Source organism: Bacillus sp. SD127, assembly GCF_058566445.1.
Window position 1 is genome coordinate 2,123,605 of the sequence record NZ_CP191226.1, and the last position, 115,343, is coordinate 2,238,947.

General features: G+C 39.7%; 108 protein-coding genes, 1 tRNA gene, 1 other RNA gene, 9 pseudogenes and 1 riboswitch (2 of these 120 only partly in view). Of the genes and pseudogenes, 80 read left to right on the forward strand and 39 right to left on the reverse strand.

Features of this window, described 5'->3' with window-relative positions:
* Positions 1-679, forward strand: the 3' portion of a protein-coding gene (odhB, locus tag ACQVGS_RS11430) for a 2-oxoglutarate dehydrogenase complex dihydrolipoyllysine-residue succinyltransferase (RefSeq protein ID WP_059293272.1). 575 nt of this gene lie to the left of the window's left edge; 679 of the gene's 1,254 nt are visible here — the last part of the coding sequence; its start codon lies off the left edge, out of view; its stop codon occupies positions 677-679.
* Positions 680-736: 57 nt separating this feature from the next.
* Here the strand turns inward: odhB and ACQVGS_RS11435 are convergent, their stop codons facing one another.
* Entirely contained in the window at positions 737-1,702 is a 966-nt protein-coding gene (locus tag ACQVGS_RS11435) for a bile acid:sodium symporter family transporter (RefSeq protein WP_101860559.1), read from the reverse strand.
* Between the two features lie 240 nt (positions 1,703-1,942).
* Between ACQVGS_RS11435 and ACQVGS_RS11440 the strand changes: the two genes are divergently transcribed.
* Entirely contained in the window at positions 1,943-3,280 is a 1,338-nt protein-coding gene (locus ACQVGS_RS11440; protein ID WP_095713102.1) for a sodium-dependent transporter, read from the forward strand.
* A gap of 31 nt (positions 3,281-3,311) precedes the next feature.
* Here the strand turns inward: ACQVGS_RS11440 and ACQVGS_RS11445 are convergent, their stop codons facing one another.
* The 3 genes from ACQVGS_RS11445 to dhaS all read right to left on the reverse strand — a co-directional run bounded on the left by ACQVGS_RS11445 (position 3,312) and on the right by dhaS (position 7,632).
* A complete protein-coding gene (locus ACQVGS_RS11445) occupies positions 3,312-4,157 on the reverse strand; it encodes a superoxide dismutase (protein ID WP_105955027.1) in 846 nt (281 codons plus the stop codon).
* A complete protein-coding gene (locus ACQVGS_RS11450; RefSeq protein ID WP_106022148.1) occupies positions 4,147-6,045 on the reverse strand; it encodes a terpene cyclase/mutase family protein in 1,899 nt (632 codons plus the stop codon). The genes ACQVGS_RS11445 and ACQVGS_RS11450 overlap by 11 nt, the downstream gene beginning before the upstream one ends.
* 99 nt (positions 6,046-6,144) lie before the next feature.
* On the reverse strand, positions 6,145-7,632 hold the full coding sequence (gene dhaS / locus ACQVGS_RS11455) for an aldehyde dehydrogenase DhaS (protein ID WP_095713099.1): 1,488 nt from the start codon (positions 7,630-7,632) through the stop codon (positions 6,145-6,147).
* A gap of 228 nt (positions 7,633-7,860) precedes the next feature.
* Here dhaS and ACQVGS_RS11460 point away from each other — a divergent pair, with 228 nt between their 5' ends.
* From ACQVGS_RS11460 to ACQVGS_RS11500, 9 genes and pseudogenes are all read left to right on the forward strand, one after another.
* Complete coding sequence (locus tag ACQVGS_RS11460) at positions 7,861-8,064, forward strand: DUF6501 family protein (protein WP_400153569.1); 204 nt, start codon at positions 7,861-7,863, stop codon at positions 8,062-8,064.
* A 384-nt stretch (positions 8,065-8,448) separates the two neighbouring features.
* Positions 8,449-8,793 carry a PH domain-containing protein gene (locus tag ACQVGS_RS11465; RefSeq protein WP_024121720.1) on the forward strand — a complete coding sequence of 115 codons (345 nt, stop codon included), beginning with the start codon at positions 8,449-8,451 and terminating at the stop codon, positions 8,791-8,793.
* A 121-nt stretch (positions 8,794-8,914) separates the two neighbouring features.
* Positions 8,915-9,406, forward strand: a complete 492-nt coding sequence (locus ACQVGS_RS11470) for a TraR/DksA family transcriptional regulator (protein WP_095713098.1) — start codon at positions 8,915-8,917, stop codon at positions 9,404-9,406.
* 150 nt (positions 9,407-9,556) lie between these two features.
* Positions 9,557-10,183, forward strand: a complete 627-nt coding sequence (azoJ, locus tag ACQVGS_RS11475) for an FMN-dependent NADH-azoreductase AzoJ (protein WP_127696867.1) — start codon at positions 9,557-9,559, stop codon at positions 10,181-10,183.
* A gap of 230 nt (positions 10,184-10,413) precedes the next feature.
* A non-coding RNA gene (gene ssrS, locus ACQVGS_RS11480) (6S RNA) lies at positions 10,414-10,600 on the forward strand.
* Between the two features lie 143 nt (positions 10,601-10,743).
* The gene (gene recQ / locus ACQVGS_RS11485) at positions 10,744-12,531 is read left to right on the forward strand and encodes a DNA helicase RecQ (RefSeq protein ID WP_400153570.1); all 1,788 of its coding nucleotides are present in this window, start codon (positions 10,744-10,746) and stop codon (positions 12,529-12,531) included.
* 236 nt (positions 12,532-12,767) lie between these two features.
* The gene (locus tag ACQVGS_RS11490) at positions 12,768-13,631 is read left to right on the forward strand and encodes a LysM peptidoglycan-binding and 3D domain-containing protein (RefSeq protein ID WP_095713095.1); all 864 of its coding nucleotides are present in this window, start codon (positions 12,768-12,770) and stop codon (positions 13,629-13,631) included.
* Between the two features lie 683 nt (positions 13,632-14,314).
* Entirely contained in the window at positions 14,315-14,779 is a 465-nt protein-coding gene (locus ACQVGS_RS11495) for a sodium:solute symporter family transporter (RefSeq protein ID WP_223203880.1), read from the forward strand.
* Positions 14,766-14,842: pseudogene (locus tag ACQVGS_RS11500) on the forward strand (lipoprotein); the annotation flags it as partial. The gene ACQVGS_RS11495 and the pseudogene ACQVGS_RS11500, both read left to right, overlap by 14 nt.
* A gap of 325 nt (positions 14,843-15,167) precedes the next feature.
* On the opposite strand, the gene desR reads toward ACQVGS_RS11500, so the two are convergent.
* The 5 genes from desR to ACQVGS_RS11525 all read right to left on the reverse strand — a co-directional run bounded on the left by desR (position 15,168) and on the right by ACQVGS_RS11525 (position 19,773).
* Positions 15,168-15,767 carry a two-component system response regulator DesR gene (desR, locus tag ACQVGS_RS11505; RefSeq protein ID WP_010334571.1) on the reverse strand — a complete coding sequence of 200 codons (600 nt, stop codon included), beginning with the start codon at positions 15,765-15,767 and terminating at the stop codon, positions 15,168-15,170.
* 18 nt (positions 15,768-15,785) lie between these two features.
* Complete coding sequence (gene desK, locus ACQVGS_RS11510) at positions 15,786-16,898, reverse strand: two-component sensor histidine kinase DesK (RefSeq protein ID WP_024121713.1); 1,113 nt, start codon at positions 16,896-16,898, stop codon at positions 15,786-15,788.
* Between the two features lie 119 nt (positions 16,899-17,017).
* Entirely contained in the window at positions 17,018-18,076 is a 1,059-nt protein-coding gene (gene desA / locus ACQVGS_RS11515) for a Delta(5) desaturase DesA (RefSeq protein ID WP_400153572.1), read from the reverse strand.
* Positions 18,077-18,233: 157 nt separating this feature from the next.
* Positions 18,234-19,211, reverse strand: a complete 978-nt coding sequence (locus ACQVGS_RS11520) for a S66 family peptidase (RefSeq protein ID WP_106021270.1) — start codon at positions 19,209-19,211, stop codon at positions 18,234-18,236.
* A gap of 64 nt (positions 19,212-19,275) precedes the next feature.
* Positions 19,276-19,773, reverse strand: coding sequence for a hypothetical protein (locus ACQVGS_RS11525; protein ID WP_024121710.1), 498 nt, complete (start codon positions 19,771-19,773; stop codon positions 19,276-19,278).
* 170 nt (positions 19,774-19,943) lie between these two features.
* Between ACQVGS_RS11525 and ACQVGS_RS11530 the strand changes: the two genes are divergently transcribed.
* A complete protein-coding gene (locus tag ACQVGS_RS11530; RefSeq protein WP_024121709.1) occupies positions 19,944-20,726 on the forward strand; it encodes a VLRF1 family aeRF1-type release factor in 783 nt (260 codons plus the stop codon).
* 137 nt (positions 20,727-20,863) lie between these two features.
* Positions 20,864-21,400 (forward strand): DUF420 domain-containing protein, encoded by a 537-nt coding sequence (locus ACQVGS_RS11535; protein WP_003231280.1) that lies wholly within the window; start codon positions 20,864-20,866, stop codon positions 21,398-21,400.
* A 92-nt stretch (positions 21,401-21,492) separates the two neighbouring features.
* Here the strand turns inward: ACQVGS_RS11535 and ACQVGS_RS11540 are convergent, their stop codons facing one another.
* Positions 21,493-22,167 carry a lysozyme family protein gene (locus tag ACQVGS_RS11540; RefSeq protein WP_024121708.1) on the reverse strand — a complete coding sequence of 225 codons (675 nt, stop codon included), beginning with the start codon at positions 22,165-22,167 and terminating at the stop codon, positions 21,493-21,495.
* A gap of 191 nt (positions 22,168-22,358) precedes the next feature.
* Here ACQVGS_RS11540 and czrA point away from each other — a divergent pair, with 191 nt between their 5' ends.
* Positions 22,359-22,691 (forward strand): Zn(II)-responsive metalloregulatory transcriptional repressor CzrA, encoded by a 333-nt coding sequence (gene czrA, locus ACQVGS_RS11545; protein WP_024121707.1) that lies wholly within the window; start codon positions 22,359-22,361, stop codon positions 22,689-22,691.
* A 30-nt stretch (positions 22,692-22,721) separates the two neighbouring features.
* Here the strand turns inward: czrA and csk22 are convergent, their stop codons facing one another.
* Positions 22,722-23,264: a mother cell-specific sporulation protein Csk22 gene (gene csk22, locus ACQVGS_RS11550; protein ID WP_095713089.1), complete on the reverse strand. Its 543-nt coding sequence runs from the start codon at positions 23,262-23,264 to the stop codon at positions 22,722-22,724.
* A gap of 206 nt (positions 23,265-23,470) precedes the next feature.
* Between csk22 and ACQVGS_RS11555 the strand changes: the two genes are divergently transcribed.
* The 7 genes from ACQVGS_RS11555 (at position 23,471) to csaA (ending at position 28,255) form a co-directional block, all read left to right on the forward strand.
* Positions 23,471-24,409, forward strand: a complete 939-nt coding sequence (locus ACQVGS_RS11555; RefSeq protein WP_400153574.1) for a helix-turn-helix transcriptional regulator — start codon at positions 23,471-23,473, stop codon at positions 24,407-24,409.
* A 53-nt stretch (positions 24,410-24,462) separates the two neighbouring features.
* Positions 24,463-24,948, forward strand: a complete 486-nt coding sequence (locus tag ACQVGS_RS11560) for a GyrI-like domain-containing protein (protein ID WP_106021268.1) — start codon at positions 24,463-24,465, stop codon at positions 24,946-24,948.
* Positions 24,949-25,024: 76 nt separating this feature from the next.
* Positions 25,025-25,729: an MBL fold metallo-hydrolase gene (locus ACQVGS_RS11565; protein WP_400153575.1), complete on the forward strand. Its 705-nt coding sequence runs from the start codon at positions 25,025-25,027 to the stop codon at positions 25,727-25,729.
* A 2-nt stretch (positions 25,730-25,731) separates the two neighbouring features.
* Complete coding sequence (locus ACQVGS_RS11570; RefSeq protein ID WP_106022152.1) at positions 25,732-26,307, forward strand: TetR/AcrR family transcriptional regulator; 576 nt, start codon at positions 25,732-25,734, stop codon at positions 26,305-26,307.
* A 78-nt stretch (positions 26,308-26,385) separates the two neighbouring features.
* A complete protein-coding gene (locus ACQVGS_RS11575) occupies positions 26,386-27,138 on the forward strand; it encodes a GNAT family N-acetyltransferase (protein WP_106022153.1) in 753 nt (250 codons plus the stop codon).
* Entirely contained in the window at positions 27,138-27,860 is a 723-nt protein-coding gene (locus tag ACQVGS_RS11580; RefSeq protein WP_106022154.1) for a helix-turn-helix domain-containing protein, read from the forward strand. The genes ACQVGS_RS11575 and ACQVGS_RS11580 overlap by 1 nt, the downstream gene beginning before the upstream one ends.
* A 62-nt stretch (positions 27,861-27,922) precedes the next feature.
* The gene (gene csaA, locus ACQVGS_RS11585) at positions 27,923-28,255 is read left to right on the forward strand and encodes a chaperone CsaA (protein WP_105955047.1); all 333 of its coding nucleotides are present in this window, start codon (positions 27,923-27,925) and stop codon (positions 28,253-28,255) included.
* A 500-nt stretch (positions 28,256-28,755) separates the two neighbouring features.
* Here the strand turns inward: csaA and ACQVGS_RS11590 are convergent, their stop codons facing one another.
* Both ACQVGS_RS11590 and ACQVGS_RS11595 read right to left on the reverse strand, forming a co-directional pair.
* Complete coding sequence (locus ACQVGS_RS11590) at positions 28,756-28,998, reverse strand: hypothetical protein (RefSeq protein WP_049809936.1); 243 nt, start codon at positions 28,996-28,998, stop codon at positions 28,756-28,758.
* Positions 28,995-29,351, reverse strand: coding sequence for a winged helix-turn-helix transcriptional regulator (locus ACQVGS_RS11595; protein WP_024121697.1), 357 nt, complete (start codon positions 29,349-29,351; stop codon positions 28,995-28,997). Before ACQVGS_RS11595 ends, ACQVGS_RS11590 begins: the two co-directional genes overlap by 4 nt.
* 168 nt (positions 29,352-29,519) lie before the next feature.
* On the opposite strand from ACQVGS_RS11595, the gene ACQVGS_RS11600 reads away from it, so the two are divergent.
* The 4 genes from ACQVGS_RS11600 (at position 29,520) to ACQVGS_RS11615 (ending at position 32,109) form a co-directional block, all read left to right on the forward strand.
* Complete coding sequence (locus ACQVGS_RS11600) at positions 29,520-30,266, forward strand: SDR family NAD(P)-dependent oxidoreductase (protein ID WP_106021259.1); 747 nt, start codon at positions 29,520-29,522, stop codon at positions 30,264-30,266.
* 59 nt (positions 30,267-30,325) lie between these two features.
* Positions 30,326-30,745: a hypothetical protein gene (locus ACQVGS_RS11605; RefSeq protein WP_024121695.1), complete on the forward strand. Its 420-nt coding sequence runs from the start codon at positions 30,326-30,328 to the stop codon at positions 30,743-30,745.
* Between the two features lie 225 nt (positions 30,746-30,970).
* The gene (locus tag ACQVGS_RS11610) at positions 30,971-31,117 is read left to right on the forward strand and encodes a hypothetical protein (protein ID WP_223203879.1); all 147 of its coding nucleotides are present in this window, start codon (positions 30,971-30,973) and stop codon (positions 31,115-31,117) included.
* Positions 31,118-31,206: 89 nt separating this feature from the next.
* Positions 31,207-32,109 (forward strand): tyrosine-type recombinase/integrase, encoded by a 903-nt coding sequence (locus ACQVGS_RS11615; RefSeq protein WP_491830259.1) that lies wholly within the window; start codon positions 31,207-31,209, stop codon positions 32,107-32,109.
* A 658-nt stretch (positions 32,110-32,767) separates the two neighbouring features.
* On the opposite strand, the pseudogene ACQVGS_RS11620 reads toward ACQVGS_RS11615, so the two are convergent.
* A pseudogene (locus ACQVGS_RS11620) lies at positions 32,768-32,852 on the reverse strand (putative holin-like toxin).
* A gap of 447 nt (positions 32,853-33,299) precedes the next feature.
* Here ACQVGS_RS11620 and ACQVGS_RS11625 point away from each other — a divergent pair.
* From ACQVGS_RS11625 to ACQVGS_RS11635, 3 genes and pseudogenes are all read left to right on the forward strand, one after another.
* Positions 33,300-34,450 (forward strand): IS3 family transposase gene (locus tag ACQVGS_RS11625; RefSeq protein ID WP_174754426.1). Its coding sequence is split into 2 segments (ribosomal slippage): positions 33,300-33,573 and positions 33,573-34,450, totalling 1,152 coding nucleotides; the frame shifts between segments, so codons are not numbered across the junction.
* Positions 34,451-34,654: 204 nt separating this feature from the next.
* Complete coding sequence (gene ppsA / locus ACQVGS_RS11630; RefSeq protein WP_491830260.1) at positions 34,655-37,258, forward strand: phosphoenolpyruvate synthase; 2,604 nt, start codon at positions 34,655-34,657, stop codon at positions 37,256-37,258.
* A gap of 293 nt (positions 37,259-37,551) precedes the next feature.
* Positions 37,552-38,439 (forward strand): annotated as a pseudogene (locus ACQVGS_RS11635) (DinB/UmuC family translesion DNA polymerase); the annotation flags it as partial.
* A gap of 28 nt (positions 38,440-38,467) precedes the next feature.
* On the opposite strand, the gene ACQVGS_RS11640 reads toward ACQVGS_RS11635, so the two are convergent.
* The 3 genes from ACQVGS_RS11640 to ACQVGS_RS11650 form a co-directional block, all read right to left on the reverse strand.
* Positions 38,468-38,611 carry a hypothetical protein gene (locus tag ACQVGS_RS11640; RefSeq protein ID WP_024121692.1) on the reverse strand — a complete coding sequence of 48 codons (144 nt, stop codon included), beginning with the start codon at positions 38,609-38,611 and terminating at the stop codon, positions 38,468-38,470.
* On the reverse strand, positions 38,601-39,731 hold the full coding sequence (locus ACQVGS_RS11645; protein WP_101863240.1) for a response regulator aspartate phosphatase: 1,131 nt from the start codon (positions 39,729-39,731) through the stop codon (positions 38,601-38,603). The genes ACQVGS_RS11640 and ACQVGS_RS11645 overlap by 11 nt, the downstream gene beginning before the upstream one ends.
* 502 nt (positions 39,732-40,233) lie before the next feature.
* Positions 40,234-40,494 carry a hypothetical protein gene (locus ACQVGS_RS11650; protein WP_081638323.1) on the reverse strand — a complete coding sequence of 87 codons (261 nt, stop codon included), beginning with the start codon at positions 40,492-40,494 and terminating at the stop codon, positions 40,234-40,236.
* A 347-nt stretch (positions 40,495-40,841) separates the two neighbouring features.
* On the opposite strand from ACQVGS_RS11650, the gene ACQVGS_RS11655 reads away from it, so the two are divergent.
* The 5 genes and pseudogenes from ACQVGS_RS11655 (at position 40,842) to ACQVGS_RS11675 (ending at position 42,694) form a co-directional block, all read left to right on the forward strand.
* Entirely contained in the window at positions 40,842-41,075 is a 234-nt protein-coding gene (locus ACQVGS_RS11655; protein WP_106021718.1) for a hypothetical protein, read from the forward strand.
* A gap of 93 nt (positions 41,076-41,168) precedes the next feature.
* Positions 41,169-41,645: a hypothetical protein gene (locus tag ACQVGS_RS11660; RefSeq protein WP_223257246.1), complete on the forward strand. Its 477-nt coding sequence runs from the start codon at positions 41,169-41,171 to the stop codon at positions 41,643-41,645.
* A gap of 271 nt (positions 41,646-41,916) precedes the next feature.
* Positions 41,917-42,062, forward strand: a pseudogene (locus ACQVGS_RS11665) (helix-turn-helix domain-containing protein); the annotation flags it as partial.
* A gap of 337 nt (positions 42,063-42,399) precedes the next feature.
* The gene (locus ACQVGS_RS11670; protein ID WP_254518301.1) at positions 42,400-42,519 is read left to right on the forward strand and encodes a UPF0715 family protein; all 120 of its coding nucleotides are present in this window, start codon (positions 42,400-42,402) and stop codon (positions 42,517-42,519) included.
* A 115-nt stretch (positions 42,520-42,634) separates the two neighbouring features.
* Positions 42,635-42,694: a hypothetical protein gene (locus ACQVGS_RS11675; protein ID WP_255004945.1), complete on the forward strand. Its 60-nt coding sequence runs from the start codon at positions 42,635-42,637 to the stop codon at positions 42,692-42,694.
* Positions 42,695-42,701: 7 nt separating this feature from the next.
* Here ACQVGS_RS11675 and ACQVGS_RS11680 read toward each other — a convergent pair whose 3' ends face one another.
* On the reverse strand, positions 42,702-42,932 hold the full coding sequence (locus ACQVGS_RS11680) for a hypothetical protein (protein WP_127696872.1): 231 nt from the start codon (positions 42,930-42,932) through the stop codon (positions 42,702-42,704).
* A gap of 501 nt (positions 42,933-43,433) precedes the next feature.
* Between ACQVGS_RS11680 and ACQVGS_RS11685 the strand changes: the two genes are divergently transcribed.
* The gene (locus ACQVGS_RS11685; protein WP_024571441.1) at positions 43,434-44,057 is read left to right on the forward strand and encodes a hypothetical protein; all 624 of its coding nucleotides are present in this window, start codon (positions 43,434-43,436) and stop codon (positions 44,055-44,057) included.
* Between the two features lie 87 nt (positions 44,058-44,144).
* On the opposite strand, the gene ACQVGS_RS11690 is transcribed toward ACQVGS_RS11685, so the two are convergent.
* Complete coding sequence (locus ACQVGS_RS11690) at positions 44,145-44,324, reverse strand: DUF8096 family protein (RefSeq protein ID WP_106022516.1); 180 nt, start codon at positions 44,322-44,324, stop codon at positions 44,145-44,147.
* A 70-nt stretch (positions 44,325-44,394) separates the two neighbouring features.
* Between ACQVGS_RS11690 and ACQVGS_RS11695 the strand changes: the two are divergent.
* From ACQVGS_RS11695 to ACQVGS_RS11730, 8 genes and pseudogenes are all read left to right on the forward strand, one after another.
* Positions 44,395-44,646 (forward strand): annotated as a pseudogene (locus ACQVGS_RS11695) (hypothetical protein).
* Positions 44,647-44,649: 3 nt separating this feature from the next.
* A pseudogene (locus ACQVGS_RS11700) lies at positions 44,650-44,866 on the forward strand (hypothetical protein).
* A gap of 543 nt (positions 44,867-45,409) precedes the next feature.
* Positions 45,410-45,778, forward strand: coding sequence for a hypothetical protein (locus tag ACQVGS_RS11705; RefSeq protein ID WP_106022517.1), 369 nt, complete (start codon positions 45,410-45,412; stop codon positions 45,776-45,778).
* Positions 45,779-45,851: 73 nt separating this feature from the next.
* Complete coding sequence (locus tag ACQVGS_RS11710; protein WP_223255289.1) at positions 45,852-45,995, forward strand: hypothetical protein; 144 nt, start codon at positions 45,852-45,854, stop codon at positions 45,993-45,995.
* Positions 45,996-46,030: 35 nt separating this feature from the next.
* The gene (locus ACQVGS_RS11715; RefSeq protein ID WP_106022519.1) at positions 46,031-47,143 is read left to right on the forward strand and encodes a DUF5677 domain-containing protein; all 1,113 of its coding nucleotides are present in this window, start codon (positions 46,031-46,033) and stop codon (positions 47,141-47,143) included.
* Positions 47,144-47,221: 78 nt separating this feature from the next.
* Positions 47,222-47,968, forward strand: coding sequence for a hypothetical protein (locus ACQVGS_RS11720; RefSeq protein WP_223255286.1), 747 nt, complete (start codon positions 47,222-47,224; stop codon positions 47,966-47,968).
* A 314-nt stretch (positions 47,969-48,282) separates the two neighbouring features.
* A pseudogene (locus tag ACQVGS_RS11725) lies at positions 48,283-48,444 on the forward strand (GNAT family N-acetyltransferase); the annotation flags it as partial.
* 368 nt (positions 48,445-48,812) lie between these two features.
* Positions 48,813-49,325, forward strand: coding sequence for a GNAT family N-acetyltransferase (locus ACQVGS_RS11730; RefSeq protein ID WP_095713069.1), 513 nt, complete (start codon positions 48,813-48,815; stop codon positions 49,323-49,325).
* A 145-nt stretch (positions 49,326-49,470) separates the two neighbouring features.
* Here the strand turns inward: ACQVGS_RS11730 and ACQVGS_RS11735 are convergent, their stop codons facing one another.
* Together ACQVGS_RS11735 and ACQVGS_RS11740 are read right to left on the reverse strand one after the other, a co-directional pair.
* Entirely contained in the window at positions 49,471-49,689 is a 219-nt protein-coding gene (locus ACQVGS_RS11735) for a hypothetical protein (protein ID WP_106022521.1), read from the reverse strand.
* A 206-nt stretch (positions 49,690-49,895) separates the two neighbouring features.
* Positions 49,896-50,399 (reverse strand): DinB family protein, encoded by a 504-nt coding sequence (locus ACQVGS_RS11740; protein ID WP_106022522.1) that lies wholly within the window; start codon positions 50,397-50,399, stop codon positions 49,896-49,898.
* Between the two features lie 450 nt (positions 50,400-50,849).
* On the opposite strand from ACQVGS_RS11740, the gene ACQVGS_RS11745 reads away from it, so the two are divergent.
* The 3 genes from ACQVGS_RS11745 to ACQVGS_RS11755 all read left to right on the forward strand — a co-directional run bounded on the left by ACQVGS_RS11745 (position 50,850) and on the right by ACQVGS_RS11755 (position 52,762).
* Entirely contained in the window at positions 50,850-51,470 is a 621-nt protein-coding gene (locus tag ACQVGS_RS11745) for a lytic polysaccharide monooxygenase auxiliary activity family 9 protein (protein ID WP_106022534.1), read from the forward strand.
* A gap of 543 nt (positions 51,471-52,013) precedes the next feature.
* Positions 52,014-52,289, forward strand: a complete 276-nt coding sequence (locus ACQVGS_RS11750; RefSeq protein WP_024121681.1) for a YnaG family membrane protein — start codon at positions 52,014-52,016, stop codon at positions 52,287-52,289.
* A gap of 77 nt (positions 52,290-52,366) precedes the next feature.
* Positions 52,367-52,762 (forward strand): UPF0715 family protein, encoded by a 396-nt coding sequence (locus tag ACQVGS_RS11755; RefSeq protein WP_024121680.1) that lies wholly within the window; start codon positions 52,367-52,369, stop codon positions 52,760-52,762.
* Positions 52,763-52,774: 12 nt separating this feature from the next.
* Here the strand turns inward: ACQVGS_RS11755 and ACQVGS_RS11760 are convergent, their stop codons facing one another.
* A complete protein-coding gene (locus ACQVGS_RS11760) occupies positions 52,775-53,005 on the reverse strand; it encodes a membrane protein (protein ID WP_024121679.1) in 231 nt (76 codons plus the stop codon).
* A 540-nt stretch (positions 53,006-53,545) separates the two neighbouring features.
* On the opposite strand from ACQVGS_RS11760, the gene ACQVGS_RS11765 reads away from it, so the two are divergent.
* The 3 genes from ACQVGS_RS11765 (at position 53,546) to xynB (ending at position 57,451) form a co-directional block, all read left to right on the forward strand.
* Positions 53,546-53,827 carry a permease gene (locus ACQVGS_RS11765; protein WP_105955059.1) on the forward strand — a complete coding sequence of 94 codons (282 nt, stop codon included), beginning with the start codon at positions 53,546-53,548 and terminating at the stop codon, positions 53,825-53,827.
* A 576-nt stretch (positions 53,828-54,403) separates the two neighbouring features.
* A complete protein-coding gene (locus tag ACQVGS_RS11770) occupies positions 54,404-55,795 on the forward strand; it encodes an MFS transporter (protein WP_106022524.1) in 1,392 nt (463 codons plus the stop codon).
* 54 nt (positions 55,796-55,849) lie between these two features.
* On the forward strand, positions 55,850-57,451 hold the full coding sequence (xynB, locus tag ACQVGS_RS11775) for a xylan 1,4-beta-xylosidase (protein ID WP_095713062.1): 1,602 nt from the start codon (positions 55,850-55,852) through the stop codon (positions 57,449-57,451).
* Between the two features lie 150 nt (positions 57,452-57,601).
* Here the strand turns inward: xynB and xylR are convergent, their stop codons facing one another.
* Positions 57,602-58,756: a transcriptional repressor XylR gene (gene xylR, locus ACQVGS_RS11780; RefSeq protein WP_106022526.1), complete on the reverse strand. Its 1,155-nt coding sequence runs from the start codon at positions 58,754-58,756 to the stop codon at positions 57,602-57,604.
* Positions 58,757-59,011: 255 nt separating this feature from the next.
* Here xylR and xylA point away from each other — a divergent pair, with 255 nt between their 5' ends.
* The 3 genes and pseudogenes from xylA to ACQVGS_RS11795 all read left to right on the forward strand — a co-directional run.
* The gene (gene xylA, locus ACQVGS_RS11785; protein ID WP_254518281.1) at positions 59,012-60,349 is read left to right on the forward strand and encodes a xylose isomerase; all 1,338 of its coding nucleotides are present in this window, start codon (positions 59,012-59,014) and stop codon (positions 60,347-60,349) included.
* A 161-nt stretch (positions 60,350-60,510) separates the two neighbouring features.
* Positions 60,511-62,010 carry a xylulokinase gene (xylB, locus tag ACQVGS_RS11790; RefSeq protein WP_268545096.1) on the forward strand — a complete coding sequence of 500 codons (1,500 nt, stop codon included), beginning with the start codon at positions 60,511-60,513 and terminating at the stop codon, positions 62,008-62,010.
* Between the two features lie 139 nt (positions 62,011-62,149).
* Positions 62,150-62,272 (forward strand): annotated as a pseudogene (locus ACQVGS_RS11795) (glycoside hydrolase family 11 protein); the annotation flags it as partial.
* Between the two features lie 311 nt (positions 62,273-62,583).
* Here ACQVGS_RS11795 and ACQVGS_RS11800 read toward each other — a convergent pair.
* Together ACQVGS_RS11800 and ACQVGS_RS11805 are read right to left on the reverse strand one after the other, a co-directional pair.
* The gene (locus ACQVGS_RS11800; RefSeq protein ID WP_339233090.1) at positions 62,584-64,023 is read right to left on the reverse strand and encodes a flavin monoamine oxidase family protein; all 1,440 of its coding nucleotides are present in this window, start codon (positions 64,021-64,023) and stop codon (positions 62,584-62,586) included.
* A gap of 66 nt (positions 64,024-64,089) precedes the next feature.
* A complete protein-coding gene (locus ACQVGS_RS11805) occupies positions 64,090-64,701 on the reverse strand; it encodes a thermonuclease family protein (protein ID WP_491047462.1) in 612 nt (203 codons plus the stop codon).
* A gap of 607 nt (positions 64,702-65,308) precedes the next feature.
* Between ACQVGS_RS11805 and ACQVGS_RS11810 the strand changes: the two genes are divergently transcribed.
* The 3 genes from ACQVGS_RS11810 (at position 65,309) to ACQVGS_RS11820 (ending at position 68,206) form a co-directional block, all read left to right on the forward strand.
* Positions 65,309-66,724 carry a sugar porter family MFS transporter gene (locus ACQVGS_RS11810; RefSeq protein ID WP_283913030.1) on the forward strand — a complete coding sequence of 472 codons (1,416 nt, stop codon included), beginning with the start codon at positions 65,309-65,311 and terminating at the stop codon, positions 66,722-66,724.
* Positions 66,725-66,957: 233 nt separating this feature from the next.
* Positions 66,958-67,434, forward strand: a complete 477-nt coding sequence (locus ACQVGS_RS11815; protein ID WP_101861434.1) for a YozF family protein — start codon at positions 66,958-66,960, stop codon at positions 67,432-67,434.
* 292 nt (positions 67,435-67,726) lie between these two features.
* Positions 67,727-68,206: a DUF4944 domain-containing protein gene (locus ACQVGS_RS11820; protein ID WP_101861458.1), complete on the forward strand. Its 480-nt coding sequence runs from the start codon at positions 67,727-67,729 to the stop codon at positions 68,204-68,206.
* A gap of 153 nt (positions 68,207-68,359) precedes the next feature.
* On the opposite strand, the gene ACQVGS_RS11825 is transcribed toward ACQVGS_RS11820, so the two are convergent.
* The gene (locus ACQVGS_RS11825) at positions 68,360-68,716 is read right to left on the reverse strand and encodes a YoqO family protein (protein WP_198098445.1); all 357 of its coding nucleotides are present in this window, start codon (positions 68,714-68,716) and stop codon (positions 68,360-68,362) included.
* Positions 68,717-69,069: 353 nt separating this feature from the next.
* On the opposite strand from ACQVGS_RS11825, the gene ACQVGS_RS11830 reads away from it, so the two are divergent.
* Positions 69,070-69,426, forward strand: a complete 357-nt coding sequence (locus ACQVGS_RS11830; RefSeq protein WP_254518279.1) for a DUF3221 domain-containing protein — start codon at positions 69,070-69,072, stop codon at positions 69,424-69,426.
* 299 nt (positions 69,427-69,725) lie between these two features.
* Here the strand turns inward: ACQVGS_RS11830 and ACQVGS_RS11835 are convergent, their stop codons facing one another.
* Positions 69,726-70,271, reverse strand: coding sequence for a hypothetical protein (locus tag ACQVGS_RS11835; RefSeq protein WP_106021708.1), 546 nt, complete (start codon positions 70,269-70,271; stop codon positions 69,726-69,728).
* A 199-nt stretch (positions 70,272-70,470) separates the two neighbouring features.
* The gene (locus ACQVGS_RS11840) at positions 70,471-70,977 is read right to left on the reverse strand and encodes a VanZ family protein (protein WP_268496554.1); all 507 of its coding nucleotides are present in this window, start codon (positions 70,975-70,977) and stop codon (positions 70,471-70,473) included.
* 1,406 nt (positions 70,978-72,383) lie between these two features.
* Here ACQVGS_RS11840 and ACQVGS_RS11845 point away from each other — a divergent pair.
* On the forward strand, positions 72,384-73,157 hold the full coding sequence (locus ACQVGS_RS11845; RefSeq protein WP_024121657.1) for an acetoin reductase: 774 nt from the start codon (positions 72,384-72,386) through the stop codon (positions 73,155-73,157).
* 298 nt (positions 73,158-73,455) lie between these two features.
* Here the strand turns inward: ACQVGS_RS11845 and ACQVGS_RS11850 are convergent, their stop codons facing one another.
* Complete coding sequence (locus tag ACQVGS_RS11850) at positions 73,456-74,466, reverse strand: polysaccharide lyase family 1 protein (RefSeq protein WP_395958042.1); 1,011 nt, start codon at positions 74,464-74,466, stop codon at positions 73,456-73,458.
* A gap of 196 nt (positions 74,467-74,662) precedes the next feature.
* Between ACQVGS_RS11850 and ACQVGS_RS11855 the strand changes: the two genes are divergently transcribed.
* Complete coding sequence (locus ACQVGS_RS11855) at positions 74,663-75,340, forward strand: YoaK family protein (RefSeq protein WP_106021707.1); 678 nt, start codon at positions 74,663-74,665, stop codon at positions 75,338-75,340.
* Between the two features lie 291 nt (positions 75,341-75,631).
* Positions 75,632-76,330, forward strand: coding sequence for an expansin ExlX (exlX, locus tag ACQVGS_RS11860; RefSeq protein ID WP_185847886.1), 699 nt, complete (start codon positions 75,632-75,634; stop codon positions 76,328-76,330).
* A 436-nt stretch (positions 76,331-76,766) separates the two neighbouring features.
* Here exlX and ACQVGS_RS11865 read toward each other — a convergent pair whose 3' ends face one another.
* Positions 76,767-77,063 (reverse strand): hypothetical protein, encoded by a 297-nt coding sequence (locus ACQVGS_RS11865; RefSeq protein WP_024121653.1) that lies wholly within the window; start codon positions 77,061-77,063, stop codon positions 76,767-76,769.
* A gap of 111 nt (positions 77,064-77,174) precedes the next feature.
* Positions 77,175-79,217 carry a molybdopterin oxidoreductase family protein gene (locus ACQVGS_RS11870; RefSeq protein WP_491830261.1) on the reverse strand — a complete coding sequence of 681 codons (2,043 nt, stop codon included), beginning with the start codon at positions 79,215-79,217 and terminating at the stop codon, positions 77,175-77,177.
* A 148-nt stretch (positions 79,218-79,365) separates the two neighbouring features.
* A riboswitch (SAM riboswitch) is annotated at positions 79,366-79,457 on the forward strand.
* Between the two features lie 97 nt (positions 79,458-79,554).
* On the opposite strand from ACQVGS_RS11870, the gene ACQVGS_RS11875 reads away from it, so the two are divergent.
* The 7 genes from ACQVGS_RS11875 (at position 79,555) to ACQVGS_RS11905 (ending at position 87,123) form a co-directional block, all read left to right on the forward strand.
* Positions 79,555-80,577, forward strand: coding sequence for a 2-hydroxyacid dehydrogenase (locus ACQVGS_RS11875; protein WP_151175077.1), 1,023 nt, complete (start codon positions 79,555-79,557; stop codon positions 80,575-80,577).
* Positions 80,578-80,593: 16 nt separating this feature from the next.
* Positions 80,594-82,072, forward strand: coding sequence for an FGGY-family carbohydrate kinase (locus tag ACQVGS_RS11880; RefSeq protein WP_326374410.1), 1,479 nt, complete (start codon positions 80,594-80,596; stop codon positions 82,070-82,072).
* A gap of 93 nt (positions 82,073-82,165) precedes the next feature.
* Positions 82,166-83,410 (forward strand): MFS transporter, encoded by a 1,245-nt coding sequence (locus tag ACQVGS_RS11885; RefSeq protein WP_185847891.1) that lies wholly within the window; start codon positions 82,166-82,168, stop codon positions 83,408-83,410.
* A 472-nt stretch (positions 83,411-83,882) separates the two neighbouring features.
* Entirely contained in the window at positions 83,883-84,434 is a 552-nt protein-coding gene (locus ACQVGS_RS11890; RefSeq protein WP_069487385.1) for a MarR family winged helix-turn-helix transcriptional regulator, read from the forward strand.
* 13 nt (positions 84,435-84,447) lie between these two features.
* A complete protein-coding gene (locus ACQVGS_RS11895; protein ID WP_318752042.1) occupies positions 84,448-85,386 on the forward strand; it encodes an ABC transporter ATP-binding protein in 939 nt (312 codons plus the stop codon).
* 10 nt (positions 85,387-85,396) lie between these two features.
* A complete protein-coding gene (locus ACQVGS_RS11900; RefSeq protein WP_101863265.1) occupies positions 85,397-86,143 on the forward strand; it encodes an ABC transporter permease in 747 nt (248 codons plus the stop codon).
* On the forward strand, positions 86,137-87,123 hold the full coding sequence (locus ACQVGS_RS11905) for an ABC transporter permease (protein WP_318752041.1): 987 nt from the start codon (positions 86,137-86,139) through the stop codon (positions 87,121-87,123). Before ACQVGS_RS11900 ends, ACQVGS_RS11905 begins: the two co-directional genes overlap by 7 nt.
* Before the next feature lie 292 nt (positions 87,124-87,415).
* Here ACQVGS_RS11905 and ACQVGS_RS11910 read toward each other — a convergent pair whose 3' ends face one another.
* From ACQVGS_RS11910 to ACQVGS_RS11920, 3 genes and pseudogenes are all read right to left on the reverse strand, one after another.
* The gene (locus ACQVGS_RS11910) at positions 87,416-87,943 is read right to left on the reverse strand and encodes a GNAT family N-acetyltransferase (RefSeq protein ID WP_268545088.1); all 528 of its coding nucleotides are present in this window, start codon (positions 87,941-87,943) and stop codon (positions 87,416-87,418) included.
* A 43-nt stretch (positions 87,944-87,986) separates the two neighbouring features.
* A pseudogene (locus ACQVGS_RS11915) lies at positions 87,987-88,765 on the reverse strand (hypothetical protein).
* Between the two features lie 68 nt (positions 88,766-88,833).
* Positions 88,834-89,139, reverse strand: a complete 306-nt coding sequence (locus ACQVGS_RS11920) for a DUF948 domain-containing protein (RefSeq protein WP_059336520.1) — start codon at positions 89,137-89,139, stop codon at positions 88,834-88,836.
* A gap of 149 nt (positions 89,140-89,288) precedes the next feature.
* Here ACQVGS_RS11920 and ACQVGS_RS11925 point away from each other — a divergent pair, with 149 nt between their 5' ends.
* Positions 89,289-90,005 (forward strand): 3-ketoacyl-ACP reductase, encoded by a 717-nt coding sequence (locus tag ACQVGS_RS11925; RefSeq protein WP_059293344.1) that lies wholly within the window; start codon positions 89,289-89,291, stop codon positions 90,003-90,005.
* A gap of 29 nt (positions 90,006-90,034) precedes the next feature.
* On the opposite strand, the gene ACQVGS_RS11930 is transcribed toward ACQVGS_RS11925, so the two are convergent.
* Positions 90,035-91,252, reverse strand: a complete 1,218-nt coding sequence (locus ACQVGS_RS11930) for a cytochrome P450 (protein ID WP_491830262.1) — start codon at positions 91,250-91,252, stop codon at positions 90,035-90,037.
* Between the two features lie 288 nt (positions 91,253-91,540).
* Here ACQVGS_RS11930 and rtp point away from each other — a divergent pair, with 288 nt between their 5' ends.
* From rtp to proB, 3 genes are all read left to right on the forward strand, one after another.
* Positions 91,541-91,909: a replication termination protein gene (gene rtp / locus ACQVGS_RS11935; RefSeq protein ID WP_216394238.1), complete on the forward strand. Its 369-nt coding sequence runs from the start codon at positions 91,541-91,543 to the stop codon at positions 91,907-91,909.
* A gap of 146 nt (positions 91,910-92,055) precedes the next feature.
* A complete protein-coding gene (gene proC, locus ACQVGS_RS11940; protein WP_127696951.1) occupies positions 92,056-92,934 on the forward strand; it encodes a pyrroline-5-carboxylate reductase in 879 nt (292 codons plus the stop codon).
* A 15-nt stretch (positions 92,935-92,949) separates the two neighbouring features.
* Positions 92,950-94,065, forward strand: coding sequence for a glutamate 5-kinase (gene proB, locus ACQVGS_RS11945; RefSeq protein WP_400153582.1), 1,116 nt, complete (start codon positions 92,950-92,952; stop codon positions 94,063-94,065).
* 60 nt (positions 94,066-94,125) lie between these two features.
* Here proB and gltC read toward each other — a convergent pair whose 3' ends face one another.
* Positions 94,126-95,028 (reverse strand): glutamate biosynthesis transcriptional regulator GltC, encoded by a 903-nt coding sequence (gltC, locus tag ACQVGS_RS11950; RefSeq protein ID WP_188323788.1) that lies wholly within the window; start codon positions 95,026-95,028, stop codon positions 94,126-94,128.
* 146 nt (positions 95,029-95,174) lie between these two features.
* Between gltC and gltB the strand changes: the two genes are divergently transcribed.
* Both gltB and gltD read left to right on the forward strand, forming a co-directional pair.
* Positions 95,175-99,737 carry a glutamate synthase large subunit gene (gltB, locus tag ACQVGS_RS11955; protein ID WP_491830263.1) on the forward strand — a complete coding sequence of 1,521 codons (4,563 nt, stop codon included), beginning with the start codon at positions 95,175-95,177 and terminating at the stop codon, positions 99,735-99,737.
* A gap of 16 nt (positions 99,738-99,753) precedes the next feature.
* Positions 99,754-101,235, forward strand: coding sequence for a glutamate synthase small subunit (gltD, locus tag ACQVGS_RS11960; protein WP_044155668.1), 1,482 nt, complete (start codon positions 99,754-99,756; stop codon positions 101,233-101,235).
* Positions 101,236-101,290: 55 nt separating this feature from the next.
* Here the strand turns inward: gltD and ACQVGS_RS11965 are convergent, their stop codons facing one another.
* On the reverse strand, positions 101,291-102,280 hold the full coding sequence (locus ACQVGS_RS11965) for a zinc-binding dehydrogenase (RefSeq protein WP_400153584.1): 990 nt from the start codon (positions 102,278-102,280) through the stop codon (positions 101,291-101,293).
* Between the two features lie 128 nt (positions 102,281-102,408).
* Here ACQVGS_RS11965 and yofA point away from each other — a divergent pair, with 128 nt between their 5' ends.
* Positions 102,409-103,278 (forward strand): LysR family transcriptional regulator YofA, encoded by an 870-nt coding sequence (gene yofA / locus ACQVGS_RS11970; protein ID WP_400153585.1) that lies wholly within the window; start codon positions 102,409-102,411, stop codon positions 103,276-103,278.
* 280 nt (positions 103,279-103,558) lie between these two features.
* Here yofA and ggt read toward each other — a convergent pair whose 3' ends face one another.
* Entirely contained in the window at positions 103,559-105,322 is a 1,764-nt protein-coding gene (gene ggt, locus ACQVGS_RS11975; RefSeq protein ID WP_095713037.1) for a gamma-glutamyltransferase, read from the reverse strand.
* A 182-nt stretch (positions 105,323-105,504) separates the two neighbouring features.
* Here ggt and ACQVGS_RS11980 point away from each other — a divergent pair, with 182 nt between their 5' ends.
* From ACQVGS_RS11980 to ACQVGS_RS11995, 4 genes are all read left to right on the forward strand, one after another.
* Positions 105,505-105,735: an excisionase family DNA-binding protein gene (locus tag ACQVGS_RS11980; protein WP_491830264.1), complete on the forward strand. Its 231-nt coding sequence runs from the start codon at positions 105,505-105,507 to the stop codon at positions 105,733-105,735.
* Between the two features lie 315 nt (positions 105,736-106,050).
* On the forward strand, positions 106,051-106,596 hold the full coding sequence (locus tag ACQVGS_RS11985) for a site-specific integrase (RefSeq protein WP_188323786.1): 546 nt from the start codon (positions 106,051-106,053) through the stop codon (positions 106,594-106,596).
* A 54-nt stretch (positions 106,597-106,650) separates the two neighbouring features.
* Positions 106,651-106,723: transfer RNA gene (locus ACQVGS_RS11990), tRNA-Arg, on the forward strand.
* Between the two features lie 170 nt (positions 106,724-106,893).
* Positions 106,894-108,044 (forward strand): IS3 family transposase gene (locus ACQVGS_RS11995; protein ID WP_474393193.1). Its coding sequence is split into 2 segments (ribosomal slippage): positions 106,894-107,167 and positions 107,167-108,044, totalling 1,152 coding nucleotides; the frame shifts between segments, so codons are not numbered across the junction.
* 59 nt (positions 108,045-108,103) lie between these two features.
* On the opposite strand, the gene ACQVGS_RS12000 is transcribed toward ACQVGS_RS11995, so the two are convergent.
* On the reverse strand, positions 108,104-108,649 hold the full coding sequence (locus ACQVGS_RS12000; protein WP_400153636.1) for a DL-endopeptidase inhibitor IseA: 546 nt from the start codon (positions 108,647-108,649) through the stop codon (positions 108,104-108,106).
* 288 nt (positions 108,650-108,937) lie between these two features.
* On the opposite strand from ACQVGS_RS12000, the gene ACQVGS_RS12005 reads away from it, so the two are divergent.
* The 4 genes from ACQVGS_RS12005 to fenC all read left to right on the forward strand — a co-directional run.
* A complete protein-coding gene (locus ACQVGS_RS12005; RefSeq protein WP_024121626.1) occupies positions 108,938-110,329 on the forward strand; it encodes an MATE family efflux transporter in 1,392 nt (463 codons plus the stop codon).
* 138 nt (positions 110,330-110,467) lie between these two features.
* The gene (gene galM, locus ACQVGS_RS12010) at positions 110,468-111,442 is read left to right on the forward strand and encodes an aldose 1-epimerase (protein WP_101861452.1); all 975 of its coding nucleotides are present in this window, start codon (positions 110,468-110,470) and stop codon (positions 111,440-111,442) included.
* Between the two features lie 26 nt (positions 111,443-111,468).
* On the forward strand, positions 111,469-112,944 hold the full coding sequence (dacB, locus tag ACQVGS_RS12015; protein WP_400153638.1) for a D-alanyl-D-alanine carboxypeptidase/D-alanyl-D-alanine endopeptidase: 1,476 nt from the start codon (positions 111,469-111,471) through the stop codon (positions 112,942-112,944).
* A 432-nt stretch (positions 112,945-113,376) separates the two neighbouring features.
* Positions 113,377-115,343, forward strand: partial view of a fengycin non-ribosomal peptide synthetase FenC gene (gene fenC, locus ACQVGS_RS12020; protein ID WP_491830265.1) — the beginning only. 5,716 nt of this gene lie beyond the right edge of the window; 1,967 of the gene's 7,683 nt are visible here — the first part of the coding sequence; the start codon lies at positions 113,377-113,379; the stop codon falls past the right edge of the window.

Consider the following 115,343-nt stretch of genomic DNA (forward strand, 5'->3'; position numbering starts at 1 on the left):
GTCACGCCGCAGACAGACAATCGCAAAACGTCTAGTCGAAGTACAGCAAACATCTGCGATGCTGACTACATTTAATGAAGTTGACATGACGGCTGTTATGAATCTTAGAAAACGCCGCAAAGACCAATTCTTTGAGCAAAATGAAGTGAAGCTCGGCTTTATGTCTTTCTTTACAAAAGCTGTTGTAGCGGCTTTGAAAAAATATCCGCTCTTGAATGCAGAAATTCAAGGCGATGAGCTGATTGTTAAAAAATTCTATGATATCGGAATCGCTGTCGCAGCTGAGGAAGGACTTGTCGTTCCAGTTGTACGTGATGCAGACCGCCTGACATTTGCAGGCATTGAAAAAGAAATCGGCGAGCTTGCGAAAAAAGCGAGAAGCAATAAATTGACCCTTGGTGAGCTGCAAGGAGGCTCATTTACAATTACAAACGGAGGGACTTTCGGTTCACTCATGTCGACACCGATTTTAAACAGCCCTCAAGTTGGTATCCTGGGTATGCATAAGATTCAGCTGCGCCCTGTCGCAATTGATGAAGAACGTTTCGAAAACCGTCCGATGATGTACATTGCATTATCTTATGATCACCGGATCGTAGATGGTAAAGAAGCAGTTGGATTCCTTGTCACAATTAAAAACTTACTAGAAGATCCTGAACAGCTTTTGTTAGAGGGATAAAACAAAAAAGGTACATCACGGATAAACGTGATGTACCTTTTTATATACAATAGAATGTTAAAGAGTCAGTTCTGTGCTGTTTGAATCTTCTTTTGGATTCTTACCTTTTTTAGACCAATATGTAGCGAGCAGGGAGCCCGAAAGGTTGTGCCACACACTGAAAATCGCGCTCGGAACGGCAGATAGCGGTGAAAAATGTGCCGTGGCAAGTGCTGCGCCAAGCCCTGAGTTTTGCATGCCGACTTCAATTGCAATTGCTTTTTGAGACGCATAATCCATTTTTAACAGCTTTGCACATAGAAATCCCAGTAAATATCCAAACCCGTTGTGCAGGATAACTACTGAAAAAATAAGCAAACCTGATTGAAGCAGGTTTTCCCGGTTGCCGCTTACAACAGCTGACACAATGGCAACGATACCGATGACTGAAACAAGCGGCAGGGCATGAACGGCTTTTGCGACCTGTTTTTTGAAAAATATTTTGACGACTAGGCCTGCAATGATTGGAATCAATACAGCCTGCAAAATCGAAATAAATAACGAGCCAGGTGAGACAGGCAGCCATTCCTTGGCAAACAGCATAATCAAAACCGGCGTCAAAACCGGTGCCAACAAGGTGGAAATCGTTGTGACAGCAACAGACAGGGCCGTATTGCCTTTTGCTAAAAATGTCATAACATTAGAGGCAGTTCCACCGGGACAGCAGCCAACGAGAATAACGCCTACCGCGATTTCCGAGGGGAGATGCAGGCCATATGCTAAGCCGAAAGCAACAAGCGGCATAATCGTATATTGGGCAATCACTCCGATAATGACGTACAAAGGTTTTCTGATCAGCTCTTTAAAATCATCGGTTTGCAGTGTTAGCCCCATTCCAAACATAATAATGCCAAGAAAAATCGTAATATAAGAACTGATCCAAGAAAATAATGACGGGAAAGAAAATCCGAGCACGGCAAAAACAATGACCCAGATTCCGAAGGTTTGTCCCGCGAAATGACTTATCTTTCTGATGTTTTCCATAAAAACACTCCTCATACACTGATCAAGAACTCCAGCAGAAATCCTTACAGATTTTTTGGTATTCCCCTATTATAATTAATTTTCTGAATAATTCAATATTGATAGATTGACTGTGATCTGATATATTCATGGAGATAGATGATAAATATATTATGTAAACTAATCAAAATATTCTTGACTATATAGGTAGATATTCTTACAATGAACCTTTAAACTGTTTTGGAAAATAGGAGTGATAGGGTGAAGGAAGCTAATCAATGGTCTTCGAAGCTGGGCTTTATTTTAGCTGCGGCTGGATCGGCTATCGGTCTCGGTGCAATATGGAAATTCCCATATGTAGCAGGCACCAGCGGAGGAGGCGCGTTTTTATTTATTTTTATTTTATTTACAATTTTAATCGGACTGCCATTATTGCTTGGTGAATTCATCATAGGCAGAAAAACACAGCAAGATGCCGTCCAATCCTATAAATCTCTTGCTCCAGGGTCTAAGTGGCATTGGATAGGCTATTTGGGCATGGCGACGTGCTTTATTCTGTTATCATTCTACAGCGTAGTCGGCGGATGGATTTTAAATTACATTTTTAAAGGCTTTACCGGCGGTTTATCGCATACGTCAGGATTTGATACGCTGTTTGCGAATACTATTTCAAATCCTTATTTGGCTGTAGGAGGCCAGCTGCTGTTTATGCTGGTCACAATTTTGGTTGTCGCAAAAGGTGTAAGCAGCGGAATTGAAAAAGCAAGCCAAATTTTAATGCCGGCGCTTTTTATATTATTTATCATTTTAATGGTGCGTTCAGTTACACTTCATGGAGCGATAGAAGGTATTAAGTTTTTCCTGACACCTGATATCTCTGCGATTGACGCCAATACGATATTATATGCGATGGGCCAGTCCTTCTTCTTATTAAGTGTCGGTGTATCTGTAATGGTAACGTATAGTGCTTATCTAGAGAAACAAGAAAATCTGGTGCAGTCTGCTGTATCTGTTACGGTTTTGAATGTCCTTGTCGCCATTATGGCGGGCATCGCGATCTTTCCAGCTGTTTTTTCATTCGGTCTCAAACCGGATCAAGGGCCTGTTCTGTTATTTAATGTGCTGCCGACTGTGTTTAATCAAATGCCGTTCGGAATTGTCTTTTTATTAGCATTTTTAATTCTATTTTTATTTGCGGCACTGACCTCTGCGTTTTCAATGCTTGAAATTTTGGTCGCTGTGCTTTCTAAAGGCGATGTTAGTAAAAGAAAACGATTTGCCTGGATCGGCGGGATTGCTATCTTTCTGGTCGGCGTACCGTCTGCGTTATCATACGGGGTTTTAAGTGATGTTACCATTTTTCACATGTCTATTTTTGACGCAGCTGATTTTCTGGTCAGCAATATTTTAATGCCGTTAGGAGCGTTATTGATTTCTATCTTTGTACCGTTAAAAATACCGAAAGAGGATTTGTTTAACGAGCTGAAAAGCGGCTCAAATCTCAAGCGAAAGTGGTTTGCGGTTTGGCTTCTGCTGATACGTTATCTTTCACCTGTTGCAATCATTATTGTATTTTTACATGTATTAGGTGTTTTTTAAAAAATGAAGCCCCCTGGAAAAGGGGGCTTTTTTAATAGAGTTTCCATACAACTTCTTTTGCCTGTTCAAAACGTTTTTCGGCTTCACGCCAATCGACTACGTTCCACCAATGATCAACATAGCTCCCGCGGTCATTTTTATATTGCAAATAGTAAGCATGTTCCCATACATCAAGCGGCAAAAGAGGGATAACATCCCACTGGCTGAAGTGCTGGTGCTTCTCTGCGGCTAAAATCTCAAGCCGTCCGGAACGAGGGGACCAGACAAGAATGGCCCACCCGACACCCTCCACTTTTTTTGCAGCTTGGGTAAAATGCTCCTTAAAGGCCGAATAGCTTCCAAATGAAAGATCGATCATTTGAAACAATGCTCCAGTAGGACGTCTTTTTCCGTTTGGATGCATAGAAAACCAAAAAATACTGTGCAAATAATGGCCAGCTCCATGAAATGCCAGCTCTCTTTCCCAATGAGTGATCAAGTCATAGTTCTTTGAAGCTCTGGCATTCTTAAGCTCCAATTCTGCTTTATTCAGTCCGTCAACATAGCTTTGATGATGCTTTGTATGATGAAGCACCATAATATCACGCGAAATATAAGGTTCTAAAGCGGAGTACTTGTACGGAAGCTTTGGGAGAACATGTTTTCCTATAGGAACGAAGGCACGTCTTTCACCTGTTTCTTCTGATTGTGTAATATCACGATAGAGTGTGGCGGCCTGCTGATACCACTCTTCTTCTGTCGTCTGGTCATCCTCCAGCGCTTCAATCATCTTTTCGATTTGATCCTCAAATTGATCAAGCTGTCCTCGTTTTTGAATCTGATCTTTTAAGGCTTCACACCAATTGAACATCTCGGTTTGATAAGATTCACGTTTCATTTGCTGTCTCCTTTTCAATAGAATTCAAATACTTGCTGACAGCCAGCAAAGGGAACACATAAGGATAACTATGGTACCGAATATAAAATTGCTTTGGCAGCCCGATTCCCACTGGATAAGTCAAGCTTCTACCGTCATGAGAACTGCTGTCCATGAGGTAGTTCATTCCTTTTACAATTGCTGGATGACTGGGTTTTTCATATTGCAATAAAGCATCTAAAGCCCAGGCAGTTTGTATAATGGTTCCTTCTTTAAGCGGCACATAGGTTTTGACCTCAGCGCTTTTGCAGGATTCACCCCAGCTGCCGTCATCATTTTGTACGGTTTTGAGCCACCGGATTGCCTTTTGTATCGAAGGATGTGTTCGAACAACTCCGCAGGCGTGCATACCGGTCAAGGCAGCCCATGTGCCATAAATGTAGCAAACACCCCATCGTCCGTACCAAGATCCATTACGTTCCTGGTTTTCAAAAAGCCAGTTCACAGCACGCTGAATGTGGTGATGTTTAACTGAAAAGCCAGCTTTTTCACCTAAAAAGTGCAGCACACGCCCGGTAAGGTCGGCGGTTGAGGGATCAACAGCCGCATCCTCGGCGGATTCAAGCGGGAGGTGGCGGATAAGAGGGTGGTTCACATTTTTTTCAAAGGCGGAAAACCCTCCATCATTGTTCTGCATCGATAAAAGCCAAGCCACACCTCGCTCCCAAGAAGAAGGAGAGAAGTTGCGGGGAATTGCTTTTAAGACGGCTGCGGTGTCGTCACAATCAGGATTATTCGTGTTGCTATTTGAAAATCCCCAGCCGCCTGGAGATACATTTGGATTTTTGACAGACCAATCTGCTATCTTCGTATGCTGCCGCTTTTGTAAAAAAGAAGCGGCTTTTGTAATTGGACCGTCTGTTTCGGCAACGCCGTTTTGCTGGAGCGCATAGGTGATTAATGCAGTATCCCAAACAGTGGATGTGGAATTTTCTAAGTAAGGAATGCCGCCGCATTCAGTCACCAATGCTTTGATGCCATTTATTGCCCTTCGGATGACCGGTGAATGGCGTGACACACCAAGTGACAGAAGGCTGTATACCATAAATATTGTGGCGCTTGCATAACTGTACAGTGTGCCGTCTTCTTCAATCCGGTCAAGCATATACGTTTTAGCTGTGTGTAAGCCCAGCTCCTGAAGAGCAAAGGGTGCACGAAAAATGCGCTTCCAATGAGTCAGAACAGAAGAGAGGTCTCGCTCCTCGAAAGCATCGGAACGGAGCCAAGTCAAAGGATTTTTTGTCATGTGCGGGTCGAGGTGGCGGAGAGATTGAATTTTGCGGTTTTTTAGTGTGAATCGCTGATTGAGTGTTACGGCCATTGGAGCAAAGTGTATACGGGCATATGTGCTGAACTGATAAAAATGAACCGGGAATGTTGGGGGAATTGCTAAAAGCGACAATGGCAAATATAAAGCGGGCCAAGGGTAAAGGCCATTTGCTGCAAGCATCCATTTTGTCATAAAATGAATATTTCTCAAGCCGCCATGTGATGCAATGAATTGTTCAGCTTTTTTCATGTGCGGATCAGTTCGATGGCAGCATCCTGAAGCCAGCATTCCGACATATCCTTGGACGGTAGCTGTTATATTGCCGTCTGTTTCGTCAGGAAAATTGTTAAACGTTCCGTCTGGCTGCTGATTTTCGCGAATGCCGGCTGCAAGCGCCGAAATGAGTTCTTTTTCATTTTCACCTTCATCAAGTGAGGTGAGGAGCAGAATAAAAAAAGAATTCGTCATGATTGGCCCTTCAAAGCAAAATGTCCAAGAACCGTCATCATTTTGCCTATCTTTCAGCTCTGAAATGGTGTTTTGCTGATAGCGCCTCACCTTCTTCTGAAGTGTGCTCATCCCGCTCAACTCCTTCAGAAGATATATATTCACCTGCTTTTGCCGCCATTACTGAAAGAAAAAAACTGCTGGCTGGCAGCAGTTTTTTTGAAAAACCTTTTAGTCCTCAAGATTAATCCATACACTCTTGACTTCTGTGTAGTTATCTAGAGCATAGGAGCCCATTTCTCTTCCGAGTCCGGATTGTTTATAACCGCCGAATGGGGAAGCTGCGTCAAACACATTATAGCAGTTTACCCAGATAGTCCCGGCTTGAAGACGATCTGCGATATAATGGGCTTGTTTTACATTCTCGGTCCATAGTCCGGCAGCAAGTCCGTATTCAGAATGGTTAGCTCGTTCAATGACTTCATCCACTGTTTCATATGGTATGGCCGTCAGGACTGGTCCGAAAATTTCTTCTTTAGCGATGGTCATATCGTCTTCTACATTCGCAAACACAGTCGGCGCGACAAAGTATCCTTCTTCATAAGGGCAGCTTCCGCCAGTGACAGCTTTAGCTCCTTCATCTTTCCCTTTTTGAATATAAGAAAGAACGCGTTCATGCTGCTCCTTGCTCACGAGCGGGCCGATTTGGGTATCTTTATGAAGTCCGGCTCCTTGGCGGAGTGATTCAGCATAAGACACCATCTCATTGACAACTTCATCATACTGGTCTTTATGAATAAAGACGCGTGAGCCCGCACAGCAGACTTGGCCTTGGTTAAACATGACACCGTTTAAAGCGCCTGGAATGGCTTTTTTCAAATTCGCATCCGGGAGCAGGATATTAGGTGATTTTCCGCCCAGTTCCAGGGTGACCCGCTTAATGCTTTTTGCCGCTGTGCCCATGATTTTCTTTCCGATTTCTGTTGATCCGGTAAAGGCAATTTTATCAACCGCTTCATGGTTGGTAAGTGCTTCTCCCGCATCCTCACCGAATCCCGGAATGATATTGATGACACCGTCGGGGAAACCTGCTTTATCAATTAACTCAGCCAAATAAAGAGCTGAAAGCGGGGTTTGCTCAGCAGGCTTAAGCACAATGGTACAGCCGGTTGCAAGAGCCGCACCCATTTTCCACATCGCCATAAGAAGCGGGAAATTCCATGGGATGATTTGCCCGACGACGCCGACAGGCTCATGGCGTGTGTAATTAAAATAGGAGCCGGAAACAGGGATTGTCTGCCCTGTTATTTTTGTACACCAGCCTGCGTAATAGCGCATATGCTCAATAGCCAGCGGAATATCTCCATTTGTTGTTTCGTTTATTGGTTTTCCGTTATCAAGGGTTTCAAGCTGGGCAAGCTCAGTTTTATGCTCTTCCATTAAATCTGCCAGCTTATACATCAGTCTGCTTCTCGATGCTGGAGACATTGTTCTCCACTCGCCTTGATCAAAGGCTTTGCGGGCAGCTTTAACGGCTTTGTCCACATCCTCTGCCTGGGCTTCATACAGCGTCATTAAGGTTTCGCCTGTCGCCGGGTTGGGCGTGTCAAAGGTTGCCCCTGAGGCACTCGGAACAAACTTTCCATCAATATAAAGCTTCTTTGTTCCCTGTAAAAATGTCTCCAGCCTTTTACTCACTTGCATCGTTAAAGAACTCATTCGTAACAAACCTCCAGTCATTTTTATGGTCTGTTCTGAGATTCTTGGTGATAGTATGGATATTGCTTCATTGAAGAGCAGGAATTAGCTGCGATCGTTACTGTGGAAGTAAGCGTATACAAACATTCTATACTAGAAAACAAGGCAAAATCAATGAATAACCGATATTGCAATTTACAAAAGAAAAAAGCTACAATAGGCTTATAGACAAGTAAAGGAGATTTCATCATGATACATAAAAATCGGCTTGAAAAAGAAACCATTAAAAAAGTAAAGTGTGTTCAGACAAACGCAAAAAAATACATTGTAAATCGCGTATTAACTCCAGGGAAAGAATATGAAGTGAAGAATGAAACAGAGGAATTTCTGTTTGTCGTCGATAATACAAATAAAATCGGCGGTTACTATAAAGAATATTTTGAAGAGGTATAATCACCGATCGAATTCCTGAGGGAGAAGAAAAAGAAGATGTCACAATTGAAGATACGGATGGTTATGCAAAGGACCGCAGCTAAGCTGCGGTTCTTCTTTGATTCAAAAAGGGAAAATAAAACAGATACACAAAAGAAACATTAAAAAACTCATTTTTCAAAAAATATTTACGGAAAATGAAACTTTTTTCTCTTTTGGTGCGTACTACATGATGACAACAATTCAAAAGACAAGAAACAAATCAAAAATTTGAAAAATGTAATCTGTTCGTAATGGTTTATATGTCTTCTATGTCGTATTCTTATATAGGGATAAAGGACTTATTTTATTTAATGTAATCTCGTCATAAGAAAAATAGATAAATGCAGAAAGAGGGGTTCTTCATTGGGTATTTTTTCTGTTAGCAGATCAACTGACGCAAAGAAGCTTGAAGCTTTGCTCGTTGAAGGGGAAAGAATAGAATCGATTTATAAGCTCCGGGTTGACCAAATTTGCTTTACAAACAAACGTATCATTTTCTTTGATAATAAGGTGTTTTCTAAAAAGAAGGTTCGTGTATTTCTTCCATATAAAACGATTGAAAGCTTTGCCATTCAAGAAGCGGGAATGTTTGATCCCGATACTGGACTTTTATTAATGACAAGAAGCAAAACCTTTGAATTAGAATTTGCGAAAGATACCGATTTAAGCGAAGTGCAAGCGGTGCTGACAAAGTATTTATGCAGCTGAATAAAACTGACTGAGGCCAGCCGTCCCAAAGAATGGTTTGGCTTTTTTTGTGCCATAAAAACGCTTTTTTGGTTTGTCAGTATTCAAAACTGGGAACAGAGAAAAAAAGGAGAGGATACACATGGCACTGACTAAAGAACAAACTCAGCATCTCTACCATAAATTGCTTGATATGCAAAAAGAATTGTCTGGCGAAAAAAAGAAAACACAATCAATGACTGAAGAAGTAGGAGAGCTGTCTAATGGGGTCGATAACCATATGGCTGACCACGGAACGCTTGTAACAGACCGCATGACAGACCAAACGGTAAAAGAAATAGACCGGGAGCTTTTGGAGGAGGTTAATCAGGCTTTACAAAAGATAAAAGACGGAACGTACGGCATTTGTGAAAAAACAGGTCAAGACATTCCGTACGAAAGATTGGAAGCTGTTCCGTACGCAAGAATGACAGTGGAAGCCCAAGCTGATGTAGAGGACGATTTGGAAACGGATGCTCCGTCATTCGAAAGGGAGTTTCATGAACAGGTCAAAGATCTATCTAATAAAGAAACAATTGATCAAAAAAGCTCTCAAACGTATGAGATTTTAGACCGTGAGCAGGATTCAAACTGAAAATGGCAAGCAAGTACACCGATATGAAGTGTACTTGCTTTTTTTATGAAAAAAATCTCATATTCGAAATAAAGTGATTGACTTTGCATAAAAAAGAAAGTAACATACTATTTGTAAGTTAATATAAAAAGTTTACCGGGAGGAATACAAATGTCTACAGTTTTATTTGTAAAATCAAGTGACCGTACAGCTGAAGAAGGTGTTTCAGTTAAACTATACGAAGCATTTCTAGCTGCATATAAAGAAAACAACCCTAATGATGAAGTGATTGAATTAGATCTTCATAAAGAAAACCTTCCTTACCTTGGAAGAGATATGATTAATGGAACATTTAAAGCAGGTCAAGGTATGGAAATGACTGAGGAAGAGAAAAAACAAGCTGCAACAGCTGACAAATATCTGAACCAATTTGTAAAAGCTGATAAAGTGGTGTTCGCATTCCCGCTTTGGAACTTCACAGTGCCAGCAGTGCTTCATACTTATGTGGATTACCTGTCTCGCGCAGGCGTTACATTCAAATACACACAAGAAGGACCAGTTGGTTTAATGGGCGGCAAAAAAGTTGCACTTCTTAACGCGCGCGGCGGCGTTTATTCAGAAGGGCCAATGGCTTCACTAGAAATGTCATTAAACTTCATGAAAACAGTTCTTGGTTTCTGGGGTGTTCAAGACTTGCACACAGTTGTCATCGAGGGACATAACGCAGCGCCTGATAAAGCACAAGAAATTGTTGAAAAAGGTTTACGAGAAGCGAAAGAGCTTGCTGTTAAATTTTAATGAATGAAGACTCCTATCCGTGAGATAGGAGTTTTTTTGCGTGTACATATTATATAGAAGAAAGTGATGACTTCTTGTCGTTAAAAAGCGCCGTTTTTTATTGTAATATATTTTTTGTTTGTCGAATCATTAGATATATTAGCGAAAAAACAGTTTTACGGACGGAAAAAAGTTTTTCTGAACAATTGATCTACCCCTTGATAAAATATGTCCGATGGTGTACTATATAAAAGAAGCTACTTTGTACGTATTGTTAATTAAGTTTTAACCTTTAAGCTGTAATAGGGAGTTTTATATCGAAGCCGGAATGTCATGCCTCCATTGTAGAGGACGACAGGAACGTTTCTGCAAACACCCACTTTGAGGAGTGGTGGTTTAAAACTTTCTTACTTGCATACGGCAAGATGTAGCGAAAGCCATTTCCTTTATGGAAATGGCTTTTTATTTTATCTGAAAAAGGATTTTTATATCGAAAATTCAATTTCCATCCGAGAAGAAATGCAGGGTTATTTTTTGTGATATGATGGGAGAAATTGAAGGAAAAGCGAGGGTTACACGTTATGTTACATAAAGCCCAATCTCTTTTGTCGCATTATTTCGGCTATGAAAAGCTGCGCAGAGGGCAGGAGGAAGCCATCCGTTCGGTGACAGAAGCGAGACAAAACACGGCCTGCATCATGCCGACGGGCGGGGGGAAATCAATTTGCTATCAAATTCCGGCACTGATGTTTGAAGGAACAACGATTGTCATTTCGCCGTTAATATCATTAATGAAGGATCAGGTTGATGCTCTTGAAGAAGCGGGAATCAGAGCTGCTTACATCAACAGCACGCAAACCAATCAAGAGATATATGAAAGGCTGAACGGGCTGAAAGAAGGAGCTTATAAGCTTTTTTACATTACACCAGAGCGGTTAACGTCAACAGAATTTATTCGTATTTTGCAAAGCATTGACGTTCCTTTAGTAGCAATAGATGAAGCGCACTGTATTTCTCAATGGGGCCATGATTTCAGGCCAAGCTACAGAAACATTGAAATTCTGTTTCGTGAGTTAAATGACAAACCCGTCATCATGGCATTAACGGCAACAGCAACACCTGAGGTGCATGATGATATATGCAGCCAGCTGCATATTCAAAAAGAAAACACGGTGTATACCGGTTTCTCCCGTGACAATCTTACTTTGAAAGTTGCAAAAGGGGAAAACAAAGATCGTTTTATTGAAGAGTATGTAAAAAGAAACAAACATGAAGCAGGCATTGTCTATACCGCGACAAGAAAAGAAGCAGATCGGATATATGAGCGATTAAAACGAAATCAGGTCAGCGCAGGGCGGTATCACGGGGGCTTACAGGACGAAGTCAGAAAGGAACAGCAGGAAAGGTTTCTGAACGATGAGCTGCAGGTCATGGTTGCCACATCTGCTTTCGGCATGGGCATCGATAAATCAAATATCAGGTTTGTTCTTCATGCCCAAATCCCGAAAGATATGGAAAGCTACTATCAGGAGGCGGGACGAGCTGGCCGGGATGGCCTCGACAGTGAATGTGTGCTTTTATTTTCTCCGCAGGATATTATGGTGCAGCGCTTTTTAATCGAGCAATCGGAAAATGAAGAGAAGCAAAAGCAGGACTTGAAAAAACTGCGGCAAATGGTTGACTACTGCCATACGGAAGATTGTCTGCAGCGATTTATTCTGATGTATTTCGGAGAAAAGGAGGCTGAAGCCTGCGGACAGTGCGGAAACTGCACAGATACAAGAACAGCCCATGACGTGACGAGAGAAGCGCAGATGGTCTTATCGTGTATCATTCGCATGAATGAACGTTTTGGGAAGACGATGGTTGCCCAGGTGCTCGCTGGATCAAAAAATAAAAAAGTGCTCGAAAACGGCTTTAGCAGCCTTTCAACATACGGAATATTAAAGCACCAATCAGTTGGTGAAATCAGCGACTTCATTGAATTTCTGATTGCTGACGACTTTATTAGGATGTCAGATGGAACATTTCCGACTCTTTTTGTAAGCGGCAAAGGGAGAAATGTGCTGAGAGGCGAATTATCGGTAGCGAGAAAAGAAGCATTAAAAGCAGAAGCCATTACAGAAAATGACGAGCTGTTTGAACGGCTGCGCACCTTACGCAAGCATATTGCGGCGGAGCAGGGTGTTCCGCCTTTTGTCGTTTTTTCTGATCAGACGCTGAAAGATATGTCAGGAAAACAGCCTGTAAATGATGAAGAATTTTTGTCTATAAAAGGAGTCGGAGAACAAAAAAGAGCAAAATATGGCCGGCTTTTTTTAGAAGAAATACAAGCTTATGTACAGGTGACAGACTCAAAAAAAGCATAAATCAACCTATTTTTCTTTGAAAAACACATTTTCTTTTCTTTTTTTTGACCCGAACTTAAAAGACTTGAAAAGCCTATTATATCAAGGGTTCAGTAAGACTTTCCAACGGAGAGAAATCCTTCATGTAAAGGAACTGTAATCTAAATCATATCTTTTTGTTATTGATTTGACATTTACATGTGTTACGATATCACCTGTTAGCCGCCAATAAAAAGCTAACAAGGGAGGATTTACTTATGAAGAAGACGATTATGTCCTTTGTAGCAGTTGCAGCACTTTCAACAACTGCATTCGGAGCTCACGCTTCTGCAAAAGAAATCACGGTGCAAAAGGGTGATACGCTCTGGGGGATCTCTCAGAAAAACGGAGTGAACCTAAAGGACCTAAAAGAATGGAACAAGTTAACTTCTGATACAATCATTGCGGGAGAAAAACTGACCATTTCTTCAGAAGAAACAACCACTTCTGGGCAATATACAATTAAAGCGGGAGATACGCTTTCTAAGATTGCTCAAAAATTCGGTACGACAGTTAACAACCTGAAAGTTTGGAATAACTTAAGCTCTGACATGATCTATGCTGGATCTGCACTTTCAGTAAAAGGTCAGGCAACAGCAACAAACACAGTGACTGAGAATGCGCAAACAAGCGCACCTCAAACTGAAACAAAACAAGAGGCTGTGCAAAAAGAGCAACCTAAACAAGAAGCTGTTCAACAGCAACCAAAACAAGAAACAAAGGCTGCAGCAGAAACTTCTGTTAAAACAGAAGAAAAGGCTGTTGAATCTAATACAAATCAACAAGAAGCGGCAAAAGAACTAACTGTTACTGCTACTGCTTACTCTGCTAACGACGGCGGCATTTCCGGCGTTACAGCAACAGGCATCGACTTAAACAAGAACCCGAATGCTAAAGTTATTGCGGTTGATCCAAACGTGATTCCGCTAGGTTCTAAAGTCTATGTTGAAGGTTATGGAGAAGCAACAGCAGCAGACACTGGCGGCGCAATAAAAGGAAATAAAATTGACGTATTTGTACCAAACAAAAGTGATGCACATAATTGGGGCGTCAGAACAGTAAGTGTAAAAGTGTTAAATTAATAGAATAGATGAAGATAAAGGACATGTAGCTCTAAGCTCGTGTCCTTTTTTTGTTTTTTAGAGACGTAAAACATAATACGCTGATAAAAGAAAAATTGTGCTCTTTCTGATTTCGATGAATAGAAGGTAAACGCTCCTGTCATCTACTGTCTTTGCAGAAGGTGTGCTGTTACTTTGATTAATGGACAAAGCTACGCGGGCTCTATGACAGCATGTCTTGGGAAGCAAGTGCGCCGCCCGCGTTACTTAAAAACAGGAGTCATGGCGATACCTGATTTTTTGGAGCAGCGATTTGATCATAGGTTATGCTGTTTCATTCCAGCAACAGTGCTGTATTCAAGGCTCTTGTCTTCCGCTTTACGGAGACGTTTGGCATCAGCACGTTCATGGCGGTTTAGCTGATTTCCTTCATTATTGCATAACGACTGCTACATTTTTTTGGCGGGCTGATAGCAGCTGCTTTTAGCAGATGTGATATACGGAATTGGTTTAATTTCCGGCGATTTTTTTATTGTGGTTCTCGGTGTTCTTGCAGTCGAAGATGGCAGCTTTGGGAGCGGAATTGCAAGACTGACTGCATTACATAATTGAAAAACTCAATCAATCGATATTCGTAATTCGGCAGATGTATCCCGGCCGACGATTTGAACAGGTTTATTAGTGAATCACCTGTATTATGAACCATGCAATTTGTTCAGCGTGCGTTAGGCGCTAAACATTCAGATGAAGGCCAGAAGGGGGCTTTTAAACTGATCGGAGTGTATTATATAGTAGTTCCGGGAGTGACTGCCTTTTCATTTGTATGGCTTCGGAATAGAAATGCTGACAGTGTATACCCTCGATTGATCATCGACTTATCGCCAGCGTCACTTACTGGTGTTTTTGCCGCTATTTTATTCAGGGCGATTTTAAGCTCTTTCAGTGGGGCTTTAAACAGTACAGTTACCTTGTTTACATTAAATATATACAAGCCAATGTTCAAGCCAGATGATGGTAAAGGTGAAATTGTCAAATCAGGGCGCATTTTTGTTGCAGCCTCGGGATTGTATCCATGTCATAGCACCATTTGTTTTATACGCGCCATAGAGCTATACAGCTATCATCAAGAGGTGGACGGTATGTCAATGAACAATGAATGGCGAAAATGACGCCTTGGTTTATCAAAGAAAACACCAGACTATGAAGAAGTGAAGAGGCAAGAAACTAATTAGAGGAGTAGATCATGTGTTTACTCCTCTTTTCTTCTGTCTATAAAAGTTCCGTGTGTTATGCCTTCCAGTATAGAATCTTCAAGAGATGATCAGGTTCTTTAATGTACCCGTGGCTTCTTTACGAAAAAAGTACCGGCATTTGCTGCGGTTTCAAAATTGAATACAAGCCTGATTATGACCCGCAGGTTGATATTACACAATGGAAGCACGTCAAGCTGGCGTCATGTGTTATTTTCATTCTTGGAGCGGCAACATATCTCCTGTTTCAGCGTGGGGAGTAGCAGATGAACAAAAGAGGATCTTGGACATATGCCCAGATCCTCTTTTACTTAAACCAGCCTTTTTCCTTTGAGCGCGTAATGGCTTCTATACGGTTTTTCACTTCAAGCTTTTCCAGAATCATAGAGATATAATTTCGCACCGTCCCGCTTTTAATGCTGAGTTCTTGGGCGATTTCTTTTGTGTTTTTTCCGTCAGCCACAAGTTCGAGCACTTCTTTTTCTCTATCTGTGAGAGGGTTGGCCTCGCTATACATATCCTCCATCAGCTCAGGTGCGTAGATACGCTTTCCGTTCATGACGCTTCGGATGGCGCTCGCGAGCTCTTCACTCGGACTGTCCTTCAACAAATAGCCTTTAACACCGGCTTTAATGGCTCTCTGGAAGTAGCCGGGGCGGGCAAAAGTGGTTAAGATAATAATTTTGCAGCCTGTATCCTTTAACTCCTCAGCAGCTTCAAGGCCTGTCTTTCCGGGCATTTCAATGTCCATAATGCATACATCGGGCTGATGTTTTTTTGCGAATTCGACAGCATCCTGTCCGGTTGTTCCTTTGCCGACAACTTTCATATCGTCTTCTAAGTTCAATAGTGATCCTAAAGCGCCCAGCAGCATCTGCTGATCTTCCGCAATAAATATACTAATCATGTAAGCCATCCTTTTTGTTTATTTTGAGTTATTAGGAATCGTCATGGTAAGCTTGGTTCCGTTTTTGGTGTCGATGTGAAGGCTCCCGTTTGCAAATTCAAGACGCTCTCTCATACCGAGTAAGCCATGTCCTTTTGAAAAGCACGTGTCTCTTCCTTGAAATGTTCCATCGTCAGACACTGTAATAACAACTTCCTTCCAGAGCTCCTGAATATCAACTCGGCATGTTTTAGCCTGACTGTGTTTCACAACATTTGTGACAGCTTCCTTTAAGCACATGCTCAAAATATTTTCATTAAGCAATGAGATATTTTCGGGCAATTTCTCAACTTCGTAGATAAATGTAATGTCAGCAGCTTCGAGAATTTGTTTGATATTTATGATTTCATCCTTGAGCCGGATGCCTTTCATAGAGGATACGATTTTTCTTACTTCATTTAAAGAAGTTCTCGCTGTTTGCTGAACGCTTTTCAGCTCACGCGCTGCTTGTTCGGGATCTTTGTATATTAATTTTCTCGCCAAATCGCTTTTTAAACCGATAAGAGAAAGCTTTTGACCAAGCGTATCGTGGAGATCGCGGGCAATCCGCTGCCTTTCTTCTAATTTTACCAAATCGGCAATCCGTTCATTTGCAAATTCAAGTTTTTCTTCCAGCCGTTCGCGCTCCTTGCGGCTTCTGACACTGAACGGCAATAAAATTGCACTGATGAGGGTAATGACTACAAAAGGAATTTGTGTCAGAAAGAATTCTTTTTTTAACACAAGACTGAAATTCGCTGCGACAGCTGCGCTTATTAAATGTACGTAATATAAAATGTGGAAAGGGACGCGTTCTTTTATGTTTCCAATAAAATACGCAATAAAAAAAGCAAAATAAATATAACTGAACAGCGTAATGGAGGCGGTTGAAATGCCGATTAGCAGAAACGCCCACAAATAAATGGCCCAGCCTTTTGAGACAAAAGCAAATCGATAAACCGAAAAAAATAAAAGCGTCAAAATAATTCCGACGATAATAACAAATGTAGAAGATGATTTAAATATAAAGTAGAAGGGCAGGATGAAAAATATCGTCCATATATAAGGCGTGATCCCGCTTAGTTTTTGAAATGTAAAATGCTTTTTGATCATGATATAACCTCATTTTCAGCTTTTCATCTTAAATGTAACTTTACCATTGTAAAAGCCAGATTGCACCACCGAACAATAAAAAGGAAGTCTTCTTGTTGTATAAGAAGACCTCCTAATTGTCAGGCGTTCTCCCGCAGCTTTTGTTTTTCTGTTGAATCAGGCGGAAGGCGGAAAGATATTTGTTTGATATCCCGAAATGACACAAATTGTTTTTTGTCTTCATCCCAAAGACGGAATGCGAGTGATTGCAGGCTTGTTTTTAAGGTGATTGTCGGTACGTTTTTTAATGGTTCGTGATGTTCATGAGCAACTTCAAGCTTATAGTTCGGCACCTTTGGGCTCAAATGGTGAACATGGTGGTAACCGATATTGCCTGTCAGCCATTGAAGGAGTTTCGGGAGTTTATAAAATGAACTGCCTTCCACAGCGGCTTGAACGTAGCTCCAGTTTTCATCTGCTTCAAAATAAGAGTCTTCAAATGTATGCTGTACATAAAACAGCCACACGCCGATTGAACCTGAGATCAGAAAGATAGGGCCTTGCACCAGCAAAAACGATTGCCAGCCAAAGATCAGGCAGCAAACAGCAGCCAATGACACAATTGCCAGGTTTGTATGGTACGTGTTCATACGCTCCTTACGTCTTGCACCTTTTTTGTTAAAACGGTTGGTGATCAGAAAAACATAAATTGGTCCGAGAATAAACATGATAAACGGATTTCTATAAAGTCTGTATGCAAGTTTTGTGCGTCTAGATGCGGCTTTATATTCGTTTACCGTTAACAGCCAGATGTCACCTGTTCCGCGTTTATCCAGATTGCTGCTGGTCGCGTGATGAATCGAATGGCTGTGCTGCCATTGAAGGTAGGGGAATAAAGTCAGAACACCTGTCAGAAAACCGAGAATATGGTTATAGCGCTTTTGTTTGAAAAATGATTGATGGCAGCAGTCATGAAAGATAATGAAAATTCTTGTCAAAAACCCTGAGGCAACCACTGTTAATGCTAAAGTAAGAAGATAGGAGACATTGAGGCTGAAATAAGCAAGAAACCACAGTCCGAAGAAAGGGATAAACGTGTTTAAAAGCTGAATCAGACTGTTTTTTGTTTCGGGCTGAGCAAAAGCAGCGACTTGCTTTGTCAGCAGTTTTTGTTTGTGTTTAAGGGTTGGTTCAGTCATAGTAAAGGATCCTCTCATTGTGTGTCTCGCTTAAGTATACGAAAGAGAAGGATGTCTTTGTAGTAGCACACATCATACATCATATATGACATTTGTCATGTGGACTGAGATGACGTGCAGATGTGAAAACAGCTTGTAAAAAGATTTTACAAGCTGTTTAATGTTTGTCGATCCATATTCGTGATGTACCCGAAACAGCTTCAAGCCTGCATGTTCCCCCAATAGGGAACGTGGCAATTGGAGAGGTATGCCCGGCATTTATGTTTGCGATGACGGGGAGGCCGGATAATTCTTTTTTTGTACCAACTATCGCTTTTACGTGATCTATTGATACGTTTGATGCTTTTTGGAACCTGCCGATCAATATCCCCTTTACATTTGAAAAAGAAGGGAGGTGGATGAGCGATTGTAAATCGCGGTCAAACATGTTTGCGTCCGACATATAATCATCCTCAATCAGTAAAATTGTATTTTCTGTTTCCGGAAAATACTCCGTTCCCTGCAGCAAATTAAGTGTACACAGGTTGCCGCCAATCAATGTGCCTTCAGCATAGCCATCCTGGATCACAATAGGACCGGAATGGGGATAAAAGTGCCTGTTTTCTTGATCTGAAAACCATTGGTCATCACTCCACTCTTGTGATGGCAGGATTTCAAAGGCTTCATCCGAAGCGCAGCAAGCCAGAAAATAATCTTTTATATAGTCCAATCCTTTTTTCATTGCAAACGTAGAAAAGTGGGGGCCTGAATATGTAACGAGACCGGTTTTTTGATAAATGGCATTGGCGAGAGCCGTAATATCGGAATAGCCGCAAAGAATTTTTGGATTCTGTTTGATTTTCTCGTAATCAAGATAACGCAGCAGCTGATTGCTGTTGAATCCGCCGAGTGTTGTTAAAATAGCTTTGACTTCGGGATCAAAAAAGGCGCTGTGCAGATCACTTACTCTTGATTCGATAGAGGATGACTGGAATTCGTTTAACTCCTCTGCGTATTCAGCAATGGTCACCCGAAAACCCAATCGTTCTAATGTCGTTTTTGCGTGCAACTTTGCTTCATTTGTTAATACGGACATGCTGGTGGCGGGAGACACGATTCGAATTTCGTCTCCCGGTTTCAGTTTGGGTGCAAACACTTCAGGTCCTCCTAAACAGTTTTACACCATTACAGCATATCTCGGCATATTCTTCCAGACTTTTTTAGAAATCCGTCCATTTAATGCTTCCTGATTGTGTATCGTAGTCAATGGATACTTCAAATTGATGCTTTTCATAAAAATGAATGAGTCTGTCCACATGATTCCAATCCCGTTTGGCTATGTCGCCGGTAACTTTCGGGATATTGCAGTCTCTGGCAATATCTTTTAAATATTTCATACAAATAGAACCGAAGCCGTAATTCGGAGGCCCTTTAATATCCCCAATATGAATGGCATCGTCCTGATAGGATGCTACAAGTGAAAAGCAGCTTTTCCCTCTATAAGCTGTTTCACAATCTGTGAGCATAATTTTGCATGTTTGGCCATCATCAATCGAGGAAACAATCATCCAATCTTCATCTTTCGATTGATCAATACCAAGCACTCTGGCATCTTTCGATAGATCCTTTATATTTTCCTGCATGCGATAAATTTGAAATTCTAAATGATTCAGCTCTTCTTCAAGCTCTTGGCGGTTTTTTTCCTTAGTGGTAATCAAAATCAAACCCCTTTCAAAAAATAGTTAGAAACACAGTAACCAATTGTAGTAGATAGAAGAGGCGTTTGTAAATGATAAATCCATAATTGCTAGAATTTAGTGCAAGGAAGGTTTGATTGGTTTTAAGAGAGGAAAAAGAAAAGTAACCCGTTGCAAAAGGAGGAATATGAATGCCGATTGATTCATTGATTAAGAAATTGCGTTATGTCCAATTGGAATCCCCGGACAAAATTCTCTCATTATATCTCAACACAGATATGAGGGATCCAGAGCAGCAAGGGGGAGAATGGAAAATTGCCCTTAAGTCAGGGTTCGGCAGATTAAAAGAATATCTGGCAGCAAGTGACCCTGAGGAAGAAAAGTGTCTGAATGCAATCACGGACAAAATCTATCAGCACCTTAACGGAATAGGAAAAAACATGCCGCGCAGCCTCGTGTTTTTTGTTTCGAATAGCGGTATATGGGAAGCGATCAAGCTTCAAATTCCTGTTGAAACAAAATTTTACTGGGAAGAGACAGCTGTACTTGATCAGCTGGAGAATTTGCGCAAAACGTATCCAAGCACGGCTTTTATTTTAACGCAGCAAAATGAAGTGAAAATTATAGAAACCGTTTTAGGCAAAATTGAAGCGGTGGAACATTATGAATATGACGTAATCAATGAATCATGGGAGAGCAGCCAGTCTTCTAAAACCACATCGGCTTCATTAGAAGAGGAACAGCTGAAGAATCATGTAACGGAGAATCAAACGAGACTGTACAAGCGGCTGGCGGCCAACCTCGACCAAAAGGCCGCGGCAAAAAAATGGGAGCGGATGATCATTGCCGGTGATAAAGAAACGGCTGACATCCTCGATCAGCATATGAACAAACCCGTTCATTCGAAAATCCAAAAGAATTTGCTGAATGAAAATGAACATAAGGTTGTTGACCATTTAATGCAAGAGGCATAAACCAAAAGGCTGGTGCTATTAAAGCGCCGGCCTTCTGAAGTGTGTCTAATTTCTGACGAAGCCATCGAAAACGTTGACATCTCCGTTGAATTTGCATACGATTTGGATAGCCAGTACAAATTAGGAGAGGTCACCAAATGAATCAAACAGAAAATAAACCGAAAAATTATACTGGAATTGTCCTAACACTGACAGTTCTGATTAACGGTTTAATCGCAGTGCTGTTTTTTATGCCCAAATTAGATCAGTTCAGCCATGCGAATATTCACATTTTGCCAATGCTGAATGCGATATTCAACAGCTTTACGTTTATCTTCTTGTTGGCGGCACTGATTATGATTAAACAAAAAAACATTAAGGCGCATAAACGCTTTATTTTAGCTGCTTTTACGACAACTTTATTGTTTTTGATTTGCTATGTCACATACCATTCGATTGCGGAGAATACGCTGTATGGCGGAGAAGGTATTATGCGTCCGATTTACTTCTTTATTTTAATTACGCATATCTGCCTTTCTGCAATTATCGTGCCGCTTGCGCTGTTTACGCTGATCAGAGGCTTCAGCATGCAGGTTGAGCGCCATAAAAAAATTGCCAGATGGACAATGCCGCTGTGGCTGTATGTCAGCCTTACAGGCGTTATTGTATATTTGATGATATCACCGTATTATTAAAAGCCATACTTTGTATGGCTTTTTTGAGGTTGGTAAACATAACAAAAGCCCAAATATCGTTTTGGGCTTTGTCAGTAAATTGACAGGCTCCTTTAATGAGCCGTTGATTCCATGGTTTCAAGTGTTGCAACTTGTAAAGATTTTTCAACAGTTTTCGTTTTTTCTTTTACTTTTTCCGCGTACGTGTAATCACCGTAGCAATACGGATAACGGAAATTGTTTTCATTTCCTCCGCAAGTATAAAGCCCGGGATTTTTTTCGACTTGCTGCTCGGAGTATTGTTTTGCCAATTCCTCAGTATGCGTTCCTCCATGTTCAGCTACAAAATCAATATAACCTGCCCCCATGTTGTAGCTTTGAATAATCGTATCCAAATCCACACCTTTTTCTTTACCGGTTTTGTACATGAGGGTAAATTGCTTGATGCCTTGTTTAATACTGAGTTGAGGGTCTGTTATCTCATTACGCTTTAACCCTAGAGATTCAGAGGACTGCATCGGATCATTGCCTTTTCCTTTTGACTCCTGATACATCATGCCGAGTATCAGCGATGTGTAATTGGAGAGTCCCCGATTTTCAAGCTCGTCCTCAACCAGCGGTTTATAATCAGTTAAACGTTCGAGGACAATTGTTTTCGTGTCAATCGGAAGTTTTTTGATTAAATCGCGGTTGAACAAAAGCAGGACCAATAAAAAAGAGGCCATGACAAAGACAGAAATCATCATAAAACCCGCAGCAGCGAAACAGCCTTTTCTCTTTTTCTTCACTGTGTTTCACCCTCAATGTTTGCAGCAGTATGACTTTTTCATTATGACACAGAACGTATACCAGACCAAGTGAAAACCTGATTTGAAACATAAATTTAAACTATGAGATTAAATTGGAACAAGAAGAGACAGGTTTGCATGAAAGGTCATTTGTTATAAGATAAAACTATGAAATAAGAAAGGTGAGACACATGACTGAATTTCGAGAAACGGACCGTGCGAATGAAACGGTGACCGATTTGGACGAAGAAACTTTATTTCTAGTCGCACAAACCTTCAAAGCGCTTTCTGATCCTACGAGAATCAGAATTCTCCATTTGCTTTCTCAGGGTGAACATGCTGTGAACGGGATCGCTGAGAAACTGAATTTACTGCAATCAACAGTATCCCATCAGCTCAGGTTTTTAAAAAATCTACGGCTCGTGAAATCGCGCAGAGAAGGAACATCAATCTACTATTCTCCCGAGGATGAGCATGTTTTAGATGTGCTTCAGCAAATGATCCATCATACAAGACACGATTAAAAAAGACATCCTTGCTGCCGCATGTCGCGATTAAGCAAGGATGTCTTTTTCTTTACTGTGCCCATTTTGTTCCAGCCCGTTTCTGCTGATTTTGATGACAATAGAGGAAAAACCGATATAATAGACGGCGATCAGAAAACAGACGCCAATCGTGAAAGGATCAGTACCGATAGATTGGCTGTAAGATCCCAGGCTGTGTAAATCAGGCGCGGCAAGGTACAGCTCTGTTACACGATAAAGAAATCTAGATAGAAATAGGGTTAGCAGAATAAGCTCTACCCAAATATGAGTCCGAAAATAAATTTTTCCTCTGCGTTTTTCAAAGGAGAGATTTTTCCTGGCGAAAAAAACCAGCAGACATCCGCCGAGAATGCCGATAATGAAATATCCGTATAAAAAAGGATGAATGAGACTGAAGATGGTGAGACCGAATGCAAACATTGAAAAAAGAATCATACGAGTAAAAAGCCAGCGAGGCTTCAGCGGCTGATATCCGATGGATCGCTTGATTTTTTTATACAGAAAAAAGACGATAATCACGACAGGATAAACGCTTTGAAGTGTAAGATGCATGATGTGATATCCCCTCCGTTGAGAAGTGTATGCTTATCCGTTTTGAAATAGTAGTCTAAATAAACAATGCCCATAAAAAAAGAAGGGGAGGCCCCTGTTTTCATAACATATGCACGATGCCTTTAGGCTGCATAATAGATATGCCCAAGCCTCATAAAATGGTATGATAATATTGGAAAATAAAAGCAGGAGACAAGGTGCGAAAAATGAAACTGGAACGTATGTTAGCGATGGTGATGTTATTAATCAGCAAAAAACAAGTGCAGGCTGCTGAGCTAGCTGATTTGTTTGAAGTATCAGTCAGAACGGTTTACCGAGATATTGATACGATCAGCAGAGCGGGCATTCCGATTGTAACCTCACAAGGCGCCGGGGGCGGGATCAGTGTGATGGAAACGTATCGGCTTGAAAGAGAGTGGCTGAAAGAAGAGGAGCTATTTGCTATTGCTTCCGCTTTGCAGAGCGTCTCATCGATGTATGAACCCGCTTCTCACAGCGCGGCTTATCAAAAAATAAAACATCTCATACCTGACCAGGCCGCAGAGGCATTTAAGCGAGAAACGAAAAAATGGTTTATTGACATGACGGCATGGGGACAAACAGAGGACCAAAAGGCGCTTCGAGAAAACATCAGTGATGCAATCGATCGGTCGTCAACCATATCATTTACATATACAAATGCAAACGGGGAAACACTTCTCCGTGAAACAGAGCCTTACACATTGGTGTGCAAGACAGGCCGCTGGTATTTATACGCCTACTGTCTGGTTAGAAACGATTTCCGCTTTTTTAAATTAAGCCGGATGAAAGATCTGACTGTTTTACATCAATCATTTAAGAGAAAAGACATTCAACTGGAGACTCTGCCTTGGGATGCGAATTGGTATCGAAAGGATCGTTTAACTGAACTGGTCATTCTTGTCCAGCCCGGTGCGCATCAGCGTATAAGTGAATGGTTTGGAAATGATGTCCTTCAATTGGATGAAAATGAAGCCTGCCGAGCGGTGATATCTCTGCCTGAGGATCAATGGCTGATCGGTTTCTTGCTGCAATTTGGCAAGGATATTGAGGTCCTGGAACCCCTTCATATCCGGGAAAAGGTAAAAGATACGATTTTTCATATGCAAAAAATATATGAAACCTGACACAATGCTGTCAGGTTTCTTCTTTTATAATCTAGGTAAAAAGGAGGTATCATATGAGCTATTCACATATGACACATTTAGAACAAAAGCGCTTTTCAGGGCTGTCACAAAGAACAAGCAATGCATTGGAAATGACGGAAAAAAGACAAATCCCGCTCTTATGGAATCGATTTTGGCAGCAGGATACGAGCGTGTTACTTCCGCCTAATAAAAAAGATCAGAGCATTATCGCTTTATACTCTCATTACGAACAGCAGGAGAATGGGTTTTACACATTTTCTGTCGGCGCTTTTACCGAGCATAGCGACATGCTTTCGGAACCTTATGAGGATATATATTTACCGGCTTCCGCTTATGCTGTTTTCACTTCAAGAATCGGTCCTATTGAAGACATTGTACTCGACACATGGAAGGAAATCTGGTCTTGGGATAAGCGCCATTTGCGTACGTTTTCAGGAGACTTTGAGCAGTATGATCAAAGTGCGCTTTCACCGCAGCGGGCGCAGGTTAAAATATTTGTCGCCATAAACTTGGTATAACACTCTTGAAAAACTAATGGTATTAGTTAATAATAAAACTAACACCATTAGTTTTTTATTCAGGAGGAGTTATCATATGAGAATGATTCAGAATCAAACTGTGCGGCAGCTGACGTTTTATCCGACATTATTTCCGGTCAATTGTTATCTTGTAGAGGAAGAAAATGAAGTAACCTTAATTGATACTGGTCTTCCGAACAGCTATAAAGGGATTATCCAAGCAGTGAATCAGCTGGGAAAACCGTTACAACACATTTTATTGACTCATGCGCACGGTGATCATGTCGGTTCGCTGGATGCACTGTCCCAAGCCTTTCCTCATGCAAAGATTGTCATATCCGAGCGTGATTCATTCTTGTTAAAAGGTGATGTTTCTTTGCGGAAAGATGAACCGCAGACGCCTATAAAAGGAGGAATTCCAAAAAATATCAAAACAAAGCCTGACGTTTTGCTGGCGGGTGGCGAAACAATCGGTTCTCTCCTTGCGATTTCAACCCCAGGTCATACCCCGGGAAGCATGTCGTTTCTGGACACAAGAAACGGAATTGTAATAGCTGGGGATGCATTTCAACTACGCGGGGGAATAGCCGTCTCCGGCCAGATGAGATGGACATTTCCTTTTCCTGCCTTCGCCACTTGGAATAAGGAGGCTGCTGTAAGAAGCGCGGAATGGCTTGTTGACAAGGCGCCGAGCTGTCTCGCGGTCGGACATGGGAATTTCCTTGCTTCACCAGAACAGTCGATGAAATTAGCAATTCAAAAAGCAAAGAAGGGGGTCTGACCATGTCACCGAGAGCAGGATTACATCAAAAGATGATTATAGAAGCGGCGGCAGAGATTGCTGATCAGGAAGGAATAAACGGCGTAACACTAGCCGCACTCTCTAAAAAAATGAATGTACGGCCCCCGTCTCTGTATAATCACATAAGCGGGCTGCAGGGAATCAGAACAGAGCTTGCCGTTAGCGGTTTGACAAGGCTTTTTGATACGATGGCTGATTCCGTCAAAGAACAGAAGGGGGAGTCCGCCTTGCTATCTTTAGGCGATGCATATGTTGGGTTTGCAGTTGAAAATCCGGGTTATTATGAAGCGACTTTACTTAAAATTCAAGATGAAAGAGCTGAAAGCCTGTCAAACCAGATTGTCCGTCTTGTCACGAAACTGCTAATTGACAGCGGTTATGCAAACGAACAGACTGTGATCCATGCAACAAGAGGGCTGCGAAGCTTGCTGCACGGATTCGCGACTTTAATCGGAAAAGAAGCGTTTGAATTAAAGGAAGACATTTCAGAAAGCTTAGCATTTTCAATTCGATTATTTCTATCGGGGCTGTCAACAAACAATAAAAGTATTATGTAAACTAAATAATATATGTCTTATATTTCTGAATATTGTATAATATATCATGCAGTATATATAAGGGAGAGGCAAGAGGCGATGCATGATATTTACAAAATTGAGCAATTAGCGGCAGCATCATGGCCGTCTTATATTCAAAAAAGAATGGGGAAATGGCTTCTCAGAGCGAATTTTGGCGTAACCAAACGGGCGAACAGCGTATGGACATCGGCGGACATGCCAGAAGGAGATTACCAAAAAGAGATCGAGCATTTCTATAAAAGTTTAGGCCTGCCCGTTTGTGTTCAAATCAGTGACGCATCTCCGGAAGGACTGGATGATGCGCTGGCAGACAGCGGATATGAAAAGATTGATGAATGTTTTCAAATGACAGCAACATGCTGCGATATTTTAGATCGTACTTTTGACAACAGCCGATTTACATATAAGTGGGAGCAGGAGTCATCGTCTTCATGGATTGATGATTTTATCCGATTGGAAGAATTTTCAGCCGAACGGCATTGCGGCTATGCAAGCATTTTCAAACGAATGCAGCCGTGTAAAACCTTTTTCACTATGTATGACCAAGGCAGCCTGACAGCAGTGGGCACGGCTTCCGTTATCGATGGCTATGGCGGACTCAGCAACGTTGTAGTAGCAAAGGAACATAGAGGGAAAGGGGCAGGGACCCAAGTCATCAGGGCTCTGACTGAATGGTCAATGAACAATGGAGCCAAGTATATGTACTTGCAAGTGATGAAAGAAAACTCAGCCGCCGTTTCTTTGTATGAAAAAATCGGGTTCTTGCCTATATCGGAACACCATTACCGGATCAAAAAGGAGGATGGCTGATGAATTCGCTTCAAGAGATTATCTGTGAAAAACGGACATATACACGCCTTTATTCCTCACATAAGCACGCATACAGCCAATTTCTTTTTCCCCTTGAAGGGAATATCGATCTTGAAACAGAGGATCGGCAGGTCATATTAAAGCCGGATCAATTTTTATATATTCCGCCAGAGTGCGAGCATCGGTTCCGCTCTATTGGCAGAAATGAATGTCTTGTGCTGGATGTGCCGCTTCAGGCGATGAAAATTGAGGAGCATCATGCAGCCGCAGGGATTGAAGCTGCAATCGATCCTTTTTGGTCTTCGATCAGGCACTTATTAATAGAGGAAGCAAACACACGCTCAGCGCACACGCTCCATTTGCTTGTTCAATACATAAAAGAAAAACTGCAAACCCATACTCATGCGTCAATCGCATACATCCATAGTCATTTGTCTGAGCCGCTGACAATACAAAAGCTGGCGAAAATTGAACATTATCACCCAGCTTACTATTCAAGCTGGTTTAAGAAACAGACCGGTAAGTCCCCTAAAGCCTATATAGCTGACCTCCGTCTTGAGGAAGCGAAACGGATGCTGATTGAGAAAAATGTTGCGCTGACTGTCGTGAGTCAAGCGCTCGGCTTTCAAAACCTTTCTTCTTTTACAAGATGGTTTGCAAAAAGTACAGGTGTATCGCCCCGAATATACCGGAACACCTTTCATTCGGATAAAAAAATATGAGCTTTTGGTTAAACATTTAGCAGGTGTCTCTTTTAAAATAGTAAGAAAAAGGAGATATAATGATGGCTGTAATTGAAGATTTTGAAAAACTGGATATCAGAACTGGCACCATTATTAAAGCGGAAGAGTTCCCTGAAGCAAGAGTCCCGGCGATTAAACTGTTCATTGATTTTGGAGAAGATATCGGCATTAAACAATCAAGCGCGCAAATCACAAAGCGCTATTGCCCGGAAGAACTGACCAACACACAAATTATCGCTGTCGTGAACTTCCCGCCGCGCCGAATCGCAGGTTTTAAATCCGAAGTCTTAGTCCTCGGCGGCATTCCCGGCCAAGGCGATGTCGTCCTGCTTCAGCCTGAACAGCCATTACCAAACGGAACAAAAATCGGATAACACAAAAAAGACGTTTGCCTAAGAGGCAAACGTCTTTGCGTATTGAGGCGATGCACCACACGCCACATTCGTGTGTGCCGCAAAGGGCATGTACATCGGCTTACACAATTCAGCTCATCGCTATATGAATATAGCATGACGGGGGAGGAAATGCAAGGAGTACTTTGTTATTGTAATTGAAAACGTAATAAAACTTGTCTTATTTTGTATGATGTTGTCGAAAGTAAGCGAAAACACAAAATTCAATCGTAATATTGTTAAATTGTATGACGATATTAAGCTGGTGTTTTATTGTCCAAACTCAGAAAATTGACTTAACTGTGACCCGTACTGTGACCTGATTATGACCTGAAACACCGTTTTGTGGATGTGAATAAATGCTGTTAAATCAATAAAAACGTACTAAATAATAAGGTGAATACAGGGGAGTAATGTGACCTGGATTTTTAATTCAGGTCTTTTTTATGCACAAAAAAATGCCTATTATCTCTAGATAGGCATTAAATATTATTATCAATATCTTCATTTATTTTTTGGCTAAGTTTCTGAACCTTCTTTTTAACATTTGAAACAGCTCTTTTTTGAATTTCATCAAAGTTCTCCTGAATATAGTCCATGATACTTCTTATTAGAACTTCACTTTCATAATTGAATATCTCATTTATTTCTGACTGTTCTTCATCTGTCAGGTGATGGTATTGAAGTTGTTTAGCATTTACTTCAGCAGCTACATCAATCCTCACTTTAGTTGTTCTGGTTGTACAATTTCATATTCACCTTCTGCATACTCTTGCTCCGCATAATGGCCTCCCCATTGACAGAGCTCCTGCAAGATAGGTTTAAGAGATTCTCCAAGTTCAGTGGATGAATATTCAACCTTCGGGGGTACTTGATTATACATCTTTCTGCTCACAAGTCCACTGGCTTCAAGCTCTCTAAGTGTTTGAATCAGCATTTTCTGAGTTATATTTGGGATAATGCGCTTTAATTCACTCGTTCTCTTTGGTCCATTCATTAAAAAGTATAATACAAGGCCTTTCCATTTCCCGCCAATAACTTCCTTTGTCACTTCAAACCCACAGCTAAATTTTTTCATGTCTAAAGCTCTCCATTCCACATTTATTACTTTTTAGTTACTATATCACAAAAAAGTGGGTACTTCCGATAATGTGCTTACTGAAGGATACTATATCTTGTAAGTTGTTCTTCAAGTACTTAAAGGTACTAGACATAAAATAAAATTAATTCTAAAGGAGTGTTAAGTATGGGTAAATTTGAAGGTGAAATAGCGCTTGTAACGGGTGGAACAAGTGGGATTGGTCTTGCTACAGCACAAAAATTTGTAAACGAAGGTGCATATGTTTATATCACGGGACGTAGACAAAACGAACTTGATAAAGCTGTTAACCAAATTGGCAAGAACGTAACCGGTGTTCAAGGTGATATTTCTAAGCTTGAAGACTTAGACAAACTATATGACATTATAAAGCAGGAAAAAGGTAAGTTGGACATTCTTTTTGCTAATGCAGGCACCGGAAACTTCCTTCCATTAGGTGAAATTACTGAAGAGCAGGTTGATAGAACGTTCGACATTAACGTTAAAGGAACCATCTTTACTGTTCAAAAAGCGTTATCACTATTCCCGGACAAAGTAGGTTCTATTATTGTAACGGGCTCTACTGCTGGATCAATTGGCAACCCAGCGTTTAGTGTATATGGAGCATCTAAAGCAGCATTAAGAGCACTAGTTCGCAACTGGATTCTTGACCTAAAAGGTACTGAAATCCGTGTAAATGTGGTTAGTCCAGGAGTTATTCTTACACCTGCATACGATGAGCTTTTTGGTGATGCACTTGAAGGAGCAATGGAAAATACCAGAAATACTGTTCCAACTGGAAAAGTTGGGACACCTGAAGAAGTAGCAAACGCTGTATCTTTCCTTGCTTCAGACGAAAGCAGTTACTTGACGGGTGTTGAATTGTTCGTAGATGGCGGGCTAGCACAGGTATAATTTCACTGCGCAGATAAGGGGTACTTTGGATACTTCTATAATTCACAGGAGGGCTATAAATGACTAATCAATTAGAAGAAAAGGTTGAACTTCTTGAACAAGAAATTGAAGAGCTTAAATGGCAAATCTTAAAGCTTAGTAATGCAAAACTGAATGATCCAAGATACCCTTATTCCAATTGGTTAATTCAACATAATATTTATAGTGAGAAAAGAAGAGAATTGGAATATATCTTATCAGTCTTAAATGATCGTGTTCTAAATAGTCCTCAGCCACCAGAACAGTATCGAAAAGAGGTTGAAGGCATTTCAAGTCAGGAGTTACATAATGAGAAAGTTCCTGACTTTGCAGAAGTGCGTGATATCTTATCTAAAGTTCTTGGAATTAAAGAAAAGAAAGTGATAGCGCTTCTTAATGCTCTAAAAGATGAAGGTAAATTTAAGGATTTAAGCGAGAAACTTTTAGATGAAGTTTATTAAAAACTAGACTCCCTTTAGCTGGGGGTCTTTTTTATGCAGTGTGTTAAAATATGGATGGGTATTCTTGTTATCACAAGGGAAGAGAGGGGCGTTAAAGGGTCGGAACATTCTTCCGAACCTAGTGTGCTGCTGTCCACTCTATATATTGTGTGACTTCTTATAAGCATGTCATTATAATTGTCTTTAGTACGTTTTCCCTTGTGTTCACTTAAAAAGGTGAGCAGAATGACAAAAGTTAAAAAAGATGAAAAATCAGGAACATACTATTTTGTTTATTCAGGTGGAACGCATCCAATAACAAAAAGAGAATTCAGCGTAAAAGAAAAGGGATTAAGACTTATAAAGAAGCTCAAGAGGTACTTAGACAGGTAATTCTTGAGGTTGGAGAAGAAAAGAACTACTTACCTGAGATACCTGAATCATTTGGAACGTATGCTGAATCCTGGTTAGAATCAAAAAGAGTGAAGCTTAGACCAAGTACATTTAACAACTATAGAGAGATACTTCAATACAATGTTCTTTCTTATTTATCGGTATACAAATTCGATGAGATCACAGAGGATGTATTGCAGCAACACATAAATACACTCCACTTTGAACGAAAAGTATCTGCTGACACAGTAAGAAGAGCAGTACAGGTAACCAGGAGCATATGCAAAAAGGCATCACGAAGAAGAAAAATTGATATGGCCATCTTTGATGAATTGAACTTACCAAGAGAAAAGAGCATAGTGGAGACTTGGACTCCTGAAGAAATTAAACGTTTCCTGGATACTTCAAAACTTAAACGCCCATCAAGACATTACATTGCTTATGAAATATCCATTAAGACTGGTTTGAGAATGGGTGAGGTTCTGGGGTTAGAATGGAAGAGTATTAACTGGGAAAAACGGTACATCACAATACGCCAAACACTATGTAGGATAGATGATAAAGGTAACTATGGGTTAGAGCCAGAAGTTAAAACAGTTAACTCATACAGAAATGTTAATATACCTGAGTCACTATGTGAAAGCTTACGGAAACATAAAAGGTTGGTTGAAAGGGACAAGATAGAAGCAGGAGTAAAATACAATGATCTAGATTTAGTGGTATGTACGAAAATGGGGGATTGGTTGCCGCCTTGTAATTGGAGAAGGGGATTTCACTCAATACGCAAACAGCTAAGATTACCAAAGATTAAACCTCATGCACTGAGACACACACATGCTACGTATCTAATCAGTATTGGAGTAAGTCCAAAAATAGTACAAGAGAGGTTAGGTCATTCTGATATTAAACAAAGATTAGGAACATACAGTCACGCTCTTCCATCAATGCAACTAGAAGCAGCAGATAAGATGGATTTATTATTAAAATCGTGACCTCACCTGTGACCTGACAGAATTAAAAAAGCGATGAGCTACGCTGTGTAAGGCTTTGTAGTACCTCTTTGAACACGCCACATTCGTGTGTGCTGCAAAGGGCATGTACATCGGCTTACACAATTCAGCTCATCGCTATATGAATATAGCATGACGGGTGAGGAAATGCAAGGAGTACTTTGTTATTGTATGTTTGAATTTGTTGTGAAAATATGAAATGAAGAGAAATAGGGGAGATTACTGTACAATGATTAGTTTGTATTGGATGATTTGAAACCGGTAAAAGTCATGTTATGACCTGAGTGTGACCCCAACTGTGACCCGAAGTATACATTTAAGAGTTGTCATAAACGTAGTTAAATCAACGAAAACGTACTAAATATCAAAGCGAATAGAAGGAACCAGTATGACCTAGACTTTTTGATCTGGGTCTTTCTTTGTTGCAAAAAAAAATGCCTAGGAACTCTCAATAGGCATTAAATGTTAGTATCGATATCTTCATTTTTTTTTGACTTAGTTTCTGAATCTTCTTTTTAACATAAAAGGCCAGGGTGCTACCAACACCCCGGCTCTGTACAAAAAGCTGCCCATCATAGGGCTTGCTCGATATGGTTTCTTGGTAGACCTATCCCTTTAGGTTCTGAGGCTCAAGGGAGGTCTATTTTTTATTTATATACGTCAACAGGGCGATTATAAACGACTCGAATGAAAGACATTAGCATTAATGCCTGGAATATTGACATAGCATCACCCCCTTTCATTAGGGGATGATCAAGACTCCCTTGAGTGAGCAAACTTTACAGGAAATATTTATACATAAATGTCCTTGTCGTTAAACATTCATAATATATTGACAACGTGAAAGGAGCTTGCAAAATGCAGGTTCTATTTTGTATTCGGTTATTAAAACCTTTGATATATTGTCTATAAAAATTCAATTTGAATATGGAAACAATACAAGAATAAAAGTTGGATGTTGCTTTGTTTATTGGTCATTTTTTCTTGTAAATACTTTTCATGTTCTTTCTATAGAATAAAGTTCCGACTTTTTTGTGACTAATGATAGCGGGAAATTAAAAAAGAACCTGTTGAAATGGGACTGACCCCATAAGATGAGACAAATAAAAAACACCTTCAAGTTTGAAAACGGATAGTTGTTATCCGAAATAAGACTTGGAGGTGTTTTTTGTATGGGAACAAGAATGAGTTATCCGATTGAAGTCAAACAGAAGGCTGTAGAAATGAGATTGGCAGGTGTGCCTATGAAAGAGATCATGCAGGAATTGAATATCAAGAATAAGACGCAGGTTCAGACATGGGTTAGGTGGCATAAAGCTGGAGATACACATCGATTTGAACAGCCTGTTGGTAAGCAATACACTTACGGAAAAGGTCCGGAGTACTCTTCCGAATTAGAGAAACTGCAGGCAGAGAACCGTTATCTGAGACAACAAAATGAAGTTTTAAAAAAGTACAACGAATTGGAAAGGAAGTTGATAGCCAAACGTCAGTCGAACTTGTAGAAGTATTGCACGGCACAATGACCGTACAGAATATCTGTGTTCATTTAGGTATCTCACGAGCGTCTTATTATCGTTGGAAGAAGAACCTGATGAAAGATCATCCCAAGTGCCATTTGGAAAAACAAATCGGCACGTTGTGCCGAGAGCACAAGTATCGATATGGATATCGAAAAATTACAGCTATATTAAAAAAGGAAATGCGTATTAACCATAAAACGGTTCAGCGTATCATGCAGAAAAATCAGTGGCAGTGCCGGGTTAAGGTGAAAAAGCGCAAGAAGAATGGGCAGCCATATGCCGTGGTTGATAATATATTAGATCGGAACTTTCAGTCCGATCATCCTCTTGAAAAACTAGTAACGGATATCACGTATTTGCCTTATGGACAGAAACAATTGTACCTTTCCAGTATATTGGATGTATACAATGGAGAAGTAATTGCTTTCACGATTGGAGATAAGCAGGACACAGACTTTGTCTTAAACACACTTGATCAGCTGCCAACACTGCCTCAGAACTGCGTGTTACATAGTGACCAAGGATCTGTGTATACATCTTATGAGTATCAGAAAGCTGTTAAAACAAAAGGCATTACCATGAGCATGTCCCGCAAAGGGACGCCCGCTGATAATGCCTCCATCGAATCGTTTCATTCCTCACTAAAGTCTGAAACGTTCTATCTTAACAGCATTAATCGAACCACGACCGCCATCGTAGAACGCACTGTCAAAGAATACATTTATTATTATAACAACATTCGTATTCAAACGAAACTAAACAGCCAATCACCGATAAGCTATCGGCAATTGGCTGTATAAAAGGTGTTTTGATCCCTGTCTCAAAAACGGGGGTCAGTCCCAAATAGCCCAGGTTCTTTTTATATTGCACAAAAATAGACACGGTGATATAATCAGACTACGTGTGCTTTCTGTGTAAAAAGTTATAGATATCCATCATATGTTTTTATTATATCATGCTGGAAAGCTCTTTGTCAATTATTATTTTTGAAGGGGAGATGTAGAATGAGTTCTTTGGTTCTTGGTTTTCACGAAATTGAAAAAACACAGCATTTGCTTGTTGGAGGAAAAGGGTTAAATTTAGGGGAATTATCAAAAATTCAAGGTCTGCAAGTACCAGAAGGATTTTGTGTCACAACAGTAGGATATCAAAAAGCCGTCGAACAAAACGAAATGTTACAAGTGTTGTTGGATCAATTGGCCATGCTAAAAGTTGAGGATCGAGATCAAATTGGTAAAATCAGCAGAAAGATTCGACAAATCATTATGGAAATAGAAATTCCTTCCGATGTTGTGAAAGCAGTTGCTCACTATCTCTCCCAGTTTGGTGAGGAACATGCCTATGCCGTACGTTCGAGTGCGACTGCTGAAGATTTACCACATGCTTCTTTTGCCGGTCAGCTAGATACCTATTTAAATATTATCGGCAAAGAAGCGATCTTGCTGCATATCAGCAAATGCTGGGCTTCCCTATTTACGGATCGCGCGGTAATCTACCGCATGCAAAATGGATTCGACCATACCCAAGTTTATTTATCCGTTATCATTCAAAGGATGGTTTTCCCACAGACTTCGGGGATTTTATTTACCGCTGATCCAATCACTTCCAACAGAAAGGTGTTATCCATCGATGCCGGTTTTGGACTTGGTGAAGCACTGGTCTCTGGCTTGGTATCTGCCGATTGTTATAAAGTACAGGATGAGCAAATCGTCGATAAGATGATAGCAACCAAAAAATTGGCTAACTATGGACGAAAAGAAGGAGGAACAGAAACACAGCAGATCGAGCCTACTCAGCAAAAGACTCAAACACTGACTGATGAACAAATTTTACAACTGGCACGCATCGGGAGACAGATCGAAGTTCATTTTGGTTGCCCGCAAGATATCGAATGGTGTTTGGTTGACGATACTTTTTATATTGTCCAGAGTCGTCCAATCACAACTTTATACCCTATCCCTGAAGCGAGTGATCAAGAAAATCACGTCTATATCTCTGTTGGTCATCAACAAATGATGACGGATCCCATAAAACCACTGGGATTGTCTTTTTTTCTGTTGACGACTTCTGCACCCATGCATAAAGCTGGTGGAAGGTTATTTGTTGATGTCACACATAATCTGGCATCACCTGACAGCAGAGAATTTTTATTAAATGGCATGGGACAACACGATCCGCTCTTAAAAGACGCACTTATGACAACAATTGAGCGACGGGATTTCATTAAGTCGATACCAAATGATAAAACAGCAACGATTCCCAACCGAAGTAACAATACAGATATGCTGGCACAATTCGAGAACGATCCAACAATCGTTTCTGATTTGATTAAGCGTAGTCAAACATCGATAGAAGAGTTAAAACAAAACATCCAAACGAAATCGGGATCGGATTTGTTTGATTTTATTCTCGAAGATATCCAGCAATTAAAGAAGATCTTATTTGACCCACAAAGTTCGGCTGTGTTTATGGCTGCTATAAATGCTACATCATGGATTAACGAAAAAATGAATGAGTGGTTAGGCGAAAAAAACGCAGCAGATACGCTTTCTCAATCTGTACCTCATAATATTACTTCAGAAATGGGTCTTGCGCTATTGGACGTCGCAGACGTGATACGTCCTTATCCAGAAGTAATTGCTTATTTACAGCATGTAAAAAATGATCACTTTTTGGATGAGCTGGTTGAGTTTGAAAATGGACAGAAATTCCAAGACGCTATCTATGCTTATCTCAACAAATACGGAATGCGGTGTGCCGGAGAAATTGATATTACAAGAACTCGGTGGAGCGAAAAACCAACTACACTTGTCCCAATGATTCTTAATAATATTAAAAACTTTGAGTCTAATGCCAGCCATCGGAAATTTGAACAAGGGCGACAGGAGGCTTTGAAGAAAGAACAAGAGTTATTAGATCGATTGAAGCAATTACCGGATGGTGAACAAAAAGCCAAAGAAACCAAACGAATGATCGACATAATCCGGAATTTCATCGGTTATCGGGAATATCCAAAATACGGCATGGTTAATCGCTACTTCGTTTATAAGCAGGCTTTACTGAAAGAAGCCGAACAACTCGTAAAAGTGGGCGTTATTCATGAAAAAGAAGATATATACTATCTCACTTTTGAAGAACTTCACGAAGTCGTACGCACAAATAAACTGGATTACCAAATCATAAGCAAACGAAAAGACGAGTATAATTTATATGAAAAACTATCTCCACCACGTGTTATCACGTCTGATGGTGAAATCATTACAGGCGAGTACAAACGAGAAAATCTCCCAGCCGGAGCGATTGTAGGTCTACCTGTTTCCTCCGGAGTTATAGAGGGGCGAGCACGTGTCATCTTAAACATGGAAGATGCTGATCTAGAAGCTGGAGATATATTAGTCACTTCCTTTACTGATCCTAGCTGGACACCATTGTTTGTATCCATAAAAGGCCTAGTCACCGAAGTTGGTGGACTGATGACCCATGGAGCAGTTATAGCGCGTGAATATGGCTTACCTGCAGTTGTTGGAGTTGAAAATGCTACCAGACTAATCAAAGACGGGCAACGAATTCGTGTGAATGGAACAGAAGGGTACATTGAAATATTGTAATGGCTTATCAATTAAGATCTTATCATAATGGACGCCTTAAATGGATAAAAGAACGGTTATACTGTTCATTCTTTTATCTTCTTGAGCAGAGATAAGGACACTTAGTGAATGTTGAATATTTGATGGCTTGCTACACACATTGAGGCCTTAGCTATTCTTCGACAAGATTAGAGAATCGATGAAATATAAAAAAATGAAAAAATAATACTCTAACAATAAGTAAAGTCGGATCCCCATAGAGTGGGGATCCGGCTTTTTTATGTAATAATTGCTTAGCGTGGGAAATCTGCATTGCAGAAAAAGAAGATCCTGAAGAAATGGTCAAAGCAATTCAAAGTAGCATGTGGAGAGAATTTGGCCAATGTGCACAGTAGGCATTGGAGATAACATGTTACTCAGTAAGCTTGCGCTTGACCTGGAGAGTAAGAAAACAAAGAGTGGTATTGCACGTTGGAGATATGAAGATGTGCCAAATAAACTCTGGAAGGTTCGCCCGCTGTCTAAAATGTGGGGGATAGGAGGGAGGATGGAAAGAAATCTGAATCGGATTGGAATATCAACTGTAGGTCAGTTAGCTAAATTTCCTTTAGAGCTGCTTGAAAAGAAGTTCGGAATAATGGGAAACCAGTTGTACTACCTCTCACGGAATTGATTTATCAGAAATAGGTGCTCCGTTGATGCAAGGTCAGATTAGTTTTGGTAAGAGTCAAATTTTAATGAGGGATTACACAAGAAAAGAAGAGATTAAGGCTGTTCTTCTGGAGATTTGTGAGGAAGTCGCAAGAAGGGCACGTGCACATAATAAAGTTGGTCGAACAATTAGCCTAGGAATTGGTTACAGTAAAGATGAGCTTGGCGGTGGTTTTCATCGATCCAAAACAATTGATCTACCCACAAATATCACAATGGACATTTATGAATGTTGCTTGATGCGCTTTTATAAGTTTTACTCGGGTAAAACAGTGAGTAATATCTCAGTCACACTATCAAATATTGAGGGTGATGTTAATCAGCAGGTTAGTTTATTTGAAGTGGATAATAAAAAGAGAAGAAAGCTTGGATTCGTTATGGATGGAATTAGAAGCAAATACGGATCGAAAGCGATTCTGAGAGCAGTTTCTTATACACCTGCAGGGACAGCACTTCACAGAGCTAGGCTAACAGGTGGACATAAGAGTTAAAACCCTTCTCAATGAGAAGGGCTAAACATTAAACAAAAAACTTGGTTGGTTGAATAGAAGTAATGTTCCTTTTAGCTTCATGGAATTCTTGGTCATTCGAGGATGAAAAGCCACTAAACACTGCTAATCCAACGACAACTGACAAGGTGGCTAATGCAAGTTTAAATTTCATATAAACACTCTCCTCTTTGTATTTGGATTCGGGCATCCACCATGACGTCAAAAAAGGTGGTTGAGTTTTCAAATTGCCCTATCTCCTTACAATAATTAGCCGTGTCGAGTGCTAATTCCTCTAAATCTGGATACATAACATTATCTTTAAGTACAGAAAAAGTTCGGAAAACTGTGCGTTTATCTATAGAGTCGATATATAAAGCCTTTAAGTAATTAAACTCAGCAATTAAGACATCGTCATTTATTGCTTTTGCTTTCTCGATTCCTTTTTTGTAAAGAACCAAGGCTTTTTCAATATCCTTCATTTTAAAGTGAATTTGTGTCAGCGTAAATAACGTGTGAGGGAGGAGATCGCTTTTATCTCTTTCATACAATGAAACTGCTTGTTCAATATATTCAGCAGCTTTGTCATACTCTTTCATCTTATAATAACAGTTTCCCAAATTATATAATGATGCACCAATTAGTTTGTGTTTGTTTATGGCTTTTGAGTCTTTTAGGGCTCTCTGAAGATGGGGAACTGCTTTTTCATGACTTTCCAGATCATCAAAGTTGCCTGCTACAACAAATGCACATTGTATTCGGCGAACAGTATAAGTTTTTTGGTCTTTATAAATGTTAAGGGCTGCTTCAGCATAGTGCATTGATACATGGGTTTGTTTCATGTGATAATACACTTCAGCCATTTTGAAATAAAACTCAGCTCGTTCAATTTCATCTGTTACTAAAGCGAGCTTTTTCTCAGCAATTTTATATGACCTTATTGCATTTATATAATCCTTCTTATCAAATTCATACATTCCTCTAAAGAAATTGCAGTAGTATTCCAGGACACCTTTAAGCTTTGTTTGGCTGCTTTCGATCTTTTCTAATAAGTCTGAAATTTTAGGACGTGCTTCATTCAATGACTTAGGTTCAAGGTAATCCAGCATTAGCTGATGACGAAAACACATTAGAGAATAATACAGCAATAAGTCTTGATCTTCCTTCATATGTTTTATTTCTTCTTCAACCTCTGCTTTTAATATCTCAGCATCTGGAACGGCGAACATCCGTATGTATTTATACCACTCATTGATTTTAACTCCAACCGTGGATGACGGAATTAATTGCTCCATTGAAATCCCTCCCTCTATGTATCCAATAGACTAAATATGTAATATTTTATCATATTTAAGTGTTTAAGGAAGATTAACGTTTTCTTAAAAAGCGAAAAAAATACCCTCCTCGATTAAGAGAAGGGTAGGGGTTTTATCTCGGTGAATCATAATCCATTGCTTGTTCACTATCAGAAATACCTTGAGAGTTGTCGGGTCAACAATGATTCCCATTGCAGTTAAAAAAGTTAGAAGTGCATTAAATTTCTCTGTCAAATTGTCACCCAATACCGTCAAGTCGTATATCGTACACGATCCTAGTACTTATATTACATCTAAGGGTTAATCAGTCGAGATCATTGAGGAATCAAAATATAGCCAAGTGATTGTTATTACTCAGCGCAACAGAAAAGAAGGAACCAGCAAAAGTAGATATTACGGTTGATTTCATACATAAAAGATCACATAGGAAGAAATACCTTGCTTAAAACAAGAAAAAGGAGCTAAAAAGCCCCTTATAAGTTTAAATAACTTTTGTATAAATAGCCTTATAAAACCCTATTGAGTAATCAAAATAATAATTTGTAAGAGTATAAGTATAACCATTGTATTCAAGAGAAGGCTTGAAGTTTGGTATGGGACTAAGCTGATATATGGTATCGTACTCATATTCATCATTTTTCACAACAACTTCAGATGAAACATTCGTTGCCAAGGCAGGAACAGCGGATATTAGCATGCCGAATGTTAAAGCAGAACTCAATAAAATTTTTCGAGGGTTCAATTATATCAACTCCATTTACATATTATGCATTTATTATGCAATATCTGGAGTTTATTTGGAAGTGAATGAAGGATCATAAAAGCCTATTTATTTTCAAAATCGTGGTTTTAAACAAATTAGGGGGAAACGAATGAATCAAGATATTCAGCTTTTGAAAGACCTCCAAACTGAATTGAAAACGCAGGATCATGGCTCTCAAGCTGCACCGCGGTTTGTTTATAGGAGATTATAAATGAATTAGGACTTCAGATGATGATGATGCGGAACGCTGTTCTGTTTACATCCCTGAAGATGGCGAATCTTATGACCTGGAAAGTTATCTAAAGGACATCAAGGAGAATGATGAATTGTCTTCAGAAGCGGTGGAAGATATAGAGTGTGAGGCTTCCGCATTAGATTGGATATATGAATATGTAGACAGTGGCGCTGATCTGATACCAGAAACAGAAGTTCATTACATTTATCAAAATACAATGTTTCTAACTAAAGCAGAGGCAAAAGAGAAAGAAAATGATTCAGAAGTAATCGCAGTTCACCAATCCTTATTCAAAGACAGCCTTCCTTTTGGAGATTTTTATTAGTATCAATTCTGTATAAAACATGTATTTTATTCTAAACAAAGAGAGATGTGAACAATAGTAAATATCTTAACTAATATATTGAAAAGTGACAGATTGGATGAATATCCATTATTTAAAAAGTTCTGCTCTCTCAAAGAAAAAGGGTTACGTAAGGAATCCTTTAAACCATTATCTTCCTTTATTGATGAGGCAAAGACATGGGATCATAATGCACAACAGAATTTTGCTTGTTGGCTATTTGCTTTATTTGAAACATCAGATGATATTCATCATACACTCGTTCATCCTTTGGAAAAGGAACTTTTAAAGCCTTTACTTGAGGTATGGATGAAGAGTAACCCCGAAGATCCAAGACCACATAGGTGGTATGGCGTGTTTTTAAATGCTAAACGTGTCGATTACTTATACAATGCACTTAGACTTGGTGGCAGCAATGAACAATTATCCTTATTAACGCTAATCGATATTAATTTGAACGCCCTTTGGTATTCATTTCATTATATATCCAAGATTTGTATCTTGGCGATATTAAAGAAGATACAGCACTTATTACTAAGTCACGGCAGTTAAACAACAAGGTAGAATGTCAACAAACAAGAAATAACAATAACGAAGCACTTAACTATTATCAAGATCTGTTGAATGACTGGGTGTTGTTTACAGAAAAACAATCAAAGGGATTTATTGAATGGTGTGAAAATAAGGGTAGAAATTATCATTGGGTCAAATCCTATTATTACGAAAAATAACAATAGAGGCAGTTTTTATTTGTTTATTGCTTGTTTTAAATTTACATAAAAACACCATTTGATATAGACATTTTAATCGTGAATTGATCACTTTTGCGATTGTCAGAAAGCTATACAGGTATGAAATGGAGCGGTACCCAAGAGAGCTGTTAGATAACTCTTCACATACCTAAACATTGAGCTGCATGAGTTGTTGCTATTTCAAAAAGATCATAACCATATCGATCACTCAGGATAATAATGGTAAACTAAAGTTATAAGGTTGGGAAAGAATTACAAGTTTTCTAGGACAGTGAGCAAATGTAAATATAACGGCGAATGGGTTACTGATAGTCAAGGTGGAAAAATGATATTGATTTAATGGAGGATGTATGAAAAGGAACATTTAAGTACAACAAACCAGGTGAAAACAGATCCGAACAGAATTTATTATCAAGAGTTCACATAAAGAGACAAAGCTTAAGAGACGTTTGGATAAAGAATTTATGGTTTGAGTTTAATGATATGAATTATTTCGTAACGCGGTGGTTATTTTCAGAGGTTGAATAATGCTCAATCTTTTATACTCTGGATTTATGGCAATCGCATTAGTCACTATTGGCATCATAGGATTTTACGCTTTAATCACTTATTTGGTGTTTGCTGTCCCTTTGCAATTTGCAAGTGCTGCTGAGAAAAAGAGGAAAAAAGTTTAAATTAATCTTTTTATCTACACAGCTATAGTTTTTGTAGCTGCGTTATCGTTCTTTGTTGTGACTAATCCAACAAGTGCTCTTGCTTGCTGTGCTAAAAAGCTTAAATTATTTCATTATGAGCATTGTTGCAGCTTTCATTTATTGGTTCTGGGACTCTATATTCTTACGGAATTAAAATAAGTTTAAATCATGAATTTCACACCGTTTACAACAAGTAAGAAGGCTGCTGTTCCAAACAATAAATATCCAGACAGTTTTTGTTTGCTTAATATCGCTTCAATTCCGACTACTGATAAAAGTGCTGCAACAAACAATTGAACAACCAGCAACAATAATTCATTTTGATTAAACAGTGAGTATACGCACAAGACTAATGCAATGCAAGAAACCGAAATTTTTGCAACTTTTAGCAAGGTATCACTCCTTATGCAGTCATGAATTAACCTTAACACGATTACGTGTCTTAATCCGAGAGCATAAAGAATCAAGATAAAAGAAGTGTTTTATTTAAAATTGGGGAAGTTGCCTTGAACATTTTTATTTGGATTGCCATGTTTATAGCTATTTTTGGCGGCTCTTATGCAGGTTACAAAAGGAATAAAAAGAAAGAGCTCAAACAAGAAAAGTAAGTATATAAGAAAAGCCAACAGAAGATATTTTTATTTTGATTATGGAACAATTCCTGAAATTTAAATGAAGAAAAATAAGTGAGTTATAAGCTACATTTGAAAACATTTATAAATACCTAAAAATAATGAGAGGAAGATAAATTATACAGTTCTTGAGTTAAGGTTGCGATCTTTAAGGAACCTACACTGTCATATTTAATTGTGAATATTTAGGAACTTTGTTCGAGTTAACTGAATATGTTGATTTTGGTCATTGACCTAAATTATTTACTGAGGTGTTTTGTTGTGTATAATTATCAATTCCAAAAATTCTATCAAAATTGGGACGACGCAATGTATCCTGTATCGTTTGACTACAGAAATGATTACTTAAACTTTAATCCTTACGTAGAAAGTATTGAAAGTGATGAGCGTGTGACATTTCCTTTACGGGGCTCACAGCATACAGAATTAGGGGATCATAGACGAATGGCAACCAATATTATTATATCCTCAAGTGGAAGATTAGATGCAACCACTAAAACATGGACTAGTAAAAAGTGGAAAGGGTTCACCGGCACAGTAGTTGTTTTCTTAACTGATTCAAGGGGGAACATTCTGTATGCAACAGCTCCACGTAGGTATGGTGTAAATGGTACAGCGTTGGGAGGACATAATAGAACTGACACATGGTATGAAATGATTCCTAGAAGTGTTTTAAATAAAACAACTGCGTATGCAATTCATCACGCTTACACTCCTACTCCAAGAATAAACCCTACGGAATTTAAAAAATGGTCAGATGCCATTGCTCCATTGGTTAAAGCATACAGTGAAGGGCAACAGAGAGAAATTTATCTTTTCCCAGAAGTACATGAGGCCATTGAGTTAGAACCTTTCACTTCAATCGACACAGAGGAAAGCTACTAATGTAACAGTTTCAAAGCCCTATAGAAAAATAACTGTAGGGCTTGACCTCAATGTCTTTAGATTATACATACACTGGAATTAATTAACCTAAATGCTCTTTTTCATCCCACAGCACCGGCATTCACGCAAGAATATTCCACTCTTCACAGAGCTTTTGAAGAGTGTGTAATCGCAATTGTCGCAGCGTCCGTATTTTGTATCTGGATATTCTTTGTAATCATAAACGATTGAAGTATCATACCCGTTTGTTTCCAACTTCTCTTCCACAAGATCACCCACATAATTTATTCAACATACTCAAGAATAGCAAATTTCGTTCGATATAGGGAGGGAACAAATGATTGGATTAGCTTATTCTTTAATTATTTGGCTTGGAGTTGGATTATTGACTGGCATTAAGTTTATTTTTGTTGATCAGGTCTATGCTGAAGTATTTTAAGGACTCATGGATAAAGAAACAGCAGCGAGCATGGAAAGGAATTTGGCCAGCCTGTTTTTCAAAAATAAGCTTAACGTTATTGCCTTTTACATGTTAATGGGGCTACTGCCATTAGCTATGAGGATTACAAAATTATTTAAAAGAGGTTGATTTATGCCTTTGATTGATTATTTTTATGTACTGCAGTTTGAGAACAAGGAATACTTCAAATCATTTAAATTAGATGAGGACGGTTATTTGACATCTAGCGACCTCCACGGCGCTTCTAAATTGCAAACAATGTACGAAGTCATTGAGGTTGCAAGCGAGCTCAAAACGAAGTGTAATGTGCAATGTGAGGTAAGGGGAAATTCAAGTGGTGACACGCTAAAAGTTTAATAAATGTGCACCAGATAAAAGATGAGTCACAATAAATGAAAAAGCCTTGTGGATTTAAGTTTCCACAGAGGGCTTTTTGTTAATACAAAGTAGGAATCGGATAACACGCAACTCTTTCAATTAATCTTTCATCAAATCCATAGAATGTCCAAAAAGTACCGTTCCATCTATATCCTGCAACTTCACCATACTGGAGGTATGTGGGGTAAAACCAAAATCCCTCACCATTTACCAACCAAACATAAGTGTAATTATTTAAACAGTCAACTAAATAATGTGAAGGATAGGGTTTTGGTGGTACGTAAGACGGTGGAGGGGATTGTGGTTGTTGTCTCATTAAACTATGGGTCGGATAATATCTCATATGTTTCACTCCTTATCAGTCAGTACTTCAACATTATATGAATAAACACCCAAAAGGTTAAAAACACTAAGGAGCAGTTCTGAATAGACTGCTTTTGGTTTAGTCTGACCATGGAAAATTGTAGTATAATAGTAATAAAATAATCATTTTATTATGAGTGGGGTTTAGAATGTGCTTAAAGAAAGAGGTCAAATAGGTCAAGAATTTGGCGCTGAAGAAATTGCCGAATATTTAAAGTCAAAGGGCTATAAACCAAAGCTTAATGTTAATCACTATCGGAATCACTTTGGTGGCTCTATAACCTTTTGGCGCAGACTAAGGAGATACTACATAGCTCTTATACAGTTTGATAAGCCAGGGGACGGAGATCCGCTAAGTAGTAAAAATGGTTTTACGCAGTTAGGTATGGACTCTAAAGGTCAAGCTGAGAAAATAATGATTCAGTTAGTTGCTCATTTTAACGGATGGTATAGAACAACCAAAAAACCATATTCTGATGATGAAGAATGGATTAAATTAAGAGTCAAAAGAAAGGAATAAAAATAATTCAGAATTGCTTGACTTTACTTTATTTTGAAAGGGGTCGAGTAAGAAGAATAAGAAAAAAGAAGAAATACAAAGGAAATATAGGGAGCAAATGAGAGATAAGACTGAACATGATAAAGAAGATGCAAGTTCACATACTTTTGAGATTGTTATTGTACTAGCAATCATTATTTTGTTGTTTTTCTTTAATTCAGTATTTAAGGCTTTTTAGGTGAATGAATCCTTTTATGTATTAGAGGTGTAAGAGTGAATAAATATCAAAAATTATTTGATGATACTTTGATGAATATTTTTAAAGAAATGCTTGAAGAAGGAAAAAAAATCGATGATGAAAAATTAAATAAAACAATTTATGATTTTTATCTAAATGCCCCAAAAAGTTTATCAAATATACTATATGAAGATTTAAAAACAGACATGTCTAGAATGTCTAGAGAAGAGGAGTTAATAACTGAAGAGTTTGAATCTCGATTACATAGAAGATGGTATCAGGGATTTTTAATATTGCAGGGTATCATTAAGGTTTGTGAAGAGATATCTGTAGATTTACTGGATGAATTTTATGTAGAAGAGCATGAGGATAAAAAAAGACAGTTAATTCTTCAGGTTCTTTTTAAACTGCACTCAAAAAGTGTACAACTAGCTAAAGAAATCTTACGTTTATTAAAATCTGGGTTTTCAGATGGGGCACTAGCAAGGTGGAGAAGTTTACATGAATTAAATGTGATTTTTAAAATATTAGCTTACGATTATCAGAATATTGACTTTACGTACGAATTGGTCAATAGATTTCTTGATTATAGCTCCATTGAAAGTATAAGGGAAATGAACACATATAAAATAGCAACAAAGGTATTAGATTTGGATCCACTTACGAAGGAAGAAGAAAAAGAAATTAGAATAAAGAAAAATGAAATACTAAAAAAATATGGGGAAGATTTTAAGGAGCCGAATAATTGGGCAAAACCTTTGTTCTCCAACATAAATAATAGACAACTTTACTTTTCTGATTTTGAAAAATTGGTTCGGATTGATAGATTAACTATGTACTATAAGAAAGCTAATTCTCAAATCCATGTAAGCCCTAAAGGTATGTACCAAAGTCTATCTTTACTCAATGATGTAAAACAAGATTCTTTTTTTCTTTTTGGTGCTTCAAATTACGGTTTATCTTTGCCAGGACAGCTCACAGGAATATCTTTAAGCCAAATTACAACAAGTTTAATTTTACTAGAACCGAACCTGGACAGCTTAATAATGGGAGCTACACTGCAAAAAATGTTGGATGATTGTAAATCGATTTTTGACGAGATACAAAATGAAATTGTTAATGAAGAACAAAATAACAAAATAAAATAATTGTTTTATGCAAAAGCCCGTATTAGGACTAAAAATTAGATAAATATAGTATTATATTTTCAACTAAAGTTTTTTGAGGTGAGCATTTTGGCTACTACATTGAATAGAAGTTTTTTAACCGAAATCAGAAACAGACTAAACAACCAAGGAATAACTTCAGATGACTTTCATATTATTCAACAAGAACAGAAGGCAAGGAGAATAAACTTAAATATTAAATATTTATATGATGATTATTATTACAATGCAACAATTGAAGGAGAGGGCTCTCGTATATCAAGCCAATATAGTCCAGGTGAAGTAGTTTTAACTCAAAATAAACATAATATGAATTCTAACGATCTTTTAGACAGCATCGAAGGATGGGTTAATGCATTACGAAAGGAAATAAGGAATACAATTTTAGGAAGACAAGCTGAGGAAACAGAAGAAAAATTAGCTGAGCTTGAAAATTTGGTTCGAGAGAAATTTAAAGAAGATGTAGAAACCTTTTTTACTAGGAAAGAAGCTAATGAATTAAAAGAAAAACTCAGTCAACTTGAAAAACTTTATAACGAAGCTATTAATAAAAACGAAACTAATAAGAATCAATCAAGAGAAGAATATACAAAACTACATGATGAAGTTGAATTATTAAAGGAACAAGTCGAGTACTTATCAAAAAAGAAATGGGCAACTGCTCTAATGATAAAAATAATGAATTGGACTTCACGAAATCCTGCCGCAGCTAAACAAATAGGGCAAGAAGCAGTAAAAGCACTTCTCCCAAAAGAAATTGAGGAATCACTACCGCCTAGCCTACTGCCACCTTCAGACGAACAATAAAAAACTGATTGTGAAAAAAGGCGAACTTTTCTTCATTATTGTATTTTTATAAATAGAAAACATCCTGCTTCCTTTGTTTTGATTACAAAGGAAGTTTTTTGTGAAAAAATGTTGTGATCTTGTGGTTTTTGTTAGGTATTTACACTTTTGTGTATAAATTTAATCTTAACTGATTAATTAAAAAATAAATGAGTTTTAAATAAATTAAGAATTTTAAAGAAATTCATTTGAATTGGAGACTGACTCGGTTACATTCCACAGTTACCTGATTGTCAAATTTTAGTTTTTTCAGAGCCCTTTCAACTAGCAATCTTGCAGATTATTATCCGAAGTTTGGTTTTAAGCCAGCTAGCTTATGGAATATAAAAGCGCCCTTTGAGGTGCCTGATGAAGTATTTATGGCTCTGGAATTAGCAAATCATTCTCTTGAAGATGTGCAAGGTGTCGTTCATTATTCAGAAGCTTTTATGGAGTGAAAGCTAGATGATTGATTAGAAATTGATAAAAAAGAGGTTATCCCTGAAATTGTCATTTTGTGGATAGCCTCTTTTTTGTGTAAAGAGCTTTAAAAATGAAAAAGAAAGCTGCAAAGGGATATGAATGAAAATAAAAAAGACGCGATTATCGAATCATTAAACCGGAAAGTCAAGCGATTAGAGCAAGGATTTACGTGACCAATTAAAGGCGTACACAGAAGTCTACAAGAAGATATAGCTGAGACGCCTACCCTTTGTTGTTTGTAAGGGGCCCAGATTGTTGTATAAGGATAGTATTTAAAGAGGTTATTATTGTCTTAATATCGAATAAAGATTAAGTGAAATTATTTTTGATGGGAGTTATTTTAATGCATATAACAACAAAAAGGTTATTGATACGTGAATTTGAATTCAAAGATTGGAAAGCTGTATATGAGTATACGTCAGATATTAATGTTATGAAGTATATACCAGAAGGGGTTTTTACTGAAGAAGATGCAAAAGCATTTGTAAATAAAAACAAAGGTGATAACGCAGAAAAATTTCCTGTAATACTAAAAGATGAAGATTTTCTTATCGGCCATATTGTTTTTTATAAGTATTTTGGTGAACATACATATGAGATTGGGTGGGTGTTTAATCCGAATTATCAAAATAGAGGATATGCTTCTGAAGCAGCACAAGCTATCTTGGAATATGGATTTAAAGAAATGAACATACATAGGATTATAGCTACGTGTCAACCTGAGAATATTCCATCATACCGAGTTATGGAGAAGATTGGAATGAGAAGAGAAGGCTTTTTTAAAAAATGTATTCCTAAAGGCAATGAATGGTGGGATGAATATTATTACGCTATTTTAGAGGAAGAGTGGAATTGAACTATATTGAAGGCAGAAACATTGGCGATACAAACAAAATACCATCTCCTATTTAGAACATAAGCGATGATATATATAATGAAATGGCAGGAGACATTCTTAAATGCAGGGCATTTTATTTGAGACAATTCTAGGAGGATTAAAACTATATATTTACTAATGTGTAAACCAACGCAACGGTGAACAAGAAATATGAAATATAAGAACTTGCTTTATGTTTTTGGAAAGTATATATAATTGCAAAACCCAAAAAGAAAACAGTCACAAACCAAGAAGTGTATTCAGGAAAGATTGCGACCAGCAACACGATGATCGTTGAAAAAATAAATGAAGAGTATTGAGAAACTTTTTGATCATTATTCAAAGAAATCACCTGATAAATTTTTACCCATTTTAATGTGTATCAAAACATTATTCAAAAAGGAGATTAGAAAAATGCCAGATATTATTTCTGATGTTAATAACATTGATTAAATGAACAAAAGCAAAAGGAAAGAGCATGTTTTGAAAAAAAATTATCGAAACATGCTTTTATATTTTGTAATAGGTTAACTTCGTTATAAAGGCTGCTTACATTTGCGGGGGTTCCAAACCGAATTTTGTCCATTCCTCTTTAGCTGGACCATAAATACCTGGAACAGTTAATCCTGCTTGTCTCATAAGAACAGTCATTTGTCCTCGATGGTGATTTTGATGTTGGATCAAAAACATCAAAAGTGAACCATTTGGCAATTGTTGACCAATAAAGTTGATACGTTCTTGAAGTGTATGATCAGTCCATTGGGTTTTTAATGCCTGTACAAACGCATTACTGGCTTGATGATAGCTGTCTGCAATAAACTGAGCTGAAGCAGGGACAGGATAATCTTCAGCAGGGGCATGAAACGTTAAGTCTGTGTTTGAGGTAATGATGCGAATGGCAGCAACAGTATGCCACGCAATACGGCCTAAAGTCCAATTTTGTGAAGTTATTTCTTGTTTAAGTGATTCATCAGTTAGACTATTTAGTAGTTTCTGTGTAGCGTCGGCTTCGAACTCCCAAGATTTTAAAAAATGGTCTAAGGTTTGAAACACAAAAATCCTCCTTATGATGTTTTGTTTTCTTTTTATAGTTTAATTATACCTGCCCGTTTAGTTAAAAAGAACAAAACTTTAGACAAGAATTTTCTGAGGAAAAGAAGGCATCGCAACATTCTTATAGACGTCACGACTTTATCTCAAAGTCACATGAATTTCAGCTACCACTGAAGATTGAATAAATCCTTTTGTTAGTTATTAGGGGATTAAGAATATACCGCTGGGTTGAATAATAATGCAGATGATATGTGTTAAAGCAAAGATTGAAAAAGAGTTCGCCATCTGTGATTACATTAAAAAGCTATATGAAGAACAAAAGAGCTTGGAAGTATGAAGTTCTTTAAGTGTAACGCCATCAAAAATAAAGAAGGAGTTTACCTGACATATAATGAATTATTATAGTAGGAAAGAGAAAAAATTTACAGCAAAGGGAGGAATGAGTTGGTAATGAAGGGTTTTATCAAAGGCGCTGTTCTAACTGCTGTTCTAAGTGTGGGTGCTACTTTATTTGCAGGTGATGTATCTGCACACGGGTATATAAAAGAACCTGCTAGTAGAGCGTACATGGGATCATTAGAAAAACAAATAATTGGTTGGACAGCAGCTACACAAAAGTATGGTTCTGTAGTTGATAATCCTCAATCGGTAGAAGGACCTAAAGGGTTTCCAGCCGGAGGTCCGCCAGATGGAAAAATTGCATCGGCAAATGGAGGCTTTGGTCAAATTGACTTTGGGTTAGACAGGCAGACTGCAGATCAGTGGGTAAAACAAAACATGCATGGAGGTCTAAACACCTTTACTTGGCACTATACTGCTCCTCACGCAACATCAAAGTGGCACTATTATATAACCAAGAAAGATTGGAATCCAAACAAACCATTAACAAGAGATGAGTTTGAATTAATTGGAACAGTAGATCACGATGGTTCAAAGGCAGATACTAATCTTTCTCACAAGATTTATGTACCAACTGATCGCAGTGGTTATCATGTCATTTTAGGGGTGTGGGACGTTGCGGATACCTCTAATGCCTTTTATAACGTAATTGATGTAAACCTAATACAATGATGTTGAACCTCCATCGAACAAATCTTAATCCCAATGAACAAGAATATGAGGCTTAATCAGAAAATTGCCATCAAATCTGGCACAGTGTATACCGCTGAGGTTTTAACAGCTGCCAATAGTTGTGAAGCCATCACCAGCTAGTGAAACGTCTACAGTACAATGAAGGAAACTGTAACGGAACCGGGAGAACACAGAGTGTTTGAGTGTGGAAGTACGAGAATCAGCTATCTATTGCAGATCGGTTAGATGTTCGTGCATCTGCCGATCTTTTTTAAATTTTAATTGAAGTCTACTCAATACATAGAATAGAATGGCATTAAGTTTCTTCACTTCCTTGATAATAACGAATAGAAAACCATTAAGATAAACCCTATTTTCGGGATATGAGAAAAGAATTAAGCTCAGTGTGAACTGAGGCAAGGTTTGAAGCATCTCTCAAAATTAAATAAAGCGTTGTTGAAGCAATAGCACGGAGACAATGACGTCTTAATATATTTTTTAATAAAAATACGATTTTAAAGAGAACGGAGATTTACTTTTAATATGAATTTTAAAAAAGCTGCAGTCATCTTTTCATTTGCTTTTCCAATTATCTCAGCTATATTAATAATTAATTTTTTGACTGGGATTATTTCAATGCCGTGGCAAGGAATGCCGGTATTGTTCCCTTTATTACTCTCACCTATAGGGATAATGCTCGCGTTAGTTTCAATCAAGACAAATAAACGGTGGGCTATATGGGGAATCATTTTAAATTCAATTTTGTTACTATTCCCTTTCTTCTTTTTTATAGGTGGAACTTTGTTATTCGGAGTCTAATTTTTAAAAAGACGTGAAAATCGATGAAGATTTTGAACAATTGGATAACTGGTTGATACATGGTAGGGGGTGCTGATTTGAGCCTCAATCAAAAGACGTTAAACAGTTATGTTTATACTCTGGTATTCTCGAGTTTGTCATATGGTCTAGTCTTTGGCTTGTATATGTTTGTTTATTCGGGATTTATGGCGATCGCCTTAATCACAATAGGCATCATTGCATTCTACTCTTTTATCACTTACTTAATCTTTGCTTTTCCCTTACAATTATTACTAAGAAGAAATCCCAGAAAGTTCAGTTTGATCCATTTTTTAATTTATACTGCAGTAGCTTTTTTGGCTGTGTTCGTGTTCTGGTTTGTTGATTATCCGCCTAGTGCTCTTACAGTGTTCAGGAGCTTAAATTATTACATAATGAGCATTGTTGCTGCGTTAATTTATTGGTTCTGGGATTCCATATGCCTGCGGAATTAGTTTATTTACTATTTAAATCATGCATTTCACAACGTTCACAACAAGTATAAAAGCCGCTGATCCAAACAACAAATACGCAGACCTTGTTTGTTTCTTTGAAAGTGTCTCCACTCCCATTAAAACAAAGAGAAGTGCAACTAATACTTGGAGAGAAACCAAGAGGAATTCACTTTGATGATATAAAGAATATACGCATAGGATTAAAGCTGCACATGAGATCAAAATTTTTGAAGCTTTAAGCAAAGAACCACTCCTTGAAAGTTTTTTTAAACCATAACACGGTATGAGCTTTTATTGGAGAGGAAAAAGCAAAAGAAGTGTTTTATTTAAAATTGGGGGAGTTGACTTGAACATTTTTATTTGGATTGCCATGTTTATAGCTATTTTTGCCGGCTCTTATGCAGGTTACAAAAGGAATAAAAAGAAAGAGCTTAAACAAGAAAAGTAAAGTATATAAGTTTCTGGAAACGGACTGTGAGAATTCTGAAAGAGTATTAAGTTAAATGCTCTTTTCTATTCCACATCTCCGGCATTCATGTAAGAATACACCGCCTTTGCAGAGTTCTTGAATAAAGCTAATCGCCATTGTCGCAGGGTAAGGAGTGTTTATTTGTATTGGAATAGAGCGGAAAGAGAATGGTGAGTCAAAAAGCATGGCAGCTGAGAGGGTTTGTAGAGCGGGCTGCTATACTTGTAGACCTGTATCAAAAGCGGTTTAATATTGGAAACGGATTTAAAAAGGGGTGAAAAGCTATCAAAACATTAGTTGTATTATCCAGTTTTATGGGGATTGTGTTATCAATTATTGGACAAATATTTGGAATCCTAACCGATTTCTTTATTCCAGGCATTGCTCGATTTATAGGGGTTTTAGCGGGTATTCTAGTATTACTTAGTTTGAAGTCAAGAAATACAGAAATGCAGGCTTTTATAGTAGGTTCAAGCACTGCGTTAGGAATAATGGGAGCAGGAATTTTATATTTTCCAGCTGCGATGATCAATGTCTTAATTGGTTTCAAGCTAAACAAAAAGTTAAAAGAAGAGAACACTAAGGAGCAGTTCTGAATAGACTGCTTTTTGTTTTATTCAAGTGAAGTTTATATGAATTTAAAATTTTACAGGGTTCTTAGAAGGAATGAAATCTTTTTGAAGAGAATAATCAGGATATTTGAGAAACTGACTGTTAAAAAAAGCAATAATCAATATTTGCTGCAGGAATTTAAATTTTCTGAAAAAACATTGAAAAAGTTGATAGGATTTTATAATATTAAGTCAAGTTAGTTTGTCCAGTCAACAAACTAATGAAGGTGACTTTATTAGTTCCATAAGATAAGGTTATTTCTAAATATAAAGGGGGAATAAAAGGCTCGATTTAATTGGAGCTAAACAATATATATAACAAAAGAGTGTATCTTTAATCCTTTCCCAAGTATAGGAGTGCAACGAAAAAAGATGAATTTACTGCTTGCTGATCAGATCATTTTGTTCGATGAAGAATAATCTGTGAAGTTAAACCACTCATATTTTTTGTGATTTTTTGAAAGCGCTTTTATAAACGATTACCGGCCGAGGTGAGTTTGAGAAATTTTTATACCATTTCATACTGTGCCTTATTTAATGATCGAAAAGGGAGGAAAAATCATGGTCAGTGAAAATTTAAAGAAGATTAGCATGACTGAAAAAGTTGGCTATGCTTCTGGAGATTTTGCATGTAATTTAATTTATGCAACGGTGTCTACTTATCTTTTGTTCTTCTATACAGATGTATTTGGTTTATCGGCAGCAGCAGCCGGTACCATGTTCTTAGTGGTTAGAATCATCGACGCTCTAGCTGATCCTTTTATTGGAACAATAGTAGACAGAACAAATAGCAGGTTTGGACGCTTTAGACCGTATCTTTTATTCGGAGCTTTCCCATTTGTAGTACTTGCATTACTCTGTTTTACAACTCCAGATTTTTCAGACATGGGGAAATTAATATATGCCTATATGACCTATGTTGGTTTGTCGCTTACATACACAACCATAAACGTTCCATATGGCGCGTTAACTTCTGCAATGACTAGAAATAATCAAGAAGTTGTTAGTATAACATCTGTTCGTATGTTATTTGCGAATCTTGGGGGACTTGTCGTTGCATTTTTTGTTCCCTTATTGGCTGCCTATTTAAGCGATACTTCCGGCAACGAATCTCTTGGCTGGCAGCTAACCATGGGTATTTTGGGAATGATAGGTGGGTGCCTTTTAATCTTTTGTTTTAAAAGCACAAAAGAGCGTGTCACTCTTCAAAAGTCTGAGGAGAAAATTAAATTATCGGATATATTTGAGCAATTTCATGTGAATCGTCCACTTGTTGTATTAAGCATTTTCTTTATTATTATTTTTGGAGTGAATTCAATAAGTAATTCAGTTGGCATCTATTATGTGACATATAACTTGGGAAGAGAGGATTTAGTGAAGTGGTACGGTTTGATTGGAAGTTTGCCTGCTTTGGTCATTTTACCGTTTATTCCAAGGCTTCATCAATTATTGGGGAAGAAAAAACTACTAAACTATGCATTATTACTGAATATTATCGGCCTCTTAGCTTTACTATTTGTTCCGCCAAGTAATGTATATCTAATACTCTTCTTTCGATTAATTGCTGCTGCCGGAAGTCTCACTGCCGGGGGATATATGTGGGCGCTCATTCCTGAAACAATAGAATATGGAGAGTATAGGACTGGGAAAAGAATGGGTGGGCTCATTTATGCTATTATCGGATTTTTCTTTAAATTCGGTATGGCACTGGGAGGGATTGTTCCTGGGTTGGTTTTAGATAAGTTTGGATACGTGGCAAATCAAACACAAACCCCGGAGGCATTAACGGGAATTTTAATTACAGCAACAATCATTCCCGTGTTCTTGCTGGTTCTAGCCATGATTGATATTAATTTCTATAACTTAGATGAAGAGAAATACAAAAAAATGGTACGAGAATTAGAGAATAGAGATAAAGTTTATTTGGATAATATTGAGGAATTCAAGGCATGAAAATGGCACCAAATAAGAGAAGCCTATTAAGAAAATAGCTGAGGAGGAGTTCAAATGAAGATTATCAATCCAGTACTTAAAGGATTCAATCCCGATCCAAGTATTTGTAGGGCAGGAGAGGATTATTATATCGCTGTATCTACATTCGAGTGGTTTCCAGGTGTCCAGATACATCATTCAAAAGATTTAGTGAATTGGCACTTAGTCGCACATCCATTACAAAGAGTTTCACAATTAGATATGAAAGGAAACCCTAATTCAGGCGGAGTTTGGGCACCATGTTTAAGTTATAGTGACGGTAAGTTTTGGCTGATCTATACGGATGTTAAGGTAGTAGATGGCGCTTGGAAAGATTGTCATAATTATTTAGTTACTTGTGAAACGATTAATGGTGATTGGGGGGATCCGATCAAATTAAATAGCTCAGGATTTGATGCTTCTTTGTTCCATGATACGGATGGAAAAAAATATTTATTAAATATGTTATGGGATCAGCGTATTGATCGGCATTCATTTGGAGGAATTGTCATACAGGAATATTCTGATGAGGAGAAAAAATTAATTGGTAAACCGAAAGTTATTTTTAAAGGGACCGATAGAAAACTAACAGAAGCTCCGCACCTTTATCATATCGGGAACTATTATTATTTATTGACTGCAGAAGGAGGAACACGGTTTGAACACGCTGCTACAATTGCCCGTTCTACAAATATTGAGGGTCCATATGAAGTTCATCCCGATAATCCAATCTTAACATCATGGCATGATCCTGGAAATCCATTGCAAAAATGCGGTCATGCATCCATTGTTCAAACACATACAGATGAGTGGTATTTAGCTCATTTAACGGGCCGTCCTATTCATCCTGACGATGATTCAATTTTTCAGCAGAGAGGATATTGCCCTTTAGGTAGAGAAACAGCTATTCAAAAACTGGATTGGAAAGATGATTGGCCTTATGTAGTAGGTGGAAAAGAAGGAAGCTTGGAGGTAGAAGCGCCTTCTATACCTAATACAATGTTTCAAGCAACGTACCCGGAAGTTGATGAATTTGAGGACTCAAAGTTAAATATAAATTTTCAAACTTTAAGGATCCCGTTTACGAATGAATTAGGTTCATTAACTCAAGTGCCAAATCATTTACGATTATACGGCCATGAATCATTAACCTCGACATTTACTCAGGCATTTGTAGCCAGGCGTTGGCAAAGCCTCCATTTTGAAGCGGAAACGGCTGTTGAGTTTTATCCGGAGAACTTTCAACAAGCCGCTGGATTGGTGAACTATTACAATACAGAGAACTGGACGGCTCTTCAAGTCACGCATGATGAAGACCTTGGCCGTATTCTTGAATTAACAATATGTGATAACTTTTCTTTTTCACAACCATTAAAAAATAAAATTGTTATTCCAGATGAAGTAAAGTATGTATATTTAAAAGTAAATATTGAAAAGGAAAATTATTATTATTTTTATTCTTTTAACAAAGAAGATTGGCATAAAATTGACATTGCATTGGAATCGAAAAAATTATCAGATGATTACATCCGTGGAGGAGGATTTTTCACGGGAGCCTTTGTAGGGATGCAATGCCAAGATACCAGTGGTAATCATATTCCGGCCGACTTTAGATATTTTCGCTATAAAGAAAAATAATTTGTTTCATGAAAAAAGGAGACTTCTATTTTAGAACTCCTTTTTTCTTATCCTTCAAAAATACTCCTATTCAACATCAATATAACAAACAAAAAGCTCATCTTTAAAGATGAGCGCAGGACATAGAGATCTGTACATTTTAATAATAAATTACATTGTAACCATATCCAGAAAATGATCAATAACAATGGAGGACATTCCTAATGCCGGTGCATTTTTTCCTAAGAAAGACGGTAATAATTCATAGCTATTGCCTAATTGGGAATAAACCCTGGACGACACTTCACTTCTAATTGAATTTAAAACCATAGGATGCGATTCAATTATGCTGTTTCTTAAAATGATGGCTTGAGGATTGAATGTATTTAGAATATTGGTAAGGCCTATTCCTAAATAGAATCCAAAAGTCTGTAATGCATTTAAAGTTCCGATATCATTCCGGTGGGCAAGGTCTATAATATCTTGATAGGACACTTTTTTCTCTTTAGTCTGAAGAGATTTTAATAAAGCCTTCTCTGAAGCATACAATTCCCAGCAGCCTCGGTTTCCGCAACTGCATTTAGGGCCATTAAAGTCTATTGTCATATGTCCCATTTCTCCAGAGAATCCGCTTACCCCTCTATATAAATCATTGTTGATAATAACACCGATCCCTATCCCTGTACTGACACTTGCATAAATAATGTTATCGTGATTTTTTGCAGCACCGAATACTTTTTCTCCATATGCTCCAGCATTCGCCTCATTTTCTATAAAAACGGGCACATTGAACTTCTCTTGTATGAAAGATTTTAAGTCAATATCTCTCCAGTTGGAGTTCGGAGTGAAAACAATTTTTTGATTTTTATCAACTAGTCCAGGCACGCATATGCCTATACCAGTAAGCCCGTATGGAGATTGTGGCATATGCGTAATCAAGTGATGAATCATATCAATTAAAATGTCTTTGGTTTTTTCTGGAGAATTCGATTCCAAATGATGGTGTTGATCAAGAACGATCGTTCCTTCAAGATCTGTTAAAATGCCATTAATATAATCCACACCAACATCTATTCCTACGGAGTATCCTGCCTTTTTATTAAAAACAAGCATGACAGGTCTTCTTCCGCCACTTGATTGTCCCTGACCTATTTCAAAAACAAGATTTTCTTTCATTAACGTGTTTACTTGTGATGAAACAGTTGATTTATTTAATCCAGTCTTTTCAGATAATTTTGCTCTTGAAATAGGTGAATTTTTAAGAATTTCTTTTAATAATAACTTTTGATTTACTTTTTTGACAAAGGTTTGATCAGCGATAACCACTTAATCCACTCCATTTGTATAATCTTTAAATTAAGTTGAAATGTATTGTTTTCAGTATGAGACATAGTACATAGCTAATCTTACCTTTACTATAGCTAATGTGTTCATAAAAAACAAAAAAAATATTGAAAATACTGATGAGGTTATATAAGATTAAAATAAGTTAGTTTGTTCGAACAACAAACTAATAGACAACTTACTTACAATATGAAATAAATTGCACTGTATTGAAATGATTTTTAAGGGGGAAATAACATGGCTCAATCTCATTCTAGTTCAGTCAACTATTTTGAAAGCGTAAACAAAGTGGTTTACGAAGGGAAAGATTCCACTAATCCTTTAGCATTTAAATATTATAATTCCCAAGAAGTAATCGGCGGAAAAACGATGAAAGAGCACTTGCGGTTTTCTATTGCCTATTGGCATACATTTACCGCTGATGGAACAGACGTTTTTGGGGCAGCTACGATGCAAAGGCCATGGGATCACTATAAAGGAATGGATCTGGCGAAGGCGAGAGTAGAAGCAGCATTTGAGATGTTTGAAAAACTAGATGCACCATTCTTTGCTTTTCATGACCGAGATGTTGCACCAGAAGGAAGTACGTTAAAAGAGACAAATCACAATTTAGATATCATCGTGGGCATGATTAAAGAGTATATGAGAAATAGCAACGTTAAGCTATTATGGAATACTGCAAACATGTTTACGAATCCCCGTTTCGTCCATGGTGCGGCGACTTCCTGCAATGCAGATGTGTTTGCGTATGCTGCAGCACAAGTAAAAAAAGGGTTAGAAACAGCAAAAGAGCTTGGCGCCGAGAACTATGTATTTTGGGGCGGCCGTGAAGGATATGAAACATTGTTAAATACCGATTTAAAATTGGAGCTTGATAATTTAGCGAGATTCATGCATATGGCAGTGGATTATGCGAAGGAAATCGGATATTCAGGGCAGTTTTTGATTGAGCCAAAACCAAAAGAGCCGACCACTCATCAATATGATACAGATGCAGCAACAACCATTGCCTTCTTAAAGCAATATGGCTTAGACAATCATTTTAAATTAAATCTCGAAGCCAATCATGCCACATTAGCAGGGCATACATTTGAACATGAATTACGGATGGCAAGAGTACATGGTCTTCTTGGCTCTGTTGACGCGAATCAGGGTGATCCTCTTTTAGGCTGGGATACAGATGAATTTCCGACGGATTTATATTCTACGACATTAGCAATGTACGAAATCCTGCAAAATGGCGGCCTTGGGAGCGGTGGATTAAACTTCGATGCGAAGGTCAGAAGGTCTTCTTTTGAGCCTGATGATTTAATATATTCCCATGTTGCGGGGATGGATGCATTTGCAAGAGGATTGAGAGTAGCCCATAAATTAATCGAAGATCGTGTGTTTGATGATGTGATTCAACATCGTTATCGCAGCTTTACTGAAGGAATAGGTCTTGAAATTACAGAAGGAAGAGCTAATTTCCATACTCTTGAGCAATATGCGCTAAATAATACAGCAATCAAAAACGAATCAGGAAGACAGGAGCGATTAAAAGCTATATTGAACCAATACATTTTAGAAGTATAACAGATAAAGAGAACCGCTATAAAAAGGTATAGCATGATAGCTAATACCTGAGACTGCCCGTCATGATTCCTTACCTTTTGCTTATTGTTATGACGGGTAATTTCTATAATTGGGATTTATTTAGAGTGAATGGTTTTTTTATAAGGGTAAGAGGTGAAAAAATGAAGTATGTCATTGGAATAGATCTTGGAACGAGTGCTGTTAAAACGATTTTAGTTAATCAAAACGGCAAGGTTTGTGCAGAAACGTCCAAAAGTTATCCGCTCATTCAAGAGAAGGCAGGGTATAGTGAGCAAAATCCTGAAGACTGGGTGCAGCAAACAATTGATGCATTGGCTGAATTGGTTTCCATATCCAACGTTCAAGCCAAGGATATTGACGGGATAAGTTATTCAGGACAAATGCATGGGTTAGTACTGCTTGACCAGGATCGGCAGGTGTTACGTCATGCAATTCTTTGGAATGACACCAGAACCACGCCTCAATGTATTAAGATGACCGAGAAATTCGGTGATAATCTGCTTAACATCACAAAAAACCGTGCTTTAGAAGGGTTTACATTACCTAAAATCTTATGGGTGAAGGAACATGAGCCTGAACTTTTTAAAAAAACGGCTGTTTTTTTGCTTCCGAAAGACTATGTGAGATTTCGTATGACCGGTGCCATTCACACCGAATACTCCGATGCAGCAGGAACGTTACTTTTACATATTACTCGCAAGGAGTGGAGCGATGATATTTGCAATCGATTTGGCATTTCTGCAGATATTTGTCCTCCGCTTGTTGAATCTCATGATTGTGTAGGATCGCTGCTTCCGAACGTTGCGGCTGAGACAGGGCTCTTGGAAAAAACAAAAGTGTACGCTGGGGGAGCAGACAATGCTTGTGGTGCGATTGGAGCCGGCATTCTTTCTTCCGGAAAAACATTATGCAGTATTGGAACGTCAGGGGTCATACTTTCATACGAAGAAGGCGAAGAAAGAGACTTTAAAGGGAAAGTGCACTTTTTTAATCATGGAAAAAAGGATTCTTTTTATACGATGGGAGTCACGCTCGCTGCAGGGTACAGCTTGGACTGGTTCAAAAGAACGTTTGCCCCAAACGAATCGTTTGAGCAATTATTGCAGGGGGTGGAATCTATTCCAATAGGAGCAAATGGACTGCTATACACTCCTTATTTGGTAGGTGAAAGAACGCCACATGCTGATTCTTCTATTCGGGGAAGCTTAATTGGAATGGATGGAGCACATAAAAGAGAGCATTTTTTGAGGGCGGTTATGGAAGGCATTACATTCTCTTTACATGAATCAATTGAGCTATTTCGAGAAGCGGGAAAATCAGTGCATACCGTTGTTTCTATTGGTGGAGGAGCTAAAAATGAAACGTGGCTTCAAATGCAAGCTGATATTTTCAATGCGAGGGTGATAAAGTTGGCAAATGAACAAGGCCCAGCCATGGGTGCTGCTATGCTAGCTGCCTTTGGAAGTAGGTGGTTTGAATCTCTTGAAGAGTGTGCAGAGCAGTTCATTCGTGAGGCTGCTACATTTTATCCAAAGGAACAAAATGTTCAAAAATATAAAACACTATTCGATGTGTATAAGAAAATTTACACTCACACAAAGGATCTAAATACAGTCTTGAAGAGCTTTCGAAAAAACTAATTATAAGTGTGGTTCGTAAAGAGTGTATTTTTTTGTCAGGGGATCAACGAAAAAACAATTAACGACTAATCATCAACAAAGGCATTTGATGACAAAACTACAGCTCAAATCGGCTCCCTAGCTATGAATATGAATGCGGAAGTATTATGGGAACACCAGTATGACGCTCAATAGCGGCGACGCATATAGTGCCCAGTGGAGTAGCATTGGGAATGCTTTATTCCGAAAAGGCAAAAAATTTGATACAACCAAAACTCACTCATAACTTGGAAACATGTCAATTCATTACAACGCAACCTTCAATCCGGGAGGAAATTCAAGCAGTAAATCAACCTTTTAAGCTTTGATTCAAATCCTGATTTGGTATCAGTCCAAACTCTTGATTTACGATCAAATCGGAAGTATTGTCTACGCACAAATAACCCCTCACATTAATGTGAAGGGGTGTTTTTGATAAGCTACACGATTTAATTGCTGTTTCTATAGTATTCAACAAAATCAATGTCCGTCATTAAAAAGCAATATCAAATCTATCTAAAGGAGTCGCTAAAACGAATATAAAAAACGTAGGATTTAAGTTATACGATTCACTTCATACGCCGTTCGTATTCCGGATTCAATTGCTCCTTGCATCCATCCGTGAGTAAGTGAGGCGTGTTCTCCAGCGAAATGTATTTTCCCTTCAGGGGCAGGGATGTATGGATACAGCTGTAATTCCTGTCCTGGTTCGAAAGCTGTGAAACCCCCGGCTGAATATGGATTTTGGGTCCAGCTAAAAGAAGCGCCGGTCACAAACTCTGACCATACAACATCACCATAGATTTCCGATAAATTCATTAACGTATAGCGGAGGCGCTCTCCCTCTGAAAGACTGTCCCATATCAGTGCCTCATCCGCCCATGTGTAACTCGCTACAACGACAGCATGTCCATTCGATCCAATGTCAATGCTGGGATAATACGAAAATCTAATCGGAAGATCAGTTATCGATTTGCCGCCGCGCTGCCCAGCTTTTTCCCAAAAACGGCTCTTAAACTCTATTCCGATTTTTGTTGCGGCAATATAGTTGAGTTCACGAATGGCCCGCCGTTTATAATAGGAAAATGAATCATATGGTTCAACTTGTACAAAACGCAATGTTGAAAATGGAATGGTTATGATAGCGAGATCGCCTGTCACTGCCAAATGTTTTGCTGTCTGTTGATGAATGCAGTTAACCGTAACATTGTTTTGGTTTTGAGATATTTTCACCATTTTATGATGGAAGACAATATGTTCTTTTAATTGAGGAAGAAATGCTTGAGGAAGCCGATCCATGCCGCCTGTTATTTCATAGAAACGAGTTGGCGACGTATAAAAGATGGATTCCCGTAACACTTCAACAAGGGACATCCCCATATATGCTTCCATATCCAAAAGTACGCCGATCATATCGATTGCACCGTATGAAAAATAAGTATTCAAGTAAGAGCCTAACGAATGGTTACTGTATTGTGTTTCAACGATCCGCCAATTTCTCGCAGGATCTACATAAATAAAATTGAGGATAGGCTGCAATACAGAAAGCATCAGCTCTTCGGCCGTTTTTCCTTGTTCATTTGCTGCAACTGGGTATCTTAAGATACCCGGATTGCTTTCAAAATGATGAAGACGTGTTTGAATGCCATTGGCGTAAATGATGTCCATTGGAGTTCTGTTCAAAAATACACTAGTTGGCAGGCTGAATCTTTTTATATATTCCAAGGTTAGAGTATGGATATCCGGAATACGCATTGGTCCAACATTGAAATACAGCCCGGCACTGAAGGGAGATCGCAACGTGCAAACTCTGCCCCCGACTCTATCACTCGCTTCCAGAATCGTCACTTTATGTCCTGCATTCTTCAGCAAAGATGCAGAAACAAGCCCGGCCAACCCGGCGCCAACGATAATAATGTGCTTTGGGTATTGTGATGTGCTAAGACCATTTCTAATCATCGCAATCATGTCTTCGTTCTTTAGTAGAGAATTCATTTTTGTGAGGCACCCTCTTTTTAGATTTATTGCATTATATTCATTCAAAAGGGTATCTATCACGAACTATATCTTTTTTTCAGTTGAGTGCTGCTCAACACAGCCTTTAAATCCTCTGGCATTCACATAACCGTTTTTACTCCAAATAGAACGTTTTTTCGTTTGTGCTTCCTGTTCATCTTTTCTAAACTGGTCTATGTATTTTGTATTTGGCTCATAAACATATGCTACTCTGGCTAATCCTTCTTTTAACAGTGTTTCTTGAACAGACTTGCCATCGACATAAACGTAAGCTAACAGCCTTCCGAATTTATCTCTGCGCTCTCCTTTATCAAATTCTAATTGCAGCTTTCCGCCGCTAATCAATTCTTTGTTTCGTTTAGATGCATCCTCGCCATATGGCTGAACACATGAATGTGGCTTTTTAGTCTCTGGAGTATCAATGAGCAAGTAGCGAACCGTATCAATATTGCCGTTATAGCTAACTTTGATCGTATCTCCGTCAACAGGCCTTTCTAACACAGCATCCACCAAGCCTTTTTTTGCTTCAGAGTTAGAATTCTTGGCAACTGGCTGTTTTAGATCTGAATGGCTTTTTTCAGCAGTATCATTTAATCCGCAGGCTGTCAAAGAAAAACTCAAAGCTAATAGACTAAAGCCTAACATTACTTTCTTCAATTCCATTTCTCCTTCTTCTGTTTCTTTCTATCTCAATCAACCAACATTCATTATAATGATATCGCTATTTATTGTGAATGTAATTTTTCTTAACACGTTTATATTTGAGTACTAGCTTTTGATCAATATTCCAATATCACAAAAAGGTTTCAAAAATGTAACCATGAAGAACATGTTTAGCTGAATTTCCTGAAATCATTCGGAGTATAAGGGGATTAGTATGTAATCCTGGTGTTAGGCGTTTTATCTGGGAAAATCCTATGATTACTAAAAAACTTCAGAAGTTTTTTATTGACTGAAAACGCTTTTAAAATTATGATAATATCAAACCTAACAAGGATGTAACAAAAATATAACTAGAACATAACAAAAAAGTGGATATGTTTCTTGTGAAAAAAATGAAAGCGATTTCAATTAGGTTGTTTCTGTAAAAGCCTCATTCGCTGCATTGAGTATTGCTAATTTTCAGATTGATAAGGTCTCGGGAAATAAAAAACCTGGCTGAAACGAGTATTGCTCTTTAAAAGAGAAAGGGTGAATCCAGCACACTCGGTTGACAAGAATGAAAAAATGTATAAAGCATTCTTCATAAAGGTGGGGAAAGGGTATGAAAGAACAACGAAATCCTAGGTCGTTTTTGCAGTTGATAATGATTTCAGCAACATTTGGCGGGCTTCTTTTTGGATATGACACCGGAGTTATAAATGGAGCCTTGCCTTTTATGGCAAGATCTGATCAACTTAACTTAACACCGGTCACAGAAGGGCTGGTTACAAGCATGCTTCTATTAGGAGCAGCGTTTGGTGCATTGCTGTGCGGCAAATTGGCTGACCGCTATGGCAGACGTAAAATGATCCTTAATCTTTCCTTTTTATTCTTTCTGGCATCACTCGGAACAGCAATTGCGCCGAATGTTTTAACGATGGTTATCTTTCGGTTTTTGCTGGGACTGGCTGTCGGTGGGGCATCATCAATGGTACCGGCCTTTTTAGCAGAAATGGCGCCGTATGAGAAAAGAGGGCGTATGGTAACGCAAAATGAACTGATGATCGTCGGCGGGCAATTTTTAGCCTACGTTTTTAATGCGATTCTTGGTGTTGCAATGGCTGATACAGGGCATGTTTGGAGATACATGCTTGTCCTTTGTGCCATACCGGCTCTCATATTATTTGCAAGTATGCTCATGGTTCCGGAGAGCCCGAGGTGGCTAACTTCTAAAGGTAAAAAAAGCGAGGCGCTGCGCGTCCTTAAACTCATACGTGACGAGAAAAGGGCAGAAGCAGAATTTAAAGAAATACAAGCAGCGGCAGTCAAAGATTCAAATGTAGAGAAGGCATCGATCAAAGAGTTCTCTACACCATGGCTGCGCCGTCTTTTATGGATTGGGATCGGTGTTGCCATCGTTAATCAAATCACAGGCGTCAATTCGATTATGTATTACGGCACTCAAATCCTGCAAGAATCCGGTTTTGGTACAAAGGCAGCTTTAATCGCTAATATTGGGAATGGATTGATATCAGTCATTGCCGTTATCATCGGCATTTGGCTGGTTGGCAGGGTGAACCGGCGCCCGATATTGATGATTGGTTTATCTGGAACGACCACAGCGCTTTTATTCATTGCCATATTCTCAATCGTGTTTGATGGATCAGCAGCACTCCCGTATATCGTGCTATCTTTGACCGTTTTATTTCTAGCCTTTATGCAGGGCTGTGTCGGACCAGTAACATGGCTGGTCATTGCAGAAATATTCCCGCAAAGAGTAAGAGGGCTTGGTTCTGGCATCAGTGTATTTTTCCTCTGGATTTTAAACTTTATCATTGGTTTTGCTTTTCCAATCATGCTTAGCTCTGCAGGCTTATCCTTTACTTTCTTTATATTTGTCGCTTTGGGTATCTTGGCAATCGGTTTTGTGTACAAATTCATGCCGGAAACTAAGGGACGAACACTTGAGGAACTAGAAGAGCATTTCCGTTCAATGGATAGAAATTATGACTCTGAAAAATCAATTCATGAAGCGTGATTATCTTATTAAAATGATATTGAATGCAATGGTTAAGCAGCCCACTTTCATCAAGTGGACAATAACAAGTAATTGTTTTCGACTAATCTTCTTGAAAATTTTACTTCTGTCTATGAACATATTAATAGTATTGCATTTGTAATTAAAGCTCTCTTTATGAGGGCTTTTTATTATGCGTCATACCGGACACTTATATTGGGGAAGCTAATGAAAAAGAAAGAAGGAGATACGAAGTGAAGAAGCATTTACTTTCCTTATGTGTTTTATTATTTGCATTGACTTTTGTTCAAACAAAGACTCAAGCCCTGACATTTACAGAATTGCCAATTAAACAAAAAACAGAACAATGGTCAGTCGAAATAGCTGAAGCAAAAAATGCAAAGGAATTAGCGAGTCCAAAAAAGGGGGAATATCACGTATATTCAATGGAAATCAAAAACATAGGGGAAGCCGCAGCTACAGTGGATGTACAATTGTATAGAAATGATCCTGATTCAACCACGAGGTTTTCACTTTTTGGCTGTCCCGAAAACTGTGTGAGACAGAAGGAGGATTTAATAAGCTTAGCCAAAAGTTTAAACGATGGTGCACCGCTGAAGTTTAACCATTTTATGGTGGCTGAAAAGGCATCTGAATTAGAGGTTGTTATTATTTGGACACAAAAAGGAAAAGAAGGACGCCAATTAAAACAAACCTTTACATTCAGTTAGAAGAGGTGAATTAGACAATGTAGTGACCTACATAGGACTTGAGCATTAAAGCTGTTTGAATGTTGTATCCATTTGGGTTAACAGGCAGATAATCAACACCTGATCAGTATTAAGGCAGACATAGATGCGCTGCGAATCACAAAGCTGAGAACAATGAAGAAAGTCTTATATGGCTGCAAAACTGAAAAGACAATTTATTGGGCTGCTTTATGAGCAGCTTTTTTTATATTCTTTTTCAAGTAACATTTTGCCCATTTATTCTACTAATAAAATGAAGAAAGCGAGGGGAAACATGAGAAGCAAAAATAAAATCAAAAGATCACTAATCATTACAGCTCTATTATTGATTTGTTTAGTAACGTTCTTCGCAATGATATCAGGAGACAAAGTAAAAAATGAGGGAAGCAGCAGGAACGGATTGTGGGTTTCTACCATTGAAAAATCAGATAAAACTTCGATTGGCCCTAATTACTTCTTGAATTTATACTGGCAGGGGAACAAGAAAGAAGCGAAAAGAACCATTGTTGAAAAAATCATATTGTATATAGATGGTAAAAAGTACGATGACAGAGAAGATTATGATTTATCAGAGTACACAGGTGAAGAAATGCCAGGCGGAGGACAAATGGAAGACCACATTGCTACGTTTGATTTTATGCTTGAAGATGAAGTAATTGGACATGATGTAGTTGTTAAGGTGGAGTGGAAGACCGGTAGGGAAAAACATACAGATAAAATAAGATTACAAGAGAAACCATGGTATAAAAGATAAATCTGCAATGGCAAGTTTAGGGATGAACGTCCAAAATATAGGTCTGCTTTCAGAAACATCTGATTGATAAGTACATGTCATGATAAAGGCATGTTTTTATTCAAAGTAAAAATAAAACATGCGAGTTTAGTTCCTTACCTGTACATAAAATGCTTACATTTCTTTCAAATGCTCGTAAAGCAATCTAAAGCAAACAGTACCAGATATCAAAGGGACTGCAAACAAAATAATCACTGCTATGGTCTCCCAGCCGTTAAAAAAATCGTGGTTTTTAATGAATACCTGTCCTTCTAAAATGATAAAAGTTATAATTCCTGTTAATACTAAAAAGCATGAAAACAGAATGCTCCTTGCTTTTGGTTTTAGCTTTTTAAACTCATCTTTAAAATAAATGAAAACGAGAACTAAAGAGCAAAAGGATGCTGCAGTGCTTATTACATCAATATTTTTCATGACTTTCGCAATGATGATACATAAGATGAACAGAAAAAATGCTAAGTTTTTAGACAAAAAATCGCTCCTTATTTTATGGCTACCCAAAAAGTTTACAAGTTTTTCACAATAGGCACAATGCGATGGCAGTAAATTAATCAATTGGTTAACGAAATAGGTTTTTTATCTTATTGTACCATGTACTAAATATTCAATCGTTTTTTATGTGCGGGCACTAGGGAATGATGTGTAACGGAAAGGCAAAACTGAATTGAAGAGAGTTTACCTGTGGTAAATGTGTTCTTCAAATCTATAAACTTGTACTGTCTTTCCGGGTCCAGTACTCTTGTGTCGCGTTATTATAAGTTACCTCTAAAAATGATTTGCCTTTTTTCACTGTTATAAAACATACACCAAAAAAGGAGAGATAAATGCGTAAAATCGGGATATCGGTCTTAGCGTTCTTTGCTTTTATTTCGGGCTGCAATGATAAGGAAGAAAATAAAATAAAAACGCCAAAGATGCAGAACCTTGTTGGTTTTATCCTTTTTAAGGATGAAAAGTCAGCCGTTTTTCTTGAGGGCAAACATGCTCCTGAAAAAGAGGACTTTGAATTGTCTCAAGATAGACTTATAAGAAAATATAAAAATCATGTTGTGATATTGGAATTAAGTCAAATTGAAAACAAAGAAGACCTTGTGGAAGGTAAAAAAATGAAGGTGTGGTTCAACACTCTTAAAGAATGTGATCCTCCAAAAGCAACAATTAAAAAATTCAATTGGTTATAAAGGTTGGCATCCCCCGCATATGATCGCTTAATAGAAAGTTCTACAATTATTATATTTTAATAATGGTACTGCCATAAACAGCGCTATATTCAAATACTGAGATGGCTGAAAAAAATCAATAAACACAGATGTTCTCTTTACCACGCGCAAGGGCATGAACATCGCTTACACAATCAATGCAGCTTGTTGCTGTATAAAAGCAGCATGATGGGCGAGGGCGGCAAGTTTAGCATAAAAAACAGCACTCACACGAAGATGTAGTGCTGTTTTAACGTTTGCAGAGCATTGCATAAAAGTGGTTATTTCCAGACTGACAAATATTTCTTTCGATATTTGCTATCTTTCTCGATCTCAATCAAGTCCATTGCTATTTCCCTAATATGCTCATCTTTATCTTCATCGTATAATTTTTTTAATCCTACAATCATATCGTAGCGAATCAATGTATAATGTTTTTCGTTTATTCCATTTTTAAAGCGATCAATAATATGAGTAAGCACCAGTTCTTTTTGTTCTGGCCCAGCTAAACCAACCTTCCAGATTGCTTGCAAACTATGCCGAGCAGTTACAAATTTTGAATCCCTGGTCACTTCCCATAACGCTGGAAAGTCGTGCAGCATCCGTTTATCCGGATCACTGATTGCTAAACCAGCAAGAAACTGTGCAGCTCTCGCTCGCCTGTGGTTATCCGGATCGGTCAGCCATCCTATTAATTGATCCCATACTTCATAAGCCCAGTCTACTTTTTCTTTTGTGGCGTTAATAATATTCTGAAAGGCTTCTAATTGCAGGCTTTTGTCCTTTGCTTCTAGATTTTCAAAATGAGATTTCATTATACTGTCCATTTTCGTATCACCTTAAAATGATTAGTTATGTTGATTATATCCTTTCACTTGCGATCTTCCAATAAACATCATTTCTCGCGCTAGTGAATGCTTACCTTTTCCTATTATGTCTTTCTAATTCAATTTCAACAAAAAATCTGTTACATTGGCTGGTCTTTACATTGTGTTCTTGATGAGGGCTACATATCTTGTTTACAGATCAGATGTTTATGAAAGAATCATTTTTAAATCGTAATTTTTTATATAACGATCGAAGAATACAAAACAGCGAGTAACCTATTGCAGCACCTGACGTATTAAGGATTAAATCATCAACGTCAAAACTTCTATAAGAGTTTCTTAAATACATAGAAATCGAAAGTTGCGTTAGTTCTATAGACAATGAAATAAAAAATCCAGTTAATAACATTCTTTTTAGGTTCCTTAACTTGTCAAATAAAAGAGGGAACAACAAGCCAATTGGCAACAGTAAAATCAGATTTCCGCCAAGAGATCTTATTACATAAAACTGCAAGCCTAGATGATAAATATCTACAAAGAAATAAAACGGGATAAAGTTATTTCCATACAAAAATGGATGATAAGAATCTTTCCTCCAGTTCGCAATTAAATCATGATCTATAGGTAAAGGGAATATTGTAACGCTTATCAGTTCAAAGAAGTAAACGATTAAACAAACAATAACAAGATGCTTATCATTGGCCATTCGTTCTTTCTTAAATATAAATCGCTTAATAATTCTATAAAGAATAAAACAAAAATAAAGTACAAACATGAATGACAAAAGAAAAGTTGAGTCAAGCATAAATACACCACAATTTCTTTTTTTGATCCTATTTTAACATAATTAGGAAAGAGATTAAGATTAAATAAAAAAAGACTTTTATCTAAATTTAAGGAGGAAAGGGAAGGTGAAACTCAATAACGACAGTGATTTCCAAACCAAGTTTGCTGACATGTTTTTAAGAAACGGTTGAGGAGAAGTTTATTGCTCATATGAGTCAAAGTTGAAAATGATTGGAGTGATATTGAATTGATCAATTGTTAAAGAATAAAAAATCAACTAAATGTGCGAAAAGATCAATAGCTCTAAAGAATGCCTAATTTCGTATGGACAAATGACATTTGGCTGTGAGGTAAATACAATACAGTAAACTAGAGGAGCGAATGGAGGGTTCTATGTGTTTAGACAATATCCAGTTTGGTATACACAAACACCTTACTACCTGAATTATCATGTGCCTCAATACCAAACAATCTCTTATGATCCACAACGATGTTATCAACGTTGCATGTATCAAACTGGCGGCAACTATGAGTTATGTGACAGATTATGTTATGAAGAAATACCAGTGTAAAAGAGGGGACTTTCTCCTCTTTAAAACCACATTATATAAATTAAAAATGAAGAATCTGATAAAAAAGGAAGTAAATTGAGATAACTCTATTTGATAAACGATACATCTCAATTATAAATAAAGATATCTCAGTTCAAGAATTTAAACCAAGTAGGAGTCAGAAAAAGCTTGCAGCTTAAAGAATTACAAAGGAAACAAGAGGACGGCAGCATCGGCAATACATATGATTATAAGCTTGCTAAGAAAATTAAATGTTAAATGATGAAAAAGTTGACCAGGTCGATGATCTTCTTCATCAGTTAAAGAACGACTTCATCACGCATGCTTTGTAATCAAGACGAATTAAACCAATGGCATTTTTTACACCATGCTTTTACGAAATTCAAAGGTATTGTAATCAAGGAAAACTACATCTATGGGTAAGACCGTAGCAATGAAACATTGGGTACCGGTCTAATGAAATCCAATACAATGTATTACAGCACATGAATACTAAAGAAAATGGATAAGAGCTCGGTGTCCATATCTTTAACAATAATGAGGGCTCGGTTACACACGTCCTATAGATCATTTCAATTAAGGGATCAATCCTGAAGTGAAGAACTTTATTACTTTACACACGATGATTTCAACTTGAATTAATTAATATAATACAAGCTTTCTTTTGAGACAGCAGTTTACATTATGTGGAGAAACACTGATTTGTTAAAATAAATATATCGTCACTATACCTCATTGCGAAAGGGGAATATTTATGACCAAGGTAGCGATAGTTACTGGTTCCGCAGGCGGATTAGGGAGAGGGATAGCAGAGAGATTGTGCAAGGATGGTTTTAGTGTCGTTCTGCATGATATTAACGAGGAACTGCTGCATGCAACTGTATCAGACTTCAAAGAAAAAGGCTATCATGTTATCGGAGTAAAAGGGGATGTATCCAAGCGTGATGATCAATTCAATTTAGTTAAAGCAGCGGCAGATACATTTGGCCGTTTGGATGTGTTTGTAAACAATGCAGGTATTGAGGCAGTTTCGCCATTTTTAGAAATAACAGAAGAACAACTGAATCAATTGTTCAAGGTTAATGTCAATGGCGTTGTGTTTGGTACTCAAGCAGCTGCTGATCAGTTCATTAAGCAAGAAACAAAAGGCAAAATCATTAACGCATGCAGTATAGCAGGTCACGAATCATTTGAAATGCTTGGCACATATTCCGCAACGAAGCACGCAGTGAAATCTTTTACACATTCAGCTGCTAAAGAGTTAGCCAAATATCAAATAACAGTTAACGCATATTGTCCTGGTGTTGCAAAAACAAAAATGTGGGATCGCATTGATGAGGAAATGGTTAAACATAGCGATGATTTAAAACCAGGAGAAGCTTTTGAAAAATTCTCTTCAGACATTGCTCTAAAAAGATATCAAACACCTGAAGATGTGGCCAATTTAGTCTCATTTCTAGCTTCAGATGATTCAGATTATATCACCGGTCAAGCTATTTTAACTGATGGCGGCCTGGTTTATAGATGATAGAATGTACAGTAAAATAAAAGAATCCATTTTAGAAATGGATTCTTTTTGTTTGAGATGAAACCATAATGACCTAGTTGTATAATGAGAAAAGCAATTCAGAGGTCCGTGTGTTCATTCAATGAAAATGGAGTGAACATGTTGGCAAAAAAATATTTGGTCCGTCAGCATGTTCATCTTGTGCAGGAATGATATGTTGGACAAGCAACATCGTGGCGCATGTGAGTTTTAGACACAAGCCAGACGAACAATACATAGCCATAAAGAGAGGCTTGGCGTTATACAAGCCCTATTTGTGTCAGTAGCCAAAAACCAATGTTGTACTTTGTGATCCGGCATATTTTGTGACAAATTCTTTTGTGTACTGCGGAGTTTGAACCCGGTAGCTGTAATTGGAGCCTGGATTCCACGTTGTCAACGGTGAGGATTGCCTGTTCAAGGATGGATAGCTTCCTGTATCCTTAAAGTATCCGGTGCCCTTGTCATCAAGGATTCCGCCTTTTTCGCTGCCTTTTCCAAAATAATTGTATTCAGAATATATTTTTGCTTTTGTCGCGATGGTAATTGCTTGGTTAAAATTGTTGCTGTAATTGTTTTTGACATGAAAGTAGCCATATCTCATCAGCCCCGGGCCTCTTACATACAAATTCTCAAAATAGTTGTTGGCGATGGTCATGTGCGGATAGCCGTCATATTGGTGCTGGGAATCATCAGGATATCCTAAAATTAAACCGTACTTATGATTTGCGAATTTTGAGTTGCTGATGGTGATATAATCAGCTGATTTACCGATATACAACAGCTTGTCCAGGTCACTTCCGCCAGCACTATAGCTGTGTCCTGAAAATGTAACATGGTCGATCCAGTAGTTAAAGCCTGAATCGAGATAAAGCTGAATATCGTTATTTCCGTTAATCTGCGGGCTGTGTTCAAAGGTCAGATTTTGAAAGATGACGTTTCCGGATGAAGAAGATGTTGTTAAATAAATATTTTTCAGCGTTTTTTTAGCGTAAGAACCTACAAGTGTTTTATTTGAACCAATCGTTACCGTTGTTTTTGAAGAAGCGGTTAAATCATTTTGAAGCACTAAAATTTTAGGTGTTGATCCGCTCAGATGGGTTTTTAAATCATTTAGACTTTGGATATAAACGATCTGGCCGTTTTTTCCGCCGGTTGTGCTGGCTTTAGAGACTCCTTTTTCATTTTTTGCATTTCCGGCAAATCCTAAAATGCCATTCGTCGAGGTATTTGGAAAATCGACGGCGCCTAAAGCTTTTTCAGGCAAGAGAAGCAATAATAAACTTAACATGGCAAATAATAAAGAAAATCGTTTCAAAGCCACTCAGCTTCCTTTCAAATTTAAATAATTTACATATGGATTATTATTACAGTTGGACAACAGTAAGAATAGAGTCTATATTCCTGATCAAAACCGGGATTTTATATGTTTTTTGATGCAAATAAAAGAGTTACAGTTGGAACCACACGAAAGGATTGATACACCATTGACTGCTGCAGCATATCGAAACACTTTGCTTTCTCTTCTTTGTTTAACAGCGGGAATCGTGGATGTGATCGGTTATTTAAGCCTAGGACACGTCTTCACTGCTAATATGACGGGAAATATCGTTTTATTGGGATTAGCAATCGGAAAATCTCTTCAAGTCACTGTTTTTCATTCTTTAACTGCGCTAATCGGCTTTATCGTGGGAGTGATTGTTTCCACGATCATTGTTGGAAAGGCAGAGAAAACATTTTGGCCATCCGCTGTAACAAAAGCTCTGGCAATTGAAGCGTTCATTTTATTTGTTTTTGCTTGTCTTTCAATATCTGCTGCTTTCGTTCCGGTGTACATCCTTATTATCCTTTTGAGTATTGCCATGGGGATACAAACAATAGCAGCTAAACAACTGGGGATTGCAGGCATTTCTTCTACAGTTTTGACCGGAACATTGGCTTCTCTTTTAGAGGATCTTTCCGGCCGGTTGTTTTTCTCTAAACAGAATAAAACATTCTTAAGAGATGCTGTGTTAAGGGCGCTGGCCATCATATTATATTGTGTGGGGGCTGTTATTGTAGCTTTTGCAGATCCACATTTTCATTACATTATTATCTGGTTTCCGATTGTGCTCATTTTAGGTATTATACTTACTGCTCTGACCAAGTTGCAAAAGGTAAAGTGAAATTCTCCCGCTTGCGATTTCAAGCGGGGATGGGAATTTTTTGAGCTGATATACTTCAGATCCTCACTATAGCTATCCATATTCTATCCATATTAATGAAACAAGAATTTTGGCTCATATGTGCATCTGAACATAAGTAATGCATAGTCGTATAAACGCACCCTTTGATATATATAGAATAGTGAATTAGACATAAATCAATCTATGAATCTATGTCCTCTTTCAATCCATATCGAATGAGTATTACAATGATAATGATTCTCATTCGAAATTTGGATTAGGAGGATGTCTATGAAAAAGAAGATCAGTGCTGTTATTAGCGTGGTTATGTTGATGATTCTTTGTTTTTGCCCGCAGGCTTCGGCAGCCTATAACGATTTGCACGAAGGCTATGCAACCTATACCGGATCAGGCTATTCAGGAGGAGCTTTCCTTCTTGACCCTATCCCATCTGACATGGAGATTACGGCAATTAACCCAAAGGATCTTAATTACGGCGGTGTGAAATCCGCTCTTGCCGGCTCTTATCTTGAAGTGGAAGGGCCAAAGGGGAAGACGATCGTCTATGTTACCGATCTATATCCTGAGGGTGCCCCAGGAGCCCTTGATCTTTCACCCAATGCCTTCAGCAAAATCGGTGCTATGAAAGATGGAAAAATCAAAATCAAATGGCGTGTGATCAAAGCGCCAATCACTGGCAATTTCACATACCGGATTAAAGAAGGCAGCAGCCAGTGGTGGGCGGCAATCCAAGTTAGAAATCACAAGTATCCTGTTATGAAAATGGAATACTACAAAGACGGAAAGTGGATCAACATGGAGAAAACGGACTATAATCATTTCCTCAGCACCAATTTAGGAACGGGCTCTCTTAAAGTCAGAATCACTGACATTCGAGGAAAAGTTGTAAAAGACACGATTCCAAAGCTTCCTGCAAACGGAACATCTGGGGCGTACACAGTTCCCGGGCATGTTCAGTTTCCTGAATAAAACCTTTGAAAAACGGCGGAAAATCTAAATTTTCCGCCGTTTTTTTGTACGTGCAAATGATTATGAAATAAGAATGTTGTGACTTACTTATGCAAGTTGGCACAGCAACGGTAGAGGAACATTTTAAATGAAAAGTCCTGCTCAAGAAAAAGGGCTAAACGAATCCTGCGACTGGTCTTTGTCTTTCAGCTACTTGGATGCTAGATGGTGACTCTGTATTCATTTGGCAACCCCTCCACCAAAGACAGCAATACCTATACTTGATAAGTAAAAATCAATATTTGCATATGTGGGCTGCTTTCGTTAATGTGTTGATTGGTTTCAAATTAAATAAATAACTAAAGAACCAATAAATTGATCAAAAAGCGTTTCCAATCCTGCTTTTTGTTGTGTTTGGAAAAGAAATTTTATAGCTCGTCTTATTGAAAAATTCGCATTAATCTTTCGCTTGTTGTTTCTCTCCTAATGTTAATACCCATTCTCTTAAGATATGTTTTTGCACATATCTTTTTCCGTTAATATCAATATGAGGGAGGTCTGTGAGATCCTTTGCTAAGAGTTTCGCCTCCGCTTGGGTTATTCCTAAAAAATGCCCGATATAAAAGTAAATATCTCGTTCTTTAATCAGCATAATGTCATTTTTTTCGTTAGCTTTTGGGTTGTTAATATGCTTTAATCCTTCTCCGATAAAATATCCAGCCAATGCAATACCGATTCCTAAAAAAACGTCCATGTGTATGCCTCCATTATGTACTCGTCATGTTATACGGTCAATCTATATCATTGGTTTCATTTTTGTTGACTGTGTACACAAAAAACCGCCAGAGCAAGATCTGGACGGTTTCTATGCTTTTTCAATCTGAACTCGGCCTGAGAAAAAAGTGGCGCCTCCGCCCATATCAGACAAGCGGTCGGGGGTCAGGGCGTTAACAAGCTGATTTTTGCCTGGTTCATCTGCCCATAATCCTTGACTGACGACAACACCGGGCAGCACTTGTTCTCCGACTGCGGCGGTTAGTTCACACTCACCTCGGCTGTTCCAAATCCGTACGGCTTCACCATCAGTGATGCCGTGTTTTTCGGCATCTTTCGTGTTGATAAAGAGTTTCGGTGTCTTTTCAAGTTTGACGTGCTTTGCATTATTGGAAAACGTTGAGTTTAAGAAATTATGATTCGGCCCGGGAACATACATAAACGGAAATTCATGATCCGGCGCAAGCGGCGTATGTGTCGGTAACGGCGGGAAACCGGCTTGTTTCATTTTTTCTGAATATAATTCTATTTTTCTGCTCGGTGTCGGCAATTTACCCGGAAATAGCGGCTTTTCACGCTTCGCCTTCATAAATGAACGTTCAGTGAGTGATTCATAACTAATCTCCGCTAAATAAGGATTATCCGGATGGTGAAGTGCCTGGCGGATTAAGTCTTCATCTGAATCTTTGAGCTCCTGATCCGTAAATCCCATTGCCTCAGCCAATAACCGGAATACCTCGGTATTAGACTTGCTTTCTCCGTATTTCTCAATAACCGGCTGCTGAAGCTGAATGTAATGGTGCCAGTATGAGGTGTAAAAATCAGTATTTTCAAAAGCGGATGCAGCGGGCAGTACAATGTCCGCATATTTGGCCGTTTCTGTTAAAAACAAATCATGAACCACGGTGAACAAGTCATCCCGCAGGAGGCCTTGTCTGACTTTGTTCGCTTCTGGCGCCACAACGGCTGGATTCGTCCCATAAATAAAGAGGGAGCGAACAGGAGGGTCTGTTTCCAGAAGAACTCTGCCCAGCTGATTCATATTAAACGATCTCGGTGTGCGGCCTTTCAGTAAATCAGGACGCTGAAGCGCGGTGGTGTTATATTCTAAAATCCCGCTGTTTTGTTTGATGGCGCCGCCTCCTGTATGCATCCATTGACCGGTAATCGCCGGTAGACAGGCAATCGTTCTAACAATCATTCCGCCGTTGTCGTGATGCTGAAGGCCGTTTCCGATTCTGATAAAGGAAGGGGAGGTTTCACCATACATTTTTGCCAGCTGATAGATATCGTCGATACTGATACCAGTGATCAGGGATACCTTTTCTGGATGATACTGTTTCACATGCTCGCGCAGTTCTTCATAGCCGACTGTATATTTTGAAAGAAACGCTTCATCGTGAAGATTTTCTTTAAATAAAATGTGCATGATGCCGAGGGCAAGCGCGCTGTCGGTACCGGGTTTTATAGGAATAAACCAGTCTGCTAGACGCCCTGTCTGATTTTTATGCACATCAATCACAATAATTTTTGCGCCTTTTTTCCGTGCTTTTTGAGCGATTGTAATTTGATGCATGTTTGTGCTGACTGCGTTAATTCCCCAAAAGATAAACAGTTTCGTATGTATCGTTTCTTCAGGATCGATTCCAGCACTCACACCCATGGTATATTTATAGCCCTCTGATCCGGCTTTGCTGCAAATCGTGCGCTCAAGCTGGCTTGAGCCCAAGCGGTAAAAAAAGCGGCGGTCCATTCCTTCAGCCGTTAATTTTCCCATATTGCCGTAAAAGCTGTAAGGCAGTATGCTTTCAGCTCCTTCTTCATCAATCAGCTGTTTCCAGCGGGATGTGATGGTGTCAATCGCTTCTTCCCAAGAAATTGGTTTAAACTCTGCCTCGCCCTTCACACCTGTTCGTTTCAGCGGAGTCGTCAGCCGCTTTTCATCATAGAGGCGCTCAGCCATATTTCGTACTTTGTTGCATATATTTCCGGCTGTCACGGGGTGATCAGGATCACCCTGCACTTTCACAATTTTCCCGTCTTTTTTATGTACCAGCAATCCGCACTGGTCCGGGCAGTCCAGTGAGCAAACGGATTTAAAAATGCCGTTTTGTTGAGTGGCGAACGATTTCATAGCCCAGTTCCTCTCCCTAGTTAGATATATTGTAAGAATTATAACATTTCGAATGATAACGTCAATTCTGAAAAAAAGACATTGACATCAATCTGGGTCTTCTTTATGATTAACGTATTCTCAATTCTGAAAATTACATACAAAACATTTTCTATCAAGAGAGGTGGAGGGACTGGCCCTATGAAACCTCGGCAACATTATTGTGCCAATTCCAGCAAGCGTCAGCTTGAAAGATAGGAAAGTAAGGTTTATACCGGCTTCTGTCTGTGGCAGAGTGCGCCTATACATGAATCTCTTTCCATCTTTGGAGAGAGATTTTTTTGTGTGAAAAATAACGATGAAAAGGATGTTTTGCATCATGACGGTTTTGATTACAGCACCGTACAACGAAGAAGGACGAAAAGAGCTTGAAGAATTGTTCGGTTCCGTTGTTTATCAGTCTTGGAAAGAAAACGGCCGGGCATACAGGGAAGATGAATTGATTCAGCTATTAAAAGGATCAAATGCGACGGGTTTGATTACTGAGCTTGATCAGGTGACAGAAAACGTGTTTGCATCAATGCCGGAACTTTCATTTGTAGGAGTATGCAGGGGAATGCCTTCCAATGTTGATGTGGCAGCAGCGTCAAACAAAGACATTCCGGTTTTCTATACACCTGGGCGCAACGCACAAGCTGTTGCTGAAATGTTTATTGGAAATGTGATTTCATTTCTCCGGCACACGAATACCTCTAATCAATGGCTAAAGGATGGAAAATGGAACAGCGATTATTTGCAGGCATATGCCAAATTCAAAGGTAATGAAATAACAGGAAAAACCGTGGGTATGGTCGGATTCGGAGCGGTTGGGCAAAGAATTGCAAAACTGCTGACTGCGTTTGACTGCAAGGTTTTGTATTACGATCCATACGTACAGCACGATTATCCGCAATATGAAAAAGTATCTCTGGAGAAGGTATTTTCAGATAGTGATATCGTTTCTGTTCATCTGCCGCGTACAGATGATACGCTTGGCCTCATTGATCGGCCGTATTTTGACTTGATGAAAGAGAGCGCCATTTTCGTGAATACATCAAGAGCTGTCGTGGTAAACCGAGAGGATCTTTTATCTGTACTGAAAGAAAGTAAAATCAGGGGTGCGATATTAGACGTTTTTTATCATGAGCCGCCAGAGCAATCGGATTATGAATTTATTTCATTGCCTAATGTTCTGGCAACACCGCATTTAGCAGGAGCAACATTTGAAGTAGAGGATCATCACGTTACCATTCTGAACGAAGCGCTTAAAAAGTGGAGGGATGAAAAAACTCTCAATATTCCGACTTTATATAACAAAAACGATCTTAAAGCAGAGGTGTAAAAAGGAGGGCATCAGGATGACGAAACAAAAAGGTTATCTCGTATTTGACATTGGCACTGGCAATGCAAGAGTTGCGGTCGTAAGTGTGTCGGGAAGCGTTCAAACGGTTGAACGGGAGGACATTGTATATACGACCGAGCCGCTTTACCCGGACAGCCGCTATTTTTCTCCACAGGCGCTGTGGAATCAAATCATGAATCTGGCTAAACGTGCGATTTCTCGTTCTCATCATATTGAAATTATTGGTCTCACTTCAACAAGTCAAAGACAGGGGATCGTGCTGTTTGATCAAAATGGTGAGTCTTTCCTCGGTCTGCCCAACATTGACAATCGGGGCAGGGAGTGGGAGGAAAACATACCGAATCGGGAAGAAGTATACAGCCGAACAGGCCGTCTGCCGACTGCGCTTTTTTCAGCGCTCAAGCTTTATGGTTTAAAGCACCGCCAGCCCTCCTTATGGGAAAAAACTGCAAGCTTCACAAGCATCAGTGATTGGGTGACGTATCAGTTGAGCGGAGTATTGACATATGAACCGTCACAGGCGACGGAAACGCTGCTGTTTGATGTAAAACAAAATACATGGTCAGAAGAGATGTGCAATATATTCGGTTTCTCGCCATCTATTCTTCCGCCTCTAGTAAGAGCGGGAACAGTCATTGGATCGATAGCAGATGAGTATGCGGCAGAATTGGGACTATCACATCATGCGAAGGTTATAGCGGGTGGGGGAGATACACAGCTTGCTGTCAAAAGCACTGGTGCTGCTCTGGGAGACGCAGTCATAGTATCAGGTACGACAACACCGATTACCAAAATTATTGGTGAAATTCATGAGGACAGACAAAATAAAGCCTGGCTGAACTGCCACACAGATCAAGGACAGTGGCTTGCGGAGACAAATCCCGGGGTAACGGGTCTGAATTTTCAAAAACTAAAGGATATTTTCTATCCGAATGAACCGTACGATGTGATGGAAGAAGAGATTGCTGCTCTTGCTAAGGAAGATCATGCATGTGTATCTTCCCTCGGTTCGTATTTATCGGCAGAAAAAAACGCCCTGACGAAAGGCGGCTTTCTCTTTGATGTACCGCTTTCAGCCCATTTAAGCAGAGCGCATTTTGTACGCGCGGCCTTACAGGAGATTGCATGTTCAATCAAATGGAACTTTGACATTTTAACAGAGATTACTCCGTTTGATCGTGACTATGTGTGGGGATGCGGAGGCGGATTCCAAAGCAGAGCATTTACACAATATATTGCCAATCTTCTTCAGAAAAAAATCTATGTCAAAGAAGGGTACAGTCAGGCATCAGTCGTTGGTGCTGCTGTGGTTTGCAATGAGGCCTATAGATTGACCGAAGAAATGTCTGGAAGTGTTCGGGTGATAGAACCGCAGGATTGCCGGATAGAAATGACTTTATACGAGGAGTGGAAGCAGGTCCAACGCTTCTTTTCAGGGTTAGAGCCGTCATCGGGAAACAAGGTATTAGTATAAGGCGGAATTTGCCGCCAATTGAGGAATTATACATTTTATTACTTTAATGAGGTAATACGGTAATTGAGATAAGCATCTAAGGAGGATACAGATATGTTAGATAAAATTGGTATACCAAAGCGGCTGGCATGGGGGTTTTTAGGGGTTGTGCTGTTTATGATGGGAGACGGTCTTGAACAAGGATGGCTCAGTCCTTTTCTGATTGAAAATGGGCTCACCGTTCAGCAATCCGCTTCGATTTTTAGTATATACGGCATTTCACTGGCCATCGCTTCATGGTTTTCGGGTGTGTGTCTGGAAGCATTTGGCGCAAAGCGGACGATGTTTATGGGGTTGTTGTTTTATGTGATCGGTACAGCGGCTTTTATCGTCTTCGGATTTGAACAGCTAAATCTGCCTGTCATGTATGTGACTTACTTTATTAAAGGCTTAGGATACCCGCTTTTTGCTTATTCCTTCTTGACATGGGTCATCTACAGAACACCGCAGAACAGGCTCAGCACAGCTGTCGGCTGGTTTTGGATTGCGTATTGTCTGGGCATGTTTGTTTTCGGTGCTTGGTATTCAAGTTATGCAATTAAAACGTTTGGTTATTTAAATACGCTGTGGAGTTCTATTTTCTGGGTATGCCTCGGTGCAGTCTTCGCGTTGTTTATTAATAAAGACCGGTTTGAAAAAAAGAAAAGAAAAAGATCAGAAACGGCGGAGGAGCTTTTAAAAGGGGTTACCATTCTTGTTACCAATCCGCGGGTGCTGACAGGAGGAATGATTAGAATCATCAACAGCATCGGCACATATGGTTTCCCTGTGTTTTTGCCGATGCACATGGCTCAGCACGGCATTTCAACTAATGTGTGGCTGCAGATTTGGGGAACGATTTTTCTGGGCAACATTGTATTTAACCTCATTTTTGGAATTGTCGGTGATAAATTCGGATGGAAAAACACCGTCATTTGGTTTGGAGGTGTCGGCTGCGGCATTTTCACCGTTTTATTATACTATGCGCCTGTTTTTTCAGGCGGGAATATAGCTGTTGTGAGCATCATCGGCTTTATCTGGGGCGGTTTGCTGGCAGGCTACGTGCCGATTGGTGCGATCGTGCCGACAGTTGCCGGAAAAGACAAAGGAGCCGCCATGTCCGTTTTGAACCTCGCAGCCGGCTTATCGGCATTTGTCGGACCTGCTTTAGCTTGGATGTTCATCGGACTCGTCGGTGCACAAGGCGTTGTCTGGATTTTTGCGGTGCTTTATCTTGCGAGTGCAGTCATGACGAAATGTATTAAGCTACCTGAAGAAAAAGAAGTACAGAAAGAGACTTCCCCTCAATATGCATCCTGATGAAAAGCGCCCTGAAACAGGGCGCTTTTTATGATTTTTTTCAGCAATGGTTTCAGTTACAGAGTGCCGCGCAGATGATTGGTCTGGACGGGACTTCATCATTAGGAGTCCGCCAATAAAATAGTTTGGGCGATCGCTTCTGCATTAAAGCGCTTTTTAACTCTCATGATTGTATGCCTTTTTTTAAGTGTATCTTTGCAGGGCACGGCTCAACCATTGTAGTACGATTTAAGGGTCTTCGTATTTCTCTTCAATTAGATCTTCAAAAAAGGCTGATTTCAATGCTTTTTCTTCAACAACTATACGTTGCTGAACCATGATATACCTTTTTTCATATTGATCAATATGGAATTGTTGTATGTTTTGCAAACGAGGACGTAAGTTTTTTGAAATAAAATAGACAATATGTTGACAAACCAAAACGAAGTGCTATGATGATATAGACAACAAATTGTCTTTTGGGAGGATTATAATGAACTTTTCTAAAGAACTAAAAGATTTATTTTTAATGCAGCAGTCTTACGCTACACTTTTTTCTGTTTTAAACAAAATTCAATCACGAGGTGATGAGTACTATGAGAGCTTAACGACTAGGCAATTTATGACGATGGTCTCCATACTGCATTTACCGGAAGAAGAAACCACTTTCAACAACATTGCCAAAAAATTAGGTACGTCGAAACAGAACATAAACAGGCTTGTCAGCAGTATTGAAAAAAGAGGATATGCCGTTACTGTGCCAAGTAAACGTGACAAGCGTGCGGTTAATGTGAAAATTACCGATTCTGGAAAACGCGTTTTAGAGGAGTGCGGTGAAAAAGCTGTGTACTTTATGGCAGATATTTTTCAGGGGTTTTCGACGGAAGAATTAGAGACACTGTGGAATTTATTGAAAAAGCTATACAGTTTTGACGGAGAAGAGCAGGATGGTTTCGAAGAAGATGCTCGTGACTTTGAAATTGAACAAGAACGTGATGATCTGAAAATAAAAATACTTCAGGAGTTCGCAAAACGGAGAATGTAAAAAGGAGATACGTATGAACAGCGTGGCATTAATAGAAAATTTGAAAAAGCAGTACACGAACAAAACTGCAGTAGACGGCATTTCATTTGAAGTAAAGGAGAGTGAAATCCTTGGGCTTCTTGGCCCAAACGGAGCAGGAAAAAGCACAACGATTCATATTTTATCCGGAGTACTGTCGGCCACTTCCGGAAATGTTACGATATTGGGCCATAATGTAAAAAACAGCGCAAAGAAAATGAAAAAGGGCATCGGAATCGTCCCTCAAGATATCGCCATCTATGAGGATATATCTGCTGAGCAAAATGTTCGCTTTTTTGCCAGTCTATATTCTCTTAAAGGAAAAAAGCTGAAAGCCCGGGTTAAGGAGGCCTTGGAGCTTGTACAGCTATATGATCGTAAAGATGATAAGCCTAAGACTTTTTCAGGCGGGATGAAAAGAAGACTAAACATTGCCTGTGCTATTGCCCATCAGCCGAAACTGATTATTATGGATGAGCCGACTGTTGGGATAGACCCTCAATCCAGAAATCACATATTGGAGTCTATTAAATTGCTTAAAGAAAAAGGAGCGAGCATCATTTACTCAACTCATTATATGGAAGAAGCGGAGGCTATTAGTGATCGGATTATGATTATGAATGAGGGAAAAATCATTGCTAACGGGACGAAAGATGAATTGTACAAAAAAGTAAATAAAGAAATGACTTACTCTTTTCAGCTGGCGAATGCAGATAAATTAAACAAAAACATTCTGATGGATATAGAAGGGGTTATAAAAGTACACTCCATAGAGGGTGAATTGAAAGTTACAGTCCGAAAGAGCCAAGATCTCCTAGGTGAAATCATAGCAGAATTAAGTGTTCAAGGATGCAGCATTCTGCATATGAGCAGTCAAGAGGCATCATTAGAAACGGTATTTTTGGAGCTGACGGGAAGAAATTTAAGAGATTAGGAGAGGCAACATGAGTTTGATAAAAGTAATGACATTTGATTTTATGAATATTTTAAGGAATCCGGTTCTCGTTTTAGCTAATACGATTTTTCCTTTCATTCTTATTGTGATCATGGGTTTTGTCACAAAAAACAGCTTTGGGGCAGATGGTATCAGTTCATACGATTATTACGGGGTGAATATGATCATTTTCTCAGCGGCTCTGATCGCAATGACCGCGTCCAACACATTTATGGAAGAAAAGGTGAAGAGAGGAAACATCCGCCTTGTATACGCACCCGTTTCGAAAACAAGTATTTATCTTTCAAAATTACTATCAACTTACATATTCAGTGTGATATTGTACAGCATGAATGTATGGACGGCCCAAACGATTTTTAAATTGAACTTTGGCGGAGAAGACCTTCCGTATATCTTGCTTTTACTGCATGTCTTTTTGTTCTTTGGCTGCTGTTTCGGCACCATGTTTTGCTGCATTTTTAAAAATGAAGAACAGGCGAATAGTATCATGCAAATTCCAGTTGCTTTTTTTGTTTTCTTTGGAGGCGTTTTTTTCGGAATTCATAGATTTGGAGATACCGTAAATGAAATTTCCGTATTTTCTCCGGTTAAATGGGTAGCGGAATGCTCATTTCGCCTCATTTATGATCATGATTTCAGCATTTTGCTGCCTGTGGTATCCATTCTTCTCTTGGCTTCAGTCGTTTGTATTGCCGTTTCCCATGTTGTTTTTAAGCCGGAGGGATATGTATGCTGAATCTATTCCGAAATAGGTGGGAACGAATACTGGCGAAGAAAGCCGTTATCATCATTGCAGTGATTATCATTCCGCTGATGGTTGGAGCAGCGATTCTTTTTTCCGGTAAACCGGTCTTAAAAGAAACCATTGCATTTGTCACGGAGCAGGATGAAATGAAAAATCTCCCCAAAGATCCTGCCTTTCGAGTGGTTATGGTCCATCAAAAGCCGAGGTTTTCTGATCTTATGTTAGGAAAATATGCAGCAGTCGTAGAAAAAAATCATCAAGACTACAAGGTAAACACTTTGAAGAGTGAAGCGGATAAAAAAATGATTCGGGAGCTTTTTGAGACTGGGAAAATGCCGAACAGCTATAAAGGAGAGGATAAAATAAGGACTGAAAGAGGGACAGGCACAAATATCTTAGGTTTTATCGTGATGCTTGTTTTTATGCAAGGTGTCGCGCTCACTGCCTTGTATCCTGAAGACCGCATGCTTAAAACCTTCAGGCGGATTTTAGTGTCACCCGTAAACGAGAACAAATACCTGAGTGTTCAGTTTATCTTTACATTTTTATGTCTATACATACCAACCTATCTGGCCATTGTGATGACAACAATATTATTTCATGTGAATATTGGCTTTCGCTTGGACATTCTTGCTGAACTGCTGGCTGTTCTCGCAGTGCTTGCAGCGTCATTCGCTATTTTTATGTCCTCAGTTATGGATCGAAACTTAAGCTTGGTGACGAGCGGAATCAGTGTGGTTACGTCTGTATTGTCAGGCTGTTTTATTTCTTTTACGACTAATCTTCCCGTCTTAGATGCACTATGTGCGATTCTGCCGCAAAAAGCATTCATGACCTTTATCCATGGGATAGAAATAGGGCAGACAATGCGGGAATTCAAATTTCAGCTTTTTTATATCTTTCTTTGGTCGGCATTATTTTATTTCTTTGGTGGCTTTATGACAAGAAGCAGGATGAAGAAAGGGATTTAATGGATGTCACTAGATGCATAGAACGCTATGCATCTTTTTTATTGTTTCGTTATAATGAGTTATTTATTAGGGAGTTTTTAAGAATGAAGTGGCATTGCTGGCACGAATACAGAACCGGACATTTTATATGACAAGGCTCCGTCTTCGCCAATGCTGCGATGGAATGCGGTCTTTTTGATTGCCGCTACTGTGAGTATTTTAGCTATGATATTTTGAGAGGCAATCCTGCGGAGTGAAAACAGACGAGAGACTTAGGGAAGAGCAGCTAGAATCTCTGCTCATTCTCTGATTTTCATGAATTTATCATAGAATAAACATTTGTATCATAAGGGACACCGCTTTGGTACATATATTGTCTTAATACGCCTTCTTTTTGAAATCCCATTTTTAACAGCAAACGATTTGACGCTTCATTTTCCATAAAAACAACTGCACCGATTCTCGTTAGTTCAAGGATATCAAAGCCGAAAGACACAATTTCTAAAATGGCTTCTGACGCATAGCCGTTTCGCCAATTCGCCGGGCTGATTTCATAACCGATTTCTGCACGTTTATGCTTGGGGGCCAAAGCATGAAAGCCAATCGTACCGATGAGTTCTTTGGTGTCTTTTCTTTCAATTCCCCACCGTATTCCCCGCTTTTCTTGATAATTGTCGGCAAACTGATGAATCATTGTTTTTGCTTGATCTATACTTTCAAAGGGATCAAGTCCGTAGTAGCGTGTGACGCCATGGTTTGAAAAACAAGTAAAAATGGCTTCCGCATCTTTCTCTGTCAACTCTCTTAGAATAAGCCTGACGGTTTCTAATTCAGGAAACACCGAATCCCTCCCTTATGGTGTATGTAGGTTTATCATATCCCTTTTATTTCCTCTTTTCTATAACGAAATCGAATTTGATGAAGCAAAGGAGCGGATTTGTTTTTCTAATTCCTCTTTGTTTTTATTAAATTGTTTCGTTCGATGGCCGTTCGCGCCCGATGGGTGAGGGAAGCCGTGTAGGCAGGTCAGCCGCCATTTGCTGTTTTCCCTGATCAGTGTTTCACAGACTGTTTCGGCTGCTTTGCCTAGCGGGATAAGAAGAGCAGGGCTCGATAGCTTTTCAAGTTCAGCGGGAAAATGCTTATATGCATAAGTGCTTAGCATAGATGAGCGGGGGATAGCCGGACGATGTCCTGTATAGTTTTTCTGTTGAATGAAAACAGGGTATTTGATAACAGAAGTGGTGTGAAGCATATGGCGCAAGTCGCCGAAAAGCTGTGCGGCGCTTTGAATGCCTAAAACCTGCGGCAGCCCGCATTGATCCAGCATCGTAATCAGGTTATCTCTCATAGTTCCAGAAAGTCCTGCCGCTTTTTTGGTGTCTAAAGCTATCTGTTCTAGAGATCGGCCTTTGCGCAAGCTTTCTGCGGCTGTTTCATAAGCTGTTTTCATCTGTGAAAAACCCGGCGTTATGCCTGACATCACAACTGAAGCATCTTGATTGATATATTCATTATGAGGTGAATAGTACATTTCAAGCGCGTTTTCTTGGTGTATGCGAAATGGGGAAGTGAGCAAATCCGTTTTCGAAAGCGGTCTTGATACCGGAAGAGTATTTAATTTCTCTGCAAATGCTGCTAAACCGCTGCGGTTTCCAATCATGGGTGAACCTCCCTAAAAATGATATCCCATTGTCCATTTTAAACGTTACAACGGGATATCATTCATATTTAACCTCTATTCAAATGTCCTGCGTGCCACACCTCTTTAACTGCTTGAGGGGCTTCTTTCACTTCAGCAGCAGTCTGCTGCAACGCGGTTTTTTTCATTTCAACATCGTACTGAATCATTTTTTGTTTTTGAGACAGCTGCTGTGCTTCCGTTTTTACCATTTCAACTTGTTTTTGCATGGATTGCGTAACTGCAGTGAGTTCCTTCATGGCGGGATCTATTTTCTTCTTGTTTTGAATCACATTTATCCCTAAGTAAATGATTGAAATGGCTATTACTGCGATACTGATATAAACGATAACCATATGTTCACCCCTTTTCTAATGTCATACCCTATTTCGCCTATTATAATCAGGTGAAATGTTATCTGGTCAGTTCATATGATTTGCGTATTGGTTTTCTTGTGCTTATAATGTGTTATCGTACATATGTAAACAAAGAAAGGGTGCTTCAATTGCAAAGTTTACAAAATAAAACTGCTCTTATCACAGGCGGAGGCAGAGGGATTGGACGCGCGACAGCTCTTGCGCTTGCGAAAGAAGGCGTAAATATCGGTTTAATCGGACGAACTGCCGCCAATGTTGAGAAAGTCGCAGAAGAAGTAAAAGCACTTGGTGTGAAAGCTGCGTTTGCCGCTGCGGATGTAAAGGATGCGGCGCATGTTGATCAAGCTGTGGCTTCTATTAAAGAGGAGCTTGGCGAGATTGATATTCTCATTAACAATGCGGGAATCAGCAAGTTTGGCGGATTCTTAGATCTATCCGCTGATGAGTGGGAAAATATCATTCAAGTGAACCTAATGGGTGTATACCATGTTACTCGTGCGGTGCTTCCTGAAATGATTGAACGCAAAGCTGGTGACATTATTAATATTTCTTCTACAGCCGGCCAAAGAGGAGCAGCTGTCACAAGCGCTTACAGCGCATCCAAATTTGCCGTTCTTGGGTTAACAGAATCTCTCATGCAAGAAGTGAGAAAGCATAATATCAGAGTCAGCGCGTTAACGCCGAGCACTGTCGCAAGTGATATGTCGATTGAACTGAACCTGACAGACGGTAATCCTGAAAAGGTTATGCAGCCTGAGGATCTTGCTGAATATATGGTAGCTCAATTGAAATTAGATCCGCGTATTTTCATTAAATCTGCAGGATTGTGGTCAACAAATCCGTAAAACGAAAGCCTGTCTAGCGACAGGCTTTTTTATTTGAATTCAATCCGCACAGGTAAATGTTTAACACCAAACACGAAAGGACTTGGTACCGCTTCGAGTTTCTGTTCATCATCAGCTTTTTTAATATAAGCTGACATAGACAAGAGGGAGGAAAGAGCGATTTTTGCTTCGAGCCTGGCCAATGGTGCGCCGAGGCAAAAGTGAATTCCGAACCCAAAGCTGAGATGGGGGTAGGAGGGGCGGTTAATGATAAAACGATCAGGTTCAGAAAATTTAGCATCATCCCGATTGGCTGACGCGACCCAGCTGATAACGGAAGATCCTTTCTTTATAAATGCTCTGCCAAGCGCTATATCTTCTGCTGCAACTCGTCCGATGGCTTGAACAGGCGGATAATAGCGGAGTGTTTCTTCTATTATATTAGGCACATAGTCTGTATTCTGTCTTATCTGTTGTTGCATGGCTGTGTCTTCCGTGATATAGCGAACAGCATTCGCGATCAAATTAGTAGTCGTTTCGTTTCCCGCGACAAGAAGTAGAATGCAAAAACCGAGCAGCTGCTCTTCTGTTAGATATTCTCCATCGACTTCTGACTGCAAAAGCATCGTAATCAAATCTTCTTTTGGCTGGGCTCGTCGTTTTAATAGAATGTCTCTAAAATAGTTACTTAAGAAAGCGTGGCCGTCCCGGCGTTTTTGAACCATGTCAGCGACAGATTTGTCTGAACTGTTCTTCGCTCCGGCAACGAGCACGTCGGAGTATGTTTTGATGATGTGCCGGTCTTCAATCGGTGCTCCAAGCATTTCAGCAATGATAATAACAGGAAGGGGGCCTGCTATATCATCTATCATATCGATTGTGTCTTTTTGCCGCGCCTCCTGTAAGAGGAATGCTGTAACGTCTTTTATGCGGGTTTCGATTTGTTTCACTGCCTTTGGAGTAAACGATTTGTTGACGAGTGCACGTAATTTGGTATGTTTCGGAGGGTCCATTGTTAAAATGCTTTCTGCCTGTATGCCGCGTTTGGATGAAAAAAGTTTGGGATTTTTCAGGACGAATTGAACGTCATCATACTTAAAAACATCCCAGCAATCACGCTGTTTGTCATAGCGAACAGGAGACGATTTCCGAAGCTTTTCATAAATCAGGAAGGGGAAAAGACGATCCTTTTCGAATTGCAATTCTTTCATGGGAATCAAGTTGGCGTAACGTTCTTCTTTGGCAGGGCGCGCTGTTTGCTTTGTCATTTTATCATCTCCTTTATCGATACGTTATCAAAGGCTGTTTTTCAATTCAATGGACATATATTGAAGAAAATGTAAACCGGACAATAGTTTTAAATTGAAGATCATAGTGAAAACAAGTTATAATGAACCAAATGTTCATTCTATCTTTTTCTATTCCCACCAGCCATACAAACACCAAACACAAAATAACTTGATTATCATGTTATTAATAGAAGAAGGAGAACAACAGGAAAAAATTGAATATTTAGTACATAGTGTTCTCAGTTTACAGAGAAGGGGTGCAGACCGATGAAAGAAGAAAAAAGAAGTTCCACTGGATTTTTAGTCAAGCAGCGCGCGTTTTTGAAGCTTTATATGATTACCATGACTGAGCAGAAAAGACTTTACGGGTTAAAGCTTCTGGAAGTGCTTCGATCAGAATTTAAAGAGATTGGTTTTAAACCAAACCATACAGAGGTTTACCGGTCTTTGCATGAGCTTCTTGATGATGGGATATTAAAACAAATCAAAGTAAAGAAAGAAGGGGCTAAGCTCCAAGAAGTGGTCCTCTATCAATTTAATGATTACGAGGCAGCCAAGCTGTATAAAAAACAGCTGAAAGTAGAGCTGGATCGCTGCAAGAAACTGATTGAAAAAGCACTGTCAGATAATTTTTAACATAGAAAACACCCGGCATAGTCACGAGTATCGGGTGTTTTCTGTTTTTCATTATACATATTTGTCGAAATGAAACAATACAAATCAATAGTGACCTTCAAACTTGACATCATTTCCTCACGTGGTAACATTTTAAACGTGTGAAAATACGAACAAAAAAGCGAACAAAGGAGATGTTACCGATCTTTGATCAAAAAAAAGTAGCTTTTATCGGAGCCGGATCTATGGCGGAAGGAATGATATCAGGTATCGTTCGTGCCAATAAAATCCCAAAACATAACATCTGCGTTACAAACCGCAGCAATACAGAGCGATTAGCTGAGCTTGAACTTCAATATGGAATCAAAGGCGTGGCGCCGGATCACTTATGTATTGAAGACATGGATGTGCTCATTTTGGCGATGAAGCCAAAAGATGCCGAAAGCGCTCTGTCATCATTAAAAACACGCATCCAACCCCATCAATTAATTTTGTCGGTGCTAGCCGGCATAACCACCTCTTATATTGAACAATCATTGCATAATCAACAGCCGGTTGTCAGAGTAATGCCTAACACATCAAGTATGATCGGCGCTTCTGCAACTGCCATCGCACTTGGCAGGCATGTGACAGATGATTTAGAAAAACTGACGGCGGCTTTGCTCGGCTGTATGGGTGAAGTGTATACAATCCAGGAAAATCAAATGGATATTTTTACGGGAATTGCCGGCAGCGGCCCTGCGTATTTTTATTATTTAATGGAATTCATCGAAAAGACAGGCGAGGAAGCGGGCCTTGATAAACATTTATCACGAAGCATCGGTGCACAGACACTCTTGGGTGCTGCAAAAATGCTGATGGAGACAGGAGAACAGCCCGAGGTGCTGAGAGATAATATCACCTCGCCAAATGGAACGACTGCTGCCGGATTGCAGGCCTTGAAGAAGAGCGGCGGAGGAGAAGCCATTTCTCAAGCCATTAAACATGCGGCTAAGCGTTCAAAGGAAATCAGCGATGATATCGAAAAAACAGCGGCACCGCTATAAAACAGGAGTGATAAAGTGACGTCTGAAACAGAAATGAAAAGAGTTGTCGTGAAGATCGGCAGCAGTTCATTAACAAGTCTTCATGGGGAAATCAGCATTCGCAAACTGGAAGCTTTAGTGGACCAGGTCGCCAAACTAAAAGACGCCGGATATGAAGTCATCCTGGTTTCTTCCGGCGCAGTAGCTGCAGGATATCGCAAGCTCGGGTTTCTTCAGCGACCAGATAATCTGCCTGAAAAACAAGCGTCTGCTTCAATCGGTCAAGGGTTGCTGATGGAGGCTTATTCAAAGCTGTTTTTGGCGCACGGTTATGTGGCTTCCCAAATTTTAATTACAAGAAGCGACTTTTCTGATGAATACCGATATCACAATGTTCGGAACACAATGAATGTACTGCTCGAACGCGGTATTATCCCGATAATTAACGAAAATGACACAGTGACCGTCAATCGGCTTAAGTTTGGCGATAATGATACACTCGCGGCCAAAGTCGCCGGATTAATCGATGCGGATTTGCTTGTGATTTTATCGGATATCGACGGTTTATATGACGGCAATCCGCGAAATAATCCAAAAGCGAAAAGGGTGCAGCGAGTCAGTGAGATTACACCGGAAATTGAAGCGTGTGCAGGCGATACAGACAGCGAGGTCGGCACCGGAGGCATGCGGTCCAAACTGGATGCGTTTAAAATTGTGATGGCATCCGGCATAAAAGGATTTCTTGGCCAGGCAGACGCTGCAGATATATTATATCAAGCTGTTCATGGAGAGGCGGAAGGCACCTATTTTGAAGCTGAGGGAACGCTTCCGTTGAATCAAAAAGAGCAGTGGATCGCTTTTAATTCCGGACCAGAAGGTGAAATTGTTTTATCAGATGACTGTTCCGGCCAAATAGCTGACGGTCAATCGCATATATACCCAGATGGTGTAAGGGAGATTAAAGGAAAATTTAAAAGCGGCGCTGTTGTCCGCCTGACTGATTCTCATGGTGAAGACATCGGCCTCGGGATCGTCAATTATTCTTCCTCGCAGCTTGAGACACCTGAAAAAAATAAAGGCATGGAAAACAAAGCTGTGATTGATCCAGAAGCGTTTGTATGCCATGTGGATTTATCTTTGCCTGTATATTAAATCGAAGAAATACACGGGAACAAAAAACCCGAACTTCTCCAGATAAGCTCGGGTTCTTTTTTATTGATACTGTTCCAATTTCGAGAAAAACTGAATGACAAACTCATAAAAGTCCTGCGCTGAAGGTGCAAGCTCTCTGTTTTTCGGCTTAATAATCCCGACAGTCCGTTTCACTTGAGGAAACTCAATTGGAATTTTCACAGTAAATCGGGGTGTCGTTTCAGCAAAAGTGCTCTCCGGCAGAAGGGTGACACCCATACCTGCGGACACCAATCCTTTGATAGCGTCCAAATCCTCACCCTCTGTAGAGACAAGAGGGGCAAACCCGGCTTGTTTGCAAGAGTCAATTGCCATTTTTCTAAGCACAAATCCTTCGGGAAATAACACAAATTGATCGTTGCGCAAATCGATTAAATGCACCGTTTTTTGTTTGGCAAGCGGATGATTTAATGGTACAAGCGCGTATATTTTTTCCGTGAATAAAATATTTCCTGCTATGTCTGGAAAACTCGTCGGCACCGGGCCTAATAACGCTAAATCGATATCGCGGTTTCTGACAGCTTCAATCAGAAACTTATAAGAGCCTTGGCGCAGCAAAAACTCTACGTGCGGATATTCTTCTTTAAATGCCGAAACGACAGTCGGCAGAAGCTGACTGGCGAGGCTTGTAGGAAAGCCGATTTTTACGGTTCCGCGATGCGGGTCAAGGTACTCATCAATTTGTTCTTTTGCATAATCGATGGCTTTCATCGCTGTTTTGACATGAATTAAAAATTCTTTTCCAATCGGAGTGAGTTTGATATTTCTCCCTTCACGCTCAAATAAAGTAACATTTAATTCTTCTTCAAGGTTTGCAATTTGTCTGCTGATTGCTGATTGGGCCACATGCAGATAATCAGCGGCTTCTGAAACGTGTTCCCGTTCAGCAACCTCCATAAAATAACGCAGTTGGCGCAGCTCCATGTAAGTCTCACATCCATCTATCTCATTTTGAGATTCTTTTGATCTAAATTATATATTGTTTATATCGTTTTGAAAACCTACAATAATATTAGAGTTGTTAGATTTTATGACCGTTATTATCGGAAACTGATCGGGGGAGAGGAATTATGACTTACAATCAAATGCCAAAAGCTCAAGGTCTCTACCGTCCTGAATTTGAACATGATGCATGCGGAATCGGCCTATATGCGCACTTAAAAGGCAAGGCGACACATGACATCGTCAAACAGGGGCTGCAGATGCTTTGCCAGCTCGACCACAGAGGAGGTCAAGGCAGTGATCCGGATACGGGAGACGGTGCCGGCTTACTGGTTCAAATCCCTGATGCTTTCTTTAAGAAAGAGTGCAAAGACATCAATCTGCCGGAAAAAGGACGTTACGGGGTAGGAATGGTCTTTTTCTCGCAGAAGGAAGATGAAAGAAAAAAAATCGAAAAGCAAATCGATGCACTGATTGAGCAGGAAGGCCAAGTTGTGCTTGGATGGAGAACTGCACCTGTAAATGTCGGAAAAATCGGAACAGTAGCACAAAAAAGCTGTCCGTTTGTCCGTCAAGTATTCATTGGCGCAAGTTCTGACCTGAAGGATGATTTGTCCTTTGAGCGAAAATTGTATGTCATTCGTAAACAGGCTGAAAACTGGGGAGTAACGGAAGGTCTAGATTTTTATTTTGCCAGTCTTTCAAGCCAAACTATTGTTTATAAAGGCCTTTTAACACCTGAACAGGTTGATGCGTTTTATTCCGATCTGCAAGATGAGGCATTCGTATCCGCTTTTGCACTAGTTCATTCACGCTTCAGCACGAATACCTTCCCTACATGGGAAAGAGCACACCCAAACCGTTATTTGGTTCACAATGGTGAGATTAACACCCTTCGAGGAAATATCAACTGGATGAGAGCACGTGAACAGCAATTTGTGTCTGAAAGTTTTGGTGAGGATCTCAATAAAATTCTTCCGATTCTGAATGCTGACGGCAGTGACTCTTCCATTTTAGATAACGCATTTGAGTTTTTCGTTATGGCTGGACGCAAGCCGGCACATACGGCGATGATGCTGATTCCTGAGCCATGGACAGAAAATACGCACATGTCTAAAGAAAAAAGAGCGTTTTATGAGTATCACAGCTCATTAATGGAGCCTTGGGATGGTCCGACGGCCATTTCATTTACTGACGGAAAACAAATCGGCGCAATACTCGACCGAAATGGTTTACGTCCGGCCCGTTATTATGTGACAAAGGATGATTATATTATTTTCTCATCTGAGGTCGGCGTTATTGAGGTTGAACAGGAAAACGTTTTATATAAAAACCGCCTTGAACCAGGAAAAATGCTTTTAATTGACCTGGAAGAAGGCCGCATTATTTCTGATGAAGAAGTAAAAACACAAATCGCAACTGAATATCCGTACCAAAAATGGCTTGAGGAAGAGCTTGTGCAAGTGAATCCTGATCCGGAAACAAGAGAGGAAGAGCAGTTCACGGATCTTCTTACGCGTCAGAAAGCGTTTGGATACACATATGAGGATATTCAAAAATATTTAATTCCTGTTATTAAAGAAGGAAAAGATCCTCTCGGCTCAATGGGGAACGATTCGCCGCTTGCTGTTTTGTCTGATCGCCCGCAATCGCTGTTTAACTACTTTAAGCAATTGTTTGCACAGGTTACCAACCCGCCGATTGACGCGATTCGCGAGCAGCTCGTGACTTCAACAATGACTTGGCTCGGAGCAGAAGGCGATCTCCTTCATCCGAATGAACGAAACGTCCGCCGAATCAAGCTGTATACACCCGTGTTATCCAATGAGCAGTTTTATGCGCTGAAAACCATCGTCCATCCTGATTTAAGAAGCCAAAAAATGAATGTGCTGTTTTCAGAAGATCTTGAACGCGGGTTAAAAGACATGTTCACCCAAGCTGAGAAAGCAATCAGCCAAGGCGTCAGTCTTTTGATTTTGTCCGATAGAGCAATGAATGAGCAGTTAACGCCAATTCCGCCGCTGTTAGCAGTCAGCGCACTGCACCAGCATTTAATCCGAAAAGGATTGCGCACGAAAGTCAGCATTATCGTTGAATCGGGCGAAGCACGTGAAGTTCATCACTTTGCAGCTCTAATCGGCTATGGTGCTGATGCTGTCAATCCTTATCTGGCATATGCGACCTATAAGCAGGAAATTGACGAAGGCCGCTTGGATATCAGCTATGAAGAAGCTGTCAGCAAGTATGGAAAAAGCATTACTGAAGGTGTCGTAAAAGTGATGTCGAAGATGGGGATTTCTACTGTACAGAGCTACAGGGGCGCCCAAATCTTTGAAGCGGTAGGAATCAGCCGTGACGTGATTGACCGTTATTTTACGGGAACAGCATCACAGCTCGGCGGCATTAACTTAAATACCATTGCGGCAGAGGCACAGCGCCGCCACCAGGAAGCCTATAAGGATGACTACAGCAAAACGCTTGAACCGGGAAGTGACTTCCAATGGAGAAACGGCGGAGAGCATCACGCATTTAACCCGAAAACGATTCATACCTTGCAATGGGCGTGCCGCAGAAATGATTACAATCTGTTTAAACAATATACGAAAGCGGCAGATGAAGAACGAATCGGATTCCTGAGAAACTTGTTCTCATTTGACGAAAACCGCAAGCCTCTAAAAGTGGAGGAAGTAGAATCTGCTGAATCGATTGTCAAACGGTTTAAAACAGGTGCGATGTCATTTGGATCATTAAGCAAGGAAGCCCACGAAGCATTAGCGATTGCGATGAACCGCTTGGGCGGAAAAAGCAACAGCGGTGAAGGCGGAGAAGATCCAAAACGCTTTGTGCCTGATGAAAACGGCGATGACAGAAGAAGCGCGATCAAACAAATTGCTTCCGGACGATTCGGTGTGAAAAGCCATTACTTAGTCAACGCCGATGAGCTGCAGATTAAAATGGCGCAAGGCGCAAAACCGGGAGAAGGCGGACAGCTGCCAGGCAATAAAGTGTATCCTTGGGTTGCCGATGTCCGCGGATCAACACCTGGGGTCGGATTGATTTCACCGCCTCCTCACCATGACATTTATTCAATCGAGGATTTAGCCCAGCTGATTCACGATTTAAAAAATGCGAACCGTGATGCAAGAATCAGCGTGAAGCTGGTCTCAAAAGCTGGTGTCGGAACGATCGCTGCGGGTGTTGCTAAAGCAACTGCAGATGTCATCGTTATCAGCGGTTACGACGGAGGTACAGGTGCTTCACCTAAAACAAGCATTAAACATACAGGGCTTCCGTGGGAGCTTGGCCTTGCAGAAGCGCACCAAACCTTAATGCTGAACGGACTCCGTGATCGTGTTGTATTAGAAACAGACGGAAAGCTTATGACAGGCCGCGACGTCGTCATGGCCGCATTGCTCGGCGCCGAAGAATTCGGTTTCGCAACTGCTCCGTTAGTTGTTCTCGGCTGTGTTATGATGCGCGCCTGCCATTTGGATACATGTCCTGTCGGGGTAGCGACTCAAAATCCTGAACTTCGCAAAAAGTTCATGGGAGATCCTGATCATATTGTGAACTACATGCTGTTTATTGCTGAAGAAGTCCGTGAATACATGGCTGCATTAGGTTTTAAAACGTTCGATGAAATGATCGGCCGCACTGACGCACTTAACGTGAGTGAGCGGGCAAAGGCGCATTGGAAAGCGAGTCAGCTTGATTTGTCCACACTTCTTTATCAGCCGGAAGGGATACGGACATTCCAAACGCCGCAAAACCATAAAATTGATCAATCGCTCGATATCACAACAATTCTTCCTGCTGTAAAAGATGCCATTGAATCGGGAAAAGAAGCTGATATTTCAGTCGAAATCAATAACACAAACCGTGTAGCAGGCACTGTAACAGGCAGTGAAATTTCGAAACGTTACGGAGAAGAAGGACTTCCGGAAGATACGATTAAGCTGCAATTCACAGGTTCAGCTGGACAAAGCTTTGGAGCGTTCGTTCCAAAAGGCATGACGCTTTATTTAGACGGAGATTCAAATGACTATGTCGGAAAAGGTCTGTCTGGCGGAAAAATCATTGTCAAATCACCGGAAGGATTCAACTCCGAATCACATGATAATGTAATTATCGGCAACGTAGCATTCTATGGCGCGACGAGCGGAGAAGCATATATTAACGGCCGTGCAGGTGAACGCTTTGCCGTTCGGAACAGCGGTGTGAATGTTGTTGTTGAAGGCATCGGTGATCACGGCTGTGAATACATGACAGGCGGAAGTGTTGTCGTACTGGGTGATGTCGGCAAAAACTTCGCGGCTGGTATGTCCGGCGGAATCGCGTATGTATTGGTCGAAGATGTAAAGGCATTTAAACGCAAATGCAACCTTGAAATGATTTTGTTAGAGTCATTAGAAGTTGAAAAAGAAATTCAACAAGTTAAAGCAATGCTTGAAAAGCATGCTGCGTATACAAACAGCCAAAAAGCAGCAGACCTGCTTGAACAGTGGGAAGACAGCGTGAAAACATTCATTAAAGTGATTCCGAAAAACTATAAACAAATGCTTGCGAGCATCGAAGAGCAAAAAGCTGCGGGCTTATCTGAGGAAGAAGCCGTCATGTACGCGTTTGAAGCCAATACGAAACCAAAGCAGAAAAAAGCGCCGGCGGGACAAAAACAAACGGTAGTACAGTAAGGAAGGGGAGAGGAACATGGGGAAACCAACTGGATTTATGGAAATCAAACGAGAAAAACCAGCTGAGCGAGACCCTCTCACTCGCTTAAAGGACTGGAAGGAATATTCTGCTCCTTTTTCAGAAGAAGCGTCGAAACGGCAGGGGGCGCGGTGTATGGATTGCGGTACACCGTTTTGCCAGATCGGTGCTGACATTAACGGATTTACATCCGGCTGTCCGATTTACAACTTAATTCCTGAATGGAACGATCTTGTCTACCGAGGCAGATGGAAAGAAGCATTAGAACGGCTTGTAAAAACAAACAACTTTCCTGAATTCACAGGGCGGGTTTGTCCCGCTCCTTGTGAAGGGTCATGTACACTAGCGATTTCCGACCCGGCCGTATCGATTAAGAATATTGAACGGACCATAATTGATAAAGGGTTTGAGAATGGCTGGATTCAGCCTAGAATTCCGAAAAAACGAACAGGCAAAAAAGTCGCCATCGTTGGGTCGGGCCCAGCCGGACTGGCGAGTGCTGACCAGTTGAACCAAGCTGGACATTCTGTCACTGTATTTGAACGCGCAGACAGAGCGGGCGGACTTTTAACTTACGGCATTCCAAACATGAAACTTGAAAAAGGAATTGTCGAACGCCGCATTAAGTTGCTGACGCAAGAAGGAATCGATTTTGTTACAAATACGGAAATTGGCGTTGATATAACGGCTGATGAGCTGAAAGAGCAATTTGATTCCGTGATCCTTTGCACAGGTGCTCAAAAACAGCGGGATCTGTTAATCGAGGGACGCGAATCAAAAGGTGTTCACTACGCGATGGATTACTTGACGCTTGCTACAAAAAGCTATTTAGATTCTAACTTTAAAGACAAGCGATTCATTGATGCGAAGGGGAAAGACGTTATCGTGATCGGAGGCGGAGACACAGGAGCTGACTGTGTGGCTACCGCTTTGCGCCAAAAAGCCAAAAGCGTGCACCAATTCGGCAAACACCCGAAACTTCCTCCGGCTCGCACGAATGATAATATGTGGCCTGAACAGCCGCACGTCTTTACGCTTGAATATGCATATGAAGAAGCAGAAGCAAAATTCGGAAGAGATCCGAGAGAATATTCGATCCAAACAAAAAAATTGGTTGCCGATAAAAACGGCAAATTGAAAGAGCTCCATACGATTCAAATGGAGAAAGTGAAAAATGAGCATGGAAAATACGAGTTCCGTGAACTGCCTGGAACTGAAAAAGTATGGCCTGCTCAGCTCGTCTTTATCGCTATCGGCTTTGAAGGCACAGAACAGCCGCTTTTAAAACAATTTGGTGTTGATTCTAATAACAACAAAATCAGCGCAGCATATGGGGATTATAAAACAAATATCGATGGTGTTTTCGCCGCAGGGGATGCAAGAAGAGGCCAAAGCTTAATCGTATGGGCGATTAATGAAGGCCGTGAAGTGGCGCGTGAAGTTGACCGATATTTGATGGGGAGTTCAGTTCTGCCGTAAATAAAGGGGATTATATAAAAAAAGAAACCGGACTGTTTGTCAGCCGGTTTCTTTTTTAATCTATTGTGATTCCGATGTTCCCAAACTGGCTGCCTTCCAGCATACTGGTATATGCTTCATGTGCTTGTTCTATAGGATATGTCCGGTCAAGCACGGGCCGAAGTTTATGTTTTTCCATGAAATGCAGCATTTCACGGAATTCATCACGGCTTCCCATTGACGTTCCCAATATATTGATTTGCGGAAAGAATAAAGAACGCAGCGGAAAACTGAGATTATCACCCGAACTTGCACCAAAGCTGACAATACGGCCGTTCGGTTTAACATGATCAAAGTATTCTGAAAAGAGGGCCGGCCCTATGCTATCGAGAATGACATCAGCTTTTTGTCCTTGAAGATGTTCAGACCAATTGCTGTAACTTTCAAAAGCGTGGTCAGCGCCTAATTGTATTGCTCTTTTTCTTTTTTCCTCGCTTCGAGAAGTCACGCTTACAGTTGCTCCAATCGCTTTAGCCATTACTAGCGCGTAGGTTGCAACGCCGCTTCCAATTCCGGGTATCAAAATATGCTCGCCTTTTTTTAATTGGGCCTTTGTAAAAAGTGCTCGATATGCGGTCAGAGCTGATAATGGCAACACGCCTGCTTCCTCCCAGGATAGATAAGAAGGTTTTTTCACTGCGTTTTGTGAAGGAATGATCACATATTCAGCAAGTGTTCCGTTTGAAGGGCCTCCCAAAATATCCGGAACAGGAGGTACATCATCTGTTACTTCCCAATTCAAAGTCGGTAAAATCACCACTTCTGTTTGAACAGCCAGATGATCTACACCTTCACCGACCGCTTCAATAATACCAGCACCGTCAGAGCCCAGAATAAACTCAGGATCTTGTTCAGTTTTATTTTTCATGAGAAACAGGTCCCGGTGATTTAATCCCGCCGTTTTCAACTTTACTTTCACTTCTCCGTTTCCGGGATTTTGAGAAGGGATGTCCTGATACGCTAACCCCCGAAGTCCGCTTTTTCCGTTATGAATAACCGCTTTCATGCCGTCTGCCTCCTATATTCCTCGTAATCTATGATCTTCACATATTTTACACAGCGGTTTTCTTCAAGTAAAATGAACAAAAATGATTGCCGGTATCACTTTTAATCATAGCAAGAAGGTGACAGCGTGTGGAAAGCGGAGAATTAAAGATATTCCGGGCTGTTGCCCGTGAAGGAAGTATAACAAAAGCAGCCCGGCAGCTGAATTATGTTCAATCTAATGTAACAGCCAGAATCCATAAGCTTGAGACAGATCTGAATATCAAGTTATTTCACCGGACAAATCGTGGAATGACGTTAACGGCTGCGGGGGAAAACCTATTACAATACGCAGATCAAGTTTTATCATTATTAGACGAAGCTGAGAAATCAGCGCAGTTAAGTCAGCATCCGAAAGGGCCGTTGCGGCTTGGAGCATTGGAAACAACAGCGGTCACTCACCTGCCTGAACATGCAGCTTCATTCCTCAGACGTTTTCCTGAAGTTGATTTATCAGTGAACACAGGTGATACGCACAGCTTGGTTCGGCAAGTTCTAGATCATAAGGTGGATGGCGCTTTTGTGTACGGTCCTGTTGAATACATGGATATCAAACAAATTCCTGTTTCCTATGAGGAATTGGTGTTGATTTCACCGGAGGAAGGGGCGATAGAGGACATGCTACGGCTGCCGATGCTCTTTTTTGGAACCGGCTGCTCTCATCGCGATAGGGTCAAAAGATTATTGGAGGAAGCAGGTATTCAACAGCAAAAAATCATAGAATTTGGCACATTGGAAGCCGTTATCAGAGGTGTTTCCGCTGGTTTGGGAACGGCGCTGCTGCCAAAGTCGGCCATTGCCTGCTCTGTCCATCGCCAAAGGGTGTACGTTCACCAGCTTCACGCATCATATCAGGATATGACGATTGTGTTTATTTACAGGAAAGACTTTTTTATGACCAGTGCATTTCAGCGGTTTATTGCAGAATTGAATGAGGCCAAATTTATCCAATCAGTCTAATCAAGAAGAGAAGATTCAACAATAGCAGGGGATGCGGGATAGATTTTTGTTTTCGTAAGCTGGAGAGACGGTTTTCAAAAAAACTAAGAAGCTTTAAGGTCTATGAATTGATTAGCTGATCAAACCTTTATGTGTTTCGAATTGTTATCTGGCACATGTCTGGATGTTATATTGAAAGGTATTCGTACCGACCGTTAAGGAGTTTGCGGGGACCATAGGCAAGATTAATCGTTCACAGCAAAAAACTGTACTCGGCAAAAATGAGTACAGTTTTTCTTTTTTATTTATGTTTTAAATTAATTCCGATCGCTGCGCCGTTTCTGCTTGAATCGGCTACTCCTTTGAAGGTGCCGTTTTCACGGTCGATAAAAATGCTTTGCACGTTTCCGATGTCCACTGGACTTGTGCCGAATTTATGGCCCATGTCTTTTAATTTGCTGAGTACATTCTCTGGAACTCCGTCTTCGTATCTGTAGGAGCTCATACTGTTTGTGTAAATTCTCGGCTCTTCAACCGCTGCTTTTAATTCCATTCCATATTCTATATTATAGAGGATGGTTTGCAGCACGGAAGAAATAATCGTTGCCCCTCCAGGAGATCCGACTGTGAGAACTGGTTTGTCATCTTTAAACAAAATCGTCGGAGTCATGCTGCTTAATGGCCGCTTGTTCGGCTGAACTTCGTTGGCTCCGCCTGGAACCGCATCAAAATCTGTTAGTTCATTGTTTAAAATGACGCCGTAATCAGGAACCATAATGCCTGTGCCAAACAGCTGTTCAATTGTTGTTGTATAGGAAACAACATTGCCCCAGCGGTCCGCGACGGTAAAGTGTGTCGTTTGGCCGTCTACTTTATCATTCGGCTGTTCGACTTGCTTATAGTTTGCGGTTCCTTCTTCGTATTTCCAAGGATCACCGGCTTTTGGTTTTTTGTTGACTTCATCTAAACTGATTAATTGCTGGCGCTCTTTTATATAGTCGGGGTGAAGCAAACCTTTGAGAGGAACATTTACAAATTCGGGATCGCCTGCATAAGCTGCACGGTCAGCGTAAGACAAATGCATGGTTTCAGCGAGCAGATGGTATTTTTCCCATGAGCGGATATCATATTGTGAAAGGTTAAAATCATCGAGAATGTTTAGCATTTGCAGCAAGAAAACGCCGCCAGAGCTTGGAGGAGGAGTCGTTGCGATTTGATAGCCTTGATATTCTCCCCAAATTGGTTCGTCAATTGTAATGTCATAATTTTCTAAATCTTTTTCGGTCATTGATCCCCCAAAATCCTGAACAGTATCAGAAAGGGCTTTGGCAAATCTGCCTTCGTAAAAGGCGTCTATGCCTTTCGAACGAATGAGCTTAAAGGTTTTGGCCAGATCTTTTTGAATGAGCGTATCGCCTTCTTTAAGCGGCTCGCCATTCGGCAGAAATACATCCTTAGCGGCAGTCCGTGATAATTTTTCCTGATAATCAGAAATCGCATCTGCTAACACTGAATCAATCGGAAAGCCTTTATCAGCGAGTTTTATAGAGGGGGAAATTAATTGTTTCATCGAACGGGTTCCCCATGTATCCAAGGCTTTTTCCAGCCCTTTCAGTGTACCCGGAACACCAACGGCAGTACCTTTTGTGACACGTTCGGAGAAAGGTATCGCTTTGCCGTTTTCATCGAGAAACATATCCGGAGTTGCGCCTGCGGGAGCGCGTTCACGGCTGTCAATGATCGTCGTATCTTTTGTTTTTCCGTCATACACCATCATAAAACCGCCGCCGCCAATACCTGACATCATCGGTTCTGTGACATTAAGCGCAAACTGAATGGCAACCGCCGCGTCAATGGCATTTCCGCCTTTTTTCAGGACGTCAGCTCCGATCTCTGAAGCGAGAGGATGCGCAGTCGCAACCATTCCGTCTTTGCCTACATCTACTTGTTTGTACTCGTCATAGCCTTTGGGCGGCTTTTTAGCTTCCGCGTGAAATGGAGCACTTCCAGCGACTAACAGAACACTAAGCATGGCTGCTAAACAGACGTTCCACGTTTTTTTCATGTTCTCCCTCCTATTAAGCTGTTATGTTACAATCTTAGCGTAAAAAAAATACAGCGGTTTCACAAGTGACAAATGGTATATTATCTATATCATTCGGCCTTATTTCTGTGTGAAATTGATTATATTGGGGTGAGTCATGTGCTATAGTAGAAACAGCATACGGATTCAGAAAGGAATGCTATATGTATTTAACGATTAAAGAAACAGCAGAATATGCAAATCTTTCAGAGGATTATATTAAAAGTTTGGTGCTCCAAGGTAAAATCAGGGCCGTTCATGACGGTGAGCAATTTTTGATTTATAAGGGACAGTTCAAAACGCATCTCGAACAGCTGGAAAATTACAAAGCGCTCGTGCAGGAAATATTAAATGAACCGATCCCAGAAGATATTGATGTAAAGGATGAAGACTAGGACACAATTTCAAATTGTGTCTTTTTTTTGCATATTTTTTGTGAGCATCTCGAAAAGAAAAGCGTCATATTGCGTTATAAGGGCTTTTTCAGGAAGGGTCAGAGTGATTTGTCTCAGGAGGCGAAAAAGCTTTATATGAGCCTGTAAATGCCATTTCAGAAGATAGGGCGTTTCAAGAGATCTCTTTTCTGCTTATGTAACACTATGTATATTATGTTACATAAGTGCTCCCGGACTTTGACATTCAACGTTTTTCCGCTATAATAGTAACATAGACCTCAAAACGTTACATAACGGTTTTTAAGGAGTTTTTTGATGCATATTGTACAGCCGATCCGCAGTTTAGAGAAAATTCAAGATGTAAAACATTATTTACGCAGCAAAAACAAGCGTGATTATTTTTTGTTTATTTTCGGCATTAACAGCGCGCTCCGAATTTCTGATATTTTGCCGCTTCAAGTGAAAGATGTCAGAAATAAAGACCATTTATGGGCGACTGAAAGTAAAACTAAAAAGAAAAGGAAGATTCTCATTTTAGAATCTTTGAAAGCAGAAATATACGAGTATACGAAAGATATGAAAGAAAATGAATACCTCTTTAAATCTGTCCGAACCAGAAAGCCAATTTCACGCATTCAGGCATACAGAATTTTAAGAGAGGCAGCCGAAGCGTGCGGACTTGAGGAAATAGGGACCCATACGCTCCGGAAAACATTTGGCTATCATTTCTACCAGCGGACAAAAGATATCGCTGAGCTGCAGAGGATCCTTAATCATTCATCACCTTCGATTACAATGCGTTATATTGGAATCGATGAAGATACAACAAGAGCTGCTTATAAGGTATTTGGAGGGCTGTAAATCAAATCGCTTGAAAATCGTGACAATCGGAGCTACTATATAGATATCAAAAAAGCTCTAGTAGCACAGCGGATAGTGCAGCAGTTTCCTAAACTGCAGGTCGGGAGTTCGAATCTCTCCTAGAGCGTAATAAAACAAAAGGGCAATGGACGATACGTCCGTTGCCCTTTTTATGCTTAACATAAAAAACGCCCGTTTTTCGGGACTGACCCCATAAAGATGAGACAAATAAAAAACACCTTCAAGTTTGAAAACGGATAGTTGTTATCCGAAATAAGACTTAGAGGTGTTTTTTGTATGGGAACAAGAATGAGTTATCCGATTGAAGTCAAACAGAAGGCTGTAGAAATGAGATTGGCAGGCGTGCCTATGAAAGAGATCATGCAGGAATTGAATATCAAGAATAAGACGCAGGTTCAGACATGGGTTAGATGGCATAAAGCTGGGGATACACATCGATTCGAACAGCTTGTTGGTAAGCAATACACTTACGGAAAAGGTCCGGAGTATGCTTCCGAATTAGAGAAACTGCAGGCAGAGAACCGTTATCTGAGACAACAGAATGAGGTTTTAAAAAAGTACAACGAATTGGAAAGGAAGTTGATAGCCAAACGTCAGTCGAACTTGTAGAAGTATTGCACGGCACAATGACCGTACAGAATATCTGTGTTCATTTAGGTATCTCACGAGCGTCTTATTATCGTTGGAAGAAGAACCTGATGATAGATCATCCCAAGTGCCATTTGGAAAAACAAATCGGCACGTTGTGCCGAGAGCACAAGTATCGATATGGATATCGAAAAATTACAGCTATATTAAAAAAGGAAATGCGTATTAACCATAAAACGGTTCAGCGTATCATGCAGAAAAATCAGTGGCAGTGCCGGGTTAAGGTGAAAAAACGCAAGAAGAATGGGCAGCCATATGCCGTGGTTGATAATATATTAGATCGGAACTTTCAGTCTGATCATCCTCTTGAAAAACTAGTAACGGACATCACATATTTGCCTTATGGACAGAAACAATTGTACCTTTCCAGTATATTGGATGTATACACTGGAGAAGTGATTGCTTTCACGATTGGAGATAAGCAGGACACAGACTTTGTCTTAAACACACTTGATCAGCTGCCAACACTGCCTCAGAACTGCGTGTTACATAGTGACCAAGGATCTGTGTATACATCTTATGAGTATCAGAAAGCTGTTAAAACAAAAGGCATTACCATGAGCATGTCCCGCAAAGGGACGCCCGCTGATAATGCCTCCATCGAATCGTTTCATTCCTCACTAAAGTCTGAAACGTTCTATCTTAACAGCATTGATCGAACCACGACCGCCATCGTAGAACGCACTGTCAAAGAATACATTTATTATTATAACAACATTCGTATTCAAACGAAACTAAACAGCCAATCACCGATAAGCTATCGGCAATTGGCTGTATAAAAGTGTTTTGATCCCTGTCTCAAAAACGGGGGTCAGTCCCTTTCTCGGGCGTTTTTTTCTTATATAACTGCGTCAAAGCGATTTACTTTCCACTTTTTGTTCTCTTTTACAAATGTCACTTTCCGTTTTGCTGAAGGTGATCCGTCCAAAGTAGGAACGGTAAATTCATATGTGACTGTGCCGCCTTTTTTAGAAATGAGTTTAGCGGTTGATTTTTTCCAATTTAAGAGATTGTCTCCGTCACCGACCGGAACAGCCAGTTTTCCTTTTGAGACAATGAAATGATAGTCTTTAAAGCCTTTTTCAATCGCTGTTTTTGAGAAAATAGGTGTTAAGTAATTCACAGCTTTTTCTTTTGTGCCAAGGTCACTGCACATGTATACGTACTGAAGATTTTGATGCTCGAATGTGCCTGATGGGCAAACTGCTTTTTTCACTTTTGGATTGTGCCCGCTCATTGTATTCCAAAAATGCTCTCTTGCTGTTAGTGCCAGCTGCAATGCTTGTTTTTGTGATAAATCCCCGGATGTGTTTTTCGCAAATGCATTTGTGTTTAATGACAGAATAAGTGCAATAGTGGTTAGAAATAGAAGATATTTTTTCAATGTGGCTCTCTCCTTTAAAATCTCTTTCTCTTATGTTACAAATGTTACAATAGTTACGTTTAGATTACAATACTTTTGCATAAATTATTTTTTATTCTTTCATCTCACCAAAAGACTATGCTGTATCGCGCTAGTTTATTCTTGCAGATTGAAAAATGTGTAAAAATAGGAGAATCGGGAAGGGTTTTATAAGTACTGTGGTGAATAGTTACATGTTGCATGTCGTGTTCATTTCAAAAGAAACGGGAGCACGTTAGTGAAACGAGTTTAAATAAAGGAGTCATTCATATGGAAACATTACAAGAAAATCCCGTATCTAAGAAGAAGAGCAATCCATCTGTTTGGCGGTCAATGTCACTATTTTTAGTGCCGCTCCTTCTGAGCAATGTGCTGCAATCAGTGGGCCAATTAGTTGGGATGGTCGCTGTGGGCAGATGGCTTGGCGTAGATGCGCTTGCAGCTGTCTCATCCTTTTTCCCGCTGTTTTTTCTTCTCATTTCATTTACGATCGGCATCGGTTCCGGCAGTTCCATTCTTATCGGGCAAGCCTACGGGGCAAAAAATGAGGAACGGTTAAAGGCCGTTGTCGGAACAACGCTGACATTCACCTTTTTATTAGGAATTGTGTTAGCTGTGATCGGCAGTATATTCACCTTAGATATTCTGCGTCTCATGGGAACGCCGGAAAATGTAATTCATGTCAGTGTCAGCTATGCGCGTATCTTATTTTGCGCAATGCCGTTTATGTTTTTATATTTTGCTTATACCACATTCTTGCGGGGGACAGGAGATTCTAAGACACCGTTTTATACATTGATAGTAAGCACAGTCATCAATATAGCACTTTTACCGATCTTCATTCTCGGCATGTTCGGCTTGCCGAAGCTGGGCATTTACGGCTCTGCTTACGCAACCGTTATTTCTACAATTGTGACCTTTATCGTATTATTGGTGTATCTGCGGAAAACGAAACACCCGCTGCAATTTGATAAGACAGTACGGCGTTATTTGAAAATGGATAAGGAATTGCTGGCGCTTCTGCTGCGTCTTGGTATTCCGTCAAGCATTAACATGATTCTCGTCTCACTATCGGAAATAGCAGTCATTTCATTCGTCAATCATTATGGCTCTGATGCAACAGCAGCATACGGCGTGGTCAATCAGGTAGCCAGCTATGTGCAAATGCCGGCTGTCAGTCTGGGGATCGCGGTGTCTATTTTCGCCGCTCAATCTATTGGAGCGAATGAGTTTGACCGGTTAAAGCAAGTCATTCGGGTCGGTATTTGGCTGAATTATATCATTGGCGGTGTGCTGATCCTCCTTATCTATCTTTTTGCACATCAGATTTTAGCATTATTTTTGACCGAGAAAGATACCCTTTACATTGCACACAGGCTTTTGATGATTACATTATGGAGCTATTTGCTGTTTGGGAATGCCCAAATTATTTCTGCGACGATGCGTGCAAGCGGAACGGTTTTATGGCCGACCCTTATCAGTATTTTTGCCATCTGGGGAATCGAGGTGCCGGTTGCGTTTGTTCTGTCTCACTATACAAATCTTGAAATACTCGGCATTTGGGTAGGCTATCCGGCAGCATTTGCTGTGAGTTTGCTTTTGATTTACGGGTATTATCAATTCATTTGGAAAAAGAAGCAGATTACACGTCTGATTCAATAAACTCCAAAAAACACCGTTCATTTTGAATGGTGTTTTTTGTTTACTTAAAGACAAAAGGGAAAACATAAAATGGAGGAAATAGTGCACACTGAATTGAATTTATATATAAGCATTGAACTAAGGAGAGGTTGAGTACACATGACAAATTATATTGAAAAGATGACGTATTTAGGAACACCAGCTGTCAAAGCGGGTAATGAGCATTTGGAAATAATAGTCGTGCCTGAGTGGGGCAGCAACGTCATTTCTCTCGTAGACAAAGAAACAAAGATGCACCTTTTACGAGAACCGGAAACAACTGAAAGCTTTCATGACACACCTACATTGTATGGAATTCCCATTTTGTTTCCGCCTAACCGCATAAGTGACGGAACGTTCATTTTCCGGGGCAGAACGTATCATTTTGATATCAATGAAAAAGATAAACACCATCACCTCCACGGCTTTCTCTATGACAAAAAGTGGGACATCATAACGATGAAACAAACAGACGAAGAAGTGATCATAGAAACTGAAATTGATCTATCGGAAATTCCCCATGTTTATAAACAATTTCCGCATCATGCTGTTGTACGGATGACATACATTTTAAAAGATAACACTCTTTATAAGCATGCCACGATCATGAATAAAGGGAAGGATGCATTTCCTTGGGGGCTTGGTTATCATACGACCTTCGTTTTCCCAGAAGAGAGCTCTTTATTTTCTCTTACTGCTGATCAGCAATGGGAATTGGATGAACGTTTATTGCCGACCGGAAAGCTGATCGATATACCAAATCAGGAAGCTTTGCACGAAGGAATGCTCTTGCGGCAGCAGCTTGATGATGTCTTTTTATCTTCTTATCAGAAGAGAGGAGGAGAAAATCAGGCCGTCATTTACCATCAGCATGCACACCTGAATATGATCTACAAGGCGGATGAACAATTTAAGCATTGGGTTGTGTATAATGCTGATGGAACACAAGGGTATTTATGTCCGGAGCCTTATACATGGGTGACAAACGCAGTTAACCTTGATCTCCCTTCGTCACTCACTGGCTTACATGTGTTAGAGCCTGGTGAAGAGAAGACAGTAAAAAGCAGCATCACGATTGAGCGTAATCATCGATAGCCAATCAGGAGAGGCGGGATAAGAAAATGGGAAAAAGCATGAAGCTTTATTTTGTAATATTGCTGCTTTTCATCTTTGCTTCCATTCCATATATGCATCATGCTGTACAGGCGGCTGAAGAACAGGATACACTTGCCGGGCAGATTGAAACCATTTTAGCCAATGAACCTGCTTTAAAAGGTGCAATGGCCGGCATTACTGTCCGTTCTGCAGAAACAGGCGACGTCATTTACGACCATTTAGGGGATGTCCGGATGAGACCCGCCTCTTCTTTGAAGCTTTTTACAGCCGCCGCGGCACTTTCTGTTCTCGGTGAGGATTATTCTTTCACAACAGAAGTGCGGACAGACGGCCGCCTTAAAGGACAAAAACTGAATGGCAACCTTTATCTGAAAGGAAAAGGAGATCCGACACTTTTACCATCTGATTTTGATCAAATGGCCGAAAAGCTGAAAAAATCCGGCATCAAGTCCATAAAAGGCAATCTTGTCGCCGATGACTCATGGTATGATCATCTCCGCTATTCGCCTGATTTGCCATGGAGTGATGAGTACACTTATTACGGCGCGCAAATTTCCGCACTGACAGCGTCTCCAAATGAGGACTATGATGCAGGCACTGTGATAGTAGAAGCCAGCCCGGGAAAGAAAGAAGGACAAAAGCCAGCAATATCAGTGTCACCAAAAACGGATTATGTAGCGATTGAGAATGAGGCGAAAACAGTTGAGGCGGGAAAAAAGAAAGATCTTTCTATCGAAAGAGAACATGGAACCAATACTATCACGATTAAAGGGAGCATACCGGTTGATGCAAGCAAAACAAAAGAGTGGATTTCCGTCTGGGAGCCGGCAGGATATGCTTTAGATTTATTTAAGCAGGCTCTTAAAAAACAAGGCATTACAGTAAAAGGGGAAATCATAATGGGCACAGCGCCCGACTCTTCAGACGTACTGGCCACTCATCACTCAATGCCTTTGTCTAAGCTATTTCTTCCTTTTATGAAATTAAGCAATAACGGACACGCCGAGGTACTTGTAAAAGAGATGGGGAAAGTGGAAAAAGGAGAGGGCAGCTGGGAAAAAGGGCTTGAAGTGCTAAACAGTACGCTTCCGAATTTCAGCGTTGATCCCAAAACACTTATTTTGAGGGACGGTTCCGGGGTCTCTCATATCAACGCCGTATCATCAGACCAAATCACAAAGCTGTTATATGACATCCAAGATGAAAAGTGGTTTCAACCTTATCTGCATGCTCTGCCGGAAGCGGGGCACAGTGACAGATTGGTAGGCGGGACGCTAAGAAACCGCATGAAAGATACCCCGGCAGAAGGAAAAATAAGGGCAAAGACCGGGTCCTTAAGCACTGTCAGCTCTCTGTCTGGCTATGCAGAAACAAAGAGCGGAAAAACGCTCGTTTTCTCTATTCTTCTAAACGGTTTGATTGATGACTCGGATGGCAAAGACATTGAGGATCAAATTGCTGTTATTTTGGCAAATCAATAAAAACGCTAAACCTGTTTTCCGCGAAAACAGGTTTTTTTATATTTCTTTTTACATTATTGCGCTTGTTTTTAAAACATCCAGCTAAATATTGTAGAAATGTAACTGATACTGAGGCGGAGAATATCTTATAAACGGTTCAACACTATCCTCATATGAAATTAAATAAACGAAGAAAAAATCTAGTGATGAAGAACTATTAAAAATCGATACTTTCATAACTTTACATTCGAAATCCTAATAAAATTAATCAAGAAAAATAAATAATTAATACTATATTCAAAAAAATGTTATAAAAATTTTATATTTTTTATTGTACTTTAAAAAAATTCGGTTAATATAATGCATATATGGATTATATAGTCATATAATTTCTTTTTATTATAATTATTTCAGTTTCTTATCCTCTTATAAATTAGAATTGGAGGGAATTCGTTGAAAGAAAATACTTATGGTTTAACTCATGCCCAAAGGAGAGTTTGGTTTACTGAACTGTTGGAGCCTGGTACAAGCATCTGTAATCTGACCGCCTGTGTAAAATTCAGGGGTGATGTTGATCTTGATGCTCTTCAGTTGGCTCTGAACCTTTCAATCTCCCGTAATGATGCAATCAGGTTCCAGCTGACAGAAGGAATTGAATCGGAGTCAGAGCCTCGTCTGTATCTTGCAGAATACAAAGGATTATCACTTGAAATAATAGATTTTACAAATGCTGAAATGACTGAAACAGAGCAATGGATTCATGATCAAGCCAGAATTCCGTTTAAGCTGCTTGATTCGCCTCTGTATCAATTTTATCTCCTTAGAATCCACCCCCATGAAATTTGGCTATATGCGAAATTCCATCATATTATCATGGACGGCATCTCTTTAAATTTGATGGGAAATCAAATTATTAATCTGTATCAAAAAATCAAAAAAGGGGAGCCTATACCCGATGAGCAAGAGCCTTCCTACATTAGCTACATAGAAAAAGAGAGGCAGTACTTACAATCTTCACGTTTTGAAAAAGACCATTTGTTTTGGACGCAAACCTACCAACAGCCGCCGGAATACCACTCACTAACCGGACAGAGCACTTCACAAAAGCAGAGTACCTCCGCATCGAGAGATACTATCACACTTTCACCTTACCTAGCACATACCATCCAAGCTTTTTGCGAAGAACAGAAAATCAGTATGATTTCCTTATTTATGGCTTCATTTTACATATGTATCAGCCGCATCACCTCTAAAACGGACCTTGCGATCGGAACCTACTATGGAAACAGGGGGTCAAAGGCGGAGAAAGAAATGCTTGGCATGTTTGTCAGCTCTCTTCCAATCAGAAAAACGGTTGATTCTGACGCCGATTTTCTTTCCTTTGTACGCAGTGTCGGCAGAGAACAGCTTTCAGTCATGCGCCATCAAAGATTTCCTTATAATTTGCTGGTGAATGAATTAAGAAAAGAACACAAGGATTTACACAACCTGATCGGTATATCAATGCAGTACCATCCGCTTCAGTGGCAAAAAGCGGATGATTTGAACTATGAGACGGCGCTTTATTTCAGCGGATACACCGCGAATGAGCTTTCTGTTCAAATACAGGAGCGGATAGATACTGGAGCCATTCAATTAAATTTCGACTATCAAAATATCTTATTTTCTCTTGAGGACATTAAACGGATTCAGCACCACCTGCTTACGTTGCTGGAAAACGCGCTTCAAAATCCGCATAGTACTATAAAAGAATTAGATATGGCAGAAAAACGTGAGAAAGAAAAAGTTTTGTATGAATTTAACAGAACGAAAGCTGTTTCGCCTGCAGCTTCGACGCTGCACGGTCTGTTTGAACGTCAGGCAGCTTTGACGCCGGATCGAACGGCCTTACGCTTTTCTGGCGGTTCGCTGACTTACGCGCAGCTTGACATGTACGCCAACAGGCTGGCAGTGCGCCTTACGGCGCATGGTATCACGAAGGAAAGCATTGTCGGTGTTCTAAGCGAGCGGTCGCCGGACATGCTGACAGCCGTTCTCGCCGTATTAAAGGCAGGCGGAGCTTATGTGCCGCTTGATCCTGTATATCCAGAGGAGCGGCTGAGCTATATGCTGAAAGACAGCGGGGCAGCATTGTTGCTGACGCAGCCGGGATTAAAGGCACCTGATTTTTCCGGAAAGACACTTGAAGTGGATATGACGGCTCTTGCGAATGAAGAATCTGAATATTACTCTCTTCATCAAGCAGACAGCGATTCTCTCGCCTATGTGATCTATACGTCGGGCTCCACTGGACGGCCGAAAGGGGTCGCCGTGGAGCACCGCCAGGCGGTTTCCTTTCTGACCGGCATGCAGATGCAGTTTCCTTTAGAGGAAGACGACATCATTATGATGAAAACGTCTTTTTCCTTTGATGCATCTGT

What these genes read in the sequence shown, in the direction of transcription:
- ACQVGS_RS11595 (WP_024121697.1), bottom strand. Translation starts at nt 29,351, where the DNA reads ATGAAAAAATTTAGCTGTGGGTTTGAAGTGACAAAGGAAGTTATTGGC.
- ACQVGS_RS11980 (WP_491830264.1), top strand. Translation starts at nt 105,505, where the DNA reads ATGTATTTAACGATTAAAGAAACAGCAGAATATGCAAATCTTTCAGAG.
- ACQVGS_RS11490 (WP_095713095.1), top strand. Translation starts at nt 12,768, where the DNA reads ATGAAGAAGACGATTATGTCCTTTGTAGCAGTTGCAGCACTTTCAACA.
- ACQVGS_RS11535 (WP_003231280.1), top strand. Translation starts at nt 20,864, where the DNA reads ATGAATCAAACAGAAAATAAACCGAAAAATTATACTGGAATTGTCCTA.
- ACQVGS_RS11565 (WP_400153575.1), top strand. Translation starts at nt 25,025, where the DNA reads ATGAGAATGATTCAGAATCAAACTGTGCGGCAGCTGACGTTTTATCCG.
- exlX (WP_185847886.1), top strand. Translation starts at nt 75,632, where the DNA reads ATGAAAAAGAAGATCAGTGCTGTTATTAGCGTGGTTATGTTGATGATT.
- ACQVGS_RS11870 (WP_491830261.1), bottom strand. Translation starts at nt 79,217, where the DNA reads ATGAAATCGTTCGCCACTCAACAAAACGGCATTTTTAAATCCGTTTGC.
- ACQVGS_RS11770 (WP_106022524.1), top strand. Translation starts at nt 54,404, where the DNA reads ATGGTCAGTGAAAATTTAAAGAAGATTAGCATGACTGAAAAAGTTGGC.
- ACQVGS_RS11670 (WP_254518301.1), top strand. Translation starts at nt 42,400, where the DNA reads ATGGCAATCGCATTAGTCACTATTGGCATCATAGGATTTTACGCTTTA.
- gltB (WP_491830263.1), top strand. Translation starts at nt 95,175, where the DNA reads ATGACTTACAATCAAATGCCAAAAGCTCAAGGTCTCTACCGTCCTGAA.
- ACQVGS_RS11880 (WP_326374410.1), top strand. Translation starts at nt 80,594, where the DNA reads ATGACGAAACAAAAAGGTTATCTCGTATTTGACATTGGCACTGGCAAT.
- desR (WP_010334571.1), bottom strand. Translation starts at nt 15,767, where the DNA reads ATGATTAGTATATTTATTGCGGAAGATCAGCAGATGCTGCTGGGCGCT.
- ACQVGS_RS11865 (WP_024121653.1), bottom strand. Translation starts at nt 77,063, where the DNA reads ATGGACGTTTTTTTAGGAATCGGTATTGCATTGGCTGGATATTTTATC.
- ACQVGS_RS11965 (WP_400153584.1), bottom strand. Translation starts at nt 102,280, where the DNA reads ATGAAAGCGGTTATTCATAACGGAAAAAGCGGACTTCGGGGGTTAGCG.
- ACQVGS_RS11820 (WP_101861458.1), top strand. Translation starts at nt 67,727, where the DNA reads ATGAGAAGCAAAAATAAAATCAAAAGATCACTAATCATTACAGCTCTA.
- ACQVGS_RS11575 (WP_106022153.1), top strand. Translation starts at nt 26,386, where the DNA reads ATGCATGATATTTACAAAATTGAGCAATTAGCGGCAGCATCATGGCCG.
- ACQVGS_RS11830 (WP_254518279.1), top strand. Translation starts at nt 69,070, where the DNA reads ATGCGTAAAATCGGGATATCGGTCTTAGCGTTCTTTGCTTTTATTTCG.
- desK (WP_024121713.1), bottom strand. Translation starts at nt 16,898, where the DNA reads ATGATCAAAAAGCATTTTACATTTCAAAAACTAAGCGGGATCACGCCT.
- ACQVGS_RS11580 (WP_106022154.1), top strand. Translation starts at nt 27,138, where the DNA reads ATGAATTCGCTTCAAGAGATTATCTGTGAAAAACGGACATATACACGC.
- galM (WP_101861452.1), top strand. Translation starts at nt 110,468, where the DNA reads ATGACAAATTATATTGAAAAGATGACGTATTTAGGAACACCAGCTGTC.
- ACQVGS_RS11875 (WP_151175077.1), top strand. Translation starts at nt 79,555, where the DNA reads ATGAAAAGGATGTTTTGCATCATGACGGTTTTGATTACAGCACCGTAC.
- desA (WP_400153572.1), bottom strand. Translation starts at nt 18,076, where the DNA reads ATGACTGAACCAACCCTTAAACACAAACAAAAACTGCTGACAAAGCAA.
- ACQVGS_RS11905 (WP_318752041.1), top strand. Translation starts at nt 86,137, where the DNA reads ATGCTGAATCTATTCCGAAATAGGTGGGAACGAATACTGGCGAAGAAA.
- ACQVGS_RS11885 (WP_185847891.1), top strand. Translation starts at nt 82,166, where the DNA reads ATGTTAGATAAAATTGGTATACCAAAGCGGCTGGCATGGGGGTTTTTA.
- czrA (WP_024121707.1), top strand. Translation starts at nt 22,359, where the DNA reads ATGACTGAATTTCGAGAAACGGACCGTGCGAATGAAACGGTGACCGAT.
- ACQVGS_RS11750 (WP_024121681.1), top strand. Translation starts at nt 52,014, where the DNA reads ATGAATTTTAAAAAAGCTGCAGTCATCTTTTCATTTGCTTTTCCAATT.
- rtp (WP_216394238.1), top strand. Translation starts at nt 91,541, where the DNA reads ATGAAAGAAGAAAAAAGAAGTTCCACTGGATTTTTAGTCAAGCAGCGC.
- ACQVGS_RS11560 (WP_106021268.1), top strand. Translation starts at nt 24,463, where the DNA reads ATGAGCTATTCACATATGACACATTTAGAACAAAAGCGCTTTTCAGGG.
- xylB (WP_268545096.1), top strand. Translation starts at nt 60,511, where the DNA reads ATGAAGTATGTCATTGGAATAGATCTTGGAACGAGTGCTGTTAAAACG.
- ACQVGS_RS11530 (WP_024121709.1), top strand. Translation starts at nt 19,944, where the DNA reads ATGCCGATTGATTCATTGATTAAGAAATTGCGTTATGTCCAATTGGAA.
- ACQVGS_RS11810 (WP_283913030.1), top strand. Translation starts at nt 65,309, where the DNA reads ATGAAAGAACAACGAAATCCTAGGTCGTTTTTGCAGTTGATAATGATT.
- ACQVGS_RS11450 (WP_106022148.1), bottom strand. Translation starts at nt 6,045, where the DNA reads ATGAGCACACTTCAGAAGAAGGTGAGGCGCTATCAGCAAAACACCATT.
- ACQVGS_RS11645 (WP_101863240.1), bottom strand. Translation starts at nt 39,731, where the DNA reads ATGGAGCAATTAATTCCGTCATCCACGGTTGGAGTTAAAATCAATGAG.
- ACQVGS_RS11850 (WP_395958042.1), bottom strand. Translation starts at nt 74,466, where the DNA reads ATGTTAAGTTTATTATTGCTTCTCTTGCCTGAAAAAGCTTTAGGCGCC.
- ACQVGS_RS11765 (WP_105955059.1), top strand. Translation starts at nt 53,546, where the DNA reads ATGGGGATTGTGTTATCAATTATTGGACAAATATTTGGAATCCTAACC.
- ACQVGS_RS11495 (WP_223203880.1), top strand. Translation starts at nt 14,315, where the DNA reads ATGCAATTTGTTCAGCGTGCGTTAGGCGCTAAACATTCAGATGAAGGC.
- gltD (WP_044155668.1), top strand. Translation starts at nt 99,754, where the DNA reads ATGGGGAAACCAACTGGATTTATGGAAATCAAACGAGAAAAACCAGCT.
- xylA (WP_254518281.1), top strand. Translation starts at nt 59,012, where the DNA reads ATGGCTCAATCTCATTCTAGTTCAGTCAACTATTTTGAAAGCGTAAAC.
- ACQVGS_RS11460 (WP_400153569.1), top strand. Translation starts at nt 7,861, where the DNA reads ATGATACATAAAAATCGGCTTGAAAAAGAAACCATTAAAAAAGTAAAG.
- ACQVGS_RS11730 (WP_095713069.1), top strand. Translation starts at nt 48,813, where the DNA reads ATGCATATAACAACAAAAAGGTTATTGATACGTGAATTTGAATTCAAA.
- ACQVGS_RS11930 (WP_491830262.1), bottom strand. Translation starts at nt 91,252, where the DNA reads ATGACAAAGCAAACAGCGCGCCCTGCCAAAGAAGAACGTTACGCCAAC.
- ACQVGS_RS11840 (WP_268496554.1), bottom strand. Translation starts at nt 70,977, where the DNA reads ATGGCCAATGATAAGCATCTTGTTATTGTTTGTTTAATCGTTTACTTC.
- recQ (WP_400153570.1), top strand. Translation starts at nt 10,744, where the DNA reads ATGTTACATAAAGCCCAATCTCTTTTGTCGCATTATTTCGGCTATGAA.
- dhaS (WP_095713099.1), bottom strand. Translation starts at nt 7,632, where the DNA reads ATGAGTTCTTTAACGATGCAAGTGAGTAAAAGGCTGGAGACATTTTTA.
- ACQVGS_RS11610 (WP_223203879.1), top strand. Translation starts at nt 30,971, where the DNA reads ATGACAAAAGTTAAAAAAGATGAAAAATCAGGAACATACTATTTTGTT.
- ACQVGS_RS11900 (WP_101863265.1), top strand. Translation starts at nt 85,397, where the DNA reads ATGAGTTTGATAAAAGTAATGACATTTGATTTTATGAATATTTTAAGG.
- ACQVGS_RS11445 (WP_105955027.1), bottom strand. Translation starts at nt 4,157, where the DNA reads ATGAAACGTGAATCTTATCAAACCGAGATGTTCAATTGGTGTGAAGCC.
- ACQVGS_RS11640 (WP_024121692.1), bottom strand. Translation starts at nt 38,611, where the DNA reads ATGAAATTTAAACTTGCATTAGCCACCTTGTCAGTTGTCGTTGGATTA.
- dacB (WP_400153638.1), top strand. Translation starts at nt 111,469, where the DNA reads ATGGGAAAAAGCATGAAGCTTTATTTTGTAATATTGCTGCTTTTCATC.
- ACQVGS_RS11985 (WP_188323786.1), top strand. Translation starts at nt 106,051, where the DNA reads ATGCATATTGTACAGCCGATCCGCAGTTTAGAGAAAATTCAAGATGTA.
- ggt (WP_095713037.1), bottom strand. Translation starts at nt 105,322, where the DNA reads ATGAAAAAAACGTGGAACGTCTGTTTAGCAGCCATGCTTAGTGTTCTG.
- ACQVGS_RS11895 (WP_318752042.1), top strand. Translation starts at nt 84,448, where the DNA reads ATGAACAGCGTGGCATTAATAGAAAATTTGAAAAAGCAGTACACGAAC.
- ACQVGS_RS11745 (WP_106022534.1), top strand. Translation starts at nt 50,850, where the DNA reads ATGAAGGGTTTTATCAAAGGCGCTGTTCTAACTGCTGTTCTAAGTGTG.
- ACQVGS_RS12005 (WP_024121626.1), top strand. Translation starts at nt 108,938, where the DNA reads ATGGAAACATTACAAGAAAATCCCGTATCTAAGAAGAAGAGCAATCCA.
- ACQVGS_RS11470 (WP_095713098.1), top strand. Translation starts at nt 8,915, where the DNA reads ATGGCACTGACTAAAGAACAAACTCAGCATCTCTACCATAAATTGCTT.
- ACQVGS_RS11835 (WP_106021708.1), bottom strand. Translation starts at nt 70,271, where the DNA reads ATGGACAGTATAATGAAATCTCATTTTGAAAATCTAGAAGCAAAGGAC.
- csk22 (WP_095713089.1), bottom strand. Translation starts at nt 23,264, where the DNA reads ATGCATCTTACACTTCAAAGCGTTTATCCTGTCGTGATTATCGTCTTT.
- ACQVGS_RS11570 (WP_106022152.1), top strand. Translation starts at nt 25,732, where the DNA reads ATGTCACCGAGAGCAGGATTACATCAAAAGATGATTATAGAAGCGGCG.
- ppsA (WP_491830260.1), top strand. Translation starts at nt 34,655, where the DNA reads ATGAGTTCTTTGGTTCTTGGTTTTCACGAAATTGAAAAAACACAGCAT.
- ACQVGS_RS11845 (WP_024121657.1), top strand. Translation starts at nt 72,384, where the DNA reads ATGACCAAGGTAGCGATAGTTACTGGTTCCGCAGGCGGATTAGGGAGA.
- ACQVGS_RS11920 (WP_059336520.1), bottom strand. Translation starts at nt 89,139, where the DNA reads ATGGTTATCGTTTATATCAGTATCGCAGTAATAGCCATTTCAATCATT.
- ACQVGS_RS11600 (WP_106021259.1), top strand. Translation starts at nt 29,520, where the DNA reads ATGGGTAAATTTGAAGGTGAAATAGCGCTTGTAACGGGTGGAACAAGT.
- ACQVGS_RS11605 (WP_024121695.1), top strand. Translation starts at nt 30,326, where the DNA reads ATGACTAATCAATTAGAAGAAAAGGTTGAACTTCTTGAACAAGAAATT.
- xynB (WP_095713062.1), top strand. Translation starts at nt 55,850, where the DNA reads ATGAAGATTATCAATCCAGTACTTAAAGGATTCAATCCCGATCCAAGT.
- ACQVGS_RS11890 (WP_069487385.1), top strand. Translation starts at nt 83,883, where the DNA reads ATGAACTTTTCTAAAGAACTAAAAGATTTATTTTTAATGCAGCAGTCT.
- azoJ (WP_127696867.1), top strand. Translation starts at nt 9,557, where the DNA reads ATGTCTACAGTTTTATTTGTAAAATCAAGTGACCGTACAGCTGAAGAA.
- ACQVGS_RS11800 (WP_339233090.1), bottom strand. Translation starts at nt 64,023, where the DNA reads ATGAATTCTCTACTAAAGAACGAAGACATGATTGCGATGATTAGAAAT.
- ACQVGS_RS11435 (WP_101860559.1), bottom strand. Translation starts at nt 1,702, where the DNA reads ATGGAAAACATCAGAAAGATAAGTCATTTCGCGGGACAAACCTTCGGA.
- gltC (WP_188323788.1), bottom strand. Translation starts at nt 95,028, where the DNA reads ATGGAGCTGCGCCAACTGCGTTATTTTATGGAGGTTGCTGAACGGGAA.
- ACQVGS_RS11555 (WP_400153574.1), top strand. Translation starts at nt 23,471, where the DNA reads ATGAAACTGGAACGTATGTTAGCGATGGTGATGTTATTAATCAGCAAA.
- csaA (WP_105955047.1), top strand. Translation starts at nt 27,923, where the DNA reads ATGGCTGTAATTGAAGATTTTGAAAAACTGGATATCAGAACTGGCACC.